At 57.6% G+C, this 115,343-nt stretch carries 99 protein-coding genes, 4 tRNA genes and 4 pseudogenes (2 of these 107 cut by a window edge); 59 read left to right on the forward strand and 48 right to left on the reverse strand.

Annotated features, from left to right (window positions below; translation table 11 throughout):
• A protein-coding gene (locus CKW31_RS11480) for a type III effector HrpK domain-containing protein (RefSeq protein ID WP_176469862.1) crosses the window boundary here: on the forward strand, positions 1-2,300 show its 3' portion. Its footprint begins 178 nt before the window's first position; 2,300 of the gene's 2,478 nt are visible here — the last part of the coding sequence; its start codon lies beyond the left edge, outside the window; the stop codon is at positions 2,298-2,300.
• A gap of 1,032 nt (positions 2,301-3,332) precedes the next feature.
• Here CKW31_RS11480 and CKW31_RS11490 read toward each other — a convergent pair.
• From CKW31_RS11490 to CKW31_RS11505, 4 genes are all read right to left on the reverse strand, one after another.
• Entirely contained in the window at positions 3,333-3,887 is a 555-nt protein-coding gene (locus tag CKW31_RS11490; protein ID WP_214658296.1) for a transglycosylase SLT domain-containing protein, read from the reverse strand.
• A 141-nt stretch (positions 3,888-4,028) separates the two neighbouring features.
• Positions 4,029-4,403 (reverse strand): hypothetical protein, encoded by a 375-nt coding sequence (locus tag CKW31_RS11495; RefSeq protein ID WP_095094646.1) that lies wholly within the window; start codon positions 4,401-4,403, stop codon positions 4,029-4,031.
• Positions 4,404-4,477: 74 nt separating this feature from the next.
• Positions 4,478-5,314 (reverse strand): hypothetical protein, encoded by an 837-nt coding sequence (locus CKW31_RS11500; RefSeq protein ID WP_095094648.1) that lies wholly within the window; start codon positions 5,312-5,314, stop codon positions 4,478-4,480.
• Positions 5,315-5,449: 135 nt separating this feature from the next.
• A complete protein-coding gene (locus tag CKW31_RS11505; protein ID WP_095094650.1) occupies positions 5,450-5,995 on the reverse strand; it encodes an RNA polymerase sigma factor in 546 nt (181 codons plus the stop codon).
• A 282-nt stretch (positions 5,996-6,277) separates the two neighbouring features.
• Between CKW31_RS11505 and CKW31_RS11510 the strand changes: the two genes are divergently transcribed.
• From CKW31_RS11510 to CKW31_RS11570, 13 genes are all read left to right on the forward strand, one after another.
• Complete coding sequence (locus CKW31_RS11510; protein ID WP_095094652.1) at positions 6,278-7,381, forward strand: TyeA family type III secretion system gatekeeper subunit; 1,104 nt, start codon at positions 6,278-6,280, stop codon at positions 7,379-7,381.
• The gene (sctV, locus tag CKW31_RS11515; RefSeq protein ID WP_095094654.1) at positions 7,378-9,471 is read left to right on the forward strand and encodes a type III secretion system export apparatus subunit SctV; all 2,094 of its coding nucleotides are present in this window, start codon (positions 7,378-7,380) and stop codon (positions 9,469-9,471) included. The genes CKW31_RS11510 and sctV overlap by 4 nt, the downstream gene beginning before the upstream one ends.
• Positions 9,472-9,499: 28 nt before the next feature.
• The gene (locus CKW31_RS11520) at positions 9,500-10,423 is read left to right on the forward strand and encodes an FHA domain-containing protein (protein WP_095094656.1); all 924 of its coding nucleotides are present in this window, start codon (positions 9,500-9,502) and stop codon (positions 10,421-10,423) included.
• On the forward strand, positions 10,417-11,784 hold the full coding sequence (locus CKW31_RS11525; RefSeq protein WP_095094658.1) for a FliI/YscN family ATPase: 1,368 nt from the start codon (positions 10,417-10,419) through the stop codon (positions 11,782-11,784). The genes CKW31_RS11520 and CKW31_RS11525 overlap by 7 nt, the downstream gene beginning before the upstream one ends.
• Positions 11,774-12,250 carry a hypothetical protein gene (locus tag CKW31_RS11530; RefSeq protein WP_095094661.1) on the forward strand — a complete coding sequence of 159 codons (477 nt, stop codon included), beginning with the start codon at positions 11,774-11,776 and terminating at the stop codon, positions 12,248-12,250. Before CKW31_RS11525 ends, CKW31_RS11530 begins: the two co-directional genes overlap by 11 nt.
• The gene (locus tag CKW31_RS11535) at positions 12,247-12,858 is read left to right on the forward strand and encodes a type III secretion system HrpP C-terminal domain-containing protein (protein ID WP_095094664.1); all 612 of its coding nucleotides are present in this window, start codon (positions 12,247-12,249) and stop codon (positions 12,856-12,858) included. Before CKW31_RS11530 ends, CKW31_RS11535 begins: the two co-directional genes overlap by 4 nt.
• Positions 12,855-14,024, forward strand: a complete 1,170-nt coding sequence (gene sctQ, locus CKW31_RS11540) for a type III secretion system cytoplasmic ring protein SctQ (RefSeq protein WP_141230146.1) — start codon at positions 12,855-12,857, stop codon at positions 14,022-14,024. The genes CKW31_RS11535 and sctQ overlap by 4 nt, the downstream gene beginning before the upstream one ends.
• Positions 14,021-14,674 carry a type III secretion system export apparatus subunit SctR gene (gene sctR / locus CKW31_RS11545; RefSeq protein WP_095094666.1) on the forward strand — a complete coding sequence of 218 codons (654 nt, stop codon included), beginning with the start codon at positions 14,021-14,023 and terminating at the stop codon, positions 14,672-14,674. The genes sctQ and sctR overlap by 4 nt, the downstream gene beginning before the upstream one ends.
• 7 nt (positions 14,675-14,681) lie before the next feature.
• Positions 14,682-14,945, forward strand: a complete 264-nt coding sequence (gene sctS, locus CKW31_RS11550; RefSeq protein WP_095094667.1) for a type III secretion system export apparatus subunit SctS — start codon at positions 14,682-14,684, stop codon at positions 14,943-14,945.
• Positions 14,946-14,947: 2 nt separating this feature from the next.
• Positions 14,948-15,754, forward strand: coding sequence for a type III secretion system export apparatus subunit SctT (sctT, locus tag CKW31_RS11555; RefSeq protein ID WP_095094668.1), 807 nt, complete (start codon positions 14,948-14,950; stop codon positions 15,752-15,754).
• Positions 15,751-16,839, forward strand: coding sequence for a type III secretion system export apparatus subunit SctU (gene sctU / locus CKW31_RS11560; protein ID WP_095094669.1), 1,089 nt, complete (start codon positions 15,751-15,753; stop codon positions 16,837-16,839). Before sctT ends, sctU begins: the two co-directional genes overlap by 4 nt.
• 103 nt (positions 16,840-16,942) lie before the next feature.
• A complete protein-coding gene (locus tag CKW31_RS11565) occupies positions 16,943-22,594 on the forward strand; it encodes an AvrE-family type 3 secretion system effector (protein ID WP_095094671.1) in 5,652 nt (1,883 codons plus the stop codon).
• Between the two features lie 78 nt (positions 22,595-22,672).
• Positions 22,673-22,885, forward strand: coding sequence for a hypothetical protein (locus tag CKW31_RS11570; protein WP_095094673.1), 213 nt, complete (start codon positions 22,673-22,675; stop codon positions 22,883-22,885).
• Positions 22,886-23,629: 744 nt separating this feature from the next.
• Here the strand turns inward: CKW31_RS11570 and CKW31_RS11575 are convergent.
• The 16 genes from CKW31_RS11575 to CKW31_RS11650 all read right to left on the reverse strand — a co-directional run bounded on the left by CKW31_RS11575 (position 23,630) and on the right by CKW31_RS11650 (position 36,348).
• Positions 23,630-24,016, reverse strand: a complete 387-nt coding sequence (locus CKW31_RS11575) for a CesT family type III secretion system chaperone (RefSeq protein WP_095094675.1) — start codon at positions 24,014-24,016, stop codon at positions 23,630-23,632.
• A gap of 50 nt (positions 24,017-24,066) precedes the next feature.
• A complete protein-coding gene (locus CKW31_RS11580) occupies positions 24,067-24,432 on the reverse strand; it encodes a type III secretion protein HrpV (RefSeq protein WP_095094677.1) in 366 nt (121 codons plus the stop codon).
• 4 nt (positions 24,433-24,436) lie between these two features.
• Positions 24,437-24,640, reverse strand: coding sequence for an HrpT family type III secretion system protein (gene hrpT / locus CKW31_RS11585; RefSeq protein WP_087274741.1), 204 nt, complete (start codon positions 24,638-24,640; stop codon positions 24,437-24,439).
• Positions 24,637-26,715, reverse strand: a complete 2,079-nt coding sequence (gene sctC / locus CKW31_RS11590) for a type III secretion system outer membrane ring subunit SctC (RefSeq protein ID WP_371856734.1) — start codon at positions 26,713-26,715, stop codon at positions 24,637-24,639. Before sctC ends, hrpT begins: the two co-directional genes overlap by 4 nt.
• Before the next feature lie 22 nt (positions 26,716-26,737).
• Complete coding sequence (locus tag CKW31_RS11595) at positions 26,738-27,181, reverse strand: type III secretion system chaperone (RefSeq protein ID WP_095094679.1); 444 nt, start codon at positions 27,179-27,181, stop codon at positions 26,738-26,740.
• Positions 27,168-27,389: a hypothetical protein gene (locus CKW31_RS11600; protein ID WP_049827156.1), complete on the reverse strand. Its 222-nt coding sequence runs from the start codon at positions 27,387-27,389 to the stop codon at positions 27,168-27,170. Before CKW31_RS11600 ends, CKW31_RS11595 begins: the two co-directional genes overlap by 14 nt.
• 78 nt (positions 27,390-27,467) lie before the next feature.
• Entirely contained in the window at positions 27,468-28,040 is a 573-nt protein-coding gene (gene sctL, locus CKW31_RS11605) for a type III secretion system stator protein SctL (RefSeq protein WP_095094680.1), read from the reverse strand.
• Complete coding sequence (locus tag CKW31_RS11610) at positions 28,012-28,578, reverse strand: hypothetical protein (RefSeq protein WP_095094682.1); 567 nt, start codon at positions 28,576-28,578, stop codon at positions 28,012-28,014. The genes sctL and CKW31_RS11610 overlap by 29 nt, the downstream gene beginning before the upstream one ends.
• Positions 28,575-29,405, reverse strand: coding sequence for a type III secretion system inner membrane ring lipoprotein SctJ (gene sctJ / locus CKW31_RS11615; protein ID WP_095095156.1), 831 nt, complete (start codon positions 29,403-29,405; stop codon positions 28,575-28,577). Before sctJ ends, CKW31_RS11610 begins: the two co-directional genes overlap by 4 nt.
• Positions 29,406-29,416: 11 nt before the next feature.
• On the reverse strand, positions 29,417-29,785 hold the full coding sequence (gene sctI, locus CKW31_RS11620; protein ID WP_095094684.1) for a type III secretion system inner rod subunit SctI: 369 nt from the start codon (positions 29,783-29,785) through the stop codon (positions 29,417-29,419).
• 20 nt (positions 29,786-29,805) lie between these two features.
• Positions 29,806-30,867 carry a hypothetical protein gene (locus CKW31_RS11625; RefSeq protein ID WP_095094686.1) on the reverse strand — a complete coding sequence of 354 codons (1,062 nt, stop codon included), beginning with the start codon at positions 30,865-30,867 and terminating at the stop codon, positions 29,806-29,808.
• A 91-nt stretch (positions 30,868-30,958) separates the two neighbouring features.
• Positions 30,959-31,237 carry a hypothetical protein gene (locus CKW31_RS11630; RefSeq protein ID WP_095094688.1) on the reverse strand — a complete coding sequence of 93 codons (279 nt, stop codon included), beginning with the start codon at positions 31,235-31,237 and terminating at the stop codon, positions 30,959-30,961.
• A gap of 234 nt (positions 31,238-31,471) precedes the next feature.
• Complete coding sequence (locus CKW31_RS11635) at positions 31,472-32,380, reverse strand: sigma 54-interacting transcriptional regulator (protein ID WP_095094690.1); 909 nt, start codon at positions 32,378-32,380, stop codon at positions 31,472-31,474.
• Between the two features lie 534 nt (positions 32,381-32,914).
• Positions 32,915-33,496, reverse strand: a complete 582-nt coding sequence (locus CKW31_RS11640) for a Rap1a/Tai family immunity protein (RefSeq protein ID WP_141230147.1) — start codon at positions 33,494-33,496, stop codon at positions 32,915-32,917.
• A gap of 204 nt (positions 33,497-33,700) precedes the next feature.
• Positions 33,701-34,606, reverse strand: coding sequence for a LysR family transcriptional regulator (locus CKW31_RS11645; RefSeq protein WP_095094694.1), 906 nt, complete (start codon positions 34,604-34,606; stop codon positions 33,701-33,703).
• Positions 34,607-35,259: 653 nt separating this feature from the next.
• Positions 35,260-36,348 (reverse strand): GNAT family N-acetyltransferase/peptidase C39 family protein, encoded by a 1,089-nt coding sequence (locus CKW31_RS11650; protein ID WP_095094696.1) that lies wholly within the window; start codon positions 36,346-36,348, stop codon positions 35,260-35,262.
• Positions 36,349-36,440: 92 nt separating this feature from the next.
• On the opposite strand from CKW31_RS11650, the gene CKW31_RS11655 reads away from it, so the two are divergent.
• The 18 genes and pseudogenes from CKW31_RS11655 (at position 36,441) to CKW31_RS11740 (ending at position 56,531) form a co-directional block, all read left to right on the forward strand.
• The gene (locus CKW31_RS11655) at positions 36,441-38,027 is read left to right on the forward strand and encodes a RimK family protein (RefSeq protein ID WP_095094698.1); all 1,587 of its coding nucleotides are present in this window, start codon (positions 36,441-36,443) and stop codon (positions 38,025-38,027) included.
• Positions 38,028-38,050: 23 nt separating this feature from the next.
• Positions 38,051-39,010, forward strand: coding sequence for a magnesium transporter CorA family protein (locus CKW31_RS11660; protein WP_095094700.1), 960 nt, complete (start codon positions 38,051-38,053; stop codon positions 39,008-39,010).
• Positions 39,011-39,105: 95 nt separating this feature from the next.
• Positions 39,106-39,408 carry a type II toxin-antitoxin system HigB family toxin gene (locus CKW31_RS11665; protein ID WP_095094702.1) on the forward strand — a complete coding sequence of 101 codons (303 nt, stop codon included), beginning with the start codon at positions 39,106-39,108 and terminating at the stop codon, positions 39,406-39,408.
• A complete protein-coding gene (locus CKW31_RS11670) occupies positions 39,408-39,767 on the forward strand; it encodes a type II toxin-antitoxin system HigA family antitoxin (RefSeq protein WP_095094704.1) in 360 nt (119 codons plus the stop codon). The genes CKW31_RS11665 and CKW31_RS11670 overlap by 1 nt, the downstream gene beginning before the upstream one ends.
• A 290-nt stretch (positions 39,768-40,057) precedes the next feature.
• On the forward strand, positions 40,058-40,681 hold the full coding sequence (locus CKW31_RS11675; RefSeq protein WP_095094706.1) for a cysteine dioxygenase: 624 nt from the start codon (positions 40,058-40,060) through the stop codon (positions 40,679-40,681).
• On the forward strand, positions 40,678-42,261 hold the full coding sequence (locus CKW31_RS11680) for a rhodanese-related sulfurtransferase (RefSeq protein ID WP_095094708.1): 1,584 nt from the start codon (positions 40,678-40,680) through the stop codon (positions 42,259-42,261). The genes CKW31_RS11675 and CKW31_RS11680 overlap by 4 nt, the downstream gene beginning before the upstream one ends.
• 86 nt (positions 42,262-42,347) lie before the next feature.
• The gene (locus CKW31_RS11685) at positions 42,348-43,328 is read left to right on the forward strand and encodes an ABC transporter substrate-binding protein (RefSeq protein ID WP_095094710.1); all 981 of its coding nucleotides are present in this window, start codon (positions 42,348-42,350) and stop codon (positions 43,326-43,328) included.
• A gap of 37 nt (positions 43,329-43,365) precedes the next feature.
• Positions 43,366-44,715 (forward strand): LLM class flavin-dependent oxidoreductase, encoded by a 1,350-nt coding sequence (locus tag CKW31_RS11690; RefSeq protein ID WP_095094712.1) that lies wholly within the window; start codon positions 43,366-43,368, stop codon positions 44,713-44,715.
• A gap of 187 nt (positions 44,716-44,902) precedes the next feature.
• Positions 44,903-46,090, forward strand: coding sequence for an acyl-CoA dehydrogenase family protein (locus CKW31_RS11695; RefSeq protein ID WP_095094714.1), 1,188 nt, complete (start codon positions 44,903-44,905; stop codon positions 46,088-46,090).
• 633 nt (positions 46,091-46,723) lie between these two features.
• Positions 46,724-47,701: pseudogene (locus CKW31_RS30345) on the forward strand (methyl-accepting chemotaxis protein); the annotation flags it as partial.
• 147 nt (positions 47,702-47,848) lie between these two features.
• Positions 47,849-48,562 (forward strand): methyl-accepting chemotaxis protein, encoded by a 714-nt coding sequence (locus tag CKW31_RS30350; protein WP_371856735.1) that lies wholly within the window; start codon positions 47,849-47,851, stop codon positions 48,560-48,562.
• Positions 48,563-49,052: 490 nt separating this feature from the next.
• Positions 49,053-50,207, forward strand: coding sequence for a mandelate racemase family protein (locus tag CKW31_RS11710; protein WP_095094718.1), 1,155 nt, complete (start codon positions 49,053-49,055; stop codon positions 50,205-50,207).
• Positions 50,208-50,282: 75 nt separating this feature from the next.
• A complete protein-coding gene (locus tag CKW31_RS11715) occupies positions 50,283-51,905 on the forward strand; it encodes an ABC transporter substrate-binding protein (protein WP_095094720.1) in 1,623 nt (540 codons plus the stop codon).
• A 36-nt stretch (positions 51,906-51,941) separates the two neighbouring features.
• Positions 51,942-52,979, forward strand: coding sequence for an ABC transporter permease (locus CKW31_RS11720; protein ID WP_095094722.1), 1,038 nt, complete (start codon positions 51,942-51,944; stop codon positions 52,977-52,979).
• The gene (locus CKW31_RS11725) at positions 52,979-53,878 is read left to right on the forward strand and encodes an ABC transporter permease (RefSeq protein WP_087271040.1); all 900 of its coding nucleotides are present in this window, start codon (positions 52,979-52,981) and stop codon (positions 53,876-53,878) included. Before CKW31_RS11720 ends, CKW31_RS11725 begins: the two co-directional genes overlap by 1 nt.
• A 160-nt stretch (positions 53,879-54,038) precedes the next feature.
• On the forward strand, positions 54,039-54,893 hold the full coding sequence (locus CKW31_RS11730) for an ABC transporter ATP-binding protein (protein WP_095094724.1): 855 nt from the start codon (positions 54,039-54,041) through the stop codon (positions 54,891-54,893).
• 10 nt (positions 54,894-54,903) lie between these two features.
• Entirely contained in the window at positions 54,904-55,692 is a 789-nt protein-coding gene (locus tag CKW31_RS11735) for an ABC transporter ATP-binding protein (RefSeq protein WP_095094726.1), read from the forward strand.
• A 113-nt stretch (positions 55,693-55,805) separates the two neighbouring features.
• Positions 55,806-56,531 (forward strand): oligogalacturonate-specific porin KdgM family protein, encoded by a 726-nt coding sequence (locus CKW31_RS11740; RefSeq protein WP_095094728.1) that lies wholly within the window; start codon positions 55,806-55,808, stop codon positions 56,529-56,531.
• 21 nt (positions 56,532-56,552) lie between these two features.
• Here the strand turns inward: CKW31_RS11740 and CKW31_RS11745 are convergent, their stop codons facing one another.
• Positions 56,553-57,296, reverse strand: coding sequence for a FadR/GntR family transcriptional regulator (locus CKW31_RS11745; RefSeq protein ID WP_095095163.1), 744 nt, complete (start codon positions 57,294-57,296; stop codon positions 56,553-56,555).
• Positions 57,297-57,393: 97 nt separating this feature from the next.
• On the opposite strand from CKW31_RS11745, the gene CKW31_RS11750 reads away from it, so the two are divergent.
• Positions 57,394-58,116 (forward strand): FadR/GntR family transcriptional regulator, encoded by a 723-nt coding sequence (locus CKW31_RS11750; protein ID WP_371856725.1) that lies wholly within the window; start codon positions 57,394-57,396, stop codon positions 58,114-58,116.
• Between the two features lie 360 nt (positions 58,117-58,476).
• Here the strand turns inward: CKW31_RS11750 and CKW31_RS11755 are convergent, their stop codons facing one another.
• From CKW31_RS11755 to nirB, 3 genes are all read right to left on the reverse strand, one after another.
• Positions 58,477-60,750, reverse strand: coding sequence for a molybdopterin guanine dinucleotide-containing S/N-oxide reductase (locus CKW31_RS11755; RefSeq protein ID WP_095094730.1), 2,274 nt, complete (start codon positions 60,748-60,750; stop codon positions 58,477-58,479).
• Positions 60,751-61,029: 279 nt separating this feature from the next.
• Entirely contained in the window at positions 61,030-61,416 is a 387-nt protein-coding gene (gene nirD / locus CKW31_RS11760) for a nitrite reductase small subunit NirD (RefSeq protein WP_095094732.1), read from the reverse strand.
• Positions 61,416-63,977 (reverse strand): nitrite reductase large subunit NirB, encoded by a 2,562-nt coding sequence (gene nirB, locus CKW31_RS11765; RefSeq protein ID WP_095094734.1) that lies wholly within the window; start codon positions 63,975-63,977, stop codon positions 61,416-61,418. Before nirB ends, nirD begins: the two co-directional genes overlap by 1 nt.
• Positions 63,978-64,553: 576 nt before the next feature.
• Here nirB and CKW31_RS11770 point away from each other — a divergent pair.
• Together CKW31_RS11770 and CKW31_RS11775 are read left to right on the forward strand one after the other, a co-directional pair.
• Entirely contained in the window at positions 64,554-64,877 is a 324-nt protein-coding gene (locus CKW31_RS11770) for a helix-turn-helix transcriptional regulator (RefSeq protein WP_095094736.1), read from the forward strand.
• Complete coding sequence (locus tag CKW31_RS11775; RefSeq protein WP_095094738.1) at positions 64,877-66,142, forward strand: type II toxin-antitoxin system HipA family toxin; 1,266 nt, start codon at positions 64,877-64,879, stop codon at positions 66,140-66,142. The genes CKW31_RS11770 and CKW31_RS11775 overlap by 1 nt, the downstream gene beginning before the upstream one ends.
• Positions 66,143-66,554: 412 nt before the next feature.
• Here the strand turns inward: CKW31_RS11775 and CKW31_RS11780 are convergent.
• From CKW31_RS11780 to CKW31_RS11795, 4 genes are all read right to left on the reverse strand, one after another.
• Positions 66,555-66,630, reverse strand: a tRNA-Gly gene (locus CKW31_RS11780).
• 2 nt (positions 66,631-66,632) lie between these two features.
• Positions 66,633-66,708 (reverse strand) — tRNA-Glu (locus tag CKW31_RS11785).
• Positions 66,709-66,811: 103 nt separating this feature from the next.
• Positions 66,812-66,887, reverse strand: a tRNA-Gly gene (locus CKW31_RS11790).
• A 4-nt stretch (positions 66,888-66,891) separates the two neighbouring features.
• A tRNA-Glu gene (locus CKW31_RS11795) sits at positions 66,892-66,967 on the reverse strand.
• 288 nt (positions 66,968-67,255) lie between these two features.
• Between CKW31_RS11795 and CKW31_RS11800 the strand changes: the two genes are divergently transcribed.
• Entirely contained in the window at positions 67,256-68,014 is a 759-nt protein-coding gene (locus tag CKW31_RS11800; RefSeq protein ID WP_095094740.1) for a hypothetical protein, read from the forward strand.
• A 47-nt stretch (positions 68,015-68,061) separates the two neighbouring features.
• On the opposite strand, the gene CKW31_RS11805 is transcribed toward CKW31_RS11800, so the two are convergent.
• A complete protein-coding gene (locus CKW31_RS11805; RefSeq protein ID WP_095094742.1) occupies positions 68,062-68,544 on the reverse strand; it encodes a GAF domain-containing protein in 483 nt (160 codons plus the stop codon).
• Positions 68,541-69,431 (reverse strand): ATP-binding protein, encoded by an 891-nt coding sequence (locus CKW31_RS11810; protein ID WP_095094744.1) that lies wholly within the window; start codon positions 69,429-69,431, stop codon positions 68,541-68,543. Before CKW31_RS11810 ends, CKW31_RS11805 begins: the two co-directional genes overlap by 4 nt.
• Positions 69,432-69,715: 284 nt before the next feature.
• Here CKW31_RS11810 and CKW31_RS11815 point away from each other — a divergent pair, with 284 nt between their 5' ends.
• The gene (locus CKW31_RS11815) at positions 69,716-72,058 is read left to right on the forward strand and encodes a response regulator (protein ID WP_095094746.1); all 2,343 of its coding nucleotides are present in this window, start codon (positions 69,716-69,718) and stop codon (positions 72,056-72,058) included.
• Here the strand turns inward: CKW31_RS11815 and CKW31_RS11820 are convergent, their stop codons facing one another.
• A complete protein-coding gene (locus CKW31_RS11820) occupies positions 72,059-72,544 on the reverse strand; it encodes a glutathione peroxidase (protein ID WP_095094748.1) in 486 nt (161 codons plus the stop codon). It abuts the gene before it with no gap.
• Positions 72,545-72,771: 227 nt separating this feature from the next.
• Positions 72,772-73,170: a peptide-methionine (R)-S-oxide reductase MsrB gene (gene msrB, locus CKW31_RS11825; RefSeq protein WP_095094750.1), complete on the reverse strand. Its 399-nt coding sequence runs from the start codon at positions 73,168-73,170 to the stop codon at positions 72,772-72,774.
• A 192-nt stretch (positions 73,171-73,362) separates the two neighbouring features.
• On the opposite strand from msrB, the gene CKW31_RS11830 reads away from it, so the two are divergent.
• Positions 73,363-74,574, forward strand: a complete 1,212-nt coding sequence (locus tag CKW31_RS11830) for a pyridoxal phosphate-dependent aminotransferase (protein ID WP_027902445.1) — start codon at positions 73,363-73,365, stop codon at positions 74,572-74,574.
• 317 nt (positions 74,575-74,891) lie between these two features.
• Positions 74,892-75,779 carry a protease HtpX gene (htpX, locus tag CKW31_RS11835; protein ID WP_027902444.1) on the forward strand — a complete coding sequence of 296 codons (888 nt, stop codon included), beginning with the start codon at positions 74,892-74,894 and terminating at the stop codon, positions 75,777-75,779.
• 223 nt (positions 75,780-76,002) lie between these two features.
• Here the strand turns inward: htpX and CKW31_RS11840 are convergent, their stop codons facing one another.
• Entirely contained in the window at positions 76,003-76,659 is a 657-nt protein-coding gene (locus CKW31_RS11840) for a thiopurine S-methyltransferase (protein ID WP_095094752.1), read from the reverse strand.
• 103 nt (positions 76,660-76,762) lie between these two features.
• Between CKW31_RS11840 and CKW31_RS11845 the strand changes: the two genes are divergently transcribed.
• On the forward strand, positions 76,763-77,530 hold the full coding sequence (locus tag CKW31_RS11845; RefSeq protein WP_095094754.1) for a class III extradiol ring-cleavage dioxygenase: 768 nt from the start codon (positions 76,763-76,765) through the stop codon (positions 77,528-77,530).
• A 204-nt stretch (positions 77,531-77,734) separates the two neighbouring features.
• On the opposite strand, the gene CKW31_RS11850 is transcribed toward CKW31_RS11845, so the two are convergent.
• Positions 77,735-79,444: a DEAD/DEAH box helicase gene (locus CKW31_RS11850; protein ID WP_176469863.1), complete on the reverse strand. Its 1,710-nt coding sequence runs from the start codon at positions 79,442-79,444 to the stop codon at positions 77,735-77,737.
• 385 nt (positions 79,445-79,829) lie between these two features.
• Between CKW31_RS11850 and CKW31_RS11860 the strand changes: the two are divergent.
• Positions 79,830-80,620 (forward strand): annotated as a pseudogene (locus tag CKW31_RS11860) (crotonase/enoyl-CoA hydratase family protein).
• Between the two features lie 3 nt (positions 80,621-80,623).
• Here the strand turns inward: CKW31_RS11860 and CKW31_RS11865 are convergent.
• Positions 80,624-81,379 (reverse strand): spermidine synthase, encoded by a 756-nt coding sequence (locus CKW31_RS11865; protein ID WP_095094758.1) that lies wholly within the window; start codon positions 81,377-81,379, stop codon positions 80,624-80,626.
• A gap of 218 nt (positions 81,380-81,597) precedes the next feature.
• On the opposite strand from CKW31_RS11865, the gene CKW31_RS11870 reads away from it, so the two are divergent.
• Positions 81,598-82,944, forward strand: coding sequence for a class II 3-deoxy-7-phosphoheptulonate synthase (locus CKW31_RS11870; RefSeq protein ID WP_087270979.1), 1,347 nt, complete (start codon positions 81,598-81,600; stop codon positions 82,942-82,944).
• Positions 82,945-83,056: 112 nt separating this feature from the next.
• Here the strand turns inward: CKW31_RS11870 and CKW31_RS11875 are convergent, their stop codons facing one another.
• On the reverse strand, positions 83,057-83,293 hold the full coding sequence (locus CKW31_RS11875) for a DUF1127 domain-containing protein (RefSeq protein ID WP_371856726.1): 237 nt from the start codon (positions 83,291-83,293) through the stop codon (positions 83,057-83,059).
• A 67-nt stretch (positions 83,294-83,360) separates the two neighbouring features.
• Here CKW31_RS11875 and CKW31_RS11880 point away from each other — a divergent pair, with 67 nt between their 5' ends.
• Entirely contained in the window at positions 83,361-84,242 is an 882-nt protein-coding gene (locus CKW31_RS11880; protein ID WP_371856727.1) for a LysR substrate-binding domain-containing protein, read from the forward strand.
• Here CKW31_RS11880 and CKW31_RS11885 read toward each other — a convergent pair.
• Positions 84,232-84,978 (reverse strand): sulfite exporter TauE/SafE family protein, encoded by a 747-nt coding sequence (locus CKW31_RS11885; protein ID WP_176469871.1) that lies wholly within the window; start codon positions 84,976-84,978, stop codon positions 84,232-84,234. The two genes, CKW31_RS11880 and CKW31_RS11885, sit on opposite strands and share 11 nt — an antisense overlap.
• A gap of 204 nt (positions 84,979-85,182) precedes the next feature.
• Here CKW31_RS11885 and CKW31_RS11890 point away from each other — a divergent pair, with 204 nt between their 5' ends.
• A complete protein-coding gene (locus tag CKW31_RS11890; RefSeq protein WP_095094762.1) occupies positions 85,183-85,650 on the forward strand; it encodes a MarR family winged helix-turn-helix transcriptional regulator in 468 nt (155 codons plus the stop codon).
• A 433-nt stretch (positions 85,651-86,083) separates the two neighbouring features.
• On the forward strand, positions 86,084-86,503 hold the full coding sequence (locus CKW31_RS11895; RefSeq protein ID WP_095094764.1) for an organic hydroperoxide resistance protein: 420 nt from the start codon (positions 86,084-86,086) through the stop codon (positions 86,501-86,503).
• 213 nt (positions 86,504-86,716) lie between these two features.
• Here CKW31_RS11895 and CKW31_RS11900 read toward each other — a convergent pair whose 3' ends face one another.
• Positions 86,717-87,286: an elongation factor P gene (locus CKW31_RS11900; protein ID WP_027900557.1), complete on the reverse strand. Its 570-nt coding sequence runs from the start codon at positions 87,284-87,286 to the stop codon at positions 86,717-86,719.
• A gap of 97 nt (positions 87,287-87,383) precedes the next feature.
• Positions 87,384-88,529 carry an elongation factor P maturation arginine rhamnosyltransferase EarP gene (gene earP / locus CKW31_RS11905; protein ID WP_095094766.1) on the reverse strand — a complete coding sequence of 382 codons (1,146 nt, stop codon included), beginning with the start codon at positions 88,527-88,529 and terminating at the stop codon, positions 87,384-87,386.
• Positions 88,530-88,647: 118 nt separating this feature from the next.
• Here earP and CKW31_RS11910 point away from each other — a divergent pair, with 118 nt between their 5' ends.
• The 5 genes from CKW31_RS11910 (at position 88,648) to dkgB (ending at position 91,755) form a co-directional block, all read left to right on the forward strand.
• Positions 88,648-89,046, forward strand: a complete 399-nt coding sequence (locus CKW31_RS11910) for a hypothetical protein (RefSeq protein ID WP_095095175.1) — start codon at positions 88,648-88,650, stop codon at positions 89,044-89,046.
• 3 nt (positions 89,047-89,049) lie between these two features.
• Positions 89,050-89,532, forward strand: coding sequence for a GreA/GreB family elongation factor (locus CKW31_RS11915; protein ID WP_095094768.1), 483 nt, complete (start codon positions 89,050-89,052; stop codon positions 89,530-89,532).
• Between the two features lie 122 nt (positions 89,533-89,654).
• On the forward strand, positions 89,655-89,852 hold the full coding sequence (locus CKW31_RS11920; protein WP_095094770.1) for a hypothetical protein: 198 nt from the start codon (positions 89,655-89,657) through the stop codon (positions 89,850-89,852).
• A 260-nt stretch (positions 89,853-90,112) separates the two neighbouring features.
• Positions 90,113-90,667 carry a DUF1003 domain-containing protein gene (locus CKW31_RS11925; RefSeq protein WP_095094772.1) on the forward strand — a complete coding sequence of 185 codons (555 nt, stop codon included), beginning with the start codon at positions 90,113-90,115 and terminating at the stop codon, positions 90,665-90,667.
• 284 nt (positions 90,668-90,951) lie between these two features.
• On the forward strand, positions 90,952-91,755 hold the full coding sequence (gene dkgB, locus CKW31_RS11930; RefSeq protein WP_095094774.1) for a 2,5-didehydrogluconate reductase DkgB: 804 nt from the start codon (positions 90,952-90,954) through the stop codon (positions 91,753-91,755).
• Between the two features lie 418 nt (positions 91,756-92,173).
• On the opposite strand, the gene CKW31_RS11935 is transcribed toward dkgB, so the two are convergent.
• Positions 92,174-93,511: a lysine N(6)-hydroxylase/L-ornithine N(5)-oxygenase family protein gene (locus tag CKW31_RS11935; RefSeq protein ID WP_095094776.1), complete on the reverse strand. Its 1,338-nt coding sequence runs from the start codon at positions 93,509-93,511 to the stop codon at positions 92,174-92,176.
• Positions 93,512-93,756: 245 nt separating this feature from the next.
• On the reverse strand, positions 93,757-95,631 hold the full coding sequence (locus tag CKW31_RS11940) for an MFS transporter (RefSeq protein WP_095094778.1): 1,875 nt from the start codon (positions 95,629-95,631) through the stop codon (positions 93,757-93,759).
• A gap of 428 nt (positions 95,632-96,059) precedes the next feature.
• Here CKW31_RS11940 and CKW31_RS11945 point away from each other — a divergent pair, with 428 nt between their 5' ends.
• Entirely contained in the window at positions 96,060-99,533 is a 3,474-nt protein-coding gene (locus tag CKW31_RS11945; protein WP_095095178.1) for a PAS domain-containing hybrid sensor histidine kinase/response regulator, read from the forward strand.
• Between the two features lie 100 nt (positions 99,534-99,633).
• Here the strand turns inward: CKW31_RS11945 and CKW31_RS30050 are convergent.
• Positions 99,634-99,747: pseudogene (locus CKW31_RS30050) on the reverse strand (hypothetical protein); the annotation flags it as partial.
• On the reverse strand, positions 99,711-99,926 hold the full coding sequence (locus CKW31_RS11950) for a thioesterase domain-containing protein (RefSeq protein WP_095094780.1): 216 nt from the start codon (positions 99,924-99,926) through the stop codon (positions 99,711-99,713). The gene CKW31_RS11950 and the pseudogene CKW31_RS30050, both read right to left, overlap by 37 nt.
• A gap of 231 nt (positions 99,927-100,157) precedes the next feature.
• Here CKW31_RS11950 and CKW31_RS11955 point away from each other — a divergent pair, with 231 nt between their 5' ends.
• The gene (locus CKW31_RS11955; protein ID WP_027900543.1) at positions 100,158-100,703 is read left to right on the forward strand and encodes an RNA polymerase factor sigma-70; all 546 of its coding nucleotides are present in this window, start codon (positions 100,158-100,160) and stop codon (positions 100,701-100,703) included.
• A 109-nt stretch (positions 100,704-100,812) separates the two neighbouring features.
• On the opposite strand, the pseudogene CKW31_RS11960 reads toward CKW31_RS11955, so the two are convergent.
• Positions 100,813-101,397, reverse strand: a pseudogene (locus tag CKW31_RS11960) (GNAT family N-acetyltransferase); the annotation flags it as partial.
• 1,152 nt (positions 101,398-102,549) lie between these two features.
• On the opposite strand from CKW31_RS11960, the gene CKW31_RS11965 reads away from it, so the two are divergent.
• On the forward strand, positions 102,550-103,113 hold the full coding sequence (locus CKW31_RS11965) for a TetR/AcrR family transcriptional regulator (protein WP_095094784.1): 564 nt from the start codon (positions 102,550-102,552) through the stop codon (positions 103,111-103,113).
• Here CKW31_RS11965 and fabF read toward each other — a convergent pair whose 3' ends face one another.
• Both fabF and CKW31_RS11975 read right to left on the reverse strand, forming a co-directional pair.
• Complete coding sequence (fabF, locus tag CKW31_RS11970) at positions 103,114-104,394, reverse strand: beta-ketoacyl-ACP synthase II (RefSeq protein ID WP_256582589.1); 1,281 nt, start codon at positions 104,392-104,394, stop codon at positions 103,114-103,116.
• Between the two features lie 252 nt (positions 104,395-104,646).
• On the reverse strand, positions 104,647-104,979 hold the full coding sequence (locus CKW31_RS11975; RefSeq protein ID WP_095094788.1) for a helix-hairpin-helix domain-containing protein: 333 nt from the start codon (positions 104,977-104,979) through the stop codon (positions 104,647-104,649).
• A 521-nt stretch (positions 104,980-105,500) separates the two neighbouring features.
• Here CKW31_RS11975 and pseB point away from each other — a divergent pair.
• Genes pseB through pseI form a run of 6 tightly spaced genes read left to right on the forward strand, consistent with a single transcriptional unit; the run spans position 105,501 to position 111,087 of the window.
• On the forward strand, positions 105,501-106,502 hold the full coding sequence (gene pseB / locus CKW31_RS11980; RefSeq protein WP_095094790.1) for a UDP-N-acetylglucosamine 4,6-dehydratase (inverting): 1,002 nt from the start codon (positions 105,501-105,503) through the stop codon (positions 106,500-106,502).
• 2 nt (positions 106,503-106,504) lie between these two features.
• Positions 106,505-107,665: a UDP-4-amino-4,6-dideoxy-N-acetyl-beta-L-altrosamine transaminase gene (gene pseC, locus CKW31_RS11985; RefSeq protein ID WP_095094792.1), complete on the forward strand. Its 1,161-nt coding sequence runs from the start codon at positions 106,505-106,507 to the stop codon at positions 107,663-107,665.
• The gene (gene pseF / locus CKW31_RS11990; RefSeq protein WP_095094793.1) at positions 107,662-108,363 is read left to right on the forward strand and encodes a pseudaminic acid cytidylyltransferase; all 702 of its coding nucleotides are present in this window, start codon (positions 107,662-107,664) and stop codon (positions 108,361-108,363) included. Before pseC ends, pseF begins: the two co-directional genes overlap by 4 nt.
• Positions 108,321-109,478 (forward strand): UDP-2,4-diacetamido-2,4,6-trideoxy-beta-L-altropyranose hydrolase, encoded by a 1,158-nt coding sequence (pseG, locus tag CKW31_RS11995; RefSeq protein WP_371856728.1) that lies wholly within the window; start codon positions 108,321-108,323, stop codon positions 109,476-109,478. Before pseF ends, pseG begins: the two co-directional genes overlap by 43 nt.
• The gene (gene pseH / locus CKW31_RS12000; protein WP_256582579.1) at positions 109,475-110,032 is read left to right on the forward strand and encodes a UDP-4-amino-4,6-dideoxy-N-acetyl-beta-L-altrosamine N-acetyltransferase; all 558 of its coding nucleotides are present in this window, start codon (positions 109,475-109,477) and stop codon (positions 110,030-110,032) included. Before pseG ends, pseH begins: the two co-directional genes overlap by 4 nt.
• Entirely contained in the window at positions 110,029-111,087 is a 1,059-nt protein-coding gene (gene pseI, locus CKW31_RS12005; RefSeq protein ID WP_095094799.1) for a pseudaminic acid synthase, read from the forward strand. Before pseH ends, pseI begins: the two co-directional genes overlap by 4 nt.
• A 94-nt stretch (positions 111,088-111,181) precedes the next feature.
• On the opposite strand, the gene CKW31_RS12010 is transcribed toward pseI, so the two are convergent.
• Both CKW31_RS12010 and CKW31_RS12015 read right to left on the reverse strand, forming a co-directional pair.
• The gene (locus CKW31_RS12010; RefSeq protein ID WP_095095181.1) at positions 111,182-113,176 is read right to left on the reverse strand and encodes a nucleoside-diphosphate sugar epimerase/dehydratase; all 1,995 of its coding nucleotides are present in this window, start codon (positions 113,174-113,176) and stop codon (positions 111,182-111,184) included.
• A 241-nt stretch (positions 113,177-113,417) separates the two neighbouring features.
• On the reverse strand, positions 113,418-115,343 hold the 3' portion of the coding sequence (locus CKW31_RS12015) for a nucleoside-diphosphate sugar epimerase/dehydratase (RefSeq protein WP_095095184.1). It continues 69 nt past the right edge of the window; 1,926 of the gene's 1,995 nt are visible here — the last part of the coding sequence; its start codon lies off the right edge, out of view; it ends in the stop codon at positions 113,418-113,420.

Genomic DNA, 115,343 nt, shown 5'->3' on the forward strand with positions numbered 1-115,343 from the left:
TGCCCCGCCAGCCAAACGGTCAGTTCGCAGCCGGCAAGACTCAGGACGCGCCCTCGCCCTCGGCGCTCATCTCGTTATTCAAGGAAGTACTGGAACGCCTCAGCACAACCGGCGGCGATCAAACCCAGGAAACAGCATTCGGTAAGCCAGTTCAGCCGCAAGGCACAGGTGCGCAGCGCACCGGTAAACCAGACGGCGTTGACAGAACCTTCGGCGTGACAGCCCCCAAGGCCACTCATGCCCCCACAGGCGCAGCGCCCACGGCCAGAATGGGTCAGGATGCCGAGTTTCTGGATAACTCCAAATACTCCACACCAAAAGATCTGGAGAAATTCGGGCCGATGGTGGCCAACTTGCCGCCCGCGCAGCAAGAGCAGGCTGCGAAAGAACTCAACCGCCCCATCGCGGCAGCGAAAATGGCCGCTGCGGGCGGTCCGGACGCAGAAAAAGCCAAAGCATTTATCGAGGCGAATCCGGTGCTCAAGACCGCAGCGGATGTCGGCAAGCGCGGCGGTCAGGCTGACGGGAAAACCACCGATGGTGATTACAAGTCGCTGGCAAAAAATCTCGAGAAAGCACGGGACGCAGGGGCGAAATCCGTCAATGAGTACGTGAAAGCCAATCCCAAGGCTGATCCGCAGTCGCTGCAGATGGTGACCAATGCGGCGCTGCTGCGGGCCAACGAACCCATTACCAAATGCGCCGATCCGAAAAAAGCCGCAGGGGGTGAAGAGAAAGTTGGCAAGTACACCACGGTCGATGACCTCAAGGCGTTGTCCTCTGGCAACCCTGGCTTGTCTAGCTTGCTGACAACCTCAGCGAAAACCTTTGCCCAGCCAGGTTTCTCTGACTTGCTCGACCAGGGCGGCCTGGAAGGCAAGGCACTGGCGAAGAAAAGCGCCGACGGCGATATCAGCACCCGGAACATAGAAGACTGGATCAAGAAGCAGGCCCCCACAAACGGCGGCGAATTCGCGGCCATGATGAGCAGCGCCGCGACGCTCAACGCGACAGCCGGCGTTGATATCAGCGCGCTGAACGAAGACGTTTTTGCCAATCCTGACAAGTACAGCGGCGACCAGAAAGCAGCAGTCATGGTCAAGCTGCAGAAAACCCTGGAGAGCGTGGAAGCCGGACAAAGTCTACGCAAGACCGAGAAGACCGAAACGGCTCTGAAGGAAAAGATCGCACAGCTGCAAGGCGATAAAGACGTACAAGCCTTCCTCGACAAATCGATTCCCGAACAGCAGAAGAAGTTGATCGGCAACGACCCTGCCCTGAAACAAGCGGTCAATGAGCGTTACCAGAACCTGACCTCGGGTAACTCACTGGAAACCGATATGCGGGGCGATTTTGATGCGGTGACCAAAGACAAAGACGGCAAGCCGGTCAAGGATCCATCCTCTCCTGATTACAGTGCATCGGTCGGCAACCTGAGCGCCGAATTGCAAATGCAGAAAGATTTGCGCGGCCCTGACGCGGGTGTTCCCACAGCCAGCGATGTAGTAGCCAACCGCCCGGATTTGAGCGCCGAACTGCAACTCTCTTACCAACAGAATTTTGCCCAGGGCGGCAAAATGAACGAGCAAATGAAGTCGAAGGACGCCAAGCCGGAAAAAGTACTGGCCGACGTCGATGGACAAAAAGCAGCCTACGACGCTGTGCTGCCGCCAGAAATTACCGCTGCCAGCCAGGACGCCTACACCGAGGCCACGCTAGCCGCCTTGAAGACCACCAAGGCTGGCGTCGACATGATTACCGACTTCAAGGACGCCACCGCGGGGCTGGGCAATAAAGATCCACAAAGCATCACCGCAAAGGACTTGAAAGCCGAAGCTGAAAAGCGTGCGACAACTGCACTTGACGGCAAGGGCATGGCAGGTGGCGCCATGGGTGCGGCAGGTGGTGTGTACGCTATGACGTCCGTTTCGGGATTGCTGGCTCAGGGTAAGGACGCCGAAGCAGGTAAAGCGATCTACGACAGTATCCGTGGCGCAGGCACCGCTGCGCGGGTTGGCTATGACCTGGCAACCAAATCCAGCACTGCCGGCGGCGAGATCGCCGGTAAAATCGCGGGCCGTGCCGTCGGCGCGATTGCCGGCCGTGTTGCAGGCATGGCGGCTGCCAGCGCTGTCGCGAGTGCCGTGCCAGTGGTTGGCTGGATCGCCGATGCGGCCATGGCAATAGGCTTCGGTATCAAAGCCATTATCGATGCCGTGCACAAAAAACAGGATCAGAAAGCCTTCGACCACAATGTCGATCCGACGCTGGACCAGTTCGGTATTCCCAAGGCGCATTGATCTTCTGAGGCGGTGACGGCATAGGTATTTGCACAACTTTTCCTTCTCCATGGGGAGGGATGTTTGTGTACATATCCGTTACCACGTTGATGGCTACTATTGGTTGCGCTTTTACAGCGCCTCACTTTTGAAAGGAGCCCAAAAGTAAGCAAAAGGCTCTTGCCCCACCACTTGGTCCCTCGCCTAGGCTCGGGATGCCCGCCCGCAGATCTGAAACCGTGGGCCGCCGCAATGGGCCATCCATGGCCCGGTGCGGCTAACCCGGCGTCCTGCCGGGTTACCCACGGTTTCAGATCTACGTTCGGCCAGCGTGGTTTAACGGGGCGCCCCAAGATCAAAATCAAAAGCACGGCGGCCTGAAAGCCGACCTGGCTGTGTGAACTTACCGATCTTCTGTAGCGCCCGCGTCGTTCAGACGCCGCGCTGTCGCGCAGCAAACACGGGCCCTGTAGGAGTGAGCTTGCTCGCGATTCGATTTCATGGTTGACGAATTTATCGCATGAACTGACGCCATCGCGAGCAAGCTCACTCCTACAGAAAAAGCATTTAAATTCAGTGGGTTATTTTATGGTTGATGAGAGGTGCTGAAGGCTGCGAAGCGGTGTGTAAGACGATGTATTCGTTGGCTGTGCGGACGTCTCGCGAACAAGTTGCTCCTACCGGTCCGAGACGATCCCATTGTTTTCGCTCTGCTTTTGATCTGCTCTGCTTTTGATTTTGATCTGAGGCGCCCCGTTAAACCACGACGGCCGGAATTCGACATTGCTGCGTGGGGCAAACCGGCAAGGATGCCGGTTTAGCCGCCTCAGGCCATGGATGGCCGGTGGCGGCGGCCCCACGCAGCAATGTCGGATTACGGGCATGCCGAGCGACAGCGAGGCACCTAGTGGTGGGGCAAGAGCCTTTTGCTTACTTTTGGGCTTCAAAAGTGAGGCGCTGTAAAAGCGCAACCGATAGTCGGCGTGACCGCAGTAACGGATATGTACACAAAAAAATCACACATGGAAAGTTGTGCAGATACCCATGCTCTACTCAGCGATCAGCAACCATGCGCTTCAGTCGTTCCTGAATCTTGCTTTTATAAAGCCGCGCCGGTTCTCCACCCGCCGGGCGATGGTACATGCCGGCAGCGCTGACCCAGTCTCCGGTTTGCTGGTAGTACTGACGCAGCAACAAGGCGGCGCTTTGCAGGTTATTGATCGGGTGAAGGGCATCGCAAGGCTCGCGAAACCGGGCGCGCCCGATGTAACCCCAGTTCTGCTGAGTCAGGCCGATATCCACCGCATACACACCCTGCTCGGAGATTGCCTTGAGCACCGCCCGGCAGGCCTCCTCGCGAGTTTCGAAACGCAGCGGCTTGCCTTTAACGTTCAGAGTCCAGGGCCATGGGTAATACCCTATGCGCAACTGCGTGTTGCTCTCGGTCTGCGCCACCGCATAAAGCAACTGCGCCGGGACACCCGCAGCCTCGGCCACCTGTCGGTACGCGGTTGGCGGGCCAGCCCAGGCGGGGTCGGTCGCTAATACGCCGAAGAACGCCAGCAGCGCACCTAACTGCCCCGTCCTCAATAGGTGTTCCCGCCTCATGCCGGCATCTGCCGGTTGCCCCGCGAATGGGCAGCGTTTGCGACAGCACCTCCACGATCATTTAATGCGAACCCGGAAAGTCGAATATAAATGCTGATATTCATAAAGCTTCCTTGACGGTAGACAGACAAACATCGGGCATCAGTAACGGATGTCCGGCATGTTGCGCTGGTTCAGATGCTGTTGTTGAATCCGCTGGCGCAGGCGCTGCTGCTCGACAATGCGACGCTGGGCATTGCGCTGCTGGTTGATTTGGTCTTGCTGTCGGCGTTGCTGAAGGTAGCGCTGCTGGGTCCGGCGGCTATCCTGTGCTTGCTGCGCGGCCTGGCATTGCGCAACGATGGTTGCTAACTGCCCACGCCATTTACTTGCACCGACGTTGTCCTGAGCTGCAATCGCCTGAGCCAGGCGTTGGCTTACAGCCCTGTGGGCCTGGTAACAAGCGCTGGGGGAAGGCCATGCCGCCTGCGCCAGACAAGGCATCAACACCATGACCAGGCACAGCATGATTTTCATGATCACATCTCCACTGGTGTCACCACATATCAACCTGTGTGGTCACAGCACGCGAAAACGTTGCATGCAATCGATCAGTCGATCAGGTCACGCCAGCCCGGATCGATATCGAGCGCCAAACCAGCACTGTGCAAGGTGTCCAGTAATTGATAGAGCGCGCTACGATCGGCGATCGGGCACCGGGTCGGGTAGTCGCCGACCGGGTGTGGCAGGAAGAGCATGGCGGGGAAGTCATCAACCGCCAGGCCGCCAGGGCGCGGCCTGATGTCTTGCTCAAGCGGGGCGATCCCGGCGGCGTCGTCATCCAGTGCGGCGAGGATCATTTCAATGCGTCCGGCCAGCTCGGCGCATGCGGGGTCATCGGGCTCCGGGCTGTCACCCAGGCTGCGTCGATAGGCAGCGTTCCAGAGCTGGGTTTCCGCATAGCTGGGCCCGCCGCAATCAAGCAATGGTGCCAGCAATAAAAGCTCGTAATCACCTGCCTTCCCGGTCGGTTCAGCCCGGGTGGTGCCCAGCGTCAAAGGTGTGCTGCCTTGCCAGAGGCTCCACTGGTCAGGGCTTTCGCGCCTGGCCAGAAGCGAAAGAATCTGATTGCCGATACCCAGGGTTTGCAAACTCTGGATACCGTTGCGCTCCCCCCCCATCGCCAGCAACTCACCCTCGTTGAGCATCTGACGCAAGCGACTGTCGCTGAGCAGAGCGGCATTCAATACAGGAGTTGCGCCCTGAGCCAAGGCAGCGGGGGACGGCAGAAGGTCAGGCTGGCTGAAACCCGTTGGGCTGTCGAGCTCCCACAACGGCCGCCCATTGACCCACAATTGTGCCAGCCCCGAGGCTCTGGCCCGCACACCGAACACAATGCGCCGACGCTCGGAAAATCGCTGGAATGCATGCGCATGGGCGTCCGGCATACCGGGCCATGCAGCGTTGCCGGCTCTCTGCAAGCACTGGTCAAGGGGATCTTGAGCGGCCCTTAATGGCACCGGCGCCAAACCGGGCTGTATTTGCCGCGGACCTCCAATCTTGAAGTTCGACATGCTCACCTCTCACGCACGAAAACCTTCTGGCAGATTATCACGCAACTGCGTGCGGGCCCTCGACAGTCGGGAACGAATTGTACCAATCGGCACACCCAACACATCGGCAGCATCCTGGTAGCTGCCTTCGGTCTCGACCGTGACTTCCAGCGTATGACGCATGACGGCTGGCAGCACAGCGATGGCTTGAACGGTACGTTCAAGGTCTCGATAACTCTCGATGTGACCGCAAATATCCAGACCTGGCTCGGCATGCGCGAGTTGCTCCTCGAACTCGATGTGCATAGGCCGACGGTAGAGCTTGCGAAAATGATTACGGATCAGGTTCAGGGCGATACCGCACAGCCAGGTTTCAGGTTTGCATTGCTGCAAAAAGCGGCTTTCGGCATTGAGGGCTTCAACGAACGTTTGCTGAAGAATGTCTTCGGCATCCTCCGGATTGATGACGCGCTTATGTATGAAGTTCTGCAGTTTCTGAAGTTGTTGTTGGGTCAACTGAGCGAAGCAGGAGGTGCCGGTCCGCGTGGGCAGTAAGCTCTGGTTCATGGCGTTCATACTGAATTATTCCCTTAGGTCCTCGCCGTGAGCGCTTCACGACGATACTAAGACTCCTATAGCGAAACCTGTGCCAGCCTTTGCAAACAACTCAACCTATTGTTTTTTATGATATTTATCTTCCACTCGGAATATTTTGTGCGCAAGCTTTTGCAAGCAGTCAGGAAAACCTTCGCAACATCTTGCAAATCTTCTTGATCACACGCGGACCTGTCTATCGCGTGGAACCGTATAGCGCCTGCGACCACACAGAGAGGTGTTCTCCAGACGCGTAGACGGCTCATGTCCCTCAACCACATCACCCCTCTTCCGCACACCACTGTGCATACGGCGACGCCGCAGCCCGCTGCGTCACCTGTCGCAAAGACAGGGGCGACCAGCGTGCATCAGCAGGGCGAGTCTGCGCGCCTGATGCAGCAGATGAGCGCTGCACTCGCCTCTATGAGCAAGCCTTTGAGCCAGCGCGAAGTGGTTTGTGGACAGCACGCCAACAGTCAGCCGATGAGCGTGCAACAGTTGCTCCAGGGAATAGGCAACCATGCGCCGACGCAGTTGAACGCCCGGTTGAACAAAATGCGCCAGCAGCTACGGCAGCAGAAATCGGTCAAGGAGATGGTCAAGGACCAAGGCGACAATCCGCTTCGGACGCACCTGCTGCTCAGCGAAATCGCTCACCAGGCAGAGGAACAAGGCAACGATGCCGAGGCCGAACAGGCCCAGGCGCAACTTGACGCACTGGATGCCGAGCACGGCGAGGAGATAAAGACCGGTCTGAGCATCACTCCAGCGCTGACCAACGCAGTGAAAGACCCGGATCTGCGCGACAACTTGCGCACTATCTATTACCAACACCTGATCAAGAACCCATCCCTGGGCAACTTCATGGAAGCAGTGTTGCATCTGTGCGGTGAAAAACACTTCATCAAGGGGCTGCGGGCCCTGCAACAAGCCCTTGCCGACGACATCGCCAACCTTGCGCAGTTGCCCCAGGAGGGCAAATTGCGCTCATTGATGGAAAGCCTTGGGCGCACCACCCAGCTCAACAATCTGGTCCACGGCTGCTCGGACCTGGCCAGCCGCATGGCAGCCAAAAATCCCGCAATGACCTTGAGCGGCCTGTTGTTGATGCGTCAACTGATGCAGTTGGCCAACCAGTCCATGAACGTACGCGACACCCAGCAACTCTCGGAAAAAGTCGGTGGTCCATCGCCGACGCTGCAACTGACCTTCCTCAATGGCCTGCGTCATTTGCTTGCCGACCTGCCCAACGGCCTGTGGCGCGACGACAAGACGCGCCAGACCTCGCTGCGCAACGTCTTGCTGATCATGGACGAGCTCGGGCAAAGCGAGCGCAAGGCCCTGCCAAACCGGAGTAGCCGTTTATGAATGCCGTGCTCAATGGCTTGACCCGGGTGGCGGTGGCCGCCTCCAAGCGTTCAGAAGTCGCAGGCGCAATCATCGTCATCGGCATCGTCTTCATGTTCATCACACCCTTGCCTACGGGGCTGGTGGATGTCCTGATTGCCGTGAACATCTGCGTGTCCTGTCTGCTCATCATGCTGGCCATGCAACTGCCCAAGCCCTTGGCGTTTTCGACGTTCCCGGCGGTGCTGTTGCTGACAACCATGTTCCGTCTGGCCTTGTCGATCGCGACTACGCGGCTGATTCTGCTCGAACAGGATGCGGGGCACATCGTCGAAGCCTTCGGCAACTTTGTTGTCGGGGGCAACCTGGCGGTGGGCATGGTCATCTTCCTGATCCTGACCGTGGTCAACTTCCTGGTCATCACCAAGGGCTCGGAGCGGGTTGCGGAAGTGGGCGCGCGCTTCACGCTGGACGCCATGCCTGGCAAACAGATGTCCATCGACAGCGATCTGCGCGCCGGGCTCATCAGCGTCGATCAGGCCCGCCAGCGTCGAGCGGATCTGGGCAAGGAAAGCCAGCTGTTCGGCGCCATGGACGGCGCGATGAAGTTCGTCAACGGCGACGCCATCGCAGGCCTGATCATCGTCGCGATCAACCTGATTGGTGGCATCTCGATTGGTGTGGTGCAGCACGACATGAGCGCTGGCGACGCCATGCACCTTTATTCAGTACTGACGATTGGCGACGGCCTGATCGCGCAAATTCCGGCGCTTTTGATCTCGGTGACCGCCGGCATGATCATCACCCGTGTACCCAATGAGGAAAGCGACGAAAACTCCAACATCGGCGGCGACATTGCCAAGCAATTGGGCGCGCAACCGAAATCACTGGTCATTGCGGCAGTGGCGATGCTCGGGTTCGCGGCACTGCCAGGCATGCCGACCATGGTGTTCGTCATCATTTCCATCCTTGTCGGCACACTGGGCGTGTGCCTGATGCGCAGCCGCACCCCCAAGGCTCAGGCCGTCGCTGCCTACGTCCCGCCGGAACAGAATGGTGACCGGGACATTCGTGAGTTCTTCCCCTGCCGCACCTTCCTGCTGCAGTTCAATCCAGGCCAGGACCAGACGGAAATCATGGCGTTGATCAGCCAGGTACGTCAGCGCCGCAACCAACTCGTGGCGCAGTTCGGCATCACCCTGCCCTCTTTCGACATCGAGTACGCCGGCCATCTGCCTGCTGACGAATTCCGCTTTCTGGTTTACGAGGTGCCTGCGATCAAAGCCACCTTCACACAGGATTTTCTGGCGGTAGAACGACAACTGCTGGCTGCAGAACCGATCAACGCTCATCCCGGCCTTGTTGCACGCGAAGAGGCCGACTTGCTGTGGATACCGGCCGATGATCCCACACTGCAAGAGCCGGGGTTGCACCCCAGCACCTCAAGCCAGTTGATCGTCGAACGCATGTTCCGCGCCATGCAAGCCTGCGGCCCACAATTCATCGGGTTGCAAGAAAGCAAGGCGATTCTCAGTTGGCTGGAGCGCGATCAGCCGGAACTCGCTCAAGAGATGCAGCGGGTCCTTCCTCTCGCACGCTTCTCGGCAGTATTGCAACGCCTTGCCAGCGAATGCGTACCGCTGCGTGCTATACGCCTGATTGCCGAAGCTCTGATTGAGCACGGCCAGCACGAGCGTGAAATCGGTGCCCTGACCGACTACGTGCGCATCGCGCTCAAGTCGCTGATCTTCCACCAGTACTGCGGTCCGGAAGGCTTGCAGGTCTGGCTGCTGTCACCGGAAAGCGAGCACTTGATGCGTGACAGTCAGCGCCAGACCCAGAACGAAACCTTTTTCGCCCTGCCCGCCGAAGCCAGCCAGCAGCTGGTCGATCAATTGCGCCAGGCCTTCCCGCGTCGCTCCAGGGCGATGGCGGTGTTGCTGGTTGCGCAGGATCTGCGCAGCCCGTTGCGCACGTTATTACAGGATGAATTTCATGAAATTCCCGTGCTGTCTTTCGCTGAGCTCAACAGCACTGCGCAGGTCAAGGTGCTCGGCCGCCTGGACCTGGACGACCAACTGCAAACCATCGCCGACGAAAACGCGGCATGAGTCTGCCTACCCGTTCGAGGAGTGAGTGATGATGTACGAACTACGCGTATTGAACGGCTTGCACCGCGGTGCGGCCTTGCCGCTGATTGGCGACCACTGGCTGGTCGGGAGCGACGAGCAGCACGATCTACTGCTGCAGGACCCGGGCATTGCCCGACGCCATTGTCGCTTGACCTGCGACGGTGAAACCTGGCGCCTGGAGGCCGAAGACGGCTCGCTGTTCGACGAACAGGGTCAGCCCTGCGACTGCCTGAATGCGCTGGCCGCCGAACAGACGTTCCAGTTGGGCACTGTGCAATTGAGCATCATGCCCAGCTCTGCGCAGTGGCCAGCGGTGGTCGAACCCAAGCCATCCGGCGCATCCGCCCAGTCAGGCTTCAGCGAATCCACCGCCGAATCTCAGGCCCCACCTGCGCCGTCACAGCCCGCCAAACGTCCGGCGCTGCACAAACGTCTGGCCATTGCCGGGATCGTGGTGACACTGGCGGGCAGTGCCTGGGCATTGACCACACCGGGGCCCGTGAGCCCTTCGCGCCCGGCCACGCAACCCCGGGAGCCAGCCGCCCTGAGCGCCAAAGCCACTACCGAAAAGCTGCAAATCATGTTGCGCGAGCGCGAACTGCGCGATGCGGTCAGCGTAAATACCAGCGCCGAGGGCATCGTGCTCAAAGGGTCGTTAACGCCTGAACAACTGGCGCTGTACAAACGCATGCTGGAACGCTTCGGCAAACAGCAGAAAAGCGAAGTGGCAGTGCTCGATCAGGTCAAGCCGTTCGGTCGCAAACTGCCTTTCGAGATTGTTCAGATCGCCAGTGGCAAGCGCGCCCACGTGGTGCTGGCTGACAATCGCCGGTTATTTCTGGGCGACGAAGTGGATGGCCTGCGCCTGACCAAGATCGACAAGAACCACGTCGAGTTCGACGGCGACGAGCACTATGAGGTGAAATGGTGAGCGCCGCGCTGGCCGAAACCATCCCGTTGGCTGAGTGGGCTGACGCCTATAGGGCGCGCCTGAACACACTCTCGCCGGTGTCGGTCAGTGGGCGGGTCAGTGCAGTCAACGGCATCCTGCTCGAATGCCAGGTCCCGTCGGTACGCATAGGCGACCTGTGCCGTGTTTATAAAACCGGTGGCGAGGCGATGCTGGCGGAGATTGTCGGTTTCACCGAGGACTGCACGCTGCTCAGCGCTCTGGGTACACCAGAGGGCATCGAGCAAGGCGCACGGATCGAGCCGCTGGGGGTTGTCCACTCGGTGAGCGTCGATGACAGCCTGCTCGGCAGCGTGCTGGACGGTTTTGGACGACGTCTGGACGGCCAGGGCGATGGTGCGTTTGCCCTGCCCGGCGACCATCGCCCGACCCAGCCGGTGATTTGCGACGCCATTCCACCCACCCAGCGGCCCCGTATCGTCGACGCAATGCCCACCGGCCTGCGGGCCATCGACGCGGCCATTACGCTGGGTGAAGGTCAGCGAGTCGGGCTGTTCGCCGGTGCTGGCTGCGGCAAGACCACACTGCTCGCAGAGCTGGCCCGCAACATGCCGTGCGACGTGATCGTATTTGGCCTGATCGGCGAGCGGGGTCGTGAGCTGCGCGAGTTTCTCGATCACGAACTGGACGACGAACTGCGTGCGCGTTCGGTACTGGTCTGCGCCACCTCGGACCGTTCGAGCATGGAGCGCGCCCGCGCAGCCTTCACCACCACTGCCATTGCCGAGGCCTACCGGCAACAAGGCAAGCGCGTGCTGCTGCTCATCGATTCGCTGACCCGCTTTGCCCGGGCCCAGCGCGAGATCGGCATTGCTGCGGGCGAACCCTTGGGACGCGGCGGCCTGCCGCCCTCGGTCTATACCCTGCTGCCGCGTCTGGTGGAGCGCGCCGGGCGCAGCGAACAAGGCTCAATCACTGCGATCTACACCGTTCTGATCGAACAGGACTCGATGAATGACCCGGTGGCGGACGAAGTCCGTTCGCTGATCGACGGCCACATCGTGATGTCGCGCAAGCTCGCCGAGCGCGGCCATTATCCAGCCATTGACGTGCAGGCCAGCCTCAGCCGTATCACCAGCAGCGTGACCGACAAGCAACATCAGCGCGGCAATATCACCCTGCGCCGCTTATTGGCGGCCTATCAGCAAGTGGAAATGCTCCTGCGTCTGGGCGAATACACCCCCGGCAACGATGCAATGACTGACTGCGCCGTGCAGTTGCACGACCAGATCAATGAGTTTTTGCAACAGGACCTGCGCGAACCGCTGGATCTGCAAGACACCCTTGAACAACTTTATGCGTTGACAGCCCATGCGCCGTAGACCGGCCGTTGAAGAAGCCGCACCGGATGCCGACCCGCAGCGCGATGCGCTGGTCGAGGTGGTGACCCTGCTCTCGCCGCTGCGCGAATTGCGCAAGCACAGCCTGGAGCGCCGTTGCCGCGAAGCCCGGCAGGAAGCCGAGCAGATGCAGGCGGCGATAGAACAGGCTGATAAAGACTGCGCTGAAGACCTGCGCCAGCAAAAGCAGGCACGCAAAGCGTTGGCGTTGCAGTGTGAGGGCCAGGTCATGAGCCTCAACGCTATCCAGCAGTGGCATCAGCGAGAGCAACAACTCATGGACCGGCAAACCGAGCTGCGCGTCCACGTCCAGCGCCTGAATCTTGAACTTGACGCCCAGCACGTGCGTGTCAGCGAAGCCCAGGCTCAATTGCGCGCCAGCCAGCGCGCCCTGGAAAAACTGGCCTGCCTGCGCGAAACCCTGGCTCTGCCAAAGGAAACGACATGAATCTCAGCAGCCCTGCACACGCTATTCTCGATCATCGCACGCCTGCCAAGCCGGAACGGCACGAGCCGCAGCGCGATGCACCTCGCGACAGACAGCAGCCACAAAGTGCTGCTGCGCGCCCGCAAGGCCGTGGCCCCAACGAGCTTGATCGGCCTCGAGAGACGTCGGGGCGAGACAGCGGCAAAGCCCGACATGGCGATTCCGAACGTATGGCCGACGGGCTGTTTTTTCAGCAACTCCTGGCGCCATTGGGCGGCATGGCTGGCCAGGGACAAGGCGGTTCACGTGGCCAGTCGTTCGCAGGCCAGGCTGATGGCATGGGTAGCGCAGGTTTCGCCGCCTGGAACCAGTTGGTCGATGACCTGGCCGGACGGCTGCCCGCTGGCACCGGCCAGTCACTGCAAGCCACGCTGTTCATGCCGAACCTGGGCCGCATCGGCCTGAATGCGCGTAATCGTTCGCCACGCGGCTGGGACATTGATCTGGATTGCGCAGAAGCGCATGCCGCCGAGCATTTACGCCAGAACCACCCGCGCTGCCAGGACGATCTGAGCCGAGCGCTGTGTCAACCCGTCAACCTCAGCGTGCGTCACCGGGGGTGCGCATGAATGCCCAGGTGCTGCCACTGCGGCAGGTCAGCCATGTTCAGGCCCGCCTGTCTCGACAATTGGCTGGCGAGCCATGGATGACATTCAACGTGGAGGGCCAGGCGGGCCGACTGACGCTCAAGGCCAGCCGCCGTGCGCCTGTCGCCGCTGAGCTGAACTGCTTCGACAGCGCATTAGGAACCCTTGGGCTTAGCGATGCTCAACCGGTACTTAATGCCTGGTCGAGCTGCCCGGGATTTGCCGGGGTTGCGAGTACGGACGCAGACGATGGCTGGCTATGGCCGCTCTACAACGCCGGGCTGGCGGCAGAACTGGCCGCCGTCCTGGGCACACTGAAACCACTGCCAGCCTCTGAACCAGCGCAAGCCGATTGGGTGTACTGCGAGATGACCCTGCAATTGAGTCAGGGCCGCGTCGACAGTGTGCTCGCAGTCTCTGCCCCGGCGCTCGCCGATTGGCTCGACCAGCCCACATGGAACGCAAATCCACCACGGGACCACTCAGGGTTAACGCTGGCTTTCGCGCTGCGTCTGGGCAGCCTGAGTCTACCCCGGCACACGCTCGAAACCTTGCGACCTGGTGACGTGCTGTGCCCTACCGAGGCTGACTTCGACACCGCAGGCTTTGGGGTATTGACCCTGGGACAGCGCCGTCTTCAGGTACGTGTTTGCGAACAGCCCGAACGGTTGCAACTGGAAGTTCTGGAAATCGAGGAGACGACGGTGGCAGACCGTGATGAGCTTGACGAACCGATTGCCGAGTACACCGACCCTTGGGCGGATGAAGACGCTCATGCTGATGAGCTAGATGCCGAAAGTGCCTACGCAGAAGAGGCTGACGCAGATCAGTACTACACCGAGCCTGCCGGGCAGCTTGAAGACGAAGACGACTATAACGATCAGGCCGATCAGGCCCCTCAGTCGCCAGCACGCCCTACCGAAGCATTCGCCGACCTGGCGATGCCGCTGACGTTGCGTTGCGGCCAGATACGCCTGACCCTCGGCGAACTCGCCGCCCTGGCACCCGGCGCGATCCTTGAGGTACCCGGCGTGACGCCAGGGCTGGCCGGTCTCTACTACGGTGAACGACGGCTGGCGCAGGGTGAACTGGTGGATGTGGAAGGCCGCCTCGGCTTGCAGATTACTCAGCTGGATGAGCGCGGATGACGCTCAATGACACGAATCCAATCATGCTGGCGCTGTTTCTTGGCGCATTGTCCCTGCTGCCATTCCTCCTGGTGGTGTGCACGTCCTTCCTGAAAATCGCTTCCGTACTGCTCATTACCCGCAATGCCATTGGCGTGCAGCAAGTGCCGCCGAACATGGCGCTCTATGGTATTGCTCTTGCCGCCACGCTGTTCGTCATGGCACCAGTGTTTTCAGAAATCGCCACCATTGCCCAAGAGCATCCGCTGCAACTGAATGACACCAAAGGCCTGGGTAAAAGCGCACAGGCGCTGCTCGCCCCTCTTCAAGCGTTCATGAGCCACAACGTAGAGCCCGACGTGCTGACTCACCTGCACGAAAATGCCTTGCGCATGTGGCCCAAGGCGATGGCCGATGCCGCCAGCCGCGAAGATCTGCTGCTGTTGATCCCGGCTTTCGTACTGTCAGAGCTGCAGGCGGCGTTCGAGATCGGCTTTCTTATTTACATCCCGTTCATCGTCATTGACCTGATCGTCTCCAACCTGCTGCTGGCGCTGGGCATGCAAATGGTCTCGCCGATGACCATTTCCCTACCCTTGAAAATCCTGCTCTTCGTGCTGGTCAGCGGTTGGACGCGCTTGCTCGACAGCCTCTTCTACTCCTATATGTGAGGTCGCGATGGAAGCCTTGAACCTGTTCAAACAGGGCATGATCCTGGTGGTGCTGTTGACTGCACCGCCGCTGATTGTGGCTGTCGCGGTCGGCGTGCTGACGTCACTGGTCCAGGCACTGATGCAGGTCCAGGATCAGACCTTACCGTTCGGCCTCAAATTGCTCGCGGTGGGTGTAACCCTGGCAATGACCGGCCGCTGGATCGGCGTCGAGCTGATTCAACTGACCAACATGGCGTTCAACATGATTGCCCAGACCGGTAAGGGCTGAGCATGTTCGACGCCCAGTTCGCCTACGAGCTGCTCAACGGCATCGCGTTGTCCATGGCCCGCCTCTACCCCTGCATGTTTCTGGTGCCTGCGTTTCTGTTCAAGCACCTCAAAGGCCTGCCGCGCTATGCCGTACTGACGGCACTGGCGCTGATCCCTGCTCCGGGCATCGGCCAGGAGCTGAGTCGGTTGGGCAAATCATGGTCGGACATCTTCTTTCTGATTTTCAAGGAAATGATACTGGGCACCCTGATGGGCCTGGTGCTTTATCTTCCGTTCTTTTTATTCAGCGCGGTGGGTGTGTTACTCGACAACCAGCGTGGCGCACTGACCGGCGGCCAGCTCAACCCGGCGCTGGGCGCTGATGTCACGCCGTTATCGCATCTGTTCGAAGAAACCATGATCATGCTGTTGATGATCATTGGTGGGTTGCCGCTGCTGATGCAGGTGATCTGGGACAGCTATCAGATCTGGCCCGCAACGAGTTGGTGGCCAGCGTTGCAAGCTCAAGGCTTCGATGTATACCTGGGAATCCTGCAGGATACCTTCACCCATTTACTGCTGTATTCGGCACCGTTTATTGCCTTGTTGCTGATGGTCGAAGCAGCGATGGCGTTGATCGGTATCTACAGCCCCCAACTGAACGTGTTTATCCTCGCGATGCCGGCCAAGTGCGTGATCGGCCTTGCATTCCTGGTGATTTACTTGCCGACCCTGATGGACCTGGGTATCGAACGCCTTGATCTCCTCAAGGACGTACGACACACCCTGCTGCTGATGGTCCCCGGCCCTCGCGAACCGACGCCATGAGCGAGAAGAATCAGGACGCCACGCCCAAGCAGATTCGCGATGCACGCAAGCGCGGGCAAGTGGCGCAGAGCCAGGATCTGCCCAAGCTGCTGATCCTGGTGGTAGTCAGTGAAATCACCTTGGGCATGGCCGACGTCAGCATGGAAAAGCTGCAGGCGCTGATCAACCTGTCGATGACGCGCATGGACCAACCCTTCCTGCGCACCGTGGGTGAAGTGGTCACTCAGGGCGTGTGGCTGGTGGCCGCTTTTGCTGCATTGAGCGTCGGCGTCGCCATGCTTATGCGGCTGGTCGGGAGCTGGATGCAATTCGGCTTCCTGTTCGCCCCCGAGGCGCTCAAGCCGACCATGGAAAAGCTCAACCCCTTCAGCCACCTCAAGCAAATGTTCACCCTGCGCAGCCTGGTCACGTCGCTGTCCGGCGTGGTCAAGGCTGCGATCATTGCAACCGTCATGTGGTTTATCGTCGAGCCCGCACTGGGCACGCTGGTCAGCCTGGTGCACACCGATCTGGTGACGTTCTGGCACGCGCTGTCGACGCTGTTCCATCGGATTTTGCGGGTGACCTGCGGGCTATTGCTGGCACTCGCTGTGGCGGATTTTGCCATTCAGAAATATTTCCACGCCAAGCAACTGCGCATGAGCATGGAAGACATCAAGCAGGAATACAAAAACTCCGAGGGCAACCCGGAGGTCAAGGGCCACCGCCGCCAACTCGCCCACGAATTGCTCAATCAGGCACCCAAGGCCCCGCCCAAACCGGTCAAGGATGCCGACGTTTTAATCGTCAACCCGACCCACTATGCGGTTGCCCTGTATTACAAGCCTGGCAAAACAGCCCTGCCGCGTATCCATTGCAAACATCTGGATGCCGGCGCCCTAGCGCTGATCGAGGAAGCAAAGCGCGAACGCATTCCGGTGGTCCAGTGCGTGTGGCTCGCCCGTGTTCTGTATCGCGTGCCCGAAGGGCGCTTTATCCCGCGGGACACACTGCAGGCAGTGGCGCAGATCTACGGCGTGATCAAGCAACTGGACGACGAAGCCAAGCGTGAAGTCATCCTGGCGAACGATATCGACATGCTCTGACCACCAATGCCGTCGGCGTTGAAAAGCCTTTTCAGAGCCTTTGGAACCGTTTCAGGACGATAGACCACACACCAGTAACAGCCCTGAGACGAGCATTCACGGAATGATTAACTCACTACTATCGCGCCTGCATGGCCAATCCCAGAACGTACAGCAGCCCCCTGCCGCACCACCGCTGCATAGTCAGAACAAGGCCCCGAAACTCAATCAGCTTCGTGATCGCCCATCCCATGTTGGTGTGGCGAATTCGCTGATCAAAGCGGGCAGCAAAGTCACCGGCATGTTTCGCGCCCGTCAGCGTGACGTCGGCAAGCACGAACAACGCGAGTGGCACGACGACCTGATGCGCGTGCCACGGGACGGTAAAACCACCGACCTGCAAATGGTCAACTCCACTTCCGCGCACGCAATCACGCAAAAGCTCAACGCCGAAGGCAGCTACAAGAATATTCGCGCGATCAATCAGCATCACTTGGGCCCCGGGGTGAAGGGCTACCAGATGCAGGACCAGGACGGCCACTATCACCAGGTGCAGCAAAGCGATGCAGTGATCAGTACATTGAAGTCGTCGATGCCCCAGGGTGTCAGCACGCTGATCGCGGCAGGCAAAGGTCACCAGGCAGAAAGCAGCGGTATTTTTACCGACAAGCAAAACGTTCAGCACACGCTGCACAATCGCACCCTGTACACCTTCGACAAAACAGCGCAACGCTGGAGCCCTGCAAAGCCTGCGCAAGACAACATCTCGCGTTTGTCGCTGGATCAGCGCGGCGAGATGATTCTGTATAAACACAAGGACGACATACGCGACCACAGCGCGATCGATAGCCATGAAGTCCAGTTAAAGCGTAGCGGCAAGATTCACCTGACCGAAGGCACTGATCGCAAAAAAGGCGTCGAACTCAGCCTGCTCAAGCACGATGGAACCCCTATCGATGTCCAGCGTGTCGGGTTGCTCAAGCCCAGCCACACCCACGGCAGCCCGACGCTGTTTGTACTGGACAATGACGGTGGGCTTCATCACAAGCTGCTTAACGATGACTGGCAGTCGAAAGACACGATGTCGTTGCAGGCTGTGAAACCAAGCCTGAATCAGGCGATCGGCGCCGAGGCCGCCGACAAGGCGGCAATCGAGGGCTTCATCGCAGACGCCGGTACGCTCAAGGCGGTGATACGTGACGGCGTAGGCTTGCGCCACAGTGCGCCGCTCATTCAGCCGATGACTACACCGAATAAAGATGAACCCACCCAATGCAGAATGGGTCCCGGCTGGCGGCTGAGCGAGCAGATGCATCTGGTCAACCAGAACGGCCTGCCGGAACGGATCGGCGTCGACGACACGCAAGTCCGCCTCCACGGCGGCGCGGCGCTGGGTCTTAATAAAACCGGCGACCTGTGCGGCTGGAACGAAACCACCCAGAGCTGGGACAAGCTCCATGTCAAGGGCGTTACTCAACTGGTGCGCGGCCTCGACGACAAGCCGTATGTGATTCAAGACGGTAAACCCAAGGTTGTGGACGCCAGCTTCGCGCAACCCAAACTGAAGCTGGGCAACGGCGAACCGGTGGCATTGGGTCGCTCGACCGCAGCGGAGGTGGGGCGAACATTGAGCGAAGAGAAGGTCAGCCATTGCGCGGTGCTCGACGACAAGAATTTTGCCCTGCTCACCGAATCGGCCCCGGCGAAGCTCAAAGCCAGCATCGACGGGCTGAATGTCGACATCCCGCTCCCTCGTGATGCGCAAGGCAAAGAACTGGCTGTCACCAGCGTCGCGCTTGATCAGTCTCGTCATCTGTACGTGACAGCAGGCGGCAATCTGTACCGGCTGCCCCACGATCAGTGGACCCAGAGCCATCACGGCGAGACCGCTGCGTGGAAGCCAGCCGGGCTGCAAACCAAGGCACCTTCGGCGCCTGCCGCGGCTGCGGTTGCTGCTCCTGCACCGGCCCCTGTTTCGGCGACGGCGACGGCCATTGCCATGGCGACTACAGCGGCGACAGCTTCTGCTACGCCGGGTGCTCCGGGGACGCCGCCGACATCACGGATCGGAAATCCAATTTCGCCTGGCATCACCGACCCTTCCAGAAAAGACGGCGCAGACGTGCTTTTGGACCAGGTCAAAACAGCTCTCGCACCGGGTATTTCCCTGAGCGCTGCAGACTTGTCCAGCGCGACTGTAAGTATCGGCAAAGTCGAGATGGGGCCAAACAAACGCCCGGTGATCGAAGCCACGCTGTCGCCTCCAAGTACGACAGACGCCAACGGTCAGACGGTTCAGCCCGGACCGTCCACCCATTCGCTGGAATTGTCTTACGGTCGCCTCGGCGAAATAGTGCTGCGCCCGGCCAAGGCTCAGGCCAATCCAACGGCCAACAGCCAGATGGAAAGCATGCAGGCGCGCAATCACAAGACAGCCAAAATCGGCAACGCCAACGGCTCGGCGACCACCACCATGTTTGGTTCGACCACCGATAATGTGCGTACCGGTGGCGCGAAAAACATCTTCAAGACCGCTGCCGAAGGGTTTCGCAAGATGGGCGAGTCCTATCAACACCACTTCCATCCGCTGGAAACCCCCAAGGCAAATGCCAAAGAACTCAAACAAGCATTCAACTCAGGCGAGAACATCAAGCAGAAGCTGCAGGCTGCGGGCCACCATGCCTTGACCCCTGGCCCGCGCAGCCGTTCGGGCATGAGTCCGATCTATCAGGAGTCGCTGCGACTGTATAAGCGTTTCGATAGCACTAATACCAAGGCCAATACCAACACAAACACAAACACCAATAGAACCGCCAGGCCGATGCTGGAGGCAGGTATAGCGCTGCTGGAAAGCAAGGCTGTACCAAAAACCCGCGCAGATCAGGAAAAAGCGCAACTGCATACCGGCCTCGAAACACTGCACAAAGACATCGAGGACAGCAGCTACCAGGCAATCGTCCGCTTGGGCCAGATTCACAAACTGCTCGATGAGCGCGGTAAAGCCCTGAAACCTGGGGTATCCAACGCCACGGCCCCGGGCACAGGCACAGTCAAGGCCACCGGCGCAGTCAAAGTCATGCAGGATGCCTTGCTCGACAGCGGACTCAGCCCCACCAGCAAGGCGCAGACCAAACTTGAAGAGTTGATCCAGCTAGGCCTGAAGCTGCCAGTCCGCCAACTGGAACCGGGCTACGACAACACAGGCCGTAACGAAAGCAAGAGCAGCCTGCTGGAGGATCGTGTGCTGCTCGATGCCCAGACGCTTCTTCAGGTGCGCGATCTTTTGGGGCGAGTGCACAGTCAACAAGGACAGACCCAGATCGTAAACAGCGAAAATGTCGGGCCTGGCAAGAGCACTACTCTGGATCAGTTACAAGGCCTGCGCATGGCCTATGAAAACAGCGACATCAAACTGTTCAGCGACAACGGCATCGTCAGCCACCGCCAACTTGAGAAGCTGCACCAGGCTCGCGACACTGTAGCCCGGGAGCTTACTGGTCGGCATGGCCTGAATTACAACACCACGCGCTCGTTCTCCGAAGATCTGCGCGCCATCGGCGACCATTTCGGCAACCTGCAGGTGGGCGACGCGACCTCACTGCTGCGCAGCAAGGGTGCGACCTTTACATCACCTGCGATGTTCGTCCCGCTAACCCCGGATGGCGGCGGAATTTACGTCAACTTCGGCATTGGGCGCGAACATGGGATCAGCCTGGAAACCGAAGGCGGTGAAGATGCGACGACACTGGGCCTGAAAAACAGCCGTAGCAGAAACGAGTTCCTGAACGTCGGCTACTACCACGCCCCGTCGGCGGTTTTCTCACGCTTGTTCAGCTCCGAGCCGAAGGGCAATCCGAGCAGTGCCGGCGAATTGTACAGTGCCGACGCCAGTTTCAAACTGACTCAAAGCCGCGCAATAGCAGGCTGGTTGACTGCCAGCAATGCAAGCATGGCCAACGTCATGGAGAACCTGCTGGATCCCAGTGCTTCATTGGCCGACCTGTATCGCCTGGGCAAGGACAAAGGCGGCTCGGTGGAAAAAAGCAAAGTTAACCAAGGGTCAATAGGCATCGGTAGCGGCGTCGATCTGGGACGCCTGAACCTGGGCGGTACGATGCTGCGCAACGAAAGCGGTGGAGTATGGAACGCCTTCCTGCGCGCTACTGCCGGGATCAATGCAGAAGCCACGCTGGTGAGCTATTCCAACACCAAGGTCACCACCCACAAAGGCGAAGGGCAAGATGCTAAAGCTGTAAAACGCGCCTTCGAGGCACTGCCCTCCGCCAGCGCAGGGGCATATGCCCGGGTCGGTTTTGCTACCAATGGCAACGCGCACCCTGACCAGACGGCCAATAACATGGGCGTGAATAATCATATTCTGGTCGGCCAGACCGTGCTGCCTGATGCTCTCAGCGTCAGCTTTGCGCTGGACCGGGCCAAAAACGACAAATTCACCCTCAACTTCAAGCCCGGCAAGGCAGTGACCACGCCTCAGTTGCACGACGTGGAAAAGTCGTTGGGCAAGGTGCTCAAAGACAAAGAGATTGCCAAGGCACTGGCAGAGCGAAAAGCCCTGCTGACCGAACTGGAACGCTGCGCACCCGCGCCAACGCCGGCCTCGGCGACCCTGCCCTCAAGCCCTCTGGGAGGCCGCGCGTTACCGCCAGCCGTGCCACCGCGGCCAGCGCGAGAGCGCGTGGCTAACTTGAGCACGCTGTTACCGCGCCTGAATGACAGCATGCCCAAAAATAGTGAGGTCGACGCGTTGCAGAAGGCCATCGCCAGCCTGCCTGCAGCGCCGACCCAGGAGCAGCGCAACAAAGTACTCAACGACGCTCGAACCCTGGCTGTCGCAATGAAAGCCGATATCAAGGCGACGGAGAACTCCAAACTGCTGGAAAAAGCCAGTAAAGCCATTGATGCCGGCGAGAAAGTCGAAAATCCGGAAGGCCATCTGGCGGCACTAAAGGCCGTGGTCGACCATCTCGACAATCTGCCTCACGACAACGAGACGCTGCAAGAGCTGCGTTACAGCGTCCAGCAACTGGTCAAGAACAACGATCTGTCGAAAAGCGGCGGACGCCTGCTGGCATCTGGCGAACACAAGTTCACCAACACAGGATTGCAACTGCGCAAAGGTGGTCTGGTCGGTGACTCAGCCCCTTGGCGCGACAGGACCTCAACCCAGAACGCTAACGCCATCGCCACCTTCATCAACAAGAGCCCCGTGCTTCAGGAAATGGCCCGCCGTGCTGAACACTCCGGCCCTACGTCCATGGAGGTGACTCTGGAACTGAAACCCAAGGTCCTGGAAAGCATCGAGAACAGCCTGAACACACAGGACCCGAAAATTCAGAAAAAACTCGAAGACGCCTTGAGAAATGACGACAACGTGCGGATCAAGCGCTTCACCTTGCTGCGCGGTGCGACCCAGACCGACTCCAAGGCGACGCCCAGCCTGCTGCTCAGCGCCAAAAGCAGCGCATCGGTCACTGACTCGGTGGTGCTGGCATCGCTGGACCTCAAGTACAGCCAGGAAGAGGAGCACCGCCCGATCAGCATGACGCCTGGCGGTCTTCTGGTGCGGCCACTGGTGGACAAGCCAGTGCGTGATGACATGAGTGCCAAGGGCTATGCCATTAAAGGTTCACGCAACAAAAAGGACCTGCACAGCGAAGAAGACGTTGGCCGGGCCAAGCCTGGGGAAACCATCGTCGAGCATTCCAGCAACAGTGCCAATACCGGCAGCGGGCCACGCAGTACGGGCGCTCTGTGATGATTAAAGGCGCCGCGCAGGCAGTTATCCCTCGTTTCACCTCAACCCTGTTTTACCAACCCTGAAAGGAAAAACATCATGATCCCAGCAGTCCTCGCCACCGCAGCACGCGCAGCCGCTCCAATGGCTAAAGATCTCGGTAAAGACCTGGGGGCAAATCTTGCCCAGGGCGCTGGTCAGCAACTGGCCAGCAGTGGTCTCGAAGCCGCAAAAAACCTGATCACCGGCGGGCCCAGCGGCGAACCGGTTTCCTACGCCAGCGCTAACGAGAACAAACCGGCGACTTACTGACCCCTCCCCCTCCAGGCCGAACGTTGCTGCGGTATGCGGCGCGTTCGGCGCTGCTGTTATAAACCCCTATCTGTGCGCTAATCCGTTGCTGCGGTAACGGCTGCTTTGGGGTTGCGCTTTTACAGCGCGTCACTTTTTTGTAACCCATGTGGTTGATCCGTACATGCCTACCACTGGGTGCCTCAGATCAAAATCAAAAGCAGATCTAAGCAGATCTAGATCAGGGCCTGGATACACGCGGTTTTATGTGGGAGCGGTGCTTGCCCGCGATGAACGATTACGCGGTATATCTGACATACCGTGGCGCCTGAATCGCGGGCAAGCACCGCTCCCACAAGGTCCGTGTTAGCCGGAGCGAAGGTAGCAGGTTCAAACAACCAGGTCGGCTGTCAGGCCGCCGCGCTTTTGATTTTGATCTTAGGCGCCCCGTTAAACCACGCTGGCCGAACGCAGATTCTGAAGCGTGGGGCGCTCTTGAGTTGAAGAGTGGCAGGACGCCGGGTTAGCCGCATTGGGCCATGGATGGCCCGTTGCGGCGGCCCACGGTTCAGGATCTGCGGGCGGGTACACCGAGCACCAGCGAGGTGCCGAGTGATGGGGCAAGAGCGTTTTGGTTACTTTTGTCTGGGCCGGCTTCCGGATCTATCAAAAGTGACGCGCTGTAAAAGCGCAACCAATATCCCCCTTAACGCAACAACGGATATGTACACAAACATCCCCATGAATAGAAGGAATGCAGCCACGTTACCGCACCAGCGTACGACGCAAAGTAGCCAGCCGATCAGCGAAGCCCATGATCCACTGACTGAAGCTCAACTCATTGAGCACACTGAGATCCTGCTGAGCGCACAAACGGACGGTGTTCTGCGCATCCAGAGCCAACCAGCAACCGCCCAGTTGGTCAGGCTTGAAATTGAGCTGCAGCAAACGCTCGTGAATGCCACGTTGCGTCTGATCAAGATCAATGCGGGCGTGCACAAATGCGACGTCGCCCGGTGCAGGGACTTCGATGTTGGCCAGCTCCTGGCCCTGCTCGTCGGCCAGCGCACAAAGGCCATCCTTGAATACCAGTTCACTGCCAGCCTGGGCGGCCAGCGCCGCAAGCAAGCGGTCTGCGTGAGGTGTGGTCATGAATTCTACTCCCTATAAATGAAGATCGGCGTGACGGGACATGGCGCGTATCAATGGCGCGCCAAACCTTCGCCCAAGTGCTCCAGCCCCATGAGCTGCAATTGATGAGCGCTGATTTCATCCAGCGCGGCAGTGTCCAGTTCGCCCGGCAAACAGTGCCAGACGACGAAATCGCGGCGTGAATCCAGGAACAGAAAGTAATCGTTGTAGCGTTCCGGATCATCGAAACGACGCTCCAGCGCATCACCTAATTGCGAAGGTCCCAGGCTGTGCCAGTCAACCTGCAAGGCCAGGCCCCAGTCCAGGCATTCGCGTCGTGTGCAAAAGGCTACGCCAGCGGCGATTTCCCAGATAGCAGGGCGTCCTGCCACCACTTCGGCATAAAATTGCGCCTTGTCTGTATTACGAGCAGGCATAGCGTTAATCCTCCAAGGGCACTCGAGTGAAATCGGCCTGTTCATCCCCCAGGCCGAGGCCGTCGCGCATATCCGACGGCCACCAGATAACAACCTCACGGTCGTTGGAAACAGGCCGGTCACACGCCTCTTTGGCGCACCCGCGGTGGCCAAAAGACGAGCAACCGGCCAACAACATCACGGTGACAGCGAGCAAGACAGCTTTCATGGCTGGCTGACCTCCACAGTAGTGAGCAATGAACGACGTTGCGGCGCGCCGCTATTGACCTTGGGCGGACGCAAGGCAATGAACACCTCGGCCTCGCCACCCGGCGGCACCCAGGCACTGGGCCAGACGCTCACGCCGACCGCATAACGACCGCCACAGCTGGCTTCATCAACGCGTTGCGGCTTGTCGGTCGGGTTGCGTACCAGCGCGACGGCCACACCAAACCCTGCATCGCCGGCATACCATTGCGCACGCCGTGGATCGAGTTGCAGGTCAGGATTGCCATCGCACAATGTTTCGGGACGCAGAGGTATGGCCGCAGCGGTAAAGCCCGCAGGCAACGTGCCCTGAATCATCTCGCTCAGCGCTTTGGTGACCACTGTGCGGTTGGGTCGCTCGGTGCCTTCGCGGCGCTTTTTGATCTTGTCCAGACGATCCTGCACATGATTGGGATTGGCGTAGTCGACGTAGCGCATCGGGTTCACTTGGTCGCCAATCAGGCGGGGTGTCAGGATGAACAAGCGTTCGCGGTTGGACTCACTGCGCTCGCTGGCCGTGAACAGCAATTTGCCGATAATCGGGATCGCGCTCAGATAAGGCACTTTCTTGCGACGCTCGTTGTTTTCATAGACATGAAAACCGCCCACCACCAGCGAGGCCTTCTCGGCAATGACCGCCTGGGTGCTGACGTTGCCACGGCGCACCGAAGGCTGCTCGGCGCGGATATTGGATTCCTGAATCTGCCCGTCCTCGATATCGACGACCATCTGAATCATCTGGTCTTTGGCACCGGAAGCCGTGATTGAACGCGGAATGACCTGCAGGCTAGTGCCCGCCGTCAGCGGCTGGAAATTGGCAACCCGTTCACCGATAGCCTCAAGAATTTCGGTCTGACTGAAGTCGATCACCGCTGGCTGGTTTTCCAGGGTCAGCACCGAAGGATTGCCGATGATAGTGGCCGATCCTTTACCTTCCAGTGCGCGCAAGCCCAGAAAGAACTTGTCCCGATCCTGAACATACATCGTCGAGCTGCGGCCGTTCTCGGCGATGCTCGCGCCGCCGCTGAAGTTACCGGCGCTCAACCCCCAGTTGCTGGACAGTTCATCCATGGAGTTGCGGTCAACGTCGACAATGATCGCGTCGATCTCGATCACGTTACGTGGCTTGTCCAACTCCTCGACCAGATCCTTGTAGATCGAACGCCGCTCGGGATCGTCGTAGATCAGCACGGCGTTGTTACGCACGTCCGCCTCAACCCGAATATGATTGCGCGAGCGCGTAGAGCGCCGCTCGTCTTCGGTAGGTGCCACATAATTCTTGCCGCTGAAATTGCTGGCAACGGAGTCGTCGAACAACTGCGGAAAATTACTCGCGTCAGCGCCAAAGCCCGTGCTCATGCCGCCCATGCCCGCCAAGGGAAGCGTGCCGGTGCGCAGGGCATCAGAGGTCAAGCCGCCGCCCATTGAGGAGCGACGTTCCAGCAGGTTTCGCAACAGCGTGGCGACGCCATCGACTTTCAGGCTTTCGCCACGGTATTTGATCGGCCGGTCGGCAGCGTTCGCATAGCGCAACGGCAGGTAGATGACTTCCTGCTTTTCATCGCGGCTTTGCTGCTTCTTGCTGAAGTCTTCGATCAACTCGACATAACGACGCGGGCCCCGCACCAGCACCACGCCCTGCTCGGGCAGAGCGCCCCAGCCGAAACGCGGATCGAGCAGGCCGACATCGGTCAATGCCTGGCTAAGGTCATCAACTGACTTTTCATCGACTTCAATACGTTTGGATTGCTGTTGATCAAGCGGACTGATGTACAGGCTGTTGTTGTAAACGAACCACTGGAATTGATGCTCCAGCGCAAGGCGATCAAGAAACGCTTCCGGGCTTTCACTGCGCATCCGTCCATTGACGGTGCCGCTGATGTCTTCCATCTCCAGCTTGACGCCGAAACTCTCGGCGAAGTCCTTGAGGACCTGCGTCAACGGCGCATTCTTGGCGTCATAGGCATACGGGGTGTCGCGCCATTGCTCCGGTACGACGGCAAAGGTGGGCGTGGCCCAGAGCATCGCGGCCATCAAAGGCAGGCAGGTCCAGGCAGTTTTACCCATTCATCAATCCTCTGTGCAAAAGTCCCAGACCCAGCGACGCGGGCATGGCGGGTCGGCCTGCCGTTTTGCGCGGGGCCTGTTCGGCGAGTACCAGCGCCCAGGCGGCTTGCTGGTTGGCCAGGTTTTCAACGGTGGCGACAAGAGCCGCAGTGTCGACATCGGGGGGCAGCCAGCGCACGAGGCAGGCACGCTGTTTTTGGCGGTCATAAGCCAGGGCAATCGGGTCTTCACCCATCAGGCTGGCTTCGACCAGGCGCAACAGGGGGGCAAGCTGATCATTGTGTGTACCCATGCGCCCAGGCAGCGCGACACGACAGAAAAACCCGCCGTCGTGGTTTTGCACCTGGATGCTGACGCCGTCCACCCAGCATTCGAAAAGCCCGCCAGCCTCGCGGCGGCAGGCTTCTAGCTGGGTGTACAGCTCACTGGAAGCCATCGAGCACCGACTTGGTCATGCCGTGCTTCGCGCTCAGGGCTTGAGTCAGCGCGAAGTTGGCCGAAGTGGTGTTCATGGTTTCCTCGAAAATGGCCTGCATGTTCTCGACGCTAGGGTCGTCGGCGGCGGCTTCGCTCGCGTACTCGTAGTTGCGGCTGGCTCGGTCGTAGTTGTTGTCCAGTCGTCTTTCCAGGGCATTGGTTGACATGGCGTGCTCTCTCGAAATGGGATGACTATCGATGAGTGGTCACGCCGGACAGAACGGTTCCGTCGGTGATGATATTGATCACGCCAGGTCTATAACGCGCTCGCGCAGCCGTTCCCAGTCGAGGCTGAAGTCGCCGCTTTCAGTACTCAGCCAGAGCGTACCGGGAGCGAGGCCGGTGTCGCGTTCGAGCTGCCAGTGAGTGTGCGGTTGTTGTTGAAGCCAGACTTCGACCGATTCATGAAGGTCCACCGCGCAACGCAATGTGGCGCGCACTGGACGGGTCTGACTCTGGGCAATCTGGCGCACCAGTGCCAAGGCGCGCTCTTCGTCAGACAGCGTGCCCAGCAGACTAGTCAGCGTCTCGCTTAAGAGGCTCCGGGCCTGCTCGACCAATGCCTCACGCTGAGCCTGCCGTTCAGCCTCCCAATCTTCCAGCATGGCATTGGCGCGATCCCAGAATTGCGCTTGAGCATCGGCCAGCAGTTGCTCACCCTGAGCCCTTGCATCAGCGAGCAACGACTCGGCCTGCACATGGGCGCGCGCAAGGTGCTCACTGGCGAGCACTACATCACTGAAATATTCGCGGCGCAGCAATGGCTCGGCAACGCCAGGCTGTCGGGCATCAAAGCTGAGCGTGCGACGAATGAACATCAGGCTCCTCCAGAATACGTTGCAAGGCGGCGCGCCAGAGCATATCCAGCCGCTTGGGCTCGGCGCAGGGCGATACGGTGATGTTGATTGCGACAGCCCGCGGCCAAAGCAGCCTTAGCCGTTGCCATTGCGCGTCGCCACGCCATTGAGCCAGCAGTTGCAAAGGGTCGACAGGCTCGTCAGGCAACCAGCTGCCCGGTCGTAAAGCCTTGGCCACGCTGCGGCACCAGGGCCGCAGGTTTTCATCCGGCAGCCGTCGCGTTGCTCGCGCTGTGCAGAGATGCTCGACCACAGCGAGCAAAGACTCCCGATGCTCGTCGGCCTGCAGCAAGCTGACGATCATGGGGTCTGGAAGTGTCGGACTACAGGCTTGAACACCGAACGCAACGCCCAGTCGATCAGGGTATACCGCTGACAACCAGGCAAACTGGGCATCGCTCAAACGGTGCTCGGTCATCACTTCAGACCAACTGGGGTCAGCCCATTGCCAGGGCCGCGCCCACCATTGCAGCCACTGCTGCGCCAGCGCCGGATTCACGCCCCGCGCTCGTCAAACCGGCCGACAGCGGTGCCAGGCGCTCTGGGCGCCGAACGCATGCCCATCAGCTCAAGCAATTTGTGGCGTAACGCCGGGCGCAGCCACAGAATCAAACCCGCGAATAAAACGAAAATCCCCAATGCACCACCCAGCATCATGCCTTTGAGAGCGCCAACTTCCTGCTCTGGCACCATAAACGGTCCGTAATGAACCAGAACCTGCTCCTCTTGGTAGGCACGTGCGTTGACGAAAACCACCGACAGTTTCTCGGTGTTATCCACCGCCGCTGCCATGCCGGGAATACTGCTGGCGACCATGCGCCGGATTCGCGGCAGCACGGTATCCGGATCAAGGCTCGCAGCATGTTTGATGAACACGGCCGCCGAGGCTGGCTGCACCGGTTCGCCAGGCGCTACCCGCTCTGGCAGCACCACGTGTACGCGAGCGACAATGACGCCATCAATCTGCGAAAGCGTCGACTCCAGCTCCTGTGACAATGCATAGATATAACGCGCGCGCTCTTCAAGAGGCGTGGAGATCACCCCTTCCTTCTTGAAGATTTCCCCCAGATTAGTGCGCGTGCGCCGTGGCAGACCCGCCGCTTCCAGCACCCGCACCGCTCGATTGATGTCTGAGGCGGACAGCAGAACGCTGACCCCTTCTTTGTTACTGCGTTTGCTGGCATCGATGTTCTTGCTCGACAACTCGGCGATCACATCATTGGCATCATTTTCAGAAAGCTTGCCGTGCAGTTCGATCTGATCACCGCAAGCCCCCAGCATCAGCGCCAGCCCAATCAGGCTCAGGTATTGCAGAAAATGCCTCATCAGCCCACCCATCACTGCATGTTGGTGAGTTTGTCCAAGGCTTGCGAACCCTTGCTGATCATTTTCACCGACAGCGAAGTTTGCAGAGAGTAATCGCTCAGCGCCCGGGTCGCTTCCATGAACTTCTTGGGGTCCGAATGCAGCGACGCCTCGCGCAGCGCCTTGCCAGCGTCCCTGGACATATCCTCCAGAGACAGAGCCTTGCGTGTCAGCGGATCCATCACCTGCTCCGAAAAAGCCCCCGCGCCCTGAGTCGGTTCTGGCCTTTGCATGGCAGCCCTGAACCAGTCGGCATCGCCTTGCGTCGGGTTATCCAGTTCCGCTTCCGGCTTGAGCGCCGTGGCGGAGGCCGAGCTGCTTTCAAGTTTCCCAATCGTCATATCGACCTCCTTCACGGTTATCAGCTGAACAGCTTGTTCATGATCGAACCGGCTGTATTTTGAGCATCCTGCTGCAGCGCCTGACTCTGAGCAGTCGGACCGGCACCCTGGGTGGAATTGCCGTCCTGACCCTGCCCTTGCAACAGCTTGAGCAGATCATCGAGGCCCATGGTCACCGTCCCGTTGCCGCCGCCGAAACCGCCGCTGCCGCCTACGCCACCGCCGCCACCACCGAATCCTCCACCGCCGCTACCACTGCCGCTGCCTTGATCCGGAGAAATGGGGATTCCGCTATTGGCCAGCATGCCTGAAGCCGGTGCTGTGCCGCTGCCAGCAGCCTGGCCAATCATGGCGATAGCGTCCTTGAATTTGGACGCTTCAGCACCGTCAAGGAAGGTGTCAGGCTCGCCGTTCTTGCCTTTTTCGTTCAGTTCGTCCGACCAGGACTTGGTATTGCCATCAGCATCTTGGGGCTTTTCGAATTTGTCCGAATGCTGGTCCATGAAGTTCGCGACCTCTTGCAGCAGCGCCTTGTCGCCCTCATTGAACGTTGCGCCACCCGAGCCATCCTTCGCAGGCTCCAACAGGCTCCCGAGCTTCTGCTCTGCCAGTCCACCGAGCAGTGATGAAAGCGCATCGCCGCCACCGCCACCGCCAGCTCCACCGCCGCCGCCCACACCACCGTTGCCACCACCAAAACCATTGCCAGCCCCGGCACTGCTCGAACTGCCGGGGCTACCGCCCAGCAACTGACTCAGTAGCTTCATGAGATCGTCAGGACTCATGTCCTTCACGGAACCGGCAGCAGGTTTTTGATCAGACATACCGCTGGAGCCCTGGCCGCCAGCCGCCTGGCCTTGCGAGCCTAGCTTCTCCAGCAGTTGAGTAAGCAGCTTTACCAGTGGATTTTCGCTGTTGACCTGCCCTTTGCTATCGGTCATCGACTTGACCAGAGTGTTCAGAGCGTCATCCATGCTCTGTGGGCGTTGACTGCCGCCCGCTGCATTGGGGGAATTACGCGTCTGCTGCTCATTACTGAAACTGGTCGGGCGACTGTTCTCAAGATTTATCGAAATGGTCATGCCTATACGTCCTCTTTGTAATCAGACATCCAGAGTGCGGGCGGGGCCATGTCGCACCTCCACTGAGGGGACACAGCCACCGCCAGAATGATCAGTAATTGATCCCCTTGGCGGTTGAAGCGACGTTACTGAGGTGCTTGAGGTCGCTGTCCTGGCTCATTGCTTCCACCGTGTTCTTGGCGTCGGTCTCGATTTTCTTGATGCCCGCGTTGGTGACTTTGGAGTCCGCAGCCCCCGTGGCATCAGTCATGCGCCCGGCGTTTTCTGCAGAGTCGCTTTCGTAGCCACCGTCGGTACCGGCAGTAGCGGCTTTGAAGTTGCTGCTAAAGCTGTTGCCCATGTTGTTCATGCTGTTGAAAAAGCTTTCCATAATCTTGCACCTCAGCGGAATGATTGATGTAGGAACTCAGGTCCGTCACGGTCAAGCGCCGGTCCTGTTCAATGAGTGGGCATGAGGTTGAAAGCAGTTCCACGTTTAATCTGAGGACTTTGCATCCCGCTGAAAGCAGCGGATCTGCGGGCCATGGACACCCACTGTTTATCGCCAGTCAGAGAACCGGGAGACATGAGGGCAGAGTCGAAGGAAGCCGAATCGAGCGTGGTGTCAGACTGAAAGGCTTTTGATGCGGTGATACAAGGTGCGGCTCGGGATGCCCAATTCGAAGCTGGCCGCTTCTACGCTTTGCTGATGGCGCTTCATGGCTTCATCAATCAGGATACGTTCAATGACCCGCAGCTGCGCCTTGAGCTGCAACGGCTCTGGCGAGCACGCCTCAGCCAGTGGTGAGAAGCCCAGCACGGAACGTTTGGCGCTGGATTTGAGTTCGCGAATATTGCCCGGCCAAGTGTGTGAAAGCAGTTGTTGGGTCATAGCGGGAGTCATTACCGGTGTCGGTCGCCCAACCAGCGAAGCCTGCTTGGCCAGAAAACGGTTGAACAACGGAATGATTTGCTCGCGACGCTCACGCAGCGGCGGCATCTTGATGCTGACCACGCTGAGACGAAAATAAAGATCGCGACGGAAGGTGCCCTCTTCAACCAACTCTTCCAGAGGGCGCTGCGAGGAGGTAATGACGCACATGTCCACCGGGATGAACTCAGTCGATCCCAGACGTTCGACGCCTCGGGTTTCCAGCACACGCAACAACTTGGCCTGCAGCGACAGCGACATGCTGTCAATCTCATCCAGGTACAACGTGCCGCCCTGCGCAGCCTCGACATAGCCACTGCGCGACTTACTGGCGCCGGTGTAAGCACCGCTGACCACTCCGAACAATTCGCTCTCGGCCAGACTCTCCGGGATGGCCGCACAGTTCATCGCGACGAAGGCACCACGTCTTCGCGATAACCGGTAAATCTGTCTCGCCAGGGTATCCTTGCCGGTCCCTGTTTCGCCAACCAGCAGCACATCAATATTCAGGGGGGCCATATTGGTGGCCAGGTACTGCAAGTCAACGAAATCACCAAAATAGGCAATTTCCTTCAGATCTGCTTCAAACTCGCGTCTATCCATGTTGGAGTACCCTCTTCGCACTTACATCCAGTATCGCGACCCCCTGACAGGCAGTTTGCAATGAGCAGACTGCTCAGGCCGCACAACTCAAGTGGTACCATTTTCAAAGGACACTTCTACTCTCAACATAAAGCCGCAAGAGAATTTGGAGGGGACAGGTCGTTTGAAAAAGCTTGCGTAACGTAGACCGGATTAGACAAGAATAGTTCAGTTAAAAGTTATATTTCAACATTGCGCGATATATTGCTCAGTCAATATCAATATTCGCTGAAAGCACAGTGCTAGAGCCTTCGCCAGCACCAAAAGCGACCTCTTGCAACGCTCTTTGCGACACGGCGGGCGATAATAACCATCGCAAGTGACAGTTTTATGAATCGCTATTATCTATAACTTATCTGCCACAAGTTTCCAAGCACAATCACACTACCACGACGAACAATACTTACGCCTCTTCCACGGACCATCATCCACTTGTTGTTAACGCTACAGTATAAAATCGTATCACTGCCAGTGAATAAGAGTATTTGAACAGTTTTATCCCCTGTGTCTACAAGGCCATTGAGAAATCATCGCTGCAGTGAGCCCTACACTTGCCGGCTGCTCCAACAATTCCGGATGGTTGAACAGATAGGCATTGACGGCCTTGACCACCTGCCCTGCGTCGACATCCTCCCGACTGCAGAACAACAGACCTGCATTGGCATCGTAGACACCCTGGACATAACCCAATGCCTGCATCTGAGCCAGGGTCAACGGTTGCCCCTTGCGAATTTCCCGCAGCGGCACCTGCAGGTCACGCCCGCTGAAAAAAGCCCCTTGGACCGTCTCGCACAACCCTGCGAGCATCAACACCCCGCCCACACAGACTGAGCGCATCAAACGGTTTTTCCGGAGACGACGCCTGAAGACAACGCCCTCACGCGCGCGCGAGCGTTTGTGCACAGCTTGCGCAGAGAAAAATCTGTCATCCGCCATCAGTCCGATCCCGTGGTGATCTGAATGCTGAGTGGTCAGAGCCAAAAAAACGGTTCCACGATTGCGCACATTTTTTTGAAAGCCATCGAGCAAAAGCTGGCCGAGCGCATCGGCGAGATACCAGATGTGGTCGAAAAACAAGGAAAGCGCGACGAAGAAATAGCAGCGGTGATATAGCCTACTGAGGTCGACGATACCTGTAGGAGCTGCCGAAGGCTGCGATGGCGGTGTGTCAGGGTAAATGCTTCGCAGCCTTCGGCAGCTCCCACAGAATATGTATTTCAGACTGAGAGGAGTGCATTTTGAAGGACCACGCCCCTGCTACTCAGGAGCGGTTGCGTGTAATCAAGCAGCGTCCTTAACCTGCTTCAGCGAGCGTGCAACCAGGTCGCCAAACGAACTGACCGGCCCTTGCAGATTGCCCAGGAAGCGCGGATAGATCAGCCACAGGTCCATTACCGGTTTGAAATCCTTGACCGGCAACACTGCCAGTTGCTCGCGATGGACACTGCGCTCCAGTAACGGACGTGGCACCAGACCCAACCCCATACCATCCGCCACCAGGCCCAGTTGCAGTTCGGTGCCGAAGGTTTCCAGATTGACCTTCAAGCTCAGGCCCTGATCCGACAAGGTCCGTTGCAGCCCTGCCCGAAAACCGCAGCCGTCAGGATTCAGCACCCAGCCCTGTTGATAACAGTCGGCCAGTTTTACCGAGCCTTTGGGCAAGGCAGAGCGAGCGCAAACCACCACCAGCTCCATTTTGCCGATGGACTCACCCATGATGTTTTCCGGGAAAATCTTGCCCGCCGGAAACAATGCTGCGGCGGCATCCAGTTCGCCGTTCTCTATTTTGCTGACCAGGTTACTGCCCCAACCGGTGGACACTTGCGCACGCAAATCGGGGAACTCACTGCGCAATTGCTTGAGGGCATCCAGCAGAACCACGTCACCAATAGTTTGCGGCACCCCCAGACGCAGCAGACCACTGGGCGGTGTATCGCTGGCAACCAGCTCACGCAAGGCATCCATCTCACGCAGGATCGACAGACAGCGCTGATACACCTGATTGCCCATCTGCGTCGGCTTGAGCGGTTTGGTGTTGCGGTCGAACAATTCCACGCCCAACGCCTGCTCAAAATTCTGTACCCGCCGGGTAATCGCCGGCTGGGTCAGGTTCAGGGATTGCGCCGCATGGCTGATCGACTGGCAACGAATCACCGCCACAAAGGCATCGATATCATCAATTTTCATTCGGACCGCACATAAAAAGACAGATGAGAGATAGGCGAAAAGCATAGTGGGAATTGCGGTGTGTGGATAGCTCTGGGGGTACATCGCTGCCAAAGGGGGAGAGAAAACGGCATGCCTACGAGAATGCGGCGCAATGTCGTGGGACCGGCTTCAGCCGGGAAGAAGCCGGAACAGCCATTGATAATGGGTCGTCAGGAATACCGCTTTCCCGGCTAAAGCCGGTCCCACGTCGCACTTCACAAAATAGATCTTCCACAGTGTTCTGTGTTTGCTATGCGGGAGTGTCAAGCGAGTGACTTCCACATTACTGAAACCCCTATACCAACGTGCAGCGTATTTATTCATGCGTATGGTTTTCGTATGGTTTGCTTTCCTCCCGTAAAGACGCCGTAAACATGATTGTTTTTTATCAATGGGAAGTTAGTCTCCCTACTCTTTTCCCCACGTGAGATTCAACATGGAAAATTCGGAATTAGGCACCCTGATTATCATCATGATCGGTGTTTTCGGATTTGCTTCATTTCTCTTTGAATACCTGAGCGCCAGACACTCAAAGAAAAACAAGCCGCACTGACATTGAACTTGCGCTAAAAATCAAATAACGAATCAAGCCGGTGTGTCACGGGGGCGTCCTGAATTCCGCCCCACTTTACTCAGAATAGAACCAGTGCCGCTCTGACTTTTTCTTTGCCGAACACACTCATGCGCTCGAACTCCTGGTGCGTCAATGGAACATGCTGGCAATCCAGACGCTGACGATACCGGCTATGGTCCAGATCAGGATCATGCAGATAAACAAAGTCTTCATCACACCCCGTTACCACCACCCAGTGTGGCGCTTTGGAACGTGTCAGCCGATAGCTGCTGATCAGCACGACAGGAATGCCGCCGGCGCTGAAAACCTGTGGCAAGTCGAGGCGACGTGACCTGGATTGCTGAACGCCACTGACTTGCAGCTCTCTGCAAAACCCGTCATGCACCAGCCGCATGACTGATTTTTTGTCTTCACGGCGTACACCGTCCAGAAACAGCGGGCCCGAGCGGCTGACCTGTAAACGCACATCAAACCCACGCCGCCATGCGGCCAGTGCCAGCCCATGCGGGCTACAGCCCCCGTGTCCCGAGGTCATGAAAATAGTCGTAGCTTCCCGCCACAGTTGAATTTCCTCGTCCCGCGAAAAGACCCGGTCAGGATTGAGTGCCTTCATCGCCATGAGCAATGACGCCGCCCCGCAGGTAAATTCGGTTGTCTGCGCATAATAAGGAACGGCCGAGACGCTGCCCGGCACCGGCAGGACAATGCGCTTTTCATAGCGCAGGGCTCGGGCATGGTCCTGGTAGTAATCGTCGACTTCGGCGAAAAGCCGGTACCCGGCCCGTTCGTACAGGCGGATCGCCGAGGGGTTATCGGGACGCACCTCCAGGCGAAGGTGTGCGCACTCATGCTCAATGGCTAACTGCTCTGATTGCTCGAGCAGCGCCAGGCCAAGGCCCAGCCCTCTGGCCCGGCAGTCAATGGCCAGCGAATACAGCCTCGCCAGGGAAGTGCCTCGATGAAACAGGACCAGTGAATACCCCAACAAGCCTCGATCATCCTCGGCAACTAACAACTTGGCGTGCGCGCGCTGAATCATCCATAAGAAATTACGTCGGGACAGTCGGTCCTGCTCGAAGCACTGGTTCTCCAGAAGTTCCAGGGCAGGAATATCTTCGGCGGTAGCAAAGCGATAGTTAAGATCCATGGGATTACCGTAAATAAAACGTAACGAAAGAGGACAGTTAAAATCAAATATGTTTTATAGAAAACACCTGCACGGCTAAGGCACTTCTTATCATGGTTTCGGTGTATTCAAACGTAATGGAATTACTACCAAAGGTCGAGTCCAATCTGCCTGTTATTAAAGACGAAGGCACGGCACTGCTGTTTGCGCCCAGCAAGTTATTGGTGATCGTGGAGCGCCGCGATGACTGGCAGGGTTATTTGCCCAGTGAAAGTATCGTCACCGCTCAGGAATACCTGGAAGACAAGCGATATAAAAATCCTGGCGGACAGATTCAAGTCATTAACCTGTGCCGAAGTTATAAGTATCTGGGCCACGGTTACTACTGTTCGCTCTTGGCCGAAGCGCGGGGCCATAAAGTCATTCCGTCCGTTAAAACCATCAGTGAGCTGACCAAACGCTCGCTCTACGGCCTGGCGCTCGAAGACCTGGACCGGATGCTGGATGACGCCATCGCCGACCATCCGTATGGCGAAACAGAAGGGTTTACCCTCACCTTCCACTTTGGCAAGACCGACCTGGTCCCCTTGCAGGGCCTGGCGCAGCAGCTGTTTGACACCTTCCCGACGCCCATCCTGCAAGTCGAGTTCATCAAGAACCAGCGCTGGCAGATCGCAGGAATCAAGATCGGGGCGCTGCACAAGCTTCGTGATGAACAACAGCATGACTTCGCCGCCGCGCTCGACACCTTCAATCGACGGATCTGGCGCCAGCCGGTTTCGTTACGCCAGTCCCGTTACGACCTGGCCATCCTGCATGACCCAAGCGAAGCATTGGCGCCCTCCAATCCGCTGGCGCTTCAACGGTTCATCAGTGCCGGCCAGAGGTTGGGCATCAATGTGGAACTGATCGAAAAGAAAGACTATGCGCGACTTGCGGAATACGACGCCCTGTTCATTCGCGAAACCACCAGCGTGGACAATCACACCTACCGCTTCGCGAAGAAAGCCGAGAGCGAAGGCCTCGTGGTGCTGGACGATTCGAACTCGATTCTTCGCTGCACCAACAAAGTGTTCCTCACTGATCTGCTCAACAAACACAACCTGGGGATGCCCGCGACAGAAATCCTTTATCGCGATCGCCTTCAGGACCTGGAACAGATTGGCGAACGCCTGGGTTTTCCCGTCGTTTTGAAAATCCCGGACGGCTGCTTTTCTCGCGGTGTAATCAAAGTAGAAAACCAGGCAGAGCTGGCCAAGGCGGCTGCCGAGCTGTTCGAGCACTCCGTGCTGCTGCTGGCTCAGGAGTACCTCTACACCGAGTTTGACTGGCGTATCGGCGTGCTTAACCGACAGCCTCTGTATGCCTGCCTCTACTTCATGTCCAAGGGGCATTGGCAAATCTACAACCACAAAGCGCAAGGCAGTGAGGTCAACGGCCTTTGTGAAACGATCCCCATCGAAGACGTACCGCCAGCGGTGGTCAAGCTGGCCGTAGACGCCGCCAGCTTGATCGGCGACGGCCTTTATGGCGTAGACCTCAAGCAGACCAACGAGCGTCTGGTCGTGATCGAAGTCAACGACAACCCCAATCTGGATGCGGGGATTGAAGACGCCTGCATCGAGGAGCGCCTGTACGACCGGGTCCTGCAGGAGTTCATCCGGCGTCTGGAACTCAAGCATCAAGGCTATGGCCAGTAATCCCTTGCAGTAGAGACGCCAGAATGATTGAACGCTACAGCCTGATCGACGCGACGCTACAGGTAACAACAGACGAGCAAGCGCCTCTGCTGTTATGCACGGACCCTACTGCGCAAGAACGGGAGTTTCTGCATCAACGTTTCCAGGTGGATGCCCATATGCTGGAGTCCGCACTGGACCCTGATGAGGTGTCCAGGATCGAATTTCATGACGGTCAGCTTTTTCTCATCTGGAAGCGCCCGGAAAGCTATTCGGGCGCTGCGGCGATGTCATTTGAAGTGTCCTCGTTTGGCCTCATGTTGTCCTCCGAGAGCCTGGTGGTGATTTCCGCAAGCAACTCATTGCTCAGCCCCGCGAGCACTCACCGGCCGTTGAAAAACCCGCTGGATATTCTCATCGACCTGCTGTTCAACAGCGTGCACCACTACCTCGGGCACTTGCGGGTGATCAAGCTGATCGCCCGGGAGCTGCATCAGAAATTCGACACATCACTGGACAACCAGCACCTGCTGCAGATGTTCAATCTCAGCGAAAGCCTGATCTATTACATCAATGCGATTCAGAGCAACGGCGCGGTCCTTGAACGCTTGCACCACCACGCCGAGAACAATGCATTTCCCGCCCGATTCATCGCGCTACTGGACGACCTCAAGATCGAAAACGATCAGTGCTACAAGCAGGCCAGGATCTACTCCACCGTATTTGCTTCGCTAATGGACGCCAGGGGCAACATGGCCAACAACAATATGAACGCGACCCTGCGCAACCTGACCGTGGTCAACGTGGTGTTCCTGCCCCTCAACCTGATCGCCAGCATTGGCGGCATGTCTGAATTCAGCATGATGACGGCGAGTGTTCCGTGGTGGATCTCGTTCCCGGCACTGGTCATGGGGATGGTGGTATTGAGCGTGTTGATGGCCGTGCTGCTCAGGAAATCGGTGTTCCGTCGTAGTGCCACGCCTGCGGGAGAAACCTCGCGCTAATACAATCTGCACAACGATACACTTTGAATAGAAGCGAATGGTTGCGATGATAACCTTTCAGCGCTAACATCCCTCCCAAATTGGGAGAATTTGATTTGAGAGTGATTGCTCGAGCAACTTTACGGAAGTTCTGGGAGAGCAGCCCAGGGTACGGCGATGCCATGACACCTTTGGTTGAGTGGTACCGACACATGGAGAAAGCGACTTATTGGACTCCGCAAGATGTAAAAGCAGAACTACGCTCAGCAAGCATTCTTAAGGGAGGCCGAGTGGTGTTCAACATTGCTGGCAATAAATACCGGGTGATCCTCGCCATCGACTATGGACGACAACTTGCATTTATTCGTTTTGTAGGCACCCACGCCCAGTACGATCAAATTGACGCGGAGACTGTGTAATGAACATCAAGCCCATACGTAGCGAGGCCGATCTGGCTGACGCTTTGAAAAGAATCGAGGAACTATGGGGCGCCCCCTTGAATAGTCACGAGGGCGACGAATTAGAAGTCCTGTCCGTACTCGTTGAGAGATTCGAGGCTGAACACTACCCACTGCCAGCGTCAGACCCTATCGAAGCCATAAAATTTCGCATGGACCAGCAGGGGCTGACCCCACGTGACCTAGAACCCTACCTGGGGTCCAGTGGCCGCGTATCCGAGGTACTTAACCGCAAGCGAAAATTGAGCCTGGGGATGATCAAACGTCTGCACGACGGCTTGCGCATACCCTATGAAAGCCTGCTTGCCGGTGCTGTTTGATGCCCTGCCAAGAGACGCCTTTTCCGCGCCCTCCGGTATGGCAGGACGTAGCACCGCCATACTAGCCAATCCGGTATTCTTTTCTCTCGCTCCGCACCTACGGCTCATCGGACAAACCAGCTCCCTCCTTGTCGGCAAAGGAGCTGGCCCCCGCTCAAATCTCACCCTCTCACACCGCGCACCACCCCTTTCAGCACCTTTGGTTATAACCTAATCATAAAATAATCGCATATTAGCTAAACCCATTATGTTTATATTAAGCCACGCATTAATCTGGCGCTGGCATAGACATGACGCAGACACGACACCCCGAACGACTCCGAGAATTCATCGGCGCACTGGCCGAGCTGATCGACAGCAACCCGCACGAAAGTGATCTGCTGCACCGCGGCAGCAAGTTGCTGGGCCAATTGGTCAGTTACGACGACTGGCTGCCGGACGAATACGCCATTCCCAGCCCTGAGCGTTATCAACAGTTCCTGTTGCACGCCGACTCCCGGCAGCGCTTTTCAATCGTCAGCTTCGTATGGGGCCCTGGCCAAAGCACACCGATTCACGACCACCGCGTATGGGGCTTGATCGGCATGTTGCGCGGCGCTGAATACTCCCAGGGCTTTGCCCGCAGTCTGGACGGTCGACTGGAAAAAGAAGGTCAGGCGATTCGTCTCGAACCCGGTCATGTGGAAGCCCTGTCGCCACGCAGCAATGACGTGCATCAGGTCAGCAACGCCTTCAGCGATCAGGTCTCCATCAGCATTCACGTTTATGGCGCCAACATCGGCGCAGTGCGGCGGGCGGTGTACCAGCCCGACGGCACTGAAAAACTGTTTATCTCCGGCTATTCCAACGCCTTTCTACCCAACATCTGGGATCTGTCCAAAGAGAGCCCTGCCAAAGAGAGCCACGCACAATGACTCAGTCCGTCACCCGCTCCTTCGCCGATATTCGCCAGGCGCTGCTGGCCCATCAAGAACTGGCCCTTGTGGACGTTCGCGAGGAAGCCCCATTTGCCGAAGCGCACCCTTTGTTTGCGGCCAATATCCCGCTGTCCAAGCTTGAGCTGGAAGTGTTTTCGCGCATCCCGCGCCTCGACACCGCCGTAACGGTATACGACAACGGCGAGGGGCTGGCTCAGCGTGCTGTGGAGCGCTTGCAGAAATTGGGCTACACCGATGTGAAACTGCTTGAAGGTGGCCTGCAAGGGTGGCGCGAAGCTGGCGGCGAGCTGTTCATCGACGTCAACGTGCCCAGCAAAGCCTTCGGCGAACTGGTTGAACACCATCGCCACACGCCTTCGCTGGCCGCTGAAGAAGTGCTGCAATTGCTGGATTCCAAAGCCGACGTCGTGGTGCTCGACGCACGTCGCTACGACGAATATCAGACCATGAGTATCCCGAGTGGCATCAGCGTGCCCGGCGCTGAACTGGTGCTGCGCGCCCGCGAACTGGCCCCGGACCCGAACACCCGAATCATCGTCAACTGTGCAGGCCGCACCCGCAGCATCATTGGCACCCAGTCGCTGGTCAACGCAGGCATCCCCAATCAAGTGAGCGCCCTGCGTAACGGCACCATCGGCTGGCTGCTGGCAGGCCAGACACTCGACCACGGCCAGGCGCGACGCTTTGCTGCCGTCAGTGACGAAACCCGCGAAGTGGCCAGTGCCGACGCTCGCCGCGTGGCCGACAAGGCTGGCGTGCGCCGTGCAACCCGCGCCGAACTGAGCAGTTGGCAGGCCAATCAATCGCGCACCACGTACCTGCTGGATGTGCGTACGCCGGAAGAGTTTGCGAAAGGCCATTTGCCCAACGCACGTTCTACACCGGGCGGCCAACTGGTTCAGGAAACCGATCACTACGCCAGTGTGCGAGGTGCGCGTCTGGTACTGGTGGACGACGACGGCGTACGCGCCAACATGTCGGCGTCCTGGCTGGCCCAACTGGGCTGGGAAGTGTTTGTGGTTGATGATCTGCAAGCCAGCGACTTCAGCGAACAAGGTGACTGGAGTGCGCCGATTCCCACCCCCGCACAAGCGGAAGAGATCAGCCCGCAGACCCTTGCCGAATGGCAGCAGCACGGCGACGTGGCAGTGCTGGATTTCACCGCCAGCGCCAATTACGTCAAGCAACATATTCCGGGGGCCTGGTGGACATTGCGCGCGCAGTTGCAGGACGCGCTGCAGACAATCCCTGCAGCCGAACGCTATGTACTGACCTGCGGCAGCAGCAAACTCGCGCGCTTTGCCGTGCCCGAAGTTGAAGCCCTGACCGGCAAGCAGGTGTTCCTGCTCGAGGGTGGCACCGCCAACTGGATCAAGGCCGGCCTACCGCTGGAAACCGGCGAAAGCCAGCTGGCCTCGCCGCGTATTGATCGCTACCGCCGCCCTTATGAAGGCACCGATGCTCCACGGGAAGCCATGCAGGCCTATCTGGACTGGGAGTTCGGTCTGGTGGACCAACTCGCCCGTGACGGCACCCATGGTTTTCAGGTGATCTAGATAACGCTCTGACCCTTTTCAAGAGCAGGACCGACCCCTCCAGGCGGAGGTCCTTGCCAGCACGCCATTAGCCTGGAGATACACCCATGTTGTTGAACACCTTTAATTTGAAGAAACTGCTGCTGGGCGCGCTGCTGAGCGTTGCCCTTGGCCAACAGGCCATGGCCGCCGATCTCGAGCCGCTGCTGGTCGCCAATCAGAAGTCCACGATCAAAGCACTGCTGCAAGTCTCCGGCGAACTGAAGAACGTTCCTTACGAAATCAAATTCTCAGAATTCCCTTCCGCAGCACCTTTGGGTGAAGCGTTGAACGCCGGTGCCGTCGATGTCGGAGCGCTGGGGGATGCGCCTTACGTATTTGCCCTGGGTGCCGGCGCGCCTTTGAAAGTGGTCAGCATCACTCACGCCGAAGGCCGTTTTACCACCGCCCTGCTGGTCCCCAAAGACTCACCGATCAAGACCGTTGCCGACCTCAAGGGTAAGCGCATCGTCACCGGTCGCGGCTCTATCGGCCACTACCTGGCAATCAGGGCCTTGCGTCAGGCGGGCCTGAAAACCAGCGATGTCACTTTCATCAACCTGCTGCCGGGTGAGTCGCGCATTCTGCTGTCCAGCGGTGGTGCTGATGCCTGGGCCACCTGGGACCCGTACACCACGGTCGCCACCACCCAGAGCCATGACCGCGTTCTGGTCAGTGGCAGCGAGCTGTTGAGCAATCACCTGTATCTGGCCGCGACCAGCAAAGCCATCGTTGAGAAGCGCGTGCAGCTGGACGACTTCGTGGCACGGGTTGAACGCGCCTATCTGTGGAGCAACACCCACCCCGCCGAGTACGCCAAGGCTCAGGCTGCGATCACCGGTTTGCCGATCGAGGTTCATCTGGAAATCGCCAACGCAACGAAGATGAACCGCGTAGAGATCGACGACAACGTGATCAAGGGCCTGCAAGCCACCGCTGACATTTACCAACAGGAAGGCATCCTGACCAAATCGATCGACGTCTCAAAAGGCTTCGACAAAAGCTTCAATGCTTCCCGTGCTCAGGTTGTGCAGACAGCCGCTCATTAATCCTCAGACAAACCCTTTCAGATTCCGGAGCACGCTCATGAGTAAGCCTCGTCAAAAAGAGCCACGTCAATTGAAGCTAGGCGCAATGGTCCACGGTGTCGGTCACGGCTGGGGCGAATGGCGCCACCCGAACGCACTGGCAGATGCCAGCGTCAATTTCGGTTTTTACAAACAGCAGGCAAAACTGGCAGAAGCGGCCAAATTCGATTTCGTGTTCATCGCCGACAGCCTGCATATCCACGAGAAGTCCAGCCCCCATTACCTCAACCGCTTCGAACCGCTGACCATTCTCTCGGCGCTGGCAGCGACCACGGAAAATATCGGCCTCGTCGCCACCGTCACCGTGAGCTACACCGAACCCTTTCAGGTGGCTCGGCAGATTTCTTCGCTGGATCACATCAGCGGTGGTCGTGCTGGCTGGAACGTCGTGACGTCCTGGCTCAGCGGTACTGCTGATAACTTCAGCAAAGGCGAGCACCCGCCGCATCCAGTTCGCTACCGTATTGCCAAGGAACACGTCTCTGTGGTGAAAGGCCTGTGGGATTCCTGGGAGGACGACGCCTTCGCCCGCAACAAAAAAACCGGCGAGTTCTTCACGCCCGGCAAGTTGCACGCGCTGAATCACAAAGGCGAGTTTTTCTCGGTCAAAGGACCGCTGAATATCGCCCGCTCGAAACAAGGCCATCCGCTGATTTTCCAGGCAGGAACATCCGAGGACGGACGCAACTTCGCAGCCGAATATTCAGATGCGATCTTCGTCCATGCCGAGTCGCTGGAAGAGGCACAGGCTTACTACCGGGACCTGAAAAAACGTGCGGCGGGCTTTGGGCGTAACCCATTGGACTTGTCGATTTTGCCGGGCATCCGCCCTATCGTCGGCCGCGATGAAGCAGAAGTTGAAAGCCGTTATCAGCAGGCCGTGGAGCTGGTGAGCATCGAAGACGCCATCGTCGCGCTGGGCCGTCCGTTCAATGATCACGACTTCAGCCAATACCCGCTGGACGCGCCCTTTCCCGAGTTGGGGGACCTGGGTTCCAACAGCCAGAAAGGCGGCTCGGACCGGATCAAACAACTGGCCAAAGATGAGGGCCTGACGTTGCGCGAAGTGGCGCTGTTCTTCTCCCGGCCACGCCGTGAATTCGTCGGCACTGCCGAGCAGGTTGCCGACACCATTCAGACCTGGTTCGAACACGAAGCGGCCGATGGTTTCATCATCAACTCGGTACTGCCGGACGGCTTGCAGTACTTCGCCGAACTGGTAGTTCCGGTGCTGCAGGCACGCGGTTTGTTCCGCAGTGAATACACCGGCTCGACCTTGCGCGAGCACTTCAATCTGCAAGTGCCGGAAAACCGCTACGCGCAGCAGGAAGAGGCTGAGTTGGCTTAAGGCTTGGCGCAAAACCCTGTGGGAGCGGTGCTTGCCCGCGATAAGGCTGGACGCGACCTAAAGTGAACCGCGTCCAGCCTTATCGCGGGCAAGCACCGCTCCCACATAAGTGCCGCACCAACAAAACCTTCACCCCTCCAATCATTTGCGCAACATTCAAGATTGTGAGTAAGAGGAAACCCCATCAATGAGCCCACTCCCCCTTCGCCCCGTTGCCGCCAGCGACATCGAGTCCGCCGAGGCTTTCACCGCCCGGCTGGCATCGATCACTGCCGCCCTGGCCGCAACCGCAGAGCGCTATGACGTCAGTGGCGAGTTCCCCCACGAAAACTTCCGCCTGCTTCACAAACACGGCTTGCTTGGTCTGACCGTGCCGACCGAACTGGGCGGCGGAGGCGCTGACTTGCCTCAAGCGCTGCAAACCATCAGCGCCGTTGCTCAGGGCGAGCCGTCGACGGCATTGATTCTGGTCATGCAATACATCCAGCACGCACGGCTGCAGCAGAGCAAAAGCTGGCCCCGGCATCTGCGCCTGCAAGTAGCGACAGACGCTGTGCGCGACGGCGCGCTGATCAACTCGCTGCGCGTCGAACCGGACCTCGGCACCCCCGCTCGTGGCGGCTTGCCTGCAACCACGGCACGACGTACCGCCGAAGGCTGGCGCATCAGCGGCAGCAAAATCTACTCCACCGGCAGCCATGGCCTGACCTGGTACAACGTCTGGGCGCGCAGCGACGATGCCGACCCAATGGTAGGCGCATGGCTGGTGCACAAGGACACGCCAGGCATTCGCATTGTCGAAGACTGGGATCACCTGGGCATGCGTGCCACGTGCAGCCATGAAGTGATCTTCGAAGACGTTCTGGTGCCGCTGGAACACGCCGTCAGCGTCAGCCCCTGGAGCGCACCACAGGCAGAACTGGACCCGGCAGGCTTCATGTGGATGTCGGTCTTGCTGTCCTCGGTCTACGATGGCGTCGCCCGCTCGGCGCGCAACTGGTTCGTGCAATGGCTGGAGGAACGTAAACCGTCCAACCTCGGTGCTGCATTATCGACCCTGCCGCGTTTTCAGGAAGTCGTCGGCGAGATCGACACGCTGCTGTTCAATAATCACAGCCTGCTGCAATCAGCCGCCGCGGGCCTGACTCCACCTGCGCACGCAGCGCAGATCAAATACCTGGTGACAACCAATGCCATTCGCGCCGTGGAGCTGGCCATTGAAGGAGCGGGCAACCCCGGCCTGTCTCGCAGCAACCCACTGCAACGCCATCTGCGCAACGTACTCTGCGCACGCATTCATACACCCCAGAATGACGTGACCCTGGTGGGCGTAGGCAAGGCCGTGTTTGCGGAGCGGGAAAAAGCCACTCGGTAGGTGAGGAATTATTCTGCGCCTGGCTTGCTATCTGGATAGAACACTGGGGGTTTGTCCTATGCCCTGAAAGCCGCAAGAGCGGCTTCAATAGGTGCTCGGAGGCAAGCCCCCATTGATCGCGTTACAGGTTTATTCGCAGGTCAGGTAATACACGGCTAAAACAGATCAGGAACTGCACTGAAAATACGGACGTGCCCTAAAAGTTCCCAATTAAGTTTGGCTTAATTCAAACCATGAATAATTTCTATCTCCCTCATAGAACCTCCCTCGCCTGACAGTGATCGTACAACTTATAAAACTTTGTCGAGCGCACCTTCAGAACTGCATCCACGCCGGGCCAGCGCTGGCGCTGGTCCGCAGCAAAAAATATTTTAAAAAACAGTGAACTCATTGCAATTCCAGATGTATTTCTCCGCGCCTTAAACTTTAATGAATACAACCGCAAAGTTGTCGAACTTTAATTAAAGTTTCCCAAGCCGCCACCGATAAAACTTCAACTGGACGATTGGCAGGGAGCAGCCTCATACCGTATTCCTGAAGATACTCGGAGCATTATTCATGCTGAAAATGATACATCGCGGACTTTCGAATATAGCCGTTCATACCAAGCTTGCGCTGGGCTTTGGTATGGTCATGCTGCTCACCGTACTCATCGCCGGAGTGGGTTGGTCGGGCATCAAGGAAATGGGCGAACGAAGCCAGAGAATCGATGACATTGGCAAACTCGGCTCCCTGACCAGAGATATACGCATTGAGCGACTGGCCTACATCATCACGCCTGACAACGAGCGAGCCGCCAGTTGGTTAAAAGCCGTGGATAACCTGGACCGGCATCTCGAGTACGCCCGGCCGATGTTCAGCTCCGCCCTCAACGTCCCCCACCTCAACGCCGCCAGTGATGGATTGAAAGACTATCGTGTTCAATACGACGCCGTCGTCAAGGCCACAAATGCACGAGAGGCAACACGGGAAGTATTTGGCAACCATGCTGACGAAGCGGCTAAAAACCTTGAACGCTTGACCGCCTTCGCCAACGCTGAAACGGGCGATGCCGCCATGCGTGACAGCGTGACACGTGCACGTGCCTTGTTTCAGCGCATGCGCTTTGATGTCAGGGGTTACACGTATACGTTGAATGCAGACGCTGAGCGGCAGGCCAAGGAATCGATAGCTGAAGTCATACGTTTCGTCGAAAGCCTGAAAGGTTCAGGACTACCGGCAGAGACGCTTCAAAGTATCGACACGTCGCTCAAGGCTTATCAAAGTACCGTGCAGCAGTTTTCTGATGCCCAGACAAAGATCACGGAGTCTCAGGCCAATATTTCCAAGGACATAAAAATCCTCTTCGCAGCGGCCGACGAACTTACAAAAAATCAGACAACCTTGCGCCTTGAGGATCTGGCTCAATCTCGCGACTTGCTCATCATCGGTCTGGTTATCGCATTGATTGTCAGCACCCTCGCGGCCTGGATTATTACTCGCCTGATAGTCACTCCTCTTTTGAAGACATTGGGTCTCGCTGAACGCGTTGCCGACGGCGATCTCACTCATGACCAGGTTACCGATCGTCAAGATGAACTGGGCCGACTTGAAAACAGCATGCAGAAAATGACCGTCAAGCTAAAAGGCTTGATCATTGGGCTCAAGGACGGTGTCGTGCAGATCGCAAGCGCTGCCGAACAACTGTCTGCAGTGACCGAACAAACGAGCACCGGAGTCCAGAGCCAAAAATCCGAAACGGATCAGGTCGCTACAGCGATGCATGAGATGGGCGCCACGGTCCAGGAGGTTGCCCGTAATGCCGAGCAGGCTTCCAACGCGGCAGTCAATGCGTCCAGAGAAGCCCGCGAGGGGGATGTGATTGTCGCCCAGGCGGTGAACCAAATTGAAAGCCTGGCGGTTGAAGTGGGCCATTCGAAAACAGCCATGGATGACCTTAAGCGCGAAAGCGACAAGATCGGCGGCGTACTCGATGTTATCAAAGCAGTTGCCGAGCAAACCAATCTCCTGGCGCTCAACGCTGCCATTGAAGCAGCCCGAGCAGGTGAAGCAGGCCGTGGATTTGCGGTGGTCGCGGATGAGGTCAGAAGTCTTGCTCAGCGCACTCAAACGTCCACCGAGGAGATCGCCAGTCTGATTCACGGGCTCCACAAAGGAACCGACCGGGTCGCAGCGATTCTGGATAACAGTAGCAGCCTGACCGTAAGTACTGTTGAACTGACTCGCAAGGCCGGCACATCCTTGAATAGCATCAGCCGTTCGGTGTCTGAAATCGAGTCCATGAACCAACAGATCGCAGCGGCTGCGGAACAGCAGAGCGCCGTCACCGAAGAGATCAATCGCAGCGTACTCAATGTCCGCGATATCTCGGAGCAAACGGCCGCCGCCAGCGAGGAAACTGCGTCATCCAGCGTTGAACTGGCCCGCCTGAGTGTCCAACTACAAACGATGGTCAACCAGTTTAAAGTCTGACCCTTTTGACCATGCCTGTATGACCTGTGGGAGCTGAGCTTGCTCGGCTCCCACAAGAGCATTCCAATTCAAAACCTATGGCACCCACAGATGCAGTGGGACCGGCTTTAGCCGGGAAAGCGATATCTCTGACTGCACATTTTCAGGGTCTGTCCCGGCCTCTTCCCGGCTAAAGCCGGTCCCACGTCATCAGTCATTTCTGCGGGAGACTCCATGTTTACCCGAAAGCCCACGTCGTCAGTGATTCCTGTGGGAGCTGGGCATTTCCTCTCAAAACCAATCCTTCTCCGCCTTACACGAAGTATGACGACTTTAGATACCTCCTCTCGATAAAAAGAATCACCCTCCCCTTCAAAACTTCCCCACACCCCATAAAAACCGCAAAAATCCATTGACACACCTGACCAAGCGGGAAAATAATCGCCCCATCGTTGTATGACGACATACAGCAAAGCCACCTAATAATCACAATATCCAAGGCAAGCTCTCCATGAAAATCACCCGTATCAGTGTCGAGGTCTTTTCCCATCCGTCGCGCCGCGCCGTGGACAGCGCAGGCCATGCTCATCCTGGCGAAGAAAAACCGGTCAATCTGGCCATGTTGCGCATCGCGTGTGACGACGGCAGCGAGGGTTATGCCTTCGGCGCTCCGGAGCTGATCCGTCCGCACATCATCGAATCCTTCGTCAAGAAAGTGCTGATCGGGCAGAACCCGATGAACCGCGAGAAAATCTGGCAGGAACTCGCTCACTGGCAACGGGGCAGCGCCAGTCAGCTGACTGACCGCGCCCTGGCACTGGTCGAACAGGCGCTCTGGGATCTGGCCGGGCGCGTGCTGAAACAGCCGGTCTACAAACTGCTCGGCGGTTATCGCGACAAGGTGTTGGCCTACGGTTCGACTATGTGTGGCGACGATTTGCCAGGCGGCCTTTCCACTCCGGATGAGTACGGCCAGTTCGCCGAAAAACTGGTCGCTCGCGGCTACAAAGCCATAAAGCTGCACACCTGGATGCCACCGATTTCCTTCGCGCCAAACCCGCGCATGGACGTAAAGGCCTGCGCCGCAGTGCGTGAAGCGGTAGGCCCGGACATCGCGCTGATGCTCGACGGTTATCACTGGTACAGCCGTGTCGATGCGCTATACATCGGTCGCGAACTGCAGAAGCTCGACTTCGCCTGGTTCGAAGAGCCCATGATCGAAGACTCGGCCGAGTCTTATGCCTGGCTGGCCGCCAACCTCGACATCCCGGTGCTCGGTCCGGAAAGCATCGACGGCAAATATCACAGCCGTGCGAGCTGGGTGACGTCCAGATCCTGCGATATTCTGCGCGCCGGGGTTGCCGGTGTAGGCGGTATCAGCCCGTGCCTGAAAGTTGCGCACATGGCCGAAGCGTTTGGCATGGATTGCGAGGTTCACGGTAACGGCGCGGCCAACCTGCAAGTGATCGGCGCCATCAGCAACTGCCGCTGGTACGAGCGCGGCCTGCTGCACCCATTCCTGGATTACGAGCAGGTTCCGGCTTATCTGAACACGCTGGTCGACCCTATGGATGATGAAGGCTACGTGCATTTGTCGGACCGCCCGGGCCTGGGTGAAGACATCAACTTCCACTACATCGAGGCCAACACGCACCAGCGTTACTGACAGGCGGCACCGCACAGAGGCGACATGAGCGCCTCTGGCACAAGAGTCTTAATAAATATAAGAAAGGACTGCCCTATGAAACTCTGGCCTTCGCGCCTGCGCCAGTTACTGTGCGTGGCGCTGACTGCGACGCTTCTGCACACCTCGCCCGGCATGGCGCGCGGTGAAACCCCGGTTGATCAACTGGTGGTTGGCATGAGCATGATCAACCTGCTTTCTCTGGACCCTGCCGCCGCCACCGGTCTTGAAGTGGCCGAAGTCAATTCCAACGTCTACGACATGCTGCTCGAACAGGATGCCAGCGCGCCCGATACGCTGATTCCTGCGCTGGCCGAACGCTGGGAAGTCAGCGCAGACCGCATGCGTATAACCTTTCACCTGCGCCCCGGCGTGACCTTCCATTCAGGCCAGCCACTGACCGCACAGGATGTCGCCTGGTCACTGCAACGGGTCGTCACCCTCAATCGCGCGCTGGCTTCAACCTGGAAAGCTTACGGCTACACCGCGCAGAACGTCGCACAGTTGATGCGCGCTGAAGACCCGCTGACATTCGTCCTCGATCTGCCACGGCCGACCGATCCGCTGCTTGTGCTCAACACACTGGCAACCTCGCCAAGCGCCTTTGTGATCGATCGTCATACCGCCATGCAACATGCCCAGGGTGAAGATCAGGGTGCCGCATGGCTGACGACGCACACCGCAGGCTCCGGCGCTTTCAAGCTGGATATCTGGCGCGCCAACGACGTGATCCTGATGACGCGTTTCGATAATTACTGGCGCGGTCCGGCGAAAATGCGCCGGGTGATCATGCGCAACATGACCGAATCCCAAGCCCTGCGCCTGATGGTCGAACGCGGCGATCTGGACGTGGCCCGAGGCATGGCCGCTACCGATATCAAAGCCCTGACCCGCTCCCCCGAAGTCAACGTACAGACCATCGCTCGCGGGACTATCTACTACATTGCGCTGAGCATGGAGCAACCGCTGTTTCAGGACATCCGGGTGCGCAAGGCGATACGCCTGCTGATCGACTATCAAGGCATCAATGACGTGGTCATGCCCCACTACGGCGTGGCCAACCAGCGCCCGCTGCAACTGGGTCTGGCGGCCCGTCTGGATGACCCCGGTTATCGCCTGAATGTGCAGGAAGCCAAACGTCTGCTGGCGGAAGCCGGGCATGAAAACGGCTTCACGATTACGCTGCGCTCACTGACTGATTCACCCTTCATCAATATCGCCACCAGCCTGCAATCCACTCTGGCTCAGGCCGGTATTCGCGCCACGATCATTACCGGCACCGGCAACCAGATTTACGGCGCCATGCGCGACCGGCGTTTCGACATTCTGGTCGGGCGCGGCGGTGGCGGGGCCGAACGTCATCCCCATTCCAGCCTGCGAGCATTGGTCTACAACCCGGATAACCGCGAAGCAGCAAAGCTGAGCAACTTTCAGGGCTGGCGCACTTCGTTCTACAGCGCCGAACTCAATCAACTGATCGAGCAGGCCGAACAGGAACGCGATGCACAACGCCAACTGGCGCTCTATCAGCGCATTCAGACCCTGTACGACCAGCAGGTCGGCGCGATCATGCCGATTTCGCAGATGACCGACGAGGTCGTGGTGCATGCCGACGTACGTGACTACATCGGCCACAGCGCCGCCACGACGCGCCTGCACGACGTCTACAAACAACGTTGATCCGGACTCAGTCGCTTTCGCAAGACAGGAATTCTTATGACGAGTGCATCTGTTTCATTGTGGGGCAGCCGCATGGCTGGCACGACTCGGCGCAGCGGCTCAGTGCTGGCGACGCTGTTCGGCCTGTTGCTGCTCACGTTCTTCATCGGTCGGGTCATGCCGCTGGACCCGGTGCTGGCCATCGTCGGCCCGGACGCTGACGCGTCGACTTATGCCCAGGCTTACAAAGAACTGGGGCTCGACAAGCCGCTTTGGGTGCAATTTGGTGGCTATCTCAACGACTTGCTGCATGGCAATTTTGGCAACGCGCTGCTGACAGGTCACCCGGTCATCGAAGACATTGCCCGAGTGTTCCCCGCCACACTTGAGCTGGCCACACTGGCCATTGTCTTCGGTGTTCTGGCCGGGTTGCCACTGGGTGTTTATGCCGCGACTCATCAAGGCCGCCCCGGCGACCATATCGCCCGGCTGTTCACCCTGTTCGGTTATTCAACGCCGATCTTCTGGCTGGGCATGATGGCCTTTCTGGTGTTCTACGCCTGGCTGGGTTGGGCCGGTGGCGTGGGACGGATTGGACTGGCGTACGACGGTCTGATCCCGAAACGCACCGGCTTGCTGCTGATCGACACCGCACTGTCCGGCGACTGGGAGGCGTTTCGCAGCGCCCTGCGGCACATCCTGTTGCCCGCGATCATCCTCAGCTTCAACTCGGTGGCATACATCAGCCGCATGACCCGCAGCTTCATGCTTGAACAGCTGTCCCAGGAATACATCATCACGGCGCGGGTCAAGGGCCTGTCCCAGCGGCGGATTGTCTGGGGGCATGCGTTCCGCAACATCCGCGTGCAACTGCTGACTATTGTCGCCCTCGCCTACGGCGGATTGCTTGAAGGCGCGGTATTGATCGAAACGGTATTTGCCTGGCCAGGCTTTGGCCAGTACCTGACCAGCAGCCTGCTGCTGGGTGACATGAATGCGGTGATGGCGTGCGTGCTGTTGATCGGGCTGATCTTTGTCGCCCTGAACCAGATCAGCGACGCCCTTTATAAAGTCTTCGACCCGAGAACCCGCTGATGACGACTTCGCAAGCTACCCCTATGGCAGCGGCAGTACCCGCTTCAAGTCTGGCGGCCTTGACCGGCAGCGCGGCGCGCATGATGCGTTTTCTGTTGCGCAACCCGATGACGCTGGCCGGGCTGACCGTGATTTCAGTGCTGATGATCGTTGCGCTGTTCGCACCCTGGATCGCCAGCCATGACCCGCTGCAACAAGACCTGACCCGCGCCTTGCAAGCGCCCGGCGCGGCCCATTGGTTCGGCACGGATGAGTACGGCCGCGACGTGTTCAGCCGACTGGTTCATGGCTCGCGCATCACCCTGTACATCGTGCTGCTGGTGACGGTGATCGTAGGGCCTATCGGCTTGTTGATCGGCACGGTATCCGGCTATTTCGGTGGTTGGGTCGATAGCCTGTTCATGCGCATCACCGACATCTTCATCTCGTTCCCGAGCCTGGTACTGGCCTTGGCGTTTATCGCCGCGCTGGGCCCTGGCCTGGAGCACGCAGTGATCGCCATTGCCCTCACCGCCTGGCCACCGATTGCGCGTCTGGCCCGAGCTGAAACCCTGTCGCTGCGTAATGCCGACTTTGTTGTTGCCGTGAAACTGCAAGGTGGCTCACCGCTGCGCATCATCGGTCGACACATCATCCCGATGTGCCTGTCGTCAGTGATCATCCGCCTGACCATGAACATGGCCAGCATCATTCTGACCGCTGCGGCACTGGGTTTTCTCGGTCTGGGCGCGCAGGCACCGCTGCCGGAATGGGGCGCGATGATCTCCAGCGGTCGGCGTTACATGCTGGAAAGCTGGTGGCTTGTGGCAGCACCCGGCGCGACGATCATGCTGGTCAGCCTGGCGTTCAACCTGCTCGGCGACGGCCTGCGCGACGTGCTGGATCCGCGTAATGAATAAATCTCGATGCCTTGCCACCTGTAGGAGCGCGCTTGCCCGCGATACGATTTTGGAACCAACACATTTGTTGCCTGTGCAGACGCCATCGCGGGCAAGCGCGCTCCTACAGGGGACATGCATTCCACTCAAAGGATTGCGAATTTAATAAGAGGTAACAGCCATGTCTCAGTTATCCGCATCACATAGCAAGCTCGCCGTAGACGACCTACGCGTCGAGTTCACCAACGCAGGCAAGACCACTCTGGCTGTGCAAGGCGTGTCGTTCAACCTGGGCCGGGAAAAGCTGGCGATTGTCGGCGAGTCCGGCTCGGGTAAATCCACAGTCGGCCGCGCCCTGCTGCGCCTGCATCCGGCAACGGCACGAATCACCGCCAAGACCCTGCGCTTTGACGACATCGACCTGCTCAGCGCCAGCGAAAAACAAATGCAGGGCGTTCGCGGCCGTCGCATGTCGATGATCATGCAAGACCCGAAATACTCGCTGAATCCGGTGGTCAAGGTCGGCGAGCAGATCGCCGAGGCGTATCTGGCCCATCACAAAGTGTCGCATCAGGAAGCCAAAGAGCGTGCGCTGGACATGCTCGCCAACGTGCATATCCGCGATCCGCAGCGGGTCTATCAGCTCTACCCGCACGAAGTCTCCGGCGGCATGGGCCAACGAATCATGATCGCGATGATGGTCATCACCGATCCACAGGTGATCATCGCCGACGAGCCCACCTCGGCGCTGGATGTCTCGGTACGCCGTCAGGTGCTGAACATTCTCGAAGAACTGGTGAGTGAGCGGGACCTGGGCCTGCTGTTCATCAGCCACGACCTGAATCTGGTGCAGCACTTCTGCGACAGGGTCCTGGTGATGTACGCCGGACGGGTCATGGAATCACTGGAAGCCGCCGACCTCGCCAGAGCAGAGCATCCCTATACGCGCGGGCTGCTCGCCGCGTTGCCGAGCCTGGACTTTCCGCGCAGCAGCCTGCCGGTGCTCCAGCGCGATCCCCTCTGGCTGACTCATTGAGGTATTTCCCATGGCGATGATCGAAGTCCAATCACTCAACCTCAGTTTCGGTACGGGTCCGGCGCTCAATCAGGTGCTGCATGACGTCAACCTGTGCGTTGAAAAAGGTCAGGCGTTCGGCCTGGTGGGCGAGTCCGGCTCAGGCAAAACCACCGTACTGCGCTGTCTTGCCGGGCAATACCAGCACTGGACCGGCGCACTGCAGGTCAACGGCCAACAAGTACAGCGCAAGCTGGAAGCAGAACATTATCGAACGGTGCAGATGGTCTTTCAGGACCCCTATGCCTCGCTGCATCCGCGCCACACCATTGATTCGGCGCTCAAGGAACCACTGGCAATTCACCGCATCGGCGACCGTGATGACCGGGTCAGCGAGATTCTGCGCAAGGTAGGCCTCAATGACAGCTTTCGCTTCCGCCACCCGCATCAACTGTCGGGCGGGCAGCGCCAACGCGTCGCGATTGCCCGGGCGCTGATCCTCGAACCCAGGGTCCTGCTGCTGGATGAGCCGACCTCGGCACTGGATGTTTCAGTGCAGGCGGAAATTCTCAACCTGCTCGCCGACCTGCGCCGCGAACAGGGCCTGACGTACCTGATGGTGACGCATGACCTCGCCGTGGTTGCCCATCTGTGCGAGCAGGTGGCGGTGATGCAAGGCGGCAAGATTGTTGAGATTCTCGACACGGGCGAGCTGGCCCGGCATGAGGCGCAACATGCTTACACCCGCCTGTTGGTTCAGGCGAGTCGCGACATGAACACCCATAACATCGAACAACCGGTCGCCTGCCTGGCGCTGTAAGACCAATGAAGTTTTAACCCGTCGCGTCCTTCGGCATTTCCTGCCGAGGAACCCGGCTGCCTGAAATCTGCTGTGAATAAAACCTTCCATTTCATTTAACAAGAATAAAAAACATGAAAACTACCCAAGCAATGATGACGTTTGCTGCGCTGTTGACCTCCACGCTCGCCATGGCCGACAGTGGCTATATCAACTATCGGCATCAATATGCGGAAAGTACGCGGATGCACTCGGACCGGGTCAAGTTCGGTACCCGACTGGATAACGGTCTCGGCTTTGAAGGTGAACTTAAATACAAGACTGCCGGTGACCGACAGGACGTTGCTTTTGACAATACCGTGGGCAACGGGCACGAACTGGGCATGACCTATCAGTACAAACTCAATGCGGACTGGATGCTGACCCCTTCCATTGCGCTGGAAAGCATCGAAAAATCCACCGCCTATAAAGTCGGCCTGAAAGCCACTTACCGCATCAGCGACACTTTGAATGCCTCGGCGCGCTACCGCTATGACTCCATCAAGCTGGATCGAGACAAGATCAATGAAGACATGCCCGACAACGCAATGGATAACCAGAGCATCAACCGTTATGACGTCTGGCTCAACTATGCACCGCAAAACAGTAAGTGGGCATATGAATATCAGTTCACTTACTTCGATGCCGACTATATTCGCTATGACAACGGCAAGACGGACTATGAACAGAACGCCGTATTCAAATACAAGATCGATAAACGCTGGGTGCCGTTCTTCGAAGTCGGCGATATAAAAGTCGACAGTGCCGACGACAAGCGTCAATTACGTCTGCGGGTTGGCGTGCAATACAACTTCCTGTAACTACCCGGCGCTCGCTAAACGCTAGTTGCTGTACAACTCCTGGCTTGCCTGGGTTTGATGCAAACGGATGCGGCTGCTGTTCAGGTGCAAGTACATGGCCGAACGCGCCGCATCTATATTCCCGGCGGCAATCGCCAGATAAATCTGCCGGTGCTCGGCATTGATCCCGGCCAGATACGCCGTGCGATCACTCTGCCCGGTGTAGGCCGAATTCATCCGGGTACGGGGAATCAGCTTGGTGCCGAGGTGCTTCATGATGTCGATCAGGTAAGTATTGCCCGATGCCTTGGCGATTTTCAGGTGAAACTGGAAATCGGCATTGATCGTGGTCCCGGACTTTTGCGGCCCTTCGAGCAAGGCATCCAGCGCCTGCTTGATTTCCAGCAGGGCTTCGGGGGTACGCCGTTGTGCAGCCATGCCCGCTGCTTCGACTTCCAGACTCAAACGAAACTCCAGCAGATTCAGCACGTCAGGCAAGGTCGCGATGGTCGCCGGGCCAATCACGAAACCGGCTGGCGCAGGCATGTCCAGAACAAAGGTGCCCACCCCGTGACGGGTTTCCACAAGCCCCGCCGCCTGCATGCGCGACAATGCATCGCGCACTACCGTACGGCTCACGCCCTCGGCCTCCATGATGTGCAGCTCGGGAGGCAGTTTCTCACCGCGCTTGAGCACGCCATCGCGCATGCGCTGGGCAAAGCGATCAACCAGGGTCTCGGCTAAACGTCTGTGTTTTTTCTGGGACGAAAGGTCTGGGTCCGACATGGGCTGACTCGTTTTCGAAGAACCGACATTATAGTGCCAGCTGGCGCCAGCGTGGCAGCTGGCTGAGGTTATACTCTGCGGCCCAATGGAAACTTGAATGAGTGACATGGAAATCCCTCCTGCAACCCCGGATCGGCGTACCAGCCTGGCTCAGCAATTGGTCAATGACTTCTCGCGCAGAATCCGTGAGGGCGAGATCAAAGCCGGGGAAAAGTTGCCCACCGAGCAGGTGATCATTCAAGAGAAAGGCGTCAGCCGCACGGTGGTTCGCGAGGCCATGTCCAGGTTACAGGCCGAGGGGCTGGTGGAAACCCGGCACGGCATCGGCACCTTTGTGGTGGATGCCAGTCGCCCCAATGATTTCCAGGTCGACGAGCGCACCAGCGGCACGTTGCGCGATGCCATCGCGATCATTGAGCTGCGCCAGAGCCTCGAAGTGGAGTCCGCCGCGCTGGCGGCCGAACGGCGCACGCCGGAGCAACTGCAGGCGATCCGCCAGGCACTCGACACCCTCAATGCCTGCCCGCCGGGCAGCGACACCGCTTTGGCCGATTTCGAGTTTCATCATCAGATATCGCTGTGCACCGCCAACAGCTTCTTCACCGACGTGATGGAGCAACTGGGCAGCAGCATCATCCCGCGCTCAAGAATGCAGCCCAGCAACGACCACTCACCGGATTATCTGGAAATCCTGCGCCGTGAACACGAACAGATCTTTGCGGCGATTGCCCATCAGGACCGTGATGCCGCGCGGGCAGCCATGCGCTTGCATTTGAGCAATAGTCTGGAGCGGTTGCGGCAGAGTCGGTATCAGAATTAATGCGCAATTGAATTGGAATGCAGACCCTGTGGGAGCGGTCGACGGTCAATACGGTCGAGCAGGCGCTGCGGTGTTTCGGGCAGACCGCGTCATCGTTTATCGCGAGCAAGCTCAGCTCCCACATAGACCGCGCTATTTCGTAGGACTGCCCAGGCGGGATTGCAGGCAAACATAGAATCTCCCACAGGAATCACTGATGACGTGGGACCGGCTTCAGCCGGGAAGGGGCCTGCACATTCAGTACATCTTCATCGTCAGAAATGCAGCCTTCCCGGCTAAAGCCGGTCCCACGTCGGCTTGCGGGCAAACATAGAATCTCCCACAAGAGAAAGTGTTCCAACCGGAGGACCCCATCGTCCCTTATAACACCATCACCGGCGGCTCGAACGCCGTGACCTCCGGCAACACCCCTTCCCACTTCACGATCTCCACCGTCGCCGTTTGCGCCGAACAACCCTGAGACAGGCTTGATGAGCCGACATCCTGAGTCACCACGTTCGGGTTGCCGTGTTTTTCCAGACTGCCGGGCTTGCCATGCACCAGCGGGTCGAACCATGCACCGGTGGCGATCTGGACCACGCCGGGGCGGATGTTGTCCGAGACAATGACCCCGGCCAGGAATGCCCCACGATCGTTGTAGACCTTGACCACATCGCCGTCGCTGATACCCCGCGCGCGTGCATCATCGGTATTGAGGGTCAGGGGTTCGCGCTGTTGAATCTTTGATGCACGGCTATAGCTGCCGTGATCGTACTGGCTGTGCAGGCGGGTTTTCGGCTGGTTGGATAACAGATGCAGCGGGTAGTCGGCGGCTGTTTTTTCCAGCCACACCGGGTGACCGGGGCAGTCGGCATAACCGAACCCGGCGATGCGCTCGGAGAAAATTTCGATCCGCCCCGAAGGGGTTGGCAGTGGATGAGCGAGCGGATTTTCGCGGAAAGCCTCCAGCAACACCGTATCCAGCTCCGGGTACTCGACTTCAAATAAACCATCGCGCCAAAACTGGTCGTAATCGGGCAACTGAATGCCAAACTCACCCGCCCTGCCCCGTGACTCTTCATAAATATGCCGCAGCCAGCCCAATGCATCCCGGCCTTCGGTAAAGCTATCGGCAAAACCCAATCGCTCGGAAAGCTCGGCCAGAATCGCGTAATCGTCGCGAGACTCGCCCACCGGTTCGATCGCCTGCTGCATGGCGATCATGAAGCGATCCGAGGCAGAACTGCCGATATCGTTACGCTCCAACGCGGTCGTAGCGGGCAACACGATATCGGCATATTTGGCCTGAGCGGTCCAGAACTGCTCGTGGACGACGATGGTTTCCGGATGCTGCCAGGCCTGCAATAGACGATTAAGGTCCTGATGGTGGTGAAAGATATTGCCGCCCGCCCAGTACACCAGACGGATATCCGGGTAATGCCGTTGCTGGCCGTTGTAGTCAAACTCAGCGCCGGGGTTGAGCAACATGTCCACCACCCGCGCCACCGGAATAAAGTCTTTGACGGCGTTCTGGCCCTGTGAAAAACGCGGCCCGGAAAATGCCTTGCGGCCGCTGCCGGTGTTGTTCATGCAACCGTAACCAAGACCGAAACCACCTCCGGGCAAACCAATCTGCCCCAACAGTGCCGCCAACGTGACGGTCATCCAGAACGGTTGCTCGCCATGCACCGAGCGCTGCAAGGAATAGGCGACATTGATCATCGTGCGCTTGCTGGCCATGCGTCTCGCCAGACCGGTAATTTGCGCAGCCGGAATATCCGTCAGGGCCTGTGCCCATTCAGGGCTTTTGGGCTGACCATCGGTAAGGCCGAGCAAGTAATCACGGAAGCGCTCATAGCCCACCGCATAACGCTGCACGAAGTCTTCGTTGTGCAGGCCTTCGGTGACCAGCACGTAAGACAAGGCCATCATCAAGGCGGTGTCGCTGCCCGGACGCACCGGCAGCCATTCATTATGCGCAGGACCCACCAGGTCATCGCGGAGCGGACTGACGTTGACGAATTCCACGCCTGCTGCGGACATGTCTTGCAGGGCCTTGGTCAGCAGGTGATCGCTGGCGCCACCGGGGCTGGTCTGGGCGTTTTTGGCAGGCAAACCGCCAAAAGCGACAAACAGCTCGCAATGTTGCGCAAGGTTTTTCCATGAGGTGTGCGCCGCCAACAGCCAGTCCATGTTGCCGACGATGTGCGGCATCAACACGCGCCCAGCGCCCAGGCTGTAGCTGTCGACGCTGGCCACATAACCGCCGAATCCATTGAGAAAGCGGTGCAGCTGGCTTTGGGCATGATGGAAGCGTCCGGCACTGCCCCAGCCGTAACTGCCGCCAAAAATCGCCTGATTGCCGTGGTCGGTTTTAACCCGCTTCAGTTCTTTGGCGACCAGCTCCAGCGCTACATCCCAGGAGACTTCCACGAAGGGTTCCTGCCCACGTAACTCCGGGCTGCCACCCTGCCCCTCCAGAAAACTGCGCCGCACGGCCGGTCGCCGAATACGGGTGGGTGATGTCACCGCAGCAGCGACTGAATCACCAATAGGTGAAGGATCGCTGTCCCACTCCACCGGCACCAACGCCCGCAGCTCGCCATCGACAACTTGCGGGCGATAAGCCCCCCAATGCAGAGAAGTGAAACTCATGACGCAATACTCCAGTGGCGTAACCGGGGCTCAAACGGGTTAAACCATAGCATCTGACTCTTTATTCACTAAATTCATTTTTAGAATGATTTTATATGCAAACAAAACGACATAACTTGTAGGAGCGCACGAGCACCGCGAGGCCGCGATGGCGTCCTGTCTGATACAACGCTATCGCGGCCTCGCGGTGCTCGTGCGCTCCTACAGACTCCCTGTTTACTGCGCGACAGCGTGGTGTCAGGGACCCACCGGAGGTAGTTCCAGAGGTCACGCGCGGCTTCACTCCACCGCGAGCTGCACGTCCTCTCCCTCAAAGCGCACAGGCCAGACCCGCAAACGCTGTTCCGGATATTCCAGACAACTGCCATCTTTCAAACGAAAGTGCTGCTTGTACAACGGTGAGGCAATGACCAGGTCGCCCTTGATGCTGCCGACCAGACCGCGGCCAATCACGTTGACCCCGGACTGCGGATCACGATTGTCCACCGCATAAAGTTGAGTGCCCTCGGCGTCTGGCAGGTAGAACAGCGCGACCTGCGCGCCGTCCAGCCAGACCACTACACCTGAGTTGGTCACCAGATCTTCTCGGCCGCAAACCTTATGCCATGCGGTATTCAGGTTTTGAGTCGGGAGAAATTCGCCATGTTCAATAGTTGCCAGGCTCATCAGAGTGCCTCCTCGACGACAGGAATAAGTTTCAATTCAGCAGCCGTGGCCGGACGACGCTGGCCGCGTGCTTCGACGAAATGGATGTCCGGATCAGCGCGCTTGTCATTGACGAACGTGCGGAAACGCTTGAGTTTTTCCGGGCTCTTGAGGGTGTTGGCCCATTCACATTCATAGCGATCTACCACCAGTTGCATCTGCGCTTCCAGCTCTGCGCCCAGTCCAAGACTATCGTTGATGATCACGTCCTTGAGGTAATCCAGTCCGCCCTCCAGGCTTTCGCGCCACACAGAAGTGCGCTGCAGTTTGTCGGCGGTGCGAATGTAGAACATCAGGAAACGGTCGATGTAGCGGATCAGGGTGTCGTCATCCAGATCGGTGGCGAACAGCTCTGCATGGCGTGGACGCATGCCACCATTACCAGAGATGTAGAGGTTCCAGCCCTTCTCGGTGGCAATCACGCCCACGTCCTTGCTCTGCGCTTCAGCACACTCACGGGTACAGCCGGAGACCGCAAACTTGAGCTTGTGCGGCGAGCGTAAACCTTTGTAGCGATCCTCGATGGTCAGGGCCATTTGCACACTGTCCTGCACGCCGTAGCGGCACCAGGTACTGCCGACGCAGGACTTCACCGTACGGGTGGATTTGCCATAAGCGTGCCCGGTTTCGAAACCTGCTTCGATCAGCTCCGACCAGATGTCCGGCAACTGATGCAGCTGCGCGCCGAACAGGTCAATACGCTGACCACCGGTGATTTTGGTGTACAGGTCATATTTCTTGGCCACGACGCCGATGGCGATCAGCTTGTCAGCGGTGATTTCGCCACCGGCAATGCGCGGTACAACAGAGTAAGTGCCGTTCTTTTGCATGTTGGCCATGAAGGTGTCGTTGGTGTCCTGCAACGGAACCAGCGACGCATCCATGATGGGCTGATTCCAGCACGACGCCAGAATCGAACCCACGGTCGGTTTGCAGATGTCACAGCCGGTGTGGCCGCGACCGTGTTTGGCGAGCAGTTCTTCGAACGTCAGTACACCTTCAACCCGAACCAGTGCGTACAACTCCTGACGGGTGTAGGCGAAATGTTCGCACAGGCTTTTATCGACGCTGACGCCACGGGCGATCAGTTCGTGTTCGAACACGGTTTTCAGCAAGGCCGCACAACCGCCACAACCGGTGCAGGCCTTGGTCTCGGACTTGAGCACGCCCAAATCGGTACAACCGCCATCGATGGCCGAGCAGATCGCGCCCTTGGTGACGTTGTGGCACGAACAGATGGTCGCGGTTTCCGGCAAAGACGCCGGGCCCAGGGTTGGAGCGCCAGAAGAACTTGGCAGGATCAGGCTTGCCGGTTCGGACGGCAGCGCGATCGCGTTCTGCATGTATTGCAGCAGCGTGTCGTAGTAGCTGTTGTCGCCCACCAACACTGCGCCAATCACATGCTTGCCAGAGGCATCGACCACCAGGCGGCGGTAGCTGGCAGTGGTCTGATCGATGAATTGATAGCTGCGTGAGCCCGGCGTGTGGCCATGAGCATCACCGATGGAACCAACGTCAACACCCAAAAGCTTCAGCTTCGTGGACATGTCAGCGCCCATGAACGGTTCAGCGTCGCCGCCGCACAAGGTCATGGCGACTGCGCGAGCCATCTGGTAACCCGGTGCGACCAGGCCAAAGATACTGCCATTCCAGGCCGCGCACTCACCAATTGCGTAAATGTCCGGATCGCTGCTCAGGCACTGGCCATCGATGCTAACGCCGCCACGGGGACCAATCTCCAGGCCGCATTGCCGGGCCAGCGCGTCCTGCGCACGAATCCCCGCCGAGAACACGATGAGGTCGGTTTCGAGGAACTCGTCGTTGCCGAAGTTCATCCGGTAACGGTATTCCTCACCCGCGGTGATCGATTGGGTGCCGCGGGACAGGTGCACACCAACGCCCAGTTGTTCAATGCGGTCCTTGAGGGCGATACCGCCCTGCTCGTCCAGCTGAACCGGCATCAGGCGCGGCGCGAACTCTACAACGTGCGCTTCGAGACCAAGGCTTTTAAGGGCATTTGCAGCTTCCAGTCCCAGCAAGCCCCCGCCCACCACGACGCCGCGAATGGCGTTAGTGGCGGCAGTGCGGATCGCATCAAGGTCTTCCAGAGTGCGATAAACCAGACGTGAATCACCATGGGCCCCTTCAATCGGCGGCACAAACGGGTAGGAACCGGTGGCCAGCACCAGCTTGTCGTAATGCACACTGCCGGTGGCGGTGATGACCTTGTGACCGGCGCGGTCAATCTCCAGCACTTGAGTGCCCAAGTGCAGCGTGACGCCGGGCGTCTGATACAGCGCAGCATCGGAAAGCGCCAATGACTCCGCATCACGGCCAGTGAAATACTCGGACAGATGCACCCGGTCATAGGCACGCATCTGCTCTTCGCCGAAGACGTGGAGTTGGTAGTGCTGCAACGCGCCACCGGCGATCAATTGCTCGACGCAGTGGTGGCCGACCATGCCATTGCCGATCACGATCAGGGTTTGCAGCGAGTTCGAAGAATCAATATTGGTGTTCATGGATAGCACCCGACCAAAGCCAATCACGGAATAAAAAGCAAAAAAAAGCGCCTGAAACCTCGCGGTTTCAGGCGCCTTTGCCTGTTCGTTTGGTGGTTAACCTGGCCTCTATGCCCGATCCACCTCTATTGCCCTGGCCTTGTTGGCTGATCGATCTTCGTTGACCGACGGGGCTGCCCACTCGACTAAATTCGCGGTGGACCTGACGGGGGTGATGCAGCGTTTGTGCCAGTCGGCCTGCAAACCGGGGAACCCCGCGTAAAGCCCGACTGTCGATGCGGGTATATAGGAATCATTGAACGATCCAGCACGTCACACCGCGCATCCCCATGGTGCAGCAACCATGCAACCGGCTTTATATAAGTGCAGAAAGCGCTTCATCTGGCGGGCTCGATTGGTACTATCCCCGATGCAATCTATATGGCTCATCAAGGAAAAATGAAACTTATATGACTCTCAAAATTAAAAAAGAAACCTATATGGCTCACTTTTTAATAATGAAATCTATATGACTCTTTTATCTTGACGAGAGCCACATAGATTACATACTGCATACCTCCACCGAGGGACTGCACCATGAAAACCACATTGCTCGATCAGATCCGCCAACGTCGACTTGCTCTTGGATTAAAAATTCAGGAGATGCCATTGCTTGCAGGACTCACAAGGCAGCAGTACGGCAAAATCGAAGCGGGTGGCAACCCACGACTCAACACACTCGATCAGATTGCTGAGGGGTTAGAGTCGGCGCTGGTTCTGGTCCCCAAGTCGAAGCTCGCTGCCGTTCAACGAATTCTTGCCGACGACCCGCATTTAGAGGTCAATAAGTACTACGCCGAACCCACAGGGCAAGCTCTGACAATCAGCGAAGAGGCTGAAAACCCGTGGGGAGACCTCTGATGGTCAAGGAAACGGTCTCGGCCTTGCGACTGACCCTTCAGGGTGAAAACGTCGGTTATGTCGCGGGCTACTCCAACGGCAAAAACGTTTTCACGCTCGCGCCCGAGTACGTCCAAAACGAGGCAAGGCAGCCGTTAACACTGTCCCACAGCAACCCTGCGTCTCTGGCCCGCCAACTTGCAACAAGCCATCCGTATATCAGCAGCCATAAACTTCACCCGGTGCTCAGCAACTTGCTTCCCGAAGGCGCATTACGCGATTTCCTGTCGCAGGCGATGAAGGTTCATAGGGACAATGAATTCCCGTTGCTGACCTGGCTAGGCCGAGACCTTCCCGGCGCACTGATTGCCTACCCTCTGGAAGCCTCGGAAATCCCGCAACTGGCCCTCCAGTACCGTGGGAAAATTCAACCCACCGTTATCGACATTCCTGACAGCCGAGCGCATTTTTCCCTGGCCGGTGTACAGATGAAATTCTCCATGCGTGACGAGGACGGGCGTTACATCACCGGGGATCCTGATGCTCCAGGGGACTGGATTATTAAAACGCCCTCGACCGTGCATCCCTTTGTGCCACTCAACGAATACACAGCAATGACACTCGCTGCCCTTGCTGGCGTGAACATCCCCGAGATAAAGCTGATCCCGATGACCAACATCGAGGCGCTCCCCAATATCAATCTACCGAACGAGCAGTACGCCTACGGAATACGTCGATACGATCGATTACCAGACAACAAGCGCGTCCACTCAGAAGACTTTGCCCAGATTTTCTTTGCCTACGCCCACGACAAATACCGCGCCGCCAGTTATGAACAGGTGGGGAAGCTGGTTTATCAGAACTCGCTTCAAGGCCAGCGAGACGCAGCACAAATGGCCGTACGCCTACTGATCAACATACTGCTGGCGAACGGCGATGCGCATCTCAAAAACTGGAGCATGATTTATCCGGATGGCCGCAACGCCGAACTCTCACCCGCGTACGACATCGTCGTGACCAAGGCCTACATCACCGATGAAAACCAATACGCCCTGAATATGGGTGGGAACAAGAACTGGTACGGGGTTTCCATGGAGGACTTCAAGAAGTGGGCGGCATATGGGGATATTCCATGGCGTCCGGTTCTCTACAACCTAAGAGCGGCACTGGAGAAAGCACGCACTTTCTGGCCTGCGGCACTGGATGCGAGTGAGATGGCCGAAGATCAGAAGAATGTTTTACGTGAGCACTGGAAGCGGCTGCATGCTGATTTTCGGATTGGGTGACTTGCAACAGATCTGTGCGTTGCTAATGACACCAAGCTGTTGCACAGCAAACACAGGATCTGTAGGAGCTCTCATCAAACAAGATATAAATCACTGAATAGATGCGGTTTTTTTGTGGGAGCGGTGCTTGCCCGCGATAAGAACACCTCAATTCCCCTTTAAATCGCGTCGCCCTTATCGCGGGCAAGCACCGCACGCATTGATATCTGTTTGTTGCGCGACAGCGCGGTGTCATGGACACCAGGACGGCTCCGACAGAAAAAGCATTTAAATTCAGTAGGTTATTTTATGTTTGATGAGCGCTGCCTCGCCGTGCTCGTGAACTCAGAAAAATATGCCTAATCAGATAGCTGGGCATTAAAAAACGCACAAACAAAAACGCCGCTCTACTGAGCGGCGTTTTCGTTAAATATGGAGCGGGAAACGAGACTCGAACTCGCGACCCCGACCTTGGCAAGGTCGTGCTCTACCAACTGAGCTATTCCCGCAATGGCGTCCCCTAGGGGACTCGAACCCCTGTTACCGCCGTGAAAGGGCGGTGTCCTAGGCCACTAGACGAAGGGGACACGCTAACTGAAACACATGGTGTGTATTTCAGTGCCCAAATCCAAGTCCTAAGACTGGGTTCTGGTTTCACTCAGCCTCGCCCGAGAGCAAGACTGCATAAACTGGAGCGGGAAACGAGACTCGAACTCGCGACCCCGACCTTGGCAAGGTCGTGCTCTACCAACTGAGCTATTCCCGCAATATGGCGTCCCCTAGGGGACTCGAACCCCTGTTACCGCCGTGAAAGGGCGGTGTCCTAGGCCACTAGACGAAGGGGACACACGTACAACTTCACTACTTAACTTGCGTTTCGCTAGGTGCTTTACGCTGTAAGTGGCGCGCATTCTATGGATGGATTGAGAGGTCGTCAACCCCAATGTGAAAATTTATCTAAATCAATGACTTCGCCTGCTTTAGGCGGCCGCCAGGCGCGTTGCGCTTCAGCTATTTCCGGATTGGCCGACAAACTACAAGCAGTGCATCTATGCGCAATAGTGCTTAGCCACTACACTCACTTCAAATTTACTGACTACAGCTTATATAGAGGTTCGCGCGGTGACTCCACTGATGATTACCCTGATGGTAGTAGCCGGCATTGCGCTCCTGATCGCGATCGGCTATCTCAACCATGTGGCAGAAAACTCCAAGCTGGATAAAGCGCGAACGAAGATCGAGCTCAGCGACCGCCTGCGTCGCTGCAGCGAAATTTCCGAGACGTTCCCCGGCCAGCTGGTCACCCCCGCTCTAAAGCTGCTGATGACCCGTCTTGAACTCAACGTGGTCCAGCGCATGCTGGCGCTGGATAAAACCAGTGCCCAACTCAAAACCCGCGTCGATGAGCTGAACACCCTGGTTGCACAGGGCGATGCCATTGCAGTAACCAACCCGGCAAGTCCGATCCTGACCGAAGCCAAGGCCAAAGATGTCCGCTTTCTATTGGAAGCGCTGCACGGCCAGGTCACTCGCGCAGCCCATGACGGTTTCCTGCAGACCAGCGAAGCCAAGCACTGGATTCGCGAGATCCGCAACATTCTGGTGATGCTGCATATTGAATTCTTCAACAACCTGGGCCAGGCCGCACTGCAGCAGGATCAGCCTGGTCAGGCGCGTCTCGCATTCGAACGCGGCGTGCAATACCTGAAGAACCAGCCAGACCCTGTGACGTATCAAGCCGCATTGATCGCCATGGAAAAACAGCTGGCACGCGCCAACTCCATGGTGCTGACCAACATTGCGCCAACCGCAGACGATGACAACGCGCTGACCGAAGGCCTGAAGGCAGACGACACCGAGTCGGAATGGAAGAAGAAAGTCATCTACGACTGATAGATGCCGGGTGGGCGCATCCGCATTGAGCGGTGCGCCGACCAGATTCAACAGTCAGTGGATTTCAGAAAGATCGCTGCCAATTGCTCAATGCCTGCCTGATCCTGCTCCGAGAAGCGTCCCACTTTCGGACTGTCCAGATCCAACACCCCAATCAAACGACCTTCCTTGACCAACGGTACGACCAGCTCGCTGTTCGATGCGCTGTCGCAGGCGATGTGGCCCGGAAATTCATGCACATCCTCGACCCGCTGGGTCTGCCGACTTTGCGCTGCGGCACCGCACACTCCGCGCCCGAACGGGATACGCACACAGGCGATCTGCCCCTGAAACGGTCCAAGAACCAGTTCTTCATCACGATTGAGATAAAAGCCTGCCCAGTTCAGGTCATCGATCTGGCTGTACAAAAAAGCCGAGAACTGCGCGGCGTTGGCGATAAAGTCTTTCTCATCAGCCAGTAGAGATTCCAGCTGCGCAGCCAGAAGGCTATAGCCTTCCAGCCCGGCACCGGTGTTTTGCAAATCGATCATGGTTGTTGCTCCAACAATTTCAACCCTACCCAGTAACGTGCAAATTGATAGGCACACCGGCCATTGCGGTTGCCCCGCCCGGTTGCCCAGCGGATCGCATGCTTGTCCAGTTCCTCATCACGCTGCCAGCTCAGACCAGCCGCCAGCGCGAGTTGCGTAATCCAGTGTTCTACTACGTTCAGGTAATGCTCCTGAGTGAACGGGTAAAAAGATAGCCACAGCCCGAAGCGATCCGACAGCGCAATCTTGTCCTCTACGGCCTCGCTTGGATGCAGTTCGCCATCGACCTGCTGCCAGTTGAGATTGTCGCTTTCCTTTTCCGGCACCAAATGACGACGGTTGGAGGTGGCGTAAAGCAGAACGTTGTCCGGAGCCTGCTCCAGAGAACCATCAAGCACACTCTTTAGAACCCGGTAATCGCTCTCCCCGGCCTCGAAAGACAAATCATCGCAGAACAGCACGAAACGTTGCGGCAGCTTCTGCAATTGCTCGACGACACGCGGCAAATCGCCCAGATGATCGCGCTCGATTTCGATCAGGCGCAGACCCGCGTTGGCATACTCGGCAAGCAGCGCACGAATCAGCGAAGACTTGCCTGTCCCGCGCGAGCCCCACAGCAAAGCGTGGTTGGCAGGCAGACCGTCGATGAACTGGCGCGTATTGCGGCCCAACTGCTCACGTTGCAGATCGACACCGATCAGATCAGACAAACGCATGTCGAGGCTGACTTCAAGCGGCATCAGGTAACCGCTGCGGCCTTCACGAACCCAGCGCGCAGCCATGGCGTGCGACCAGTCCACCGCTTCCCGTGGCGCAGGCAGCAGCGGTTCAAGCCGCGCCAGTACAGCGTCGGCGCGTTCGAGAAAAGCATTCAAGCGAGAATCCACAATGGCTCCTTGATTAACTGATGAATATTTAGCCCTGCCCGACCCGAGAAATTCTCTGTAGGACCGGCTTCAGCCGGGAGGGCGGCATTAGGTTCACTGTATGTATTTCGTCAGGAACAACGATCTCCCGGCCAAAGCCGGTCCTGCAGGGCGTAGAGTCAATATCAAGAGAACCCCTATACATAAATGCTTTTAGTTCCGGTAGTTACGTGTTGCTTGATAAGACTCGGCTCCGATCAGCTATGCTTGCCCCCGCGAAGGACACCAGAAGCGGCAATACCCTCATGGACATAGCGTTTACCAACCGGCTCTCGTATAAACAGGCCCGCCTGACAGTGCTGCTCGGCTTCATTCTGGGGACGCTGCTGAGCCTGATACAAATTGCCCTCGATTATGCCAGCGAAGATGCATCCATCGATCGTGAAATTCGCTCTCTGCTGGAAATCAGCCATAACCCAGCCTCGCGCATTGCCTACAACATCGACGCCGAGCTGGCCCAGGAACTGACCCTGGGCCTGTTGCAATCTCCCGCGGTGGCCGGGGCCCGGCTGACCGACAACAACAATGTGGTGCTTTCAAGTGTAGAGCGCCCGTTCTCGCAGAGTCGTTACCGGTTCGTCAGCGACTTCCTGTTCGGCGAGAGCCGGCAGTTTGAAGACACCCTGAACCTGGCGCACTTGCCCAACGAACCGATTGGCACCCTGCGTCTGAACGTCGACACCTTTGCTTTCGGTGATCATTTCCTGCAGCGCTCGGGCATCACGCTGCTCAATGGCTTCATGCGCAGCCTGATCCTGGCGGGTGTGCTGACTCTTCTGTTCTACATGACACTGACCAGGCCCCTGGTTGACGTGATCCGTGCTCTGGCCACGCGGGACTCAAGCAACCCTACTCCCACGCCACTGCGATGCCCACCCAAGCATGAAAACGATGAAATCGGCGTGCTGGTGGATGTCGCCAACCGCCAGTTCGCAAACATCGCTTCAGAGCTGGCACGGCGGGTAGAAGCCGAGGACCGGCTGACAGCGCATCGCAATGAACTGGAAGATATCGTTTCAGCCCGCACCACTGAATTGAAGGCCAGTAACGAAAGGCTGAGCAAGTCCAATGAAGAGCTGAAAATCGCGCGCAGTACGGCGCTGGACATGGCCCAGGCCCGCACCGCTTTCCTGGCCAACATGAGCCATGAAATCCGCACGCCGCTCAACGGCTTGCTGGGCATGCTGGCCCTTGCGCTGGACAGCCCCCTGACCGCCGAACAGCGCCAGCAACTGTCGATTGCCCACGACTCGGGCAAGGTGCTGGTGGAACTGCTCAACGACATCCTCGACATGTCCAAATTCAACGCCGGTCACTTGCAGGTCGAGCGCATCCCCTTCGACCTCGGCGCGCTGGTAGAAGACACCGCTAACCTGCTGTCACAGAACGCCGCGCCCAGCGTCGAGCTGACCTGCTTCATCGATACACAATTCCCGGCTTTGGTGGTGGGTGATCCGACGCGGGTTCGACAGATCGTCAGCAACCTGCTTTCCAACGCGCTGAAGTTCACCCGTTTTGGTCGGGTGGATGTGCGTCTGAGCAACTATCTGGATCCTGAAACCCAGGAAAACAGCGTACGCATTGAAGTGCGGGATACCGGCATCGGCATCGCCCAGGAAGCACAGGCGAGGATTTTCCAGCCGTTTACCCAGGCAGAAGCAGCGATTACCCGGCAGTTTGGTGGCACCGGATTGGGTCTGGCACTGACCCATAACCTGTGTGAAGCCATGTCCGGGCAATTGAGTATTCAGTCAGCGTCAGGATTCGGCAGCCAATTCTGCGCTGATCTGCCACTGCCCATCCATCAGGCCGCCATTACTCCGCCGCCTCTCAAAGGCCGTGTCGTGGTTGTCAGCAACGCGGGTAGCGGGCTTGTAGAGCTACTGGGCAATTTGCTGCCTGAGTGGGGTATCGATTTTCAGCGATGGAGCATGGATGACAAGGTGCTGAATATGGACCCTGGGAGCAGTCCTGATCTGGTGATCACTGATTGTCCGGAATGTCTGTTTGGCATGCGTCCGACCATTGACGTGCCCATTCTGCTGGTAACCGCCTATGGCAACTTCATGCCCAGCGAACAGGTCAGCGCCCTTGCTCCCCTGCAACAGCATGCTCGACCACTGGCACGCAATGCACTTTATCAAAGCCTGTCCCGGATTCTGCAACCCGAGCAGATTCCTCACAGGGATGCTGAAGCCGCCGACGGCAAGACCCTGCGTCCGGCCAAAATCCTGCTGGTGGAAGACAATCCGGTCAACCAATTGGTGGCCAGGGGGATATTGAGCAAACTGGGCTGCGAGGTCATTGTGAGCAGCCATGGCGGCGAAGCGCTGGAGCAGCTTGAACTTCATGTGTTCGATCTGGTGCTGATGGACTGCAATATGCCGGTCATGGACGGTTACGAAGCCAGTCGCCAGATCCGTCAATGCGGACGCTGGCCGCAACTGCCAATCATTGCGCTGACTGCCAACGCCATGCCCGAAGAACGCGAACGCTGCCGGGCGGCGGGCATGAGTGACTATCTGGCGAAGCCGTTTCGCCGTTCCGAGCTAGTCAGCCTGCTGGAACAATGGCTACCGGCAGACTGACTACTTGAGCAGCGCCTCGATTTCGCTTTTCAGGTCTTCGGGCTTGGTCAGCGGCGCGAAGCGCTTGACCAACTGGCCGTCCTTGCCGATGAGGAACTTGGTGAAGTTCCACTTGATGCGCTCGGACCCGAGTAACCCCGGCGCCTGCTTTTTCAACTGGACGAACAACGGGTGGGCGTCGCTGCCGTTGACATCGACTTTCTTGAACAGCGGAAAACTGACTCCGAAATTCAGCTCACAGAACTCCGAAATCGCCCCTTCGTTACCCGGCTCCTGCTTGCCAAACTGATTGCAGGGAAAGCCCAATACCACCAGCCCTTGATCCTTGTAGTCCTTCCAGAGCTTTTCAAGCCCTTCGTACTGCGGGGTAAACCCGCACTTGCTCGCCGTATTGACCACCAGCACAGCCTTGCCGGCGAAATCGGCAAGAGTTTTCGATTCGCCTTTGATCGTGGTAACCGGAATGCTCAGCAAATTGGCGCTCATGACAGTGATCCTTGATGAAAAGCGGGTCATGAAATTAGCGCGCCATTGACTGGTGCGCATCTCCATTTCCGGGGGTGATGGGTACTTATAAGTGGCTCTGGGCTGTGAAAGGTACAGAGGCACTCTGACGTGGGACCGGCTTTATCCGGGAAGAGGCCTCACCAGGCGCTACATGTGCATTGTCAGAACCAAAGTCTTCCCGGCTGAAGCCGGTCCCACGGATCCGCTCAAGCGCCGCGCGGCACCAGGTCCAGACACACCGAGTTGATGCAATAGCGCAGGCCCGTTGGCGGCGGGCCGTCAGGGAATACATGGCCCAGATGCGCGTCACATTTGGCGCAGACCACTTCTGTACGGATCATCCCGTGGCTGACATCACGTACTTCGACCACTGCACTGCCTTCAAGTGGCGCGTAGAAACTTGGCCAGCCACAGCCGGAATCGAATTTGGTGGCGGAATCGAAAAGCGCCTCGTTGCAACAGATGCAATGGTAGACGCCATCAGTCTTGGTGCTGTTGTATTTGCCGGAGAACGGACGTTCGGTGCCTTTGAGGCGGCAAACGTTGTACTGCTCCGGGTCAAGCATGGCCCGCCATTCTTCCAGCGTCTTGTCCAACTTTTCCACAGGTACACCTCCGCAGTCGAAAAAGCCTGATCTGTATCTTCTCCACAGATCAGGTGGCACGTATCATTGCGCCTCGTTAGGCGCCAGTCTGTCACTCACGTTTCGCCCATACAAACTCATTTTTACGGCGTCATACCCGGCGAACCAGATTTCCAGCTCGCTACGGCTCGTCCATTTTCGGGATCAATCACCATGCAGTTCAGCAAATCGAACAAGCTCGCCAACGTCTGCTATGACATTCGCGGCCCAGTGCTCAAGCACGCCAAACGCCTGGAAGAGGAAGGCCATCGCATCCTCAAGCTGAACATCGGCAACCCTGCGCCATTTGGTTTCGAAGCGCCGGACGAAATTCTGCAGGACGTGATCCGCAACCTGCCGACGGCTCAAGGCTACAGTGACTCCAAAGGCCTGTTCAGCGCGCGCAAGGCCGTTATGCAGTATTACCAGCAGAAGCAGGTTGAAGGCGTCGGCATCGAAGACATCTACCTGGGCAACGGCGTTTCCGAACTGATCGTGATGTCGATGCAGGCACTGCTCAACAATGGCGATGAAGTACTGATCCCGGCTCCAGACTATCCGCTGTGGACCGCTGCCGTCAGTCTGGCCGGCGGTAACCCGGTGCACTATTTGTGCGATGAGCAGGCCAACTGGTGGCCTGATCTGGCCGATATCAAGGCCAAGATCACGCCGAACACCAAAGCCATGGTGATCATCAACCCCAACAACCCGACCGGTGCCGTGTATTCCAAAGAAGTACTGGAAGGCATGCTCGAACTGGCGCGCCAGCATAATCTGGTGGTTTTTTCCGACGAGATCTACGACAAGATTCTCTACGACGACGCCGTGCACATCTGCACCGCCTCGCTGGCGCCTGACCTGCTTTGCCTGACGTTCAACGGTCTGTCCAAATCCTATCGCGTGGCAGGCTTCCGCTCCGGCTGGGTGGCCATCTCCGGTCCCAAGCACAATGCGCAAAGCTACATCGAAGGCATCGACATCCTCGCCAACATGCGTCTGTGCGCCAACGTGCCGAGCCAACACGCCATTCAAACCGCGCTGGGCGGCTACCAGAGCATCAACGATCTGGTTCTGCCACCAGGCCGCTTGCTGGAGCAACGCAACCGCACCTGGGAACTGCTCAACGATATTCCCGGCGTCAGCTGTGTGAAACCAATGGGCGCACTCTATGCGTTCCCGCGGATCGACCCGAAGGTCTGTCCGATCCACAACGACGAAAAGTTCGCCCTCGACCTGCTCCTGTCGGAAAAGCTGCTGATCGTTCAAGGCACTGCATTCAACTGGCCATGGCCTGACCACTTCCGTGTGGTTACCCTGCCGCGCGTCGACGACCTGGATCAAGCCATCGGTCGCATCGGCAATTTCCTCAAGACGTATCGCCAGTAACCCCAGGATTCCGCTGCGGCGCATGCCAGAAATTGCGCCCGGCGGGAATTCCTGCCATCACTTCGCGGTCATAGCGATTCCTGAGTAAGGGATCGCTTTTGCTGTACCGCACTTGTGCCGCAATACAAAAAAACAATCTGCGCGTAACTGCATTCAGAGCCAGCCGCTCTGGGTCGCAACCTGTTTGCCTAAAGCGAATGCTACTGGTTCGCGCAAGACGACACAGTTTGAAATAGTAGTCAGGTTGAATAGCCGCTGACATCACCTTATATACCCCGCAACGCGTTACATATTCGTCACAGGAGAACATCCAAACCATGATGCGCATTTTGCTGTTTTTGGCCACTAACCTGGCGGTCGTGCTGATTGCCAGCATCACCCTGAGCCTTTTTGGCTTCAACGGGTTCATGGCGGCCAATGGGGTTGATCTGAACCTCAATCAGCTGCTGATCTTCTGCGCTGTATTTGGTTTCGCCGGCTCGCTGTTCTCGCTGTTCATCTCCAAGTGGATGGCGAAAATGAGCACCGGCACCCAGATCATCACCCAGCCGCGTACCCGCCATGAACAATGGCTCGTGCAAACCGTTGAGCAACTGTCCCGCGACGCTGGCATCAAGATGCCGGAAGTCGGGATCTTCCCTGCCTACGAAGCCAACGCCTTCGCCACAGGCTGGAACAAGAATGATGCACTGGTTGCCGTCAGCCAGGGTCTGCTGGAGCGCTTCTCGCCTGATGAAGTGAAAGCGGTACTGGCTCACGAAATCGGTCACGTTGCCAATGGCGACATGGTGACCCTGGCGCTGGTGCAGGGCGTGGTGAACACCTTTGTAATGTTCTTCGCTCGTATCATCGGTAATTTCGTCGACAAGGTGATCTTCAAGACCGAAAACGGTCAGGGCATCGCTTACTACGTGACCACGATCTTTGCCGAACTGGTGCTGGGCTTCCTGGCCAGCGCCATCGTCATGTGGTTCTCGCGCAAACGCGAATACCGTGCTGACGAAGCCGGTGCCCGCCTGGCAGGCACCAGTGCCATGATCGGCGCGCTGCAACGTCTGCGCTCCGAACAGGGCGTGCCAGTGCAGATGCCTGACAGCCTGACGGCTTTCGGCATCAACGGCGGCCTGAAAAGCGGCTTGGCCGCGCTGTTCATGAGCCACCCGGCTCTGGAAGATCGTATCGAGGCGCTGCGTCGCCGCGGTTGATCGATCTGAATAAAAAAACCGGCCTTAGTGCCGGTTTTTTTATCTCAAGCTACCGTGGCGAGAGATTTGACACGGTGTTGTGCCAGGCACGACGCCCTCGCGAACAAGTTCGCTCCTACCGATTAGCAGTGTGCCAGGTAGGAGCGAACTTGTTCGCGAGAGGGTTTCACGCGGCGAGTCAGGTCTGGCGCTTCGTAAACAAGCTCGCTCCTGGTCATACCATTCAGCGTCGAACCATCCGATAAACCCGCTCTTCCAGGCGCTCCACACCGCGCTGCTCAAATTTCACGCTGCCCTTGAGCACGTCGCTGGTCTGCAGTATGTCCAGCTCCCAGTCCTCGGCAAGCAATCGCTGCACCTCCTCGTCCGGAACAGAGAACGGCGGTCCATCAATCTTTGCCTGATCATAATCCAGCGTAATCAACAGGCCCTGACATTGGGCAGGCAACACTGATGACAGGTGCGCGGCATACTGCTCACGCATCGCAGGCGGCAAAGCAATCAAGGCGGCTCGATCATAAAGCGCTGCGCACTCGGCAACATCCTCGGCACGCAACGCGAAGAAATCGCCACACCACAATTCGATCCCTTCGTAGCCATAAACCTTGAAAGCGCCGTTCTGGCTGATGACTGGCTCCAGCCGTTGCTCACTGAAAAAATCCTGAACTGCCTTTTCCGACAGTTCGACACCCAGTACTCGATGTCCCTGCCCTGCAAGCCAGACCAGATCCAGACTCTTGCCGCACAAGGGCACCAACACCCGAGCCCCCTGCCAGACCGCGAGTTCCGGCCAGAAGCGCTGGAGCAAGGGATTCACCTGTCGCTGGTGGAAACCAATTTGGTTGGCGGCCCACCGCTCATGCCAAAATTCGGCCTGCATGAATGCTCCTTATAATTCGATCAAAAAGCGCTAAAACTTATATTAGATTTAGATCAATGATCTGACTGAAGATGGAGACATCTTAACGCTCAGGACGCCCGCTATGTTCCCCAGCCTGTTTATATCCCACGGCTCGCCGATGCTTGCGCTGGAACCCGGTGAAAGCGGCCCGGCCCTGGCGCGTCTCGCAGCCGAGATGCCCAGGCCGAAGGCCATTGTTATTGTTTCAGCTCACTGGGAAAGCCAGGAGCTGCTGGTCAACGCTAACCCACATCCGGAAACCTGGCATGACTTTGGCGGTTTCCCCGCGGCCCTGTTTGCGGTGCAGTACCCCGCCCCAGGCTTGCCGAAGCTGAGCACTGAAGTTGCAGGGTTATTGCAGGCTGCCGGACTGCCGGCACGGACGAACAGCCAGCGGCCGTTTGATCATGGTGTTTGGGTTCCTCTGTCATTGATGTATCCCAATGCCGACATTCCGATCGTTCAGGTCTCCCTGCCCAGCAGGGAAGGTCCGGCGCTGCAAACTCGCGTCGGCCGGGCGCTGGCCAGTCTGCGTGATCAGGGTGTATTGATCATTGGCTCGGGCAGCATCACCCACAATCTGGGCGAACTGGATTGGCATGCAGGGCCTGAAAGCGTAGAGCCATGGGCCAAGTCGTTTCGCGACTGGATGATCGAGAAGCTGGCCAGCAATGACGAAGCCGCTCTGCATGACTACCGGACAAACGCACCCAACGCTGCTCGCAATCACCCGAGCGATGAGCATTTGCTACCGCTTTACTTCGCACGCGGTGCCGGTGGTGAATTCAGCGTGGCGCACAAAGGCTTCACAATGGGCGCGCTGGGGATGGATATTTACAGGTTTGGGTGAGATTTGAATCCAGTCCTGTAGGAGCTCACCGAGGTTACGAGGCAAGCGATAGCGGTCTGTCAGGCAAACCGCCATCGCTGGCCTCGTAACCTCGGTGAGCTCCTACATGGACCCTATTTGCTGCGACATATCAAAATTCAGACAAAAAAATCCCCGAACCAGTCGGGGATTTTTTTGCTTCAGACGATCAACTCAAAGAGTCGATCAATCTTCGCGATAGCGACGCAGCTTCAACTGCTTGCCTGCAACGCGGGTGTCCTTGAGTTTGGTCAGCAGACGCTCAAGGCCATCCTCCGGCAGCTCAACCAGGCTGAAGCTGTCGCGCACCTGGATGCGGCCGATTGCTTCGCGGGCCAGGCCGCCTTCGTTGAGGATTGCACCCAGCAGGTTCTTGGCAGCGATACCATCACGCGCACCCAGCGCGGTACGGCAGCGAGCACGACCTTCGGCCAATGGAACCGGAGCGCGACGCTCACGATCACCACTGCGCTCTGGACGATCCGACGACGAACGATCGCTACGCTCACGCGGTGCGTTGTTCGGCACCAGTGGGCGCTCGCGTTCGATGGCAGCCAGGGTCAGAGCCTGACCGTTGGTAGCTTTGCGCAGCAGGGCAGCGGCCAGGGCGCGCGGGCTGCAACCGATATCGGCAGTCAGACGATCCAGCAGTTCGCCGTGAGTCGACTCGGCATCGCCAACCAGTGGCGACAGGCTGTTGGTCAGTTTCTTGATGCGGGCATCGAGAACAGCCTGAGCATCCGGCAGGCGGACTTCGGCAACTTTCTGACCGGTTACACGCTCGATCACTTGCAGCATGCGGCGCTCACGTGGAGTCACCAGCAGCAGTGCACGACCTTCGCGACCGGCACGGCCAGTACGGCCGATACGGTGAACGTAGGACTCTGGGTCGTACGGCATGTCAACGTTGAATACGTGAGTGATGCGCGGAACGTCCAGACCACGGGCAGCAACGTCGGTCGCTACAACGATGTCCAGGCGGCCATCCTTGAGGGAGTCGATAACGCGCTCGCGCTGGTTTTGAGCGATGTCGCCGTTCAGTGCAGCTGCCTTGTAGCCTTTGGCTTCAAGGGCGCTCGCCAGATCCAGGGTCGCTTGCTTGGTACGTACGAACATGATCAGGGCGTCGAAATCTTCGACTTCCAGCAGGCTCAGTACAGCAGAGGTCTTCTGGTCAGCGTGAACCAACAGGTGAGCCTGTTCGATCGCGGTAACGGTCTGGGTCTTGGTCTGGATCTTGACGTGCTTCGGATCGCGCAGATGGCGCTCGGCGATGGCACGGATCGACTGCGGCAGGGTAGCCGAGAACAAAACGGTCTGACGGGTTTCCGGCATGGCCTTGAAGATAACTTCCAGGTCGTCCATGAAGCCCAGTTTGAGCATTTCGTCCGCTTCGTCGAGAACCAGGTGGTTCACGGTAGCGAGGACTTTTTCGTCACGACGCAGGTGATCGCACAGACGGCCCGGTGTAGCGACAACAATCTGTGCGCCATTGCGGATTGCTTTCAGTTGCGGGCCCATCGGCGCACCGCCGTAGACAGCCACAACGGTAACGCCCGGCATTTGCTTGGCGTAGGTTTCGAAAGCGGTGGCCACTTGCAGGGCCAGTTCACGAGTCGGCGCCAGGATCAGTGCTTGCGGCTCGCGCTTGCTTGGGTCGATACGATGCAGGATAGGCAGTGCGAACGCGGCGGTTTTACCGGTACCGGTTTGCGCCTGACCGATCATGTCGTGGCCAGCAAGGATAATAGGGATCGATTGCTGCTGAATGGCCGAAGGCTCTTCGTAGCCAGTCGCGACGACGGCTGCAACAATATTAGGGTGAAGTTCAAGAGCGGCGAAGCCGCCGAGTTCCTGGGTCATGGGTCTGCCTCTAGTGCATCCGCAAAGACCCATGCTCCAAAGCTGCGCGTGCCGTGTACGACCCTAAAGTCACCCTGGCTGCTTTGTCGGCGGGGATTTGCGAAAACGTTTGATGAATGGATCGCCTAGGATAGTCCGCAGAGCGAACAAGCAGCCGAAGCTGGCTTCGGGGAATTGCAATACCTTGACGAGGGTCCTGTTAAAGACCGGCGCGCACTATACCGGAATTACGCAAAAAAGTGAGGATTTTTTTCACTACCAATCATGGCCAATGCCCAAGACCTACAGGCTTTGCGCAAACCGGCAACAGTGTCTATTTTGCAAAGGCCCGGGTTTACGGGAGAAACTGCTTAAACGGTTCACCTTATCAGTCAGACAGTCCGCCTCCGATCCTACTCCACGCGCAGGGACTTCCTACATGACTTCCTCTACAAAAGGCCGTGTCAGCCGTGAACTGCACGACCACGTGATGCTCATCGGCCTGGATCGTGTCGCCAAGCGCAACGCATTCGATCTTGAGCTGCTCAACCAGCTAAGCCTGGCTTACGGTGAATACGAACGTGAGGATCAGGCCCGGGTCCTGGTGGTTTTCGCCCATGGCGAGCATTTCACTGCCGGGCTGGATCTGGCCGAAGCGGGTCCGGCGCTGATCAATGGCTGGCAGGTGCCCGAAGGCGGTTGTGACCCGTGGGGCGTTTTCGCAGGCCCACGGGTTAGCAAGCCGGTGATCATTGCGCACAAGGTTACTGCCTGACCCTGGGCATTGAGCTGATGCTCGCCTCGGACATCAATTTGTGCGCAAGCACGACCCACTTTGCGCAACTGGAAGTCCATCGCGGGATCTTCGCCTTTGGGGGCGCCACATTGCGTCTGCATCAGATCGCCGGTTGGGGCAACGCCATGCGATGGCTGCTGACCGGCGATGAGTTCGATGCCCATGAAGCCTGTCGCATGGGCCTGGTGCAGGAAGTTACGGCCCCGGAAGACCTGCTGCCCTATGCCCTGCTGTTGGCCGGACGCATCGCAGAACAGGCACCTCTGGCGATTCGCGCAACGATTGCCTCCGCCCGTCAGGCGGTGCTCGAAGGCGAAACAGTCGCCGCCCAGGCGCTACCGGCCATGGTCAACCGCCTGATGAGCACCGAGGATGCCAAAGAAGGCCTGCTTGCCATGCAAGAGCGCAGGCCCGGGGTGTTCAATGGACATTGAAGATCAAGTTGCCGGGCGCAGATCCTTGATCAACGACGCCAGCGAGTAACCGAGGCGCGGTGCCAGCTCTTCAGCGCGCGCACTCAGTGATGCAACATCCAGTTCCTGATCCAGGTCGGCAGGCACGATCAGGATAACGTTGCCCTCCTTCACCGGCAGTTCCCAGTAGTGCCGGTGATAAAGGCCGCGCAACAGCGCCGCGCCCAAGGGCTTACCGTCGTCCGACGCCCACTGATTGATCACCAGCCAGCCACCGGAATTCAGACGTTTCTGACAGCTCTCAAGGAATTTCCAGGCCAGATGCCCGACGCCAGGACCGACATCGGTGTAGAGGTCGACGAAAATCAGGTCAGCCGGTTCGGCGGTGTCCAGCAGTTCCAGTGCATCACCGATACGGATATACAACCGCGGATCGTCATCCAGGCCCATGAATTCAATCGCCAGACGTGGCACGTCAGGGCGTAACTCGATGGCCTCGACGTCTTCCAGCGGCAGGAATCTCAGGCAAGCCTGAGTCAGGGTGCCAGCGCCCAGGCCCAGGAACAGCGCGCTTTCCGGGGCTTCGTGACACAACGCGCCAATCAGCATCGCCCGGGTGTAGTCGTACTCAAGCCAGCTGGGATCGGCCGTGAAGGTGCAGCTTTGCTCGATGGCATCGCCGAATTCCAGAAAGCGATAGTCGTCGACTTCCAGCACACGAATCATGCCGAAATCGTCGTGCACCTCGGCCAGAATCCGCTCCACCCGCTCCTCAGTCATTGCTTCTCCTAGCGGCGAGCCCAAGTCTGGCCTGTTGATGCGGTCGCTGGACCGCGCAAAAAGCGAATTGTCGATCAAGCACAGCGTTAAGGTCACGCTCTTTCTCTTTAATTGCCGCCTCTCATATTGGTGCTGGGGCTCCGATCATCCCTTGTTCGCTGGCGACGGCTCGGCGAACTGCTAACATGCCGGTCCGATTGCCTGACCTTGAGTTCATGATGAGCCAACCCTGGAGCCCCGACAGCTGGAGGGCATTGCCTATTCAGCAGCAACCTCAATACCCCGATGCTGCGCACTTGTTGAAGGTCGAGCAGACGTTGGCAAGCTATCCGCCGCTGGTGTTTGCGGGCGAAGCCAGAGAGCTGCGCCGACAGTTTGCCGAGGTGACTCAGGGCCGCGCCTTCCTGTTGCAGGGCGGTGATTGCGCCGAGAGCTTCGTCGAGTTCTCCGCCGCCAAGATTCGCGACACATTCAAAGTCTTGCTACAGATGGCGATCGTCATGACCTTCGCCGCTGGCTGCCCGGTTGTGAAGGTCGGTCGTATGGCCGGTCAGTTCGCAAAACCCCGTTCAGCCAACGATGAAACCATCGACGGCGTGACGTTTCCTGCGTATCGGGGCGATATCGTCAACGCCATCGGCTTCGATGAAAAAAGCCGCGTTCCGGACCCTGACCGACTGATTCAGGCTTACAACCAGTCCACCGCGACTCTGAACCTGCTGCGTGCCTTCGCGCAGGGCGGTTTTGCCGACCTGCATCAGGTCCACAAATGGAACCTGGACTTCATCGCCAACTCGGCCCTGGCCGAGAAGTACAGCCAACTGGCCGACCGCATTGATGAAACCCTGGCGTTCATGCGTGCCTGCGGAATGGACAGCTCGCCGCAACTGCGCGAAACCAGCTTTTTCACGGCCCACGAAGCGCTGCTGCTGAACTATGAAGAAGCCTTTGTGCGGCGCGACAGCCTGACCAACGATTACTACGATTGCTCGGCGCACATGCTGTGGATCGGCGACCGCACCCGGCAACTGGACGGCGCTCATGTGGAGTTTTTACGCGGGGTGAACAACCCGATTGGCGTGAAAGTCGGGCCAAGCATGAACACCGACGACCTGATTCGCCTGATCGACATCCTCAACCCGGACAATGACCCCGGCCGTCTCAACCTGATCGCCCGCATGGGCGCGAACAAGGTCGGCGACCACTTGCCACAGTTGATCCGCGCCGTTGAACGTGAAGGCCGCAAGGTGCTGTGGAGTTCCGACCCGATGCACGGCAACACGATCAAAGCCAGCAGCGGCTACAAGACTCGGGACTTCGCGCAGATCCTTGGCGAGGTGAAACAGTTCTTCCAGGTGCATCAGGCAGAAGGCACGTATGCAGGCGGCATCCATATCGAAATGACCGGGCAGAACGTCACCGAATGCATTGGCGGTGCCCGGCCGATCACTGAAGATGGCTTGTCGGATCGTTATCACACCCACTGCGACCCACGCATGAACGCCGATCAGTCACTGGAGCTGGCGTTTCTGATTGCAGAGACGTTGAAGCAGGTAAAGCGCTAGGCCTCAGGCAAACCCAAGACTTGTAGGAGCTGCCGAAGGCTGCGATTGCATACCTTTGACACACCGCCATCGCAGCCTTCGGCAGCTCCTACAAATGCTACAGCCACCAACATCAGCGCTTCATCGGGTCCTTCCAGAAGTGCTGCTCGGCTTCCCGATAGACATCCGCACGGCTCAAACCAAGATCCTTCAAAGCTGCGTCACTCAAGCTCGCCAATTGCCTACGCTGGCGATGCAGCTCTGACCAACGGGAAGCGTGTCTCCTGATGGACCTGAGCAGGCGCTCGAACCAGGAATCACGGGACCGGGTTTTCAGTACCAGCACATAACCTTTTTGACCTTTCATCATCTTGCCCTCCATGTGGGATGGCTAGAGTCTCGCGCCAGCGTTAAGATCAATCCAACGAATGTTTCTTATGCGCCCCATATGGGAGATTGATGTATTGGCCAGTTATCCGAGCATCGACACGGAGCTCCTGCGCACCTTTGTGGCCATCGCCGATCACGGTGGGTTTACCCGAGCAGGCGAAGTGGTGAACCGCACCCAGTCGGCCGTCAGCATGCAGATGAAGCGTCTGGAGGAGGATTTGATCCAGCGCCCCCTCTTCCAGAAGGATGGACGCACCGTCAGCCTGACGATTGAGGGGCAAGTGCTACTGGGTTATGCCCGGCGGATCCTGAAGCTGCATGGAGAGGTCTTCAACACCCTGCGCGAGCCGCATATGGTGGGCGTGGTGAAGATTGGCTCACCGGACGATTACGTCATGCGTTTTTTGCCCGGCATTCTCCAGCGTTTCGCACAGGCCTATCCGTTGGTGCAGATTGAAGTGCACTGCGAACCCTCCAGACAATTGCTCCTGCGTCAGGATCTGGACCTGAGTATCGTCACCCGCGAACCCGGCACCGAGATCGGCCAAATCCTGCGTCAGGAGCGATTCGTCTGGATGGTCGCTCAAGGCTTTTATCCTCATGAACAAAATCCGGTGCCTTTGGCGATGTTCAACACCGACTGTTTTTGCCGGACGTGGGCCTGCAATGCCCTGGACACCATGCAGCGCGATTACCGGATTGCCTACACCAGTGCGAGTCTGGCGGCTATCAGCGCGGTGGTGACAGCCGGCCTGGCCGTGACCGCCCAACTGGAAAGTCTGCTGACCCCGGATTTACGCATTATCGGCGAGGCAGAACAGATGCCCCAGCTACCACTGGCGAGCATCGTCCTGCTGCGTAATCCGAAAAATCCTTCACCGATCACTGAATGCCTGGCCGAACACATCGCCGAAGGCTTCAGGCTTTAAAAGCCAGGATCACCGCACAGACCACCAAAAAGCCGCAGAACAACGAGCGCAGCAAACGCTCGGGCAGCGAGTGCGCCAGCTTGACGCCCCAACTGATGCTGGCCAGCCCACCCACAGCCAGGGGAATGCCCATGCTCCAATTGACGTGGTCATGCAGCGCGTAGGTAAACAGGGTGATGGCAGTACTCGGGGCAGCCAGCGCCAACGCAAGACCTTGAGCAACCACTTGGCTAGCACCAAAAAAACTGGTCAGAATCGGCGTCGCAATCACCCCGCCACCGACGCCGAACAGGCCTCCGGTGACGCCCGACCCCATCCCCAGCAACCAGAGCCGGTTGACGTGGCGCAAGCCGGTACTGGCGTGATGTTTGCGCCAGAACATCTGCGCGAGATTGAAGACCGTGAGCAAAATCAGAAAGGCAATGAACGCCACACGCATGTGCTGTGGATCAAGGCGTACCGCCCACAACGATGTCAGCCACGCCAGACAGAAACTCGGGATGATCAACATCATGGCGTTGCGCATGGAAATGCGATTGCGCTGGTTGTAACGCCACAGCGCCAACAGCACGTTGGGCAATACCATCAACAAAGCGGTGCCTTGGGCCAGCTGTTGATCAAGCCCGAACAGCACGCCTAGAGCGGGAATCGCAACCAGGCCACCGCCAATACCGAACAACCCACCCAGAGTGCCCATGGCGGCACCCAACGCTACGAACATCACCACTTCAATCACGCCGCAATCCCTTCTCAAACAATGCGCGCATGCTACGCAGTCTGGCTGCTCAGGCAAATAACCGATGTGCGCTATCACCCAGGTTTCATGCCCGCGATCGCGAGCCATCGCTGGCTGCATGCAGCGACTGCCGGAATTTATCTGGCGCATCAAAGATCACGGCACTAAATTGTCGGCATGACACACGCAAAAGAGGAACACCCCATGAGCGCTGACGCCAGCTCCACTGCCGACAGTAACTGCCAAGCGTTGCAGCTCGACAACCAACTGTGTTTCGCCCTCTACTCCACGTCCTTGCTGATGACCAAGGTCTACAAACCATTGCTGCAGGCGCTGGGCCTGACGTATCCGCAGTATCTGGCGATGATGGTGCTCTGGGAACAGGACGGCTTGACCGTTGGCGACGTCAGCACCCGGTTGCTGACAGATCCGGGCTCGCTGACGCCGCTGCTCAAGCGCCTGGAAGGTGAAGGTCTGATCAGCCGTACCCGCAGCAAGGAAGACGAACGTGTGGTGCTGCTGCACCTGACCAAGCAAGGCCGGGCCTTGCAGCAAAAAGCCCTGACTGTCCCCGGCTGCATCTTGTCCGCCAGCGGCCTGGAGATTGAACAACTGCAAGCGTTGCAAGGTGAGCTGCTCAAGCTTCGCGAGAATCTGCAGGGCAGTGTTTAAGGACGTTTCCCTCTGGCTGGCCAACCATTTGATGCAATTTCTGCAGGATTCATTTCAATTCAGCGGTCTGCATGCAGTTTGATAAGAGTTTGCCCGGTCTCCCTGACACTATGCTGTCGCGCAGCAAACTGGGACCTGTAGGAGCGCGCTTGCCCGCGATTCGGTCTGTGAGTCGATAAATATATCGTCTGTGCTGGCGCAATCGCGGGCAAGCGCGCTCCTACAGACAAAATCATTCCAAATCAGTTAGTTATATCCGTTTGACAAGAGCGAGCCTGAATCCAGATTTAAAATTCAAAATATTATCTTGCGCGCAAACTATTTGCGCGATACATTTATTTCGTACCCGTTAGCGCATACCTTTCCAGCGCAAACAGACAAGCTTTGAACGACCCGATCACTACGATTTCCCGATCTTGAATGAGGTGACACCATGGATACGCTTTACACTGGCATCGCAACTGCAACCGGCGGCCGTGATGGTCGTGCTGTTTCCAGCGACAACATCCTCGACGTGAAACTCTCCACGCCAAAAGAACTGGGCGGCGCAGGTGGTGCAGCCACCAACCCTGAGCAACTGTTCGCTGCCGGTTACTCGGCCTGCTTCATCGGCGCGCTGAAATTCGTCGCCGGTCAAAGCAAGCGCAGCATCCCGGCTGACGCCTCGATCACGACCCATGTCGGCATTGGTCAGATTCCTGGTGGTTTCGGTCTGGATATCGACCTGAACATCAACCTGCCGGGTCTGGAACAAGCTGATGCCGAGCAACTGGTTGAAGCCGCTCACCAAGTGTGCCCGTACTCGAACGCTACTCGTGGCAACGTTGATGTGCGTCTGCACGTAACCGTGTAATCGTAACGGGTCCCGTTGCCGCCACTTGGCCGAAACCCGTAGGAGCGAATTCATTCGCGAAGAGGCCAGTACAGCCGACACGTTTCTGTTGGCTAATACATAGCTTTCGCGAATGAATTCGCTCCCGCAAGGGCAGCCATGTTCGTTCGACAAGCGCCCACAAAAAAGCCCGCATCTCTGCGGGCTTTTTTGTGGAAGCAGTAAAAGCTGTGCTTATTTAGCACGGCCTTTGTAGGAACCGCCTTCACGGGTATCGATTTCGATGCGGTCACCGATTTCGATGAAATCAGCAACCTGCAGTTCGGTACCGTTGGCCAGCTTGGCAGGCTTCATCACCTTGCCGGAAGTGTCGCCACGAGCCGAACCTTCGGTGTAGTCAACGACGCGAACGATGGTGGTCGGCAGCTCTACGGAAACCAGACGCTCTTCGAAGAAGATCGCTTCGCAAACGTCGGTCATGCCTTCTTCCACGAATGGCAGAACGGCTTCGATGTCTTCAGCGTTCAGCTCGTACATGGTGTAGTCAGTGGTGTCCATGAACGTGTAGGTGTCGCCGCTGATGAAGGACAGGGTCGCTTCTTTGCGGTCGAGGATTACGTCGTCCAGTTTGTCGTCAGCGCTGTAAACGATCTCGGTCTTGTAACCGGTCAGCAGGTTTTTCAGCTTGGTCTTCATGATGGCGCTGTTACGACCGGACTTGGTGAATTCAGCTTTCTGAACCAGCCAAGGGTCATTTTCAAGACGAATCACGGTACCGGGTTTGAGTTCTTTACCAGTTTTCATTGCGTATATCCGAATTTGGATGGAATTTGCCGAGGCTCTGTACGAGAAACCGCTTCGCGCGTGTCACGCGAAGGTCTTTTTCGTACAGAGCCTAATCTCAAGGCCGCGTATCATACGAAACTCCACAAAACAGTACCAGCGCCGTCGCAAGATCAGCATGGGAAGCTTGTTGCAGACACCAGCTTTCAGCGTGCTCCGTGATCTCTGGCCAGTGCTCAAGCAGCGCTTGCCAGCTTTCAGCGCCCTTCTCCCCCGCATTCCAGCTGCGCCAGAAACCGCTCAATGCCTGTGCAGCCTCGTGCGAGAGCCCTGCAAGGTAATGTTCCAGAAAGGCATCGAGCTTGACCCAGTGAGCGTCATCCTCTTGCTCATAAATGTGCCAGAGCAACGGCCGCCCCGCCCATTGCGCTCTTACGAAAGAGTCTTCGCCGCGTACCACGTTGAAATCACAGGACCACAAAAGACGGTCGTAATCCTCCTGTCTGACGAACGGCAGTACCTGAACCGTCAACGCCCCGCGCGTTTCCTGTGCCCCAGCCTGAAGCGAGTCGACGCCAAGCCAGCGTTGCAGATCTCCCAGAATGCGGCCTTCCGGTACCAATAAGTGGCTCGCCTTGCTGTCGGTCGCCAACGCGTCGAGCCAGGCGCCGATGCCTGGGTTCTCGTAGGCAAATACCGAGATCAATCGCGTGCCATCGTCAGGGGTAACCCCAAGCCCTTGCAGGAAATGGCTGCGCTCTGCTCTGTTCTGCTGAAACCCTTGACGTGTGGCAAGCAGCTCGCGCTCTTGCAACAACCCACCAGTGGTCGGAACAAAGCCCGGAAAGAAAAAGAATTTGCGCAAACCGTTGGATTGCACCGAGGGAAGGCCATGGCAACCGCTCACCCAATCCTCAGCACTGAGGTATTCCAGATTGATCCATACCGGACGCGGCGAACTTTGTGCAATGGCATCCACGTAATCGGGCGGCAGACGGCAGGCGAACGCTTCGATGATTACATCGGCAACCTCGGTGGGCTGCCAGTCTTCAGGCCAGTGATGGACACTGACCCCTTCCCGCCACTGCTGCGCGGCCGAGGCATCAGCGCCGGGGCACAGGCGCACGAAGGCAGCCAGATCATCGACCCACAGGCGCACCTTCAGACCATGCTCGGCCACCAGTTGCCGGGCCAGACGCCAGGTCACGCCGATGTCACCGTAGTTGTCGACGACGCTGCAAAAAATGTCCCAAGAGGCTTTCATGTCCGGCTCCCTGAGGCTGGATGATAAAAAACGCCGATTGTCCTTCAGACAACCGGCATTCACCAGCCTCTGCTCATGGCACAATCGCAGCATCTGCAGTCAACGCCGAGATCCTGCCATGCCTACTCAACACCGCCGCGAGCTGAATGTTTCCCTTCATCCGTTGAAACTGATCGCCTGTATCGCCATCGGTATCTGGCTTGGTTTTGTCGCAGTAGCGCTGACCGGCATGCTGCTCTACAAAGCCTTGCCTGCGGCCGAGACCCAGGTAATCAATAACGCCGCCGCACAACTGAGCGCGCCGCCCGTCGAGAAACCTGCGCCCGCTGCGGAAAAAACCATGTTCGAAAAGTATGAGCAAAGCCTGCGGGAAAGTGAGGCTCGCCAAGCGTGGGAACAGGCTCAGGAACAACAGCAAAGAAACTTCAACGGCCCCAAATGCAACTTCTGGATGCAGCAGGACCGCACCGCTCCCAGCGAAAAAAGCCGCGCCAATGTCATCCAGTTCTGCGGATAAACCATGAACAAGCAAGACGTGTTGCATCTGATCATCGACAAATTAGAGGTGGACCTGGATATCGCCCAGCGCGCTGCGCAGACCGCCTATGAAACCGCGACCCACGAAGAAAACATCGCCGAAAACAAATACGACACGCTGGGGCTGGAAGCCTCTTATCTGGCGGCGGGTCAGGCGCGGCGAGTAGAAGAAATTCGCCAGTCGCTGATGCTCTATCAAAAGCTGACGCTTGCGCCATTCAACGAGGACAAAGGTATTCAGCCCGGCGACCTGATCACATTAGAAAATCACCTGGGTGTTGAGCAGCATCTGTTTCTGGGACCCGATGCCGCTGGTCTGAAGATTCAATACAGCGAGCACGCCATTACGGTGATTACCGCCCGTGCGCCATTGGGCCAGAGCCTGCTGGGTAAACAGGCGGGCGATGAGCTGGAAATTCGCGTCAATAGCAGCAGCCAAACCTTCGAAGTCACGCAGATAGTGTGACCGGCTATTCATTTGCAGGGTTGATCGCTCCAACTTTTTCTGGGTATGGTGGCTTCGTCGCCACATAAAGTGACCGGGACTACATAACCGGAAGCAAGGACTCACTAAGTAGGAGATATTTCATGACTAACGTCATTGCTTTCCCTGACGCCCATGAACGTGATCGCCTCAAGTCAAGTGACCACCCTGGGCTGAGATACCTGAACAAGAAAGAGCGACTGCTGATCGACCAGTTACGTAAGACCAGCCATGCAGGACGTCAGTACGTCTATGACTACGCAGCCATTATGTCGCTGTCCAAGCCCTTGCATCCGGATTGATTCCGCCCAGGCTCATAGGGGACGTAATCCTATGGGAGAGCCTATGCTTGCCCGCAGCTTATGACGTGGGACCGGTTTTAGCCGGGAAAGCGGCATTACTGACGACCCGTTTTCAGTGATGGTTCCGGCCTCTTCCCGGCTGAAGCCGGTCCCACGACATCACGCCAACAGCGGGACTGCATCTCCCGGCGAACCCATGACACCCCAATCCCGCGCAAGCGCCTATAGTGGGCGCACGTCCCGGTAATGTGGAAACCGTCATGAACCCCGCTGGATCTGAACACGACCACTCTGAACCACACACCACCGCCGAATCGGCCGTCAAAAAAACTGTCGATCATCTGCGTTTCCACAAGCACCACGCGCACCTTGCCAGTACGTTTGGCAACGATAGTTTTGCCCTCAAGGCGGAGGCCTTTGCCCGCTTCTTTGGCACGCCCGCGTTTCTCGGCGCGCAAACCGTCATTGTCTTGCTCTGGGTGATTTGTAATGCCACGGGCCTGACTCAATTCGATCTGTACCCGTTCATCCTGCTCAACCTGGCATTCAGCCTGCAATCGGCCTACGCCGCGCCGCTGATTCTGCTGGCTCAGACCCGCCAGTCGGCTCGGGATAAAGCCAACGCCGATGCCGACGCACAACACCGCGAAGATCTTGCAGCACAAATGCTCTCGTTGCTGGAACAGAACACTCGCCTCACCGAGCTGACCAAGTCGCTGACTGAACGCGTCGAGACGCTCACCTCGGACATGCATAAGCACTTTGTGAAACGCGACACCGTTGAAAGCGGCAAAAAGCCAATATTGGATATTTGAACGAAACCCTTGCTTGTAGGAGCTCACGAGCACCGCGAGGCAGCGATAGCGGAGTGTCAGACAAAACGCTATCGCTGCCTCGCGGTGCTCGTGAGCTCCTACAGATCCCGTGCGAATAAGCTAAATCTTGAACCCTCCACGCCTTCTACTGACCAATCTTACAAGCCCATTCGTGACGCACAGGCAAATATCCCTTTCCCGTTGCACTGTTTTTCTCCGCAGTCCGAGCCGGGATACTGAGCTCACGTCTTGTTTGTTTGAATCAATTTGAAGGAGCACCACACATGTCTATTCCAGCATTCGGCCTCGGTACTTTTCGCCTCAAGGATCAGGTGGTCATCGACTCGGTGACCAATGGCCTCGAACTCGGTTATCGGGTCATCGACACCGCTCAGATCTATGGCAACGAAGCCGAAGTCGGTAAAGCGATTGCCGACAGCGGCGTGCCTCGTGAAGAGTTGTTCATCACCACCAAGATCTGGACCGACAACTTCGCCGCAGACAAGCTGATCCCGAGCCTCAAGGAAAGCCTGGCGAAACTGAAGACTGATCATGTGGATCTGACGCTGATTCACTGGCCCTCACCAGAAGGCAAAGTCTCGGTCAAAGAATTCATGACCGCTCTGTTGGAGGCAAAGCAGCAGGGCCTGACCAAACAGATCGGCATTTCCAACTTCACGATTGCGCTGATGAAGGAAGCCATCGAAGTGGTGGGCGCCGAGAACATTGCCACCAACCAGATCGAGCTGCATCCGTACCTGCAAAACCGCAAGGTGGCTGATTTTGCCAAACAACACGGCATTCAGATCACGTCTTACATGACATTGGCGTACGGTGAAGTGCTGAAGGATCCAGTGATCGAACAGATCGCCAAACGCCACAATGCTTCGACCGCACAAGTGACGCTGGCCTGGGCGATGCAACTGGGTTATGCGGTGATCCCGTCGTCGACCAAACGCAGCAATCTGGAAAGCAACCTCAAGGCTCAGGATCTGAAACTGAGCGACGAAGAGATGGCACAGATCGCAGCGCTTGATCGCGGCCACCGCCTGACCAGCCCTGCCAGCCTTGCGCCTAAGTGGGATTGATCAGAACCTGACCTGGAATGCGATCCCTGTGGGAGCTAGCTGTCTCTGACACAACGCTATCGCGAAGCAAACACAGGCCTGTAGGAGCGCGCTTGCCCGGGATAGCGTCAGCACAGCCGATATATTTATTGGCTGACAGACCGTCATCGCGGGCAAGCGCACTCCTACAGGTTAAAAATCCTTAAATCAGTTAGTCGAATATTTTTTGATTGAAGCTACGGTGTCCATGTCACCGCGCTGTCTCGCGGTAAACATGCACCCTGCAGGAGTGAGCTTGCTCGCGATAGCGGTAGACCTGTTGAGGTATTACCGTCTGGCCTGACGCTATCGCGAGCAAGCTCACTTCTACAGAAGGCATTCCAAATCAGGTAATTGCAGGGGCCCCCACAAGTTCGGATTTCAATTCATTGAATGAGCATCACCCCACCGCCAGCAACCGCTCCAGCACTGACTGATCACGCCCAGCCCGCGCCACATCGGCGTACAGCGACTCGGCGATTTCATCGGCGCGGATTGGCAGCACCGACAACAAGGTGTCGCTCAACCCGTGGCTGGATTCACAGAAACCCTGCATGTAAATCGAAGCTTTGCAGCGGCTGTCGGTCTTGATCCGATAATCGCGACTCACCTCGAAATCCCCCAGGTACTCACTCAGTGGCTCCAGCAGATGACGGTGCAACTGACGCTCGTAGCCGGTGGCAAGAACCACGGCATCGTAGGTCTGAACACTGCTCTCACCGCTGGCGGCGAGATTACCCAGCGCCACTTCAACGCCATTGGCAGTCGCCCTGGCGCTCTGAACCGAGGTCAGGTTGCGGAATGCATGACGTGCGATGCCTGAGACTTTCTGGCGATATAACACGCCGTAGATGCGTTCGATCAGATCGATGTCCACCACTGAGTAATTAGTGCTGTGGTATTCGCGAATCATCTGTTCGCGCTGCTGGCCGTTCTGGCTGAACATCAAATCAGTGGATTTGGGAGAGAACACTTCGTTGACGAACGGACTGTCGTCGGCAGGCTTGAGTGCCGAGCCGCGCAGGATGATGTCCACCTGCACCGACGGGTAGCTGTCATTCAGGTCAATGAAAGCCTCGGCCGCACTCTGCCCGCCCCCCACAATCGCAATGCGCATCGGCTTCCCGTTGGCGCAGGCTTGCTGAGCCATGGATTGCAGATATTTTGAATGGTGAAACACTCGCGCGTCACCCTTCAGGTTGGAGAACGCCTCGGGAATGCGCGGTGTGCCGCCGGGGCTGACCACGACCGAACGGGTGGTGCGCACGTGATTCTGGCCTTGTGTATCACGGGAAATAACCCGCAACGCCTCGACCTGCTGTTTGTGCATGACCGGCTCGATGGCGGTGACTTCTTCGCCATAGCAGCTCTGCTCGTTGAACTGCGCAGCGACCCAGCGCAGGTAGTCGTTGTACTCCATCCGGCACGGGTAAAAGGTTCCGAGGTTGATGAAATCCACGAGGCGACCGTGCTGCTTGAGGTAGTTGACGAATGAAAACGGGCTGGTGGGATTGCGCAGCGTGACCAGATCCTTGAGGAAGGAAATCTGCAATTCGCTTTGGGTCACCAGCGTGTTGCCATGCCAGCGGTAATCGGCCTGTTTGTCGAGGAACAACGCATCCAGCACACCCTCCCGCTCGCCCCGCTCCTGCAGGGCAATTGCCAGTGCCAGATTGGATGGACCAAAACCGATACCGATCAAATCGTGAACCACGGCAGATGCAAGAGCCTGTGTCATTCCAGTGTCCTCGGGAGATGTTGCCCGCTCGTCAATCGATGGCCAGCAAGGTGGCCTGTTGCAGTAGGAAACGAGGACAGGGAAACAAAATTTAACGATTGACCGGACACTGCTGTCGCTCACGTCAATCTGCTGTAGGAGCTCACGAGCAACGCGAGGCAGCGATGGCGGTGTGTCTGATACACCGCCATCGCTGCCTCGCGTTGCTCGTAAGCTCCTACAGGGCTGGTTTCAAATGCGTGGGCTCAACGCAACTCCCCACGCAACAACGCCACCTGTCTGCGCGCCGCTGCCTGGGTCGATGCGTCACCGGTCAACGCTGGCCCGGCGACAACGGTCACCCTCGACCACAGGCGGCGGAACAATCTTTTGCCCGGCGCACGGCTGAAAAAACTGCCCCACAAGCCTTGCAGCGCCATCGGGATGACCGGCACAGGCGTCTGTTCAAGAATGAGCTTCATGCCACTTTTAAACTCATCAATCTCACCGTCGCGAGTCAACTTGCCTTCTGGAAAGATGCATACCAGCTCGCCTTCGCTCAGGTATTGGGCGATTTTTTTGAATGCCTGGTCGTAGATCTGCACGTCCTCACCACGCCCGGCAATGGGAATCGTCCCGGCAGTGCGGAAGATGAAGTTGAGCACCGGCAAGTTGTAGATCTTGTAGTACATGACAAAACGGATCGGCCGCCGCACCGCACCGCCGATCAACAGGGCATCAACGAAGGACACGTGATTACACACCAGCAATGCCGGGCCTTCGTCTGGAATATGATCGAGATTATCGTGCTTGACGCGGTACATGGAATGGCTGAGCAGCCAGATCATGAAGCGCATGGTGAACTCTGGAACAACCTTGAAGATGTACACGTTGACTGCGATGTTCATCAACGAGATGGCCAGAAACAGCTCCGGAATCGACAGCTTGGCCACGCTGAGCAGCAAGATCGACACAATCGCCGACACCACCATGAACAGCGCATTGAGAATGTTGTTGGCGGCGATGACCCGAGAGCGTTCGCTTTCCAGGGTGCGGGACTGAATCAGCGCATACAGCGGAACGATGTAGAAGCCACCGAAAATCCCGATGCCAAGAATGTCCAGCAGCACCCACCACGCCTGACTGAAACCCAGCACGCCCAGCCAGTCGTTGGCCATGACGTTCTGCGGCATTTGCCCGGAATGCCACCACAGCAACAGGCCGAACACCGTCAGGCCCATGGAGCCAAATGGCACCAGACCGATTTCCACCTTGCGCCCCGACAAGCGCTCGCAGAGCATCGAGCCGGTCGCGATACCGATGGAGAACACGGTCAGAATCAGCGTCACCACGGTTTCGTCGCCGTACAGCCACTCTTTGGCGTAAGACGGGATTTGCGTCAGGTAGATCGCACCGACGAACCAGAACCAAGAGTTACCGACAATCGAGCGCGACACCGCGGGCGTTTGTCCAAGACCCAGGCGCAAGGTGGCCCAGGTCTGAGTGAAAATATTCCATTCGATTTTCATCTGCGGCGTAACCGCAGCGGCTCGGGGGATGCTGTGGCTGGCGATGAAACCCAGGCACGCCGTCAACACCATCACACTGGCGACAAACATCTCGTAATGAGCGGTAGACATGATGATGCCGGCACAAATGGTCCCGGCCAGAATCGCCAGAAAGGTGCCCATTTCTACCAGTCCATTGCCGCCGACCAGCTCTTCTTCGCGCAGGTGTTGCGGCAGGATCGAATACTTCACGGGCCCGAACAGCGCCGAGTGGGTGCCCATGGCAAACAACGCCACCAGCATCAGCCACAGGTGCCCGAACAGGAACCCCACCGATCCCACCAGCATGATGCCGATCTCGGCCAGCTTGATCACACGGATCAACTTGTCCTTGGCGTACTTCTCACCAAACTGCCCGGCCAGTGCAGAGAACAGGAAGAACGGCAGGATGAACAGCAAGGCACACAGATTCACCCAGATCGAGCGATCACCGTCGATGTTCAGCTTGTAGAGAATGGCCAGAATCAGCGATTGCTTGAGGATGTTGTCGTTGAATGCCCCGAGGGACTGAGTGATGAAAAACGGCAGAAAACGACGCTTTCCAAGCAAATTGAACTGTGACTGATGGCTCATCGTCCGCGATCCTGAATGGCAACGGGCACATTGAAGACGTTACAAGACGTAATGTCGATAGGATGTTTCGGAATGTTGTGGATTTGGAGGTCAATTCAAGTTGCCACGCAAACAGAGGGAGATTTTATTTTTGCTCGCAAGCTGACGTGGGACCGGCTTTAGCCGGGAAGGCGATATGTCTGACGATAAAAATGTAGAGCCTGTACTGGCCTCTTCCCGGCTGAAGCCGGTCCCACGTCCATAAACAAATTCTGTGTGCGAGACTTGGTCTGGGCGGCATTCCGACAATTCAGGCGCTGTGGTTGCTCGCGATAAGCGCCCCAAGTCCCCACATCCACCCACTCTTCTCTTTCACGACTAAAGTCGCTCCTACTCTCCCGAACCTTCATGCGAGACTAACCAGCTTGTTCCTGAGGCTCTGAATGTCTATGTCGCTGTCCACCGGGCTGATTGCGGCCGTCGCCCTGGCTTATATGGCCGTCATGTTTGCCATCGCCTTTTACGGAGACCGGCGCAGCACTTCGCTGCCGCCCCGGCTGCGGGCGTGGGTGTATAGCCTGTCGCTGGCGGTGTATTGCACCAGTTGGACGTTCTTTGGCGCGGTCGGTCAGGCCGCCGAGCAGTTATGGTCGTTCCTGCCGATCTACCTGGGGCCTGTGGTGCTGATGCTGCTGGCACCCTGGGTGCTGCAGAAAATGGTGCTGATCAGCAAACAGGAAAACATCACTTCGATTGCCGACTTCATCGCCGCCCGATATGGCAAGTCGCAATCCCTGGCAGTAGTCGTTGCGCTGATCTGTCTGGTTGGGGTTTTGCCCTACATCGCCCTGCAACTCAAAGGTATCGTGCTCGGGGTGAACATCCTTATTGGTGCCGTCGCGGACGCCGCCGGAACCCGGGCGCAGGATACGGCGCTGATCGTTTCGCTGGTCCTCGCGCTGTTCACGATTGTCTTCGGCACGCGCAATCTGGACGTTACCGAGCACCACCGCGGCATGGTCATGGCGATTGCCTTCGAGGCGCTGGTCAAGCTGTTTGCTTTCATGGCAGTGGGCGCGTTCGTGACGTATGGCCTCTATGACGGCTTCGACGACCTGTTCAATCAGGCCCTGATCGCGCCAAGGCTTGAGGAATACTGGAAGGAAACCATCAACTGGCCATCGATGGTGGTGCAAACCGGCGTGGCGATGATGGCGATTGTCTGCCTGCCCCGACAGTTTCACGTCACTGTCGTAGAAAACATCGATCCGCAAGACCTGCGGCTGGCCAAGTGGGTGTTCCCGGCCTATCTGGTTCTCGCGGCACTGTTTGTTGTGCCCATCGCTCTCGCCGGGCAAATGCTCCTGCCCGACTCAGTGCTGCCGGACTCGTTCGTGATCAGCCTGCCACTGGCGACCACGCACCCTTCGCTGGCCTTGCTGGCGTTCATCGGCGGCGCCTCGGCGGCCACGGGCATGGTGATTGTGGCGAGTGTCGCGCTGTCGACGATGATCTCCAACGACATGCTGCTGCCGTGGCTGCTGAGCCGCAAAACCGCTGAGCGCCCGTTTGAGGCGTTTCGCCACTGGATGCTGTCGGTGCGCCGGGTCAGCATCGTTGTCATTCTGCTACTGGCCTACGTTTGCTATCGGCTACTGGGTTCGACTGCCAGTCTGGCAACCATCGGCCAGATCGCCTTTGCCGCCATCACGCAGTTATCGCCCGCGATGTTTGGCGCACTGTGGTGGAAGCAGGCCAACCGTCGGGGTGTTTTTGCCGGGTTGGGGGCCGGGATTTTCCTGTGGTTTTACACCTTGGTGCTGCCGATTTCCGCCGAAAGCCTCGGCTGGTCTCTAGACAGCTTTCCACTCCTGGCCTGGCTGCACAGCAATCCACTGGGGCTGCCGATTACGCCGCTGACCCAAGGCGTGGTGCTGTCGCTGGCGGGCAACTTCATTCTGTTTGGCTGGGTGTCGGTGATCTCCAAGACACGGGTTTCCGAGCACTGGCAGGCCGGGCGTTTCATCGGTCAGGACGCCAGTGTCAGCACCGGCAATCGACCGCTGCTGGCGGTACAGGTCGAGGACTTGCTGAACCTGTCCGCGCGTTTCGTGGGTGAAGAACGCGCCCGACAAAGCTTCATCCGCTTCGCCTATCGACAAGGCAAAGGCTTCAACCCAAACCAGAACGCCAACGGTGACTGGATCGCCCACACCGAGCGCCTGTTGGCCGGTGTGCTGGGTGCGTCATCGACCCGCGCCGTGGTGAAAGCCGCCATCGAAGGCCGCGACATGCAGCTCGAAGACGTGGTGCGCATCGCTGACGAAGCCTCCGAGGTGCTGCAGTTCAACCGCGCTCTCCTGCAAGGAGCCATTGAGAACATCACCCAGGGCATCAGCGTGGTCGATCAATCGCTGAAGCTGGTGGCGTGGAATCACCGTTATCTGGAGCTGTTCAATTATCCCGAGGGGCTGATCAGCATTGGCCGCCCGATTGCCGACATCATTCGCTACAACGCCGAACGCGGTCTGCTTGGCCCCGGCGAGGCGGAAGTTCACGTGGCCCGGCGTCTGCACTGGATGCGTCAGGGGCGCGCCCACACCTCGGAGCGGATGTTCCCCAATGGCCGGGTAATCGAGTTGATTGGCAACCCGATGCCAGGCGGCGGCTTTGTAATGAGCTTCACCGACATTACCGCCTTCCGCGATGCCGAGCATGCACTCAAGGGCGCGAATGAAAGCCTTGAACAACGGGTCGCCGAGCGTACCCATGAGCTCTCGCAACTGAACCTCGCGCTGACCGAAGCCAAGGGCACGGCCGAAGCGGCGAACCAGTCGAAAACCCGCTTTCTGGCAGCGGTCAGCCATGACTTGATGCAGCCATTGAATGCCGCCCGCCTGTTTTCTGCGGCGCTCTCCCATCAGGACGACGGTATGTCCGCCGAGGCTCAGCAACTGGTGCAGCATCTGGACAGCTCGCTGCGCTCGGCAGAAGACCTGATCAGCGACCTGCTGGACATTTCCCGCCTGGAAAACGGCAAGATCACCCCGGATCGTCAGCCTTTCGCGCTGAACACGTTGTTCGACACGTTGGGCGCAGAATTCAAGGCGCTGGCTCAGGAACAAGGCCTGGAATTCCGGGTAAGCGGTACCGCGCTGCGGGTCGACAGCGACATCAAGTTGCTGCGCCGCATCTTGCAGAACTTCCTGACCAATGCCTTCCGTTACGGCAAGGGCCCGATATTGTTGGGCGTACGCCGCCGTGGCACCTACCTGAGTCTGGAGGTCTGGGATCGTGGGCCGGGCATTCCGGAAGACAAGCGACGGGTGATTTTCGAAGAGTTCAAACGTCTGGACAGTCACCAGACCCGCGCCGAAAAAGGACTGGGACTGGGCCTGGCGATTGCTGATGGTCTGTGTCGCGTACTGGGCCACACCTTGCAAGTGCGTTCATGGCCGGGCAAAGGCAGTGTGTTCAGTGTGTGCGTGCCACTGGCTCAGCATCAGACGGTTCCGGCCAACATTGTCCCCGACGCGAACCGCACTGCGCTGACCGGGACACAGGTGTTGTGCATTGATAATGAGGACAGCATTTTGATCGGCATGAACAGCTTGCTGACTCGCTGGGGGTGTCAGGTCTGGACCGCTCGCAGCCGTGAGGAATGTCAGGCACTGCTGGATGAAGGCGTACGCCCGCAACTGGCGTTGGTGGATTACCACCTGGACAATGGCGAGACCGGCACCGAGTTGATGGCCTGGTTGCGGACGCGCCTTGGCAAGCCGGTACCGGGCGTGGTGATCAGCGCCGACGGCCGCCCCGAACTGATCGCTCAAGTGCATGCTGCCGGGCTGGATTACCTGCCCAAGCCGGTCAAGCCCGCGGCGTTGCGGGCGCTGTTGAGTCGGCATGTGATGTTGGGATAAACGCGAAGCCCTGTAGGAGCTGCCGAAGGCTGCAATAGCGGTGTGTCATAGGCATCCATTCGCAGCCTTCGGCAGCGCCTACAGAAATGGACAACAGGGTTTAGGCCCTTTCCACCGCCGCAGCCAGGGCTTTGGCAAACCTTCTTGCGACCTCATTAACTTGCTCAGCGGTAATAATCAGCGGCGGCAGGAAGCGTACGACGCTGCCGTGGCGGCTATGGCCGACGCGAACAGACACAGCAGCGGCGGGACATCCAGCGCCAGCAACCCATAAGCCAGTTCATAACCGAGCAAACCGCCCAGACTATGACCGAACAACGCATACGGCTGGCCAGGGCTCTGTCGCAACTGGCGAGCAACCTCACCGGCCAACTGCGCGGCAAGCTGGTGCATAGCCGGGGCTGTCACCCAAGAAAACGGACGGAGGCGAGAAATAATTAGTAACGGCTAGACGGGCTGATCGCCAGACAGGGCAAGCGATGAAGCACAAAGCTATGAGAAAGGAATACCGATAGATATTTTTCTCATTTGACAATCATTATCATCCAGCCTAATTTGTTGCCCGGTGTGTAGGGGGCTTCCCTACGAAAGCTGCATCTGCCCAACTGCTGCAAGGTGATTTCCATGCCGGAACAACTATCCACAAGTACGTGCGATTCACCGCTACTCCAGGCGTTCGTCGAAAACCGCCTGATTCTGGTCAAGATTGCCGCCCGCATTACCGGCTGCCGATCACGGGCCGAAGACGTCGTACAGGACGCTTTCTTTCGATTGCAGTCCGCGCCGCAGATCACCTCGTCGATCAAGGCCCAGCTCAGTTACCTGTTTCAGATCGTGCGCAATCTGGCGATCGATCATTACCGCAAACAGGCGCTTGAGCAGAAGTACTCGGGCTCCGAGGAAGAAGGACTCAATGTGGTTATCCACGGCGCGTCCCCTGAAACCTCGCACATGAATTTCACCACCCTGGAAACCATTGCCGACGCCCTGACCGAACTGCCTAGCCGCACGCGTTATGCATTCGAGATGTACCGGCTGCACGGCGTCCCGCAGAAGGACATTGCCAAGGAGCTCGGTGTTTCGCCGACGCTGGTGAACTTCATGATCCGCGATGCCTTGGTGCATTGCCGCAAGGTTTCCCTTCAGGAAGCGCGCGCTGTCAGGCGCTAAACACTGAACCTGTAGGAGCTGCCGAAGGCTGCGAAAGCGTCTTCACTGACAACCGTCAATCGCAGCCTTCGGCAGCTCCTACAGGTAAGGTGATCGACGCAACCCCGCGTTAAAGCCACTCACACCGCTCAAAAAACCGCTGCCGATCCAGGGTCATCAGCGCTGCCCGCTTATGGGGAAAATCGAATTCCTTTTCCTTCTCGAACCCCTGCCCTTGCATGTAGGCAATCATCTTCCCGTTGTCGGCGCGCGGTTCTGATACCAGTCGCTGGGTGCGCTCATCATCGAGGAAAAGGTAATGCACCAGTGCGGAAAGCCAACTGGCGACTTTATGCGGACCCCGATGGCCTTCTTCGCCAACCAGCATGTGGATCCCGCGGTCGTAATCGCCTGGATTGCAGAACGGGGCGATGCGATCTTCCAGCGCCCAGTAGGCTTCAAAATAGGCAAATGGCTGGTCGTCGAAGCAGCCGATCAAGGTCAGGGTGTGAGGGTCGGCAGCCTGTTTTTCCAGGTACTCCCGGTGCTGCTCCAGCGACCCGCCCTCCTGCCAGAACTGCAGAACGCGGGGGTTGTTTTGCCAGCGATTGAAGCGTTCAAGGTCCAGATCGATTTCCAGGGCGCGCAGTGAAATCGAGGCGCCGAGACGGGCATCAAAACGTCGATAGACTTCGCCAACAGGCTTGGCCGGGCGAATCAACGGCATCGCCGTCGCGGATAATGACTGGGGCATGTTTGGGGCTCACGAATTAGGGCTGATTCAATGAGAAAACGTGCCCCGGGCGGGAAAATTTAATGCGAGGTTTCAATCAAGCACCTCAGGTTGAAACATGAAACGGTAGGAGCCAACTTGTTGGCGAGAAGGACTACGCGGTGTGTCAGGTGAATTTTCTCGCGAACAAGTTCGCTCCTACCGGGTGGTGGTGTTTATGCCGTTCGGGTAGGAGGCAACTTTTTGGCGAGAAGGGCTACGCGGTGTGTCAGGTGAATTTTCTCGCGAACAAGTTCGCTCCTACCGGGTGGCGCGGTGTTCATCCCGTTCGGGTAGGAGGCAACTTGTTGGCGAGAACGGTTACGCGGTGTGTCAGGTGAATTTTCTCGCGAACAAGTTCGCTCCTACCGGATAGCGCGGTGTTCACGCCGTTCGGGTAGGAGGCAACTTGTTGGCGAGAAGGGCTACGCGGTGTATCTGTTAAATCGTCTCGCGAACGAGTTCGCTCCTACCGGGTGGCGCGGTGTTCATGCCGTTCGGGTAGGAGCGCCAACTTGTTGGCGAGAAGGACCACGCGGTGTGTCTGTTGAATCGTCTCGCGAACGAGTTCGCTCCTACCGGCTGGCGCGGTGTTCACGCCGTTCGGGTAGGAGGCAACTTGTTGGCGAAAAGGAGCACGCGGTGTGTCTGCTGAATCGTCTCGCGAACGAGTTCGCTCCCACCGGTTGGCGCGGTGTTCATGCCGTTCGGGTAGGAGCCAACTTGTTGGCGAGAAGGGTTACGCAGTGTGTCAGGTGAATTTTCTCGCGAATGAGTTCGCTCCTACCGGGTGGCACGGTGTTCACGCCGTTCGGGTAGGAGGCAACTTGTTGGCGAGAAGGGTTACGCGGTGTGTCAGGTGAATTTTCTCGCGAACAAGTTCGCTCCTACCAGGTGGCACGGTGTTCATGCCGTTCGGGTAGGAGCGCCAACTTGTTGGCGAGAAGGGCTACGCGGTGTGTCAGTTGAATTGTCTCGCGAACAAGTTCGCTCCTACCGGTAGGCGCGACCGCTAAGGAAATTTACGATCCGCGCGCCCCTCATCCATGTAAAAATGTCGACCAACATATCAAGGCCCAGTGTCAGGAGGATTGCATGCGGTACGCGCACGACCACAAAGCCCAGACTCACGAACGCATTCTTCACGAAGCCTCGGCACGCTTTCGTCGCGACGGTATTGGTGCCACCGGGCTGCAGCCGCTGATGAAAGCATTGGGGCTGACCCATGGCGGCTTCTACGCGCATTTCAAATCCAAGGATGACCTGGTCGAAAACGCGATGCGCTGTGCGGCGGACGAAGCCAACGAACGCACCAGACAAGCCTTCGAACAAGAGAATGGGCTGAGCGCATTTATCGATATGTATTTGTCCGAAGGGCATCGCAATGCGCCCGAGAAAGGCTGCCCAATGCCGACCATGGCGTCGGAGCTCGGCCAGCGCGGCCAGCCCAGCCCGATCGCCGATGAACTGATCGAGTCGCGACTCGCCGCCCTGCAACACGCACTCGGCGGGCCGGATGCCGACGCGCAAAGCGTGGTGATGCTGTCCACTCTGGTTGGCGCTTTGATGCTGTCGCGCAGTACTCAGGATCCGGCTCTTTCAGCGCGAATCCTGCACACCACCCGTGAATGGTTGAAACAGCAGAACACCGAGTCCTGATCAATCCTGCCAGCGCTTGAACAACACGCTGGCATTGACGCCACCGAAGCCAAAACCGTTCGACAAGGCGTATTCGATGGCCATGGTCCGCGCTGCGCCGTGAACAATATCGAGACCGGCTGCGGCTTCATCAGGATTGTCGAAATTGAGGGTCGCCGGGGCGATTTGATCGCGAATCGCCAACGCCGTGAAAATGGCTTCGATCCCACCCGCAGCGCCCAACAAATGCCCGGTCGCCGATTTGGTCGAGGTCACTGCGATGGAGTGTTGATCGCCAAACAGTGCCTTGATGGCCGCCATCTCCCCTTTGTCGCCGACCGGCGTGGAAGTGGCATGAGCATTCAGATGCTGAATGTGTTCTGGCTGGATCCCCGCCTGGCGAATCGCCGCGCCCATGGCCCTCTGAGCACCACTGCCATCTTCCGGCCCGGCCGTCAGGTGATAAGCGTCGGCACTGGTGCCATAACCCACCAGTTCGACGATGGGTTTCGCGCCCCGGGCAAGGGCATGTTCCAGCGATTCAATCACCAGAATCCCGGCGCCCTCGCCCATCACAAAACCGTCGCGATCACGATCAAAGGGACGCGAAGCACGCTCGGGCGTTTCATTGAAGCCACTGGACAGGGCACGAGCGGCAGCGAACCCCCCCAGGCTAACCCGATCGATTGCCGCCTCCGCCCCACCGCAAATAGCGATGTCGGCTTCACCACAGCGGATCATTCGCGCTGCATCGCCAATGGCTTGCACACCCGCGGCACAGGCCGTCACCGGCGCACCCAGCGGCCCTTTGAAACCATGTTGAATGGAAACATGACCCGCTGCCAGATTGACCAGAAACGAGGGAATCGTAAACGGGGACAAACGCCGCGGTCCACGGCTGTCGGTGGTGCGCACCGCATCGGCAATCGCCCCGAAACCACCAATCCCCGAGCCAATAATCGTCGCCGTTCGCTCCCTGGCCTCTTCGCTATCGGCTACCCAGCCAGCCTGCGCAATCGCCTCCTGGGCGGCAGCGAGGGCAAACAGGATGAAGCGATCCATTTTCTTTTGCTCTTTGGCGGGCACCGCGCTGTCCGCATCGAAACCGGCTTCAGGATCGTCAGCCATGAGTGGTACGCGCCCCCCGACCTTACCCGGCAGATCGGCAACGATTTCTTCACTCAACCGAACAATGCCGGAGCGCCCGGCCAGCAGGCGCTGCCACACGGCTTCGACGCCAGTGCCCAGAGGCGTAACCAGCCCCATCCCGGTCACGACAATTCGTGGGCCATTCCTGGTGATCTGTGCCTCAGCGCTCACGACTTGACGCCTTTCGCATGGGAAATGCTCATTTTTGAAATCTCCAGTCCACATTCCGGCTTTATATTAAACATGTAATTCAAAGCATTGTATGTCGACCAGCATTTGATATGTCAAGAGGCCCAAAGGAAGCGCAAGGATGTCGTTTGCCAGGTCTGGCAGCAGGAGGAGATGAAGCGGGGATGACAGGAAGGCCGGTCCTGGACCGGCCTGATCAGAAGGAATTAAAGGCGGTTACTCGACTGCGAGTCTGTCCCGATTCTTGTCCAGAAGGGCTTTGCCAATGCCTTTGACTTCAATCAACTCGTCCACCGAGGTGAACTCACCGTTGGCCTCGCGATAGGCGACGATGGCTTCAGCCTTACCCTTTCCGATGCCTGAGAGTTGCTTCTGCAGGGTTTCCGCTTCAGCAGTATTGATGTTGACCTTGGGTGCCATTTGGTCCTGCATGACGACCGCGGCCATGGGGGTATTCTTTTCCGAAGGCGTAACCGGCGCGGCGGTTACAGCAACCGAAGCACTGGTTAAAAACGCGAATAACAACGAGGAAAGAAAAGCTTTACGCATGTGGAACACTCCGTAACATCATGATTGAGTGCGACATTCCTTGAGTCGCCACTCAAACTTAGTTCAGGGTGTTGGGGTGTCAATCGAGGCAAGGGTGACCAGTTATTACACGAGCGAGCTGATAAGGTTTTCATTACACCCGCCACGCTAATCGGGTAACACGAGGCGACAAACTGCCTTTTTCGAACGCAACATAATTCACTGGATAAATGGTTTTTTGCAGGACTGGCCGGGCGGCGTTCCGCTTTAGCCGGGAGGAAGCCAGTACATTCGCCAGGTACCCTTCGCCAGACATAATCTCTTCCCGGCTAGAGCCGGTCTTACGGGTCTATGCCTGCGGGACGCTATAGAGGATTTTTCAAGGCCGAAAGCACAACCACGGTGGGACAAAAGTTGGCGACCGTGCAGAGTGCGATATGCTCTACTTCATCGCATTGGCACCCATGACGATCTGATCGCAAATGACTGCGCAATCAAATGTCAGGCCGAACACATCCAAGACTTCTTTTCAGGATAGATAGATGTTCAACGATAAGACCATTCTCATCACCGGTGGCACGGGGTCGTTCGGCAAAAAGTACGTTCAGACTATTTTGAGCCGCTACACGCCTAAGAAGTTGATCATATTTTCTCGCGACGAACTCAAGCAGTACGAAATGCAGCAGACCTTCAATGCTCCGTGCATGCGCTATTTCATTGGTGACGTGCGTGATAAGGAGCGCATGGTGCAAGCGATGCGGGGTGTTGATTTCGTTATTCATGCCGCGGCACTCAAGCAGGTGCCTGCCGCAGAATACAACCCGATGGAATGCATCAAGACCAACATTCATGGTGCTGAAAACGTCATTCATGCAGCGCTGGAGAATAATGTAGAGCGGGTGATTGCGTTATCCACCGACAAGGCTGCCAACCCGATCAATCTTTACGGTGCGACCAAGCTGGCGTCTGACAAACTTTTTGTCGCCGCCAACAATATGTCCGGGGGGCATCGCTGCCAGTTTTCAGTAGTCCGCTACGGCAACGTCGTCGGGTCGCGGGGTTCAGTTGTACCGTTCTTTGAGAAACTCATCGCTTCCGGCGCTGATTCTTTGCCGATTACCGACGCACGCATGACGCGCTTCTGGATCACGTTGCAACAGGGCGTGGATTTTGTGCTGAAGAACTTTGAACGCATGTATGGCGGTGAGATTTTTGTACCCAAGATTCCATCGGTGCGCATTACTGACCTCGCTGAAGCCATGGCGCCGGGTATGCCGCAAAAGGTTATCGGAATCCGTCCCGGCGAGAAGCTGCATGAAATCATGTGCCCTTCCGATGACTCGCACCTGACTCTGGAATTCGAAGATCATTACGTGCTGCGCCCGACCATCACATTCTACAGTCGCACTAACGACTTCACAGTTAACCAGTTGGGTGAAACCGGTGTGCCTGTGCAGCAAGGGTTTGAATACAATTCCGGGACAAATCCGCAGTTTCTCGATGTGGCTCAAGTTGCTCAGTTCAACAAGTCCGCCGAGGCCTGAATATGATTCCCTATGGCCGCCAGGACATTACCCAGGCCGATATTGACGCAGTGGTGGGCGTTTTACAGTCCGACTTTCTGACCCAGGGGCCGATGGTCCCGCGGTTTGAGGGCCTGATTGCCAACTACTGCGGCGCCAGACATGCGCTCGCAGTCAACAGTGCGACGTCCGCGCTGCACATTGCCTGTCTTGCGCTGGGGCTTGGGCCCGGCGATCTGTTGTGGACGACACCGGTCACGTTCGTCGCTTCTGCCAACTGCGGACTGTATTGCGGTGCGCAGGTTGATTTCGTGGACATCGATCCGCGCACTTACAACCTTGACGTCGTAGCGCTTGAGCATAAGTTGCTGCAAGCTCAACGAACCGGGCAGCTGCCGAAGGTATTGGTTGCGGTACATCTCTGCGGCCAGCCTTGTGACATGGAACGCATCCATGCACTGTCGCAGCAATTCGGGTTTCGGGTCATAGAAGATGCATCCCATGCCATTGGCGGCAAGTACCAGGGTCTACCCATTGGTAACTGCCAATATAGCGATATCACGGTTTTCAGCTTTCACCCGGTAAAGATCATTACCACCGCAGAAGGCGGGATGGTCACCACCAATGATGCGCAACTGGCCCGGAAGTTGGCATTGCTGCGCAGCCATGGCATTACCCGCGATCCGGAGCAAATGACCCACGACGCCGATGGCCCGTGGTACTACCAACAAATCGATCTCGGCTTTAATTATCGGATGACGGAGTTGCAGGCGGCGTTGGGAGTCAGCCAGATGGACCGGCTTGATGATTACGTTGCGCGGCGACACCAGTTGGCAGCACGTTATCAAGAGCTGCTGGCTCACTTGCCGATCACCCTCCCATGGCAGCACCCGGAAGGCTACTCAGGCCTGCACTTGTTCGTCATCCGCCTGCAGCTCGACAAACTGGCGGTGACGCATCGCCAAGTGTTCGAATCCATGCGTGCTCAGGGTATCGGTGTAAACCTGCATTACATTCCGGTGCACACGCAGCCGTACTTCCAGCAAATGGGTTTTGCCCCTGACGCCTTTCCGGAAAGCCAGCAATACTATCGCGAAGCCCTCAGTATTCCGATGTTCCAGACCATGACCCTCAACCAGCAGGATGAGGTTGTCGCGGCCCTGAGCAAGGCGCTCATCCCATGAAACTGGCGGTGATCCCTGCTCGCGGCGGCAGCAAGCGCATAACCCGCAAGAACATCAAGATGTTTTGCGGTAAGCCAATAATTGCCTGGTCAATCGAGGCAGCACTTCAGAGTGGCTGCTTTGATCGCGTAGTCGTCTCCACCGACGATGAAGAGATCGCGGAAGTGGCGCGCGAATACGGCGCAACCACGCCGTTCATGCGCCCGGATACCTTGTCGGACGATTACACCGGCACCATCCCGGTGGTGGCCCACGCCGTGCAGTGGCATCTGGATAGCGGGATTGCCGCCACGCATGTGTGCTGCGTCTATGCGACGGCGCCTTTCGTCAGGGCTGAGGATCTGCAGGCAGGTCTGAATGTGCTGGAAGAGACCGGCAGTGATTATGCGTTCTCAGTCACCAGCTACCCCTTCCCTATCCAGCGCGCCATACGCCTTGATGAAGCTGATCGCGTAAGCATGTTCAGCCCGGAACATTTCAATACCCGCTCGCAGGAACTGGAAGAGGCTTTTCACGACGCAGGCCAATTCTATTGGGGCAAGGCTAGTGCCTGGCTGCAAGGCAAAATCATGTTCAGTCGGTATTCGGCAGCCGTAAAGCTGGCCCGACACCGTGTGCAGGACATCGATACCCTTGATGACTGGGTACGTGCGGAATGGATGTTCAAGGCGATGAATGCTGCGGATGCGGCAAAGTGAAGCCGATGAGGGTCGTTTTCAGGGTCGATGCCTCACTTGAGATGGGCAGCGGTCATGTCATGCGCTGCCTCACATTGGCTCATGCCCTCACGGAAAGAGGCTCCGTCTGTGAGTTTTTATGCAGAGAGCACCCTGGCAACCTGATTGGGTTTATCCGAAATCAAGGGTTTGCGGTCCTCAGTCTGGGAGCGCCTTGCGCCGACATATCGGCTTATTCCAGCGCTCAATATCTGCAATGGTTGGGGGCCACTCAGGAAAGTGATGCATCAACTTGCGAACGGGTTCTTGGTGATCATCAATATGACTGGATGATCGTAGATCACTACGGGATCGACTATCGCTGGCAAGAACTATTGGGATCTCATTACTCAAGGTTGGCTGTGATCGATGACCTGGCCACTCGCAGCCACTGCTGCGATGTGCTGCTGGACCAGACTTACGGACGCCCCGAGTCTGACTATCAGAGACTAGTGCCTGAGGGATGCGAAATACTGACTGGCAGTGAATACGCCCTGCTTCGCCCTGACTTTTCAAGGCTGCGAGAAATGTCACTCGAGCGGCGTAAAAACAGCGGACTGAAACGTATTCTGATCAGTCTCGGTGGAGTAGACAGCAACAATGTCACGGAGCGGGTTCTGGATGGCTTGTGCGAAAGCCCGCTCCCCAGGGATTCTGAGATAGTGGTAGTGATGGGGACGACTGCGCCGTGGCTGGATGCTGTTCGCCAACGGGCAGCGCGCATGCCCTGGAGCACCAGTGTCCTTGAGAACGTTTCGGATATGGCAAGTCAGATGTGCGCTGCCGATCTGGCCATAGGCGCTGCTGGATCTACGTCCTGGGAACGATGCTGTCTTGGCTTGCCTACGCTGATGTTGATATTGGCCGATAACCAACGATATGCCGCATCGTTGCTGTCATCTGCGGGTGCGGTTCACGTGCTGTCTTCTGAAGAAGCACTTGGTGATCAATTATCGCAGTGCATCGAGCGTGCGCTCAGTGACCCTGGTTTTCTGAATAATATGACCACCGCCTCTTCAGGGATTACCGACGGTGCAGGAGCAAACAGGGTCAGCAGTGTTCTGGAGCGATTGGCGGGTATGGAGATGGCGCAGTGAGCAGCTTGGGGTTGTTAAGAGCTATCCGTGAGGACGAACTTGAGCGCGTGCTGACGTGGCGTAACGCTAAAAGCGTTCGGCGCAATATGTACTCCAGGCACGTTATTTCCCCCTCCGAACACAGGGAGTGGTGGAACTCGCTTCAGGGGCGAACGGACCGACGTTACTTCATGTATGAGTGCTCGGGCGTTGCACTCGGCGTGGTGGGCTTTAGCGATCTTGACAAGGTTGATGCCGTGGGCACATGGGCGTTTTATGCCGATCCGGAATCGCCAAAAGGAACGGGCAGTAAAATGGAGTTTCTGGCATTAGATATGGCCTTTGGCAAACTCGCCCTGCACAAGCTGCGATGCGAAGTGCTGGAATTCAATTATGCCGTGCTCAAGCTGCATCAGAAATTCGGATTCACGATTGAAGAGGTGCCGCCCAAGCAGCATCTGTACGAGGGTGAGCAAGTGGGCATCGTTCAGTTCGGTTTGTTGTCGTCAGAGTGGCAGGAAAAACGTCCGGCCATTCTGGATAAGCTGGTCAAGGTGTTTGGGGAAAGATCATGAGTCCATCGATATCCATAGCAGGCCGTACCATTGGTGTGGAGTCGTCTCCCTATATCATTGCCGAGCTTTCCGCCAATCATAATGGCAAGCTGGAAACCGCACTGAAAATCATTGAAGCAGCCAAGCTGGCTGGCGCTGATGCTGTCAAGTTACAGACCTATACGGCTGATACCATCACCCTTGATAGCGATGCCGATGAATTCAAAATTCACGGTGGATTGTGGGACGGTGAGACTCTGCATGGGCTGTATCTTCGCGCCCAGATGCCTTGGGAGTGGCACGCCCCGCTGTTCGAGCATGCCCGTAAAGTAGGCATCACGCTGTTCAGCTCGCCGTTCGATTCAACGGCTGTGGATTTGCTTGAGGACCTCGACGCGCCGGCTTACAAGATCGCTTCATTTGAAGCTGTAGATCTGCCGCTGATCAAATACGTCGCCAGCACCGGCAAACCCATGATCATTTCCACCGGAATGGCGGATGAGCAGGAGATTGCCGAAGCCATTGACGCAGCGCGTGCTGGCGGCTGTAAAGAACTCGCGATTCTGCACTGTGTCAGTGGTTATCCAGCGCCTGCGGAAGACTACAACCTGCGTACCCTCCCCGACATGATGAAACACTTTGGACTGGTAACCGGTCTCTCGGACCATACCCTCGATAACACCACCGCCATTACCAGTGTTGCGCTGGGCGCATCCATCATCGAGAAGCACTTCACCCTCGACCGCAGTGGCGGTGGTCCGGACGACAGCTTCTCACTGGAACCCCATGAGTTGAAGGCATTGTGTCGGGACAGTAAAACGGCCTGGGCCGCGTTAGGTCGTGTGGACTATGGCCGTAAAGCCAGCGAGCAAGGGAACGTGAAGTTTCGTCGCTCGTTGTATTTCGTGAAAGATCTCAAGGCCGGCGAGATGATCAGTGCAGATGCTGTACGCAGCGTGCGGCCGGGCTTTGGGATGGCACCGAAGTATCTGGATCAGGTGATTGGTTCGTTGGCCGCAACGGATATCGCCATGAATACCCCGGTACGAGCCGAGAATGTGAAGCTCAAACAGTGATCGCTTTTGCAGACGCTTCAGACGGGTCGGGTGAGTCGCGATACAACCGCATGCCTTTGTACTGACAAAGTCATGCGCTCACCGGACTGATCACTCAAGGATTTCGGTGTCGCTGCTGATAACTCCAATCCACGATTTCGCCGTCAGGAGCGTACCCGTTCACCGTTTCCATGAGTATTTTCCTGACCCGCGTATAGTCATCTTCCGCAACGGCAACGAGCAACTGGTCCAGGTAACCCTTCATTCTTTCCCATGAAAGATAATCTTCATTAGCACTCATGATCATTGGATGCTGCGTGGAGACAACGTTATCGCCAATAAGTAACTCTTCGTAAAGTTTCTCACCGGGGCGCAAACCCGTGAACTCGATGGAAATATCACCGTGGGGATTCTTTTCGGACCGAATGCTCAGGCCGGACAGATGCACCATCTTTTCCGCCAGGTCGACAATTTTGACCGGCTCGCCCATGTCCAGCACAAAGACGTCACCGCCCATGCCCATCGAGCCAGCTTGAATCACCAGTTGCGCAGCTTCAGGAATGGTCATGAAGTACCGGGTGATTTTCGGGTGAGTAACAGTAAGCGGACCGCCCGACTGAATCTGTTTATGGAATAGCGGTATAACAGATCCGGACGAGCCCAGCACATTGCCAAACCGAACCATGATGAATCGGGTCTTGTTGACCTGACGAATATTTGAGGTGTCACCAAACATGACCGGTGAAACCTCTCGACTCAACGCTTGCAGCGTCAGCTCGGCAAGACGCTTTGTTCCTCCCATGACATTGGTAGGACGCACAGCCTTGTCAGTCGAAATCAGCACGAAGTTGGCCACTCCGGCCTGAAGCGCGGCTTGAGCCGTATTAACCGTGCCCAGCACATTGTTGATCACACCTTCGGCAATATTGTGTTCAACCATCGGGACATGTTTATACGCAGCCGCATGGTAAACCGTGGTCACATTCCAGGTTTTCATCGTGTCGTATAGTTTGGATTGGCTGCGCACCGATCCAAGAATCGGCAGCAGCTTCACCGGCAACGTCTTGCTTTGAACAAAGGCCTCTAACTCGGAAAAAATCGTGTAGAGATTAAACTCGCTATGATCGAACAGCAGAAGAGTCGTGGGTTCCAGTAATACGATCTGGCGGCACAGTTCCGAACCAATTGATCCTCCAGCCCCTGTGACCAGAACCGTCTGCCTCTTGATGCAGCGCTCCAGCAGGTGATCCTGAGCAGGCACCGGGTCACGCCCCAGAAGGTCAGCAATATCCACTTCCTGAAGATCATCGACTTTTACTCGCCCCGCCGCCAGATCCATGAACCCTGGAACGCTCCTGACGTGCAGAGGGAAGCCTTCGAGAAATCCTAGAATTTCACGCCGACGCCCACGTGTGGAAGATGGAATGGCGAGCAGGATTTCCTGAGCCCCGGTCATTTCCATCATTCGCTGAATATGTTGAGGCTTGTAAACCTGGAGCCCGGAGATAATTCGATTGGTGATGGACGCGTCATCATCGATGAAGGCTACGGGGCGCATGAGACGTCCCATTCTTAAAGCCGCCACTAACTGATTGCCCGCTGAACCCGCACCGTAGATAGCAACTTTGAGAATGCCATCTTCCCGATTAGCGAACGGTACATGCTGCGACGCTGCAAACCAGTCGCCGAGAAAGTACTGGCGCATGGCAAGACGTAAACCGCCGATCATGACCAGACTCAACCACCAGTAGTTGAACATGATGGACCGTGGAACCAGCGGCTTATGATTGCTGTAGACATAAACCAGGCAGCCGAGAATCAACGCAGAGAGGCTGACCGCTTTGATGATAGCGATGAGGGCATCATTACCGAAGTAACGCATGACAGCCCGGTAAAGGCCCATTCGAATGAAAAGCGGGATGGCGACAATAGGAGCGCTGATGAACAGCCAGGTGTGTGATTGCAGGGGGTTAATCAAATCGTCGGCGCCCAGCCGGACGAAGAACGCCATCCACAGCGCGGCCCACACCAGAACAATATCAGTGGCTACCTGAATGATTCGTTTTTGACGGCGAGGCAGCGCTAACAAGAACGCCCTAAGTTTTTCCATGATTCCTTCAGTCCCCTTGATCAGCATCCTGGGTCATCTACGCAACCTGCAGAACATCAGGCGAGGATGAAGTCATGACGAGTTATCTCAAAAACAATGCAACAACGCCATCGATTATAGAGCCACGCCGTTAAATTTCATGTTGAGACAAGACTACTTGTTCAGCTGTTCGGCAAATGATCCAGGCATAGCCTAAAGCCATGTTTGTCGATAATCCAATACACGCGCCAACGCGTGGCACTTATTGGGGATCAGCACGCGTCTCAAGGTAGTTCCAGTCAACAATGTCTCCCTCTGGGGCGTAACCCACAACCATCTCGCCTAATACGCGCCTTACATCGGGATAGTCATCTCTGGAAACAGCATCCAGCAGCAACTCCAGTTGCTCCTTGAGCTGGCTCCAGGGCAAGAAATCTTCCTGAGCACTCATGATCATGGGGTGGCGTGTCGAGACGACGTTATCGCCGATCAACAACTCTTCATAGAGCTTTTCACCCGGCCGCAATCCGGTGAACTCGATAGCGATATCACCGTGAGGGTTTCGCTCGGATCGAATACTGAGCCCGGACAGATTGATCATTCGCTCGGCCAGTTCGATGATCTTCACCGGGGCGCCCATGTCCAGCACGAAGACGTCCCCGCCTCGCCCCATGGAGCCTGCCTGTATCACCAACTGAGCGGCTTCAGGGATAGTCATGAAATAGCGGGTAATGGCCGGGTGCGTCACGGTCAACGGACCACCACTCTTGATCTGTTGATGAAACAGTGGAATGACTGAACCTGACGAGCCAAGCACGTTACCGAAGCGCACCATCGTAAATCGTGTCTTATTGACCTGGGAAACATTGCTGCTGCCACGAAACAGCACAGGCGCAACTTCACGACTGAGTGCCTGCAGGACCATTTCCGCAAGCCGCTTGGTACTGCCCATAACGTTGGTCGGACGCACAGCCTTGTCAGTAGAGATCAACACAAAGTTGGTGACCCCGGCCTGCAAGGCAGCCTGTGCCGTATGCAACGTGCCCATGACATTGTTGAGCACGCCTTCGGCGATGTTGTGCTCAACCATAGGCACATGTTTATACGCTGCGGCGTGGTAAACCGTGTCCACGCCCCACGTGTGCATGACATCGACCATTTTGCCGAAGTAACGAACCGAGCCGAGAATGGGCAGCACTTCAACGTCCAGCGAGCCCCTTTGAACCTGCTGTTCCAACTCGCCGAGTATCGTGTAAAGGTTGAACTCGCCGTGATCCAGCAGCAGAAGTTTGGTGGGCTTGAGCATCAGGATCTGGCGACACAACTCAGAGCCGATTGAGCCGCCGGCCCCGGTGACCATCACGACTTTGCCAGTGATGCAGTGCTCCAGCAGATCGTCCTGCGCAGGCACCGAATCACGACCGAGCAAATCTGCGATGTCGACTTCCTGGATGTCATCCACCTTAACCCGGCCACTGGCCAAGTCCGCGAGGGCTGGAACACTACGTACGTGAAGCGCATAGCCTTCCAGATACTCGAGAATCTCACGACGCCGCACTCGGGTGGTTGATGGCAAGGCCAAGAGGACCTCTCCAGCGCCTGTAGCGTCGATCATCTGCTGAATGTGCCGGGGTTTATAAACCTGCAACCCTGCAATAGTGCGTTTGGTGATCGTTTCATCGTCGTCGATAAACGCCACGGGACGCATGGAGCGCCCCATGCGCAACGCTGCGACCAACTGGTTACCCGCCGAACCCGCGCCATAGATCGCAACTTTAGGCAGAGCATCATTGCGTGAAGCAAAAGGCACATGCTGGGCTGCCATGAACCAGTCGCCCATGAAGTACTGACGCATGAACAGGCGTAGACCGCCCACCATGACCAGGCTCAACCACCAGTAATTGAACACGATGGAGCGCGGGACGATTATCTTGTGGTCGCTGTACCAGTACACAAAAAAGCCTACCAGCAACGCCGAAAGGGTTACTGCCTTGCATATGGTAATGAGCGCATCATTGCCAAAAAAGCGCATCACCGCTCTGTACATGCCAAAGCGTATGAAGATGGGAATGGTCAGTAAGGGGGTCGCAATAAAAAGCCACAAATGCGCGGTGAGGGCCGAATAAGCAACCTCAAGCCCGAGCCGCACAAAAAAAGCGAGAGCGAGGGCCGCCCAGATAATGGCGAC

Origin of the sequence: Pseudomonas sp. Irchel 3A5 (assembly GCF_900187575.1) — a bacterium.
GTDB classification, from domain to species: domain Bacteria; phylum Pseudomonadota; class Gammaproteobacteria; order Pseudomonadales; family Pseudomonadaceae; genus Aquipseudomonas; species Aquipseudomonas folii.

Excerpts from the sequence above, each read along its gene's own strand:
- CKW31_RS11490 (WP_214658296.1), bottom strand. The coding sequence starts at position 3,887 with ATGAGGCGGGAACACCTATTGAGGACGGGGCAGTTAGGTGCGCTGCTG.
- CKW31_RS11495 (WP_095094646.1), bottom strand. The coding sequence starts at position 4,403 with ATGAAAATCATGCTGTGCCTGGTCATGGTGTTGATGCCTTGTCTGGCG.
- CKW31_RS11500 (WP_095094648.1), bottom strand. The coding sequence starts at position 5,314 with ATGCCGGACGCCCATGCGCATGCATTCCAGCGATTTTCCGAGCGTCGG.
- CKW31_RS11505 (WP_095094650.1), bottom strand. The coding sequence starts at position 5,995 with ATGAACGCCATGAACCAGAGCTTACTGCCCACGCGGACCGGCACCTCC.
- CKW31_RS11510 (WP_095094652.1), top strand. The coding sequence starts at position 6,278 with ATGTCCCTCAACCACATCACCCCTCTTCCGCACACCACTGTGCATACG.
- sctV (WP_095094654.1), top strand. The coding sequence starts at position 7,378 with ATGAATGCCGTGCTCAATGGCTTGACCCGGGTGGCGGTGGCCGCCTCC.
- CKW31_RS11520 (WP_095094656.1), top strand. The coding sequence starts at position 9,500 with ATGATGTACGAACTACGCGTATTGAACGGCTTGCACCGCGGTGCGGCC.
- CKW31_RS11525 (WP_095094658.1), top strand. The coding sequence starts at position 10,417 with ATGGTGAGCGCCGCGCTGGCCGAAACCATCCCGTTGGCTGAGTGGGCT.
- CKW31_RS11530 (WP_095094661.1), top strand. The coding sequence starts at position 11,774 with ATGCGCCGTAGACCGGCCGTTGAAGAAGCCGCACCGGATGCCGACCCG.
- CKW31_RS11535 (WP_095094664.1), top strand. The coding sequence starts at position 12,247 with ATGAATCTCAGCAGCCCTGCACACGCTATTCTCGATCATCGCACGCCT.
- sctQ (WP_141230146.1), top strand. The coding sequence starts at position 12,855 with ATGAATGCCCAGGTGCTGCCACTGCGGCAGGTCAGCCATGTTCAGGCC.
- sctR (WP_095094666.1), top strand. The coding sequence starts at position 14,021 with ATGACGCTCAATGACACGAATCCAATCATGCTGGCGCTGTTTCTTGGC.
- sctS (WP_095094667.1), top strand. The coding sequence starts at position 14,682 with ATGGAAGCCTTGAACCTGTTCAAACAGGGCATGATCCTGGTGGTGCTG.
- sctT (WP_095094668.1), top strand. The coding sequence starts at position 14,948 with ATGTTCGACGCCCAGTTCGCCTACGAGCTGCTCAACGGCATCGCGTTG.
- sctU (WP_095094669.1), top strand. The coding sequence starts at position 15,751 with ATGAGCGAGAAGAATCAGGACGCCACGCCCAAGCAGATTCGCGATGCA.
- CKW31_RS11565 (WP_095094671.1), top strand. The coding sequence starts at position 16,943 with ATGATTAACTCACTACTATCGCGCCTGCATGGCCAATCCCAGAACGTA.
- CKW31_RS11570 (WP_095094673.1), top strand. The coding sequence starts at position 22,673 with ATGATCCCAGCAGTCCTCGCCACCGCAGCACGCGCAGCCGCTCCAATG.
- CKW31_RS11575 (WP_095094675.1), bottom strand. The coding sequence starts at position 24,016 with ATGACCACACCTCACGCAGACCGCTTGCTTGCGGCGCTGGCCGCCCAG.
- CKW31_RS11580 (WP_095094677.1), bottom strand. The coding sequence starts at position 24,432 with ATGCCTGCTCGTAATACAGACAAGGCGCAATTTTATGCCGAAGTGGTG.
- hrpT (WP_087274741.1), bottom strand. The coding sequence starts at position 24,640 with ATGAAAGCTGTCTTGCTCGCTGTCACCGTGATGTTGTTGGCCGGTTGC.
- CKW31_RS11595 (WP_095094679.1), bottom strand. The coding sequence starts at position 27,181 with ATGGCTTCCAGTGAGCTGTACACCCAGCTAGAAGCCTGCCGCCGCGAG.
- CKW31_RS11600 (WP_049827156.1), bottom strand. The coding sequence starts at position 27,389 with ATGTCAACCAATGCCCTGGAAAGACGACTGGACAACAACTACGACCGA.
- sctL (WP_095094680.1), bottom strand. The coding sequence starts at position 28,040 with ATGTTCATTCGTCGCACGCTCAGCTTTGATGCCCGACAGCCTGGCGTT.
- sctJ (WP_095095156.1), bottom strand. The coding sequence starts at position 29,405 with ATGAGGCATTTTCTGCAATACCTGAGCCTGATTGGGCTGGCGCTGATG.
- sctI (WP_095094684.1), bottom strand. The coding sequence starts at position 29,785 with ATGACGATTGGGAAACTTGAAAGCAGCTCGGCCTCCGCCACGGCGCTC.
- CKW31_RS11625 (WP_095094686.1), bottom strand. The coding sequence starts at position 30,867 with ATGACCATTTCGATAAATCTTGAGAACAGTCGCCCGACCAGTTTCAGT.
- CKW31_RS11630 (WP_095094688.1), bottom strand. The coding sequence starts at position 31,237 with ATGGAAAGCTTTTTCAACAGCATGAACAACATGGGCAACAGCTTTAGC.
- CKW31_RS11635 (WP_095094690.1), bottom strand. The coding sequence starts at position 32,380 with ATGGATAGACGCGAGTTTGAAGCAGATCTGAAGGAAATTGCCTATTTT.
- CKW31_RS11645 (WP_095094694.1), bottom strand. The coding sequence starts at position 34,606 with ATGAAAATTGATGATATCGATGCCTTTGTGGCGGTGATTCGTTGCCAG.
- CKW31_RS11650 (WP_095094696.1), bottom strand. The coding sequence starts at position 36,348 with ATGGATCTTAACTATCGCTTTGCTACCGCCGAAGATATTCCTGCCCTG.
- CKW31_RS11655 (WP_095094698.1), top strand. The coding sequence starts at position 36,441 with ATGGTTTCGGTGTATTCAAACGTAATGGAATTACTACCAAAGGTCGAG.
- CKW31_RS11660 (WP_095094700.1), top strand. The coding sequence starts at position 38,051 with ATGATTGAACGCTACAGCCTGATCGACGCGACGCTACAGGTAACAACA.
- CKW31_RS11670 (WP_095094704.1), top strand. The coding sequence starts at position 39,408 with ATGAACATCAAGCCCATACGTAGCGAGGCCGATCTGGCTGACGCTTTG.
- CKW31_RS11675 (WP_095094706.1), top strand. The coding sequence starts at position 40,058 with ATGACGCAGACACGACACCCCGAACGACTCCGAGAATTCATCGGCGCA.
- CKW31_RS11680 (WP_095094708.1), top strand. The coding sequence starts at position 40,678 with ATGACTCAGTCCGTCACCCGCTCCTTCGCCGATATTCGCCAGGCGCTG.
- CKW31_RS11685 (WP_095094710.1), top strand. The coding sequence starts at position 42,348 with ATGTTGTTGAACACCTTTAATTTGAAGAAACTGCTGCTGGGCGCGCTG.
- CKW31_RS11690 (WP_095094712.1), top strand. The coding sequence starts at position 43,366 with ATGAGTAAGCCTCGTCAAAAAGAGCCACGTCAATTGAAGCTAGGCGCA.
- CKW31_RS11695 (WP_095094714.1), top strand. The coding sequence starts at position 44,903 with ATGAGCCCACTCCCCCTTCGCCCCGTTGCCGCCAGCGACATCGAGTCC.
- CKW31_RS30350 (WP_371856735.1), top strand. The coding sequence starts at position 47,849 with ATGCATGAGATGGGCGCCACGGTCCAGGAGGTTGCCCGTAATGCCGAG.
- CKW31_RS11710 (WP_095094718.1), top strand. The coding sequence starts at position 49,053 with ATGAAAATCACCCGTATCAGTGTCGAGGTCTTTTCCCATCCGTCGCGC.
- CKW31_RS11715 (WP_095094720.1), top strand. The coding sequence starts at position 50,283 with ATGAAACTCTGGCCTTCGCGCCTGCGCCAGTTACTGTGCGTGGCGCTG.
- CKW31_RS11720 (WP_095094722.1), top strand. The coding sequence starts at position 51,942 with ATGACGAGTGCATCTGTTTCATTGTGGGGCAGCCGCATGGCTGGCACG.
- CKW31_RS11725 (WP_087271040.1), top strand. The coding sequence starts at position 52,979 with ATGACGACTTCGCAAGCTACCCCTATGGCAGCGGCAGTACCCGCTTCA.
- CKW31_RS11730 (WP_095094724.1), top strand. The coding sequence starts at position 54,039 with ATGTCTCAGTTATCCGCATCACATAGCAAGCTCGCCGTAGACGACCTA.
- CKW31_RS11735 (WP_095094726.1), top strand. The coding sequence starts at position 54,904 with ATGGCGATGATCGAAGTCCAATCACTCAACCTCAGTTTCGGTACGGGT.
- CKW31_RS11740 (WP_095094728.1), top strand. The coding sequence starts at position 55,806 with ATGAAAACTACCCAAGCAATGATGACGTTTGCTGCGCTGTTGACCTCC.
- CKW31_RS11745 (WP_095095163.1), bottom strand. The coding sequence starts at position 57,296 with ATGTCGGACCCAGACCTTTCGTCCCAGAAAAAACACAGACGTTTAGCC.
- CKW31_RS11750 (WP_371856725.1), top strand. The coding sequence starts at position 57,394 with ATGAGTGACATGGAAATCCCTCCTGCAACCCCGGATCGGCGTACCAGC.
- CKW31_RS11755 (WP_095094730.1), bottom strand. The coding sequence starts at position 60,750 with ATGAGTTTCACTTCTCTGCATTGGGGGGCTTATCGCCCGCAAGTTGTC.
- nirD (WP_095094732.1), bottom strand. The coding sequence starts at position 61,416 with ATGAGCCTGGCAACTATTGAACATGGCGAATTTCTCCCGACTCAAAAC.
- nirB (WP_095094734.1), bottom strand. The coding sequence starts at position 63,977 with ATGAACACCAATATTGATTCTTCGAACTCGCTGCAAACCCTGATCGTG.
- CKW31_RS11770 (WP_095094736.1), top strand. The coding sequence starts at position 64,554 with ATGAAAACCACATTGCTCGATCAGATCCGCCAACGTCGACTTGCTCTT.
- CKW31_RS11775 (WP_095094738.1), top strand. The coding sequence starts at position 64,877 with ATGGTCAAGGAAACGGTCTCGGCCTTGCGACTGACCCTTCAGGGTGAA.
- CKW31_RS11800 (WP_095094740.1), top strand. The coding sequence starts at position 67,256 with ATGATTACCCTGATGGTAGTAGCCGGCATTGCGCTCCTGATCGCGATC.
- CKW31_RS11805 (WP_095094742.1), bottom strand. The coding sequence starts at position 68,544 with ATGATCGATTTGCAAAACACCGGTGCCGGGCTGGAAGGCTATAGCCTT.
- CKW31_RS11815 (WP_095094746.1), top strand. The coding sequence starts at position 69,716 with ATGGACATAGCGTTTACCAACCGGCTCTCGTATAAACAGGCCCGCCTG.
- CKW31_RS11820 (WP_095094748.1), bottom strand. The coding sequence starts at position 72,544 with ATGAGCGCCAATTTGCTGAGCATTCCGGTTACCACGATCAAAGGCGAA.
- CKW31_RS11830 (WP_027902445.1), top strand. The coding sequence starts at position 73,363 with ATGCAGTTCAGCAAATCGAACAAGCTCGCCAACGTCTGCTATGACATT.
- htpX (WP_027902444.1), top strand. The coding sequence starts at position 74,892 with ATGATGCGCATTTTGCTGTTTTTGGCCACTAACCTGGCGGTCGTGCTG.
- CKW31_RS11840 (WP_095094752.1), bottom strand. The coding sequence starts at position 76,659 with ATGCAGGCCGAATTTTGGCATGAGCGGTGGGCCGCCAACCAAATTGGT.
- CKW31_RS11845 (WP_095094754.1), top strand. The coding sequence starts at position 76,763 with ATGTTCCCCAGCCTGTTTATATCCCACGGCTCGCCGATGCTTGCGCTG.
- CKW31_RS11850 (WP_176469863.1), bottom strand. The coding sequence starts at position 79,444 with ATGGGTCTTTGCGGATGCACTAGAGGCAGACCCATGACCCAGGAACTC.
- CKW31_RS11865 (WP_095094758.1), bottom strand. The coding sequence starts at position 81,379 with ATGACTGAGGAGCGGGTGGAGCGGATTCTGGCCGAGGTGCACGACGAT.
- CKW31_RS11870 (WP_087270979.1), top strand. The coding sequence starts at position 81,598 with ATGAGCCAACCCTGGAGCCCCGACAGCTGGAGGGCATTGCCTATTCAG.
- CKW31_RS11875 (WP_371856726.1), bottom strand. The coding sequence starts at position 83,293 with ATGATGAAAGGTCAAAAAGGTTATGTGCTGGTACTGAAAACCCGGTCC.
- CKW31_RS11880 (WP_371856727.1), top strand. The coding sequence starts at position 83,361 with ATGCGCCCCATATGGGAGATTGATGTATTGGCCAGTTATCCGAGCATC.
- CKW31_RS11890 (WP_095094762.1), top strand. The coding sequence starts at position 85,183 with ATGAGCGCTGACGCCAGCTCCACTGCCGACAGTAACTGCCAAGCGTTG.
- CKW31_RS11895 (WP_095094764.1), top strand. The coding sequence starts at position 86,084 with ATGGATACGCTTTACACTGGCATCGCAACTGCAACCGGCGGCCGTGAT.
- CKW31_RS11900 (WP_027900557.1), bottom strand. The coding sequence starts at position 87,286 with ATGAAAACTGGTAAAGAACTCAAACCCGGTACCGTGATTCGTCTTGAA.
- earP (WP_095094766.1), bottom strand. The coding sequence starts at position 88,529 with ATGAAAGCCTCTTGGGACATTTTTTGCAGCGTCGTCGACAACTACGGT.
- CKW31_RS11910 (WP_095095175.1), top strand. The coding sequence starts at position 88,648 with ATGCCTACTCAACACCGCCGCGAGCTGAATGTTTCCCTTCATCCGTTG.
- CKW31_RS11915 (WP_095094768.1), top strand. The coding sequence starts at position 89,050 with ATGAACAAGCAAGACGTGTTGCATCTGATCATCGACAAATTAGAGGTG.
- CKW31_RS11920 (WP_095094770.1), top strand. The coding sequence starts at position 89,655 with ATGACTAACGTCATTGCTTTCCCTGACGCCCATGAACGTGATCGCCTC.
- CKW31_RS11925 (WP_095094772.1), top strand. The coding sequence starts at position 90,113 with ATGAACCCCGCTGGATCTGAACACGACCACTCTGAACCACACACCACC.
- dkgB (WP_095094774.1), top strand. The coding sequence starts at position 90,952 with ATGTCTATTCCAGCATTCGGCCTCGGTACTTTTCGCCTCAAGGATCAG.
- CKW31_RS11935 (WP_095094776.1), bottom strand. The coding sequence starts at position 93,511 with ATGACACAGGCTCTTGCATCTGCCGTGGTTCACGATTTGATCGGTATC.
- CKW31_RS11940 (WP_095094778.1), bottom strand. The coding sequence starts at position 95,631 with ATGAGCCATCAGTCACAGTTCAATTTGCTTGGAAAGCGTCGTTTTCTG.
- CKW31_RS11945 (WP_095095178.1), top strand. The coding sequence starts at position 96,060 with ATGTCGCTGTCCACCGGGCTGATTGCGGCCGTCGCCCTGGCTTATATG.
- CKW31_RS11950 (WP_095094780.1), bottom strand. The coding sequence starts at position 99,926 with ATGCACCAGCTTGCCGCGCAGTTGGCCGGTGAGGTTGCTCGCCAGTTG.
- CKW31_RS11955 (WP_027900543.1), top strand. The coding sequence starts at position 100,158 with ATGCCGGAACAACTATCCACAAGTACGTGCGATTCACCGCTACTCCAG.
- CKW31_RS11965 (WP_095094784.1), top strand. The coding sequence starts at position 102,550 with ATGCGGTACGCGCACGACCACAAAGCCCAGACTCACGAACGCATTCTT.
- CKW31_RS11975 (WP_095094788.1), bottom strand. The coding sequence starts at position 104,979 with ATGCGTAAAGCTTTTCTTTCCTCGTTGTTATTCGCGTTTTTAACCAGT.
- pseB (WP_095094790.1), top strand. The coding sequence starts at position 105,501 with ATGTTCAACGATAAGACCATTCTCATCACCGGTGGCACGGGGTCGTTC.
- pseC (WP_095094792.1), top strand. The coding sequence starts at position 106,505 with ATGATTCCCTATGGCCGCCAGGACATTACCCAGGCCGATATTGACGCA.
- pseF (WP_095094793.1), top strand. The coding sequence starts at position 107,662 with ATGAAACTGGCGGTGATCCCTGCTCGCGGCGGCAGCAAGCGCATAACC.
- pseG (WP_371856728.1), top strand. The coding sequence starts at position 108,321 with ATGGATGTTCAAGGCGATGAATGCTGCGGATGCGGCAAAGTGAAGCCG.
- pseI (WP_095094799.1), top strand. The coding sequence starts at position 110,029 with ATGAGTCCATCGATATCCATAGCAGGCCGTACCATTGGTGTGGAGTCG.
- CKW31_RS12010 (WP_095095181.1), bottom strand. The coding sequence starts at position 113,176 with ATGGAAAAACTTAGGGCGTTCTTGTTAGCGCTGCCTCGCCGTCAAAAA.